90 protein-coding genes, 2 tRNA genes and 4 pseudogenes are annotated in these 105,949 nt (G+C 71.6%); 49 read left to right on the forward strand and 47 right to left on the reverse strand.

Annotated elements, in window-relative coordinates; all coding sequences use genetic code 11:
• Positions 1-146: 146 nt before the first annotated feature.
• A complete protein-coding gene (locus ACFXPL_RS08800; RefSeq protein ID WP_384914756.1) occupies positions 147-1,232 on the forward strand; it encodes a family 43 glycosylhydrolase in 1,086 nt (361 codons plus the stop codon).
• 37 nt (positions 1,233-1,269) lie between these two features.
• On the opposite strand, the gene ACFXPL_RS08805 is transcribed toward ACFXPL_RS08800, so the two are convergent.
• On the reverse strand, positions 1,270-2,445 hold the full coding sequence (locus ACFXPL_RS08805; protein ID WP_384914759.1) for a serine hydrolase domain-containing protein: 1,176 nt from the start codon (positions 2,443-2,445) through the stop codon (positions 1,270-1,272).
• 755 nt (positions 2,446-3,200) lie between these two features.
• Between ACFXPL_RS08805 and ACFXPL_RS08810 the strand changes: the two genes are divergently transcribed.
• Positions 3,201-3,764, forward strand: coding sequence for a dihydrofolate reductase family protein (locus tag ACFXPL_RS08810; RefSeq protein WP_384914762.1), 564 nt, complete (start codon positions 3,201-3,203; stop codon positions 3,762-3,764).
• A gap of 456 nt (positions 3,765-4,220) precedes the next feature.
• Here ACFXPL_RS08810 and ACFXPL_RS08815 read toward each other — a convergent pair whose 3' ends face one another.
• The 3 genes from ACFXPL_RS08815 to ACFXPL_RS08825 are packed head-to-tail and all read right to left on the reverse strand — an operon-like array spanning position 4,221 to position 6,866.
• On the reverse strand, positions 4,221-4,988 hold the full coding sequence (locus ACFXPL_RS08815; protein ID WP_384915019.1) for an FAD:protein FMN transferase: 768 nt from the start codon (positions 4,986-4,988) through the stop codon (positions 4,221-4,223).
• Between the two features lie 34 nt (positions 4,989-5,022).
• Positions 5,023-5,478, reverse strand: coding sequence for an FMN-binding protein (locus tag ACFXPL_RS08820; RefSeq protein WP_384914765.1), 456 nt, complete (start codon positions 5,476-5,478; stop codon positions 5,023-5,025).
• Between the two features lie 11 nt (positions 5,479-5,489).
• Complete coding sequence (locus tag ACFXPL_RS08825) at positions 5,490-6,866, reverse strand: ferric reductase-like transmembrane domain-containing protein (protein WP_384914768.1); 1,377 nt, start codon at positions 6,864-6,866, stop codon at positions 5,490-5,492.
• A gap of 158 nt (positions 6,867-7,024) precedes the next feature.
• Between ACFXPL_RS08825 and ACFXPL_RS08830 the strand changes: the two genes are divergently transcribed.
• On the forward strand, positions 7,025-7,801 hold the full coding sequence (locus ACFXPL_RS08830) for a response regulator transcription factor (RefSeq protein WP_384914771.1): 777 nt from the start codon (positions 7,025-7,027) through the stop codon (positions 7,799-7,801).
• On the forward strand, positions 7,801-9,294 hold the full coding sequence (locus tag ACFXPL_RS08835; protein ID WP_384914774.1) for a sensor histidine kinase: 1,494 nt from the start codon (positions 7,801-7,803) through the stop codon (positions 9,292-9,294). The genes ACFXPL_RS08830 and ACFXPL_RS08835 overlap by 1 nt, the downstream gene beginning before the upstream one ends.
• Here ACFXPL_RS08835 and ACFXPL_RS08840 read toward each other — a convergent pair.
• A pseudogene (locus tag ACFXPL_RS08840) lies at positions 9,291-10,031 on the reverse strand (glycoside hydrolase family 65 protein); the annotation flags it as partial. The gene ACFXPL_RS08835 and the pseudogene ACFXPL_RS08840 overlap by 4 nt on opposite strands.
• Before the next feature lie 42 nt (positions 10,032-10,073).
• On the opposite strand from ACFXPL_RS08840, the pseudogene ACFXPL_RS08845 reads away from it, so the two are divergent.
• Together ACFXPL_RS08845 and ACFXPL_RS08850 are read left to right on the forward strand one after the other, a co-directional pair.
• Positions 10,074-10,406 (forward strand): annotated as a pseudogene (locus tag ACFXPL_RS08845) (alcohol dehydrogenase); the annotation flags it as partial.
• A gap of 117 nt (positions 10,407-10,523) precedes the next feature.
• Positions 10,524-12,242, forward strand: coding sequence for a GAF domain-containing protein (locus ACFXPL_RS08850; RefSeq protein WP_384914776.1), 1,719 nt, complete (start codon positions 10,524-10,526; stop codon positions 12,240-12,242).
• 47 nt (positions 12,243-12,289) lie between these two features.
• Here ACFXPL_RS08850 and ACFXPL_RS08855 read toward each other — a convergent pair whose 3' ends face one another.
• The 5 genes from ACFXPL_RS08855 to ACFXPL_RS08875 all read right to left on the reverse strand — a co-directional run bounded on the left by ACFXPL_RS08855 (position 12,290) and on the right by ACFXPL_RS08875 (position 16,085).
• On the reverse strand, positions 12,290-12,994 hold the full coding sequence (locus ACFXPL_RS08855; RefSeq protein ID WP_384914780.1) for a response regulator: 705 nt from the start codon (positions 12,992-12,994) through the stop codon (positions 12,290-12,292).
• A 116-nt stretch (positions 12,995-13,110) separates the two neighbouring features.
• On the reverse strand, positions 13,111-13,572 hold the full coding sequence (locus ACFXPL_RS08860; RefSeq protein ID WP_384914782.1) for a Crp/Fnr family transcriptional regulator: 462 nt from the start codon (positions 13,570-13,572) through the stop codon (positions 13,111-13,113).
• A gap of 12 nt (positions 13,573-13,584) precedes the next feature.
• Positions 13,585-14,235: a CBS domain-containing protein gene (locus ACFXPL_RS08865; protein WP_384914784.1), complete on the reverse strand. Its 651-nt coding sequence runs from the start codon at positions 14,233-14,235 to the stop codon at positions 13,585-13,587.
• Positions 14,236-14,592: 357 nt separating this feature from the next.
• Positions 14,593-15,618 carry a 6-phosphofructokinase gene (locus tag ACFXPL_RS08870; protein WP_384914787.1) on the reverse strand — a complete coding sequence of 342 codons (1,026 nt, stop codon included), beginning with the start codon at positions 15,616-15,618 and terminating at the stop codon, positions 14,593-14,595.
• Positions 15,619-15,833: 215 nt separating this feature from the next.
• On the reverse strand, positions 15,834-16,085 hold the full coding sequence (locus ACFXPL_RS08875) for a hypothetical protein (protein ID WP_384914790.1): 252 nt from the start codon (positions 16,083-16,085) through the stop codon (positions 15,834-15,836).
• Positions 16,086-16,439: 354 nt separating this feature from the next.
• Here ACFXPL_RS08875 and ACFXPL_RS08880 point away from each other — a divergent pair, with 354 nt between their 5' ends.
• Positions 16,440-18,104 (forward strand): SulP family inorganic anion transporter, encoded by a 1,665-nt coding sequence (locus ACFXPL_RS08880; protein WP_384914793.1) that lies wholly within the window; start codon positions 16,440-16,442, stop codon positions 18,102-18,104.
• Between the two features lie 96 nt (positions 18,105-18,200).
• On the opposite strand, the gene ACFXPL_RS08885 is transcribed toward ACFXPL_RS08880, so the two are convergent.
• Both ACFXPL_RS08885 and ACFXPL_RS08890 read right to left on the reverse strand, forming a co-directional pair.
• On the reverse strand, positions 18,201-19,100 hold the full coding sequence (locus ACFXPL_RS08885) for a universal stress protein (protein WP_384914796.1): 900 nt from the start codon (positions 19,098-19,100) through the stop codon (positions 18,201-18,203).
• Complete coding sequence (locus ACFXPL_RS08890; RefSeq protein ID WP_384914799.1) at positions 19,097-19,783, reverse strand: CBS domain-containing protein; 687 nt, start codon at positions 19,781-19,783, stop codon at positions 19,097-19,099. The genes ACFXPL_RS08885 and ACFXPL_RS08890 overlap by 4 nt, the downstream gene beginning before the upstream one ends.
• 235 nt (positions 19,784-20,018) lie before the next feature.
• On the opposite strand from ACFXPL_RS08890, the gene ACFXPL_RS08895 reads away from it, so the two are divergent.
• The 3 genes from ACFXPL_RS08895 to ACFXPL_RS08905 are packed head-to-tail and all read left to right on the forward strand — an operon-like array spanning position 20,019 to position 22,248.
• Positions 20,019-21,005, forward strand: coding sequence for an Acg family FMN-binding oxidoreductase (locus ACFXPL_RS08895; RefSeq protein WP_384914801.1), 987 nt, complete (start codon positions 20,019-20,021; stop codon positions 21,003-21,005).
• Between the two features lie 44 nt (positions 21,006-21,049).
• Positions 21,050-21,925: a universal stress protein gene (locus ACFXPL_RS08900; RefSeq protein WP_384914805.1), complete on the forward strand. Its 876-nt coding sequence runs from the start codon at positions 21,050-21,052 to the stop codon at positions 21,923-21,925.
• Positions 21,926-21,966: 41 nt separating this feature from the next.
• Complete coding sequence (locus ACFXPL_RS08905; RefSeq protein WP_384914808.1) at positions 21,967-22,248, forward strand: DUF1876 domain-containing protein; 282 nt, start codon at positions 21,967-21,969, stop codon at positions 22,246-22,248.
• A gap of 339 nt (positions 22,249-22,587) precedes the next feature.
• Here ACFXPL_RS08905 and ACFXPL_RS08910 read toward each other — a convergent pair whose 3' ends face one another.
• Together ACFXPL_RS08910 and ACFXPL_RS08915 are read right to left on the reverse strand one after the other, a co-directional pair.
• Positions 22,588-23,478 carry a universal stress protein gene (locus tag ACFXPL_RS08910; RefSeq protein ID WP_384914811.1) on the reverse strand — a complete coding sequence of 297 codons (891 nt, stop codon included), beginning with the start codon at positions 23,476-23,478 and terminating at the stop codon, positions 22,588-22,590.
• A 187-nt stretch (positions 23,479-23,665) separates the two neighbouring features.
• The gene (locus tag ACFXPL_RS08915; RefSeq protein WP_384914814.1) at positions 23,666-25,195 is read right to left on the reverse strand and encodes an AAA family ATPase; all 1,530 of its coding nucleotides are present in this window, start codon (positions 25,193-25,195) and stop codon (positions 23,666-23,668) included.
• A gap of 290 nt (positions 25,196-25,485) precedes the next feature.
• Between ACFXPL_RS08915 and ACFXPL_RS08920 the strand changes: the two genes are divergently transcribed.
• Positions 25,486-26,112: a helix-turn-helix domain-containing protein gene (locus ACFXPL_RS08920; protein WP_384914817.1), complete on the forward strand. Its 627-nt coding sequence runs from the start codon at positions 25,486-25,488 to the stop codon at positions 26,110-26,112.
• 1,321 nt (positions 26,113-27,433) lie between these two features.
• Here the strand turns inward: ACFXPL_RS08920 and ACFXPL_RS08925 are convergent.
• The 3 genes from ACFXPL_RS08925 to ACFXPL_RS08935 all read right to left on the reverse strand — a co-directional run bounded on the left by ACFXPL_RS08925 (position 27,434) and on the right by ACFXPL_RS08935 (position 31,576).
• On the reverse strand, positions 27,434-30,154 hold the full coding sequence (locus ACFXPL_RS08925; RefSeq protein ID WP_384914820.1) for a cation-translocating P-type ATPase: 2,721 nt from the start codon (positions 30,152-30,154) through the stop codon (positions 27,434-27,436).
• Positions 30,155-30,218: 64 nt separating this feature from the next.
• Positions 30,219-31,178 (reverse strand): polyphosphate kinase 2 family protein, encoded by a 960-nt coding sequence (locus ACFXPL_RS08930; protein ID WP_384914823.1) that lies wholly within the window; start codon positions 31,176-31,178, stop codon positions 30,219-30,221.
• Between the two features lie 5 nt (positions 31,179-31,183).
• Positions 31,184-31,576 (reverse strand): three-helix bundle dimerization domain-containing protein, encoded by a 393-nt coding sequence (locus ACFXPL_RS08935; protein WP_384914826.1) that lies wholly within the window; start codon positions 31,574-31,576, stop codon positions 31,184-31,186.
• 197 nt (positions 31,577-31,773) lie between these two features.
• Between ACFXPL_RS08935 and ACFXPL_RS08940 the strand changes: the two genes are divergently transcribed.
• A complete protein-coding gene (locus ACFXPL_RS08940; protein ID WP_384914829.1) occupies positions 31,774-32,481 on the forward strand; it encodes a hypothetical protein in 708 nt (235 codons plus the stop codon).
• Here the strand turns inward: ACFXPL_RS08940 and ACFXPL_RS08945 are convergent.
• Positions 32,463-32,536: transfer RNA gene (locus tag ACFXPL_RS08945), tRNA-Pro, on the reverse strand. The genes ACFXPL_RS08940 and ACFXPL_RS08945 overlap by 19 nt on opposite strands.
• A gap of 108 nt (positions 32,537-32,644) precedes the next feature.
• On the opposite strand from ACFXPL_RS08945, the gene ACFXPL_RS08950 reads away from it, so the two are divergent.
• Complete coding sequence (locus tag ACFXPL_RS08950; RefSeq protein WP_384914832.1) at positions 32,645-33,118, forward strand: DUF309 domain-containing protein; 474 nt, start codon at positions 32,645-32,647, stop codon at positions 33,116-33,118.
• Positions 33,119-33,147: 29 nt separating this feature from the next.
• Here ACFXPL_RS08950 and ACFXPL_RS08955 read toward each other — a convergent pair whose 3' ends face one another.
• Genes ACFXPL_RS08955 through ACFXPL_RS08965 form a run of 3 tightly spaced genes read right to left on the reverse strand, consistent with a single transcriptional unit; the run spans position 33,148 to position 36,007 of the window.
• The gene (locus tag ACFXPL_RS08955) at positions 33,148-33,792 is read right to left on the reverse strand and encodes a lactate utilization protein C (protein WP_384914835.1); all 645 of its coding nucleotides are present in this window, start codon (positions 33,790-33,792) and stop codon (positions 33,148-33,150) included.
• Complete coding sequence (locus tag ACFXPL_RS08960; RefSeq protein WP_384914838.1) at positions 33,789-35,291, reverse strand: LutB/LldF family L-lactate oxidation iron-sulfur protein; 1,503 nt, start codon at positions 35,289-35,291, stop codon at positions 33,789-33,791. Before ACFXPL_RS08960 ends, ACFXPL_RS08955 begins: the two co-directional genes overlap by 4 nt.
• A complete protein-coding gene (locus ACFXPL_RS08965) occupies positions 35,288-36,007 on the reverse strand; it encodes a (Fe-S)-binding protein (RefSeq protein WP_384914841.1) in 720 nt (239 codons plus the stop codon). Before ACFXPL_RS08965 ends, ACFXPL_RS08960 begins: the two co-directional genes overlap by 4 nt.
• Before the next feature lie 139 nt (positions 36,008-36,146).
• Between ACFXPL_RS08965 and cobF the strand changes: the two genes are divergently transcribed.
• Complete coding sequence (gene cobF, locus ACFXPL_RS08970; RefSeq protein ID WP_384914844.1) at positions 36,147-36,920, forward strand: precorrin-6A synthase (deacetylating); 774 nt, start codon at positions 36,147-36,149, stop codon at positions 36,918-36,920.
• A 118-nt stretch (positions 36,921-37,038) separates the two neighbouring features.
• Here the strand turns inward: cobF and ACFXPL_RS08975 are convergent, their stop codons facing one another.
• The 3 genes from ACFXPL_RS08975 to ACFXPL_RS08985 form a co-directional block, all read right to left on the reverse strand.
• On the reverse strand, positions 37,039-40,293 hold the full coding sequence (locus tag ACFXPL_RS08975; RefSeq protein ID WP_384914847.1) for a family 78 glycoside hydrolase catalytic domain: 3,255 nt from the start codon (positions 40,291-40,293) through the stop codon (positions 37,039-37,041).
• Between the two features lie 129 nt (positions 40,294-40,422).
• Positions 40,423-40,908 (reverse strand): hypothetical protein, encoded by a 486-nt coding sequence (locus tag ACFXPL_RS08980; protein ID WP_384914849.1) that lies wholly within the window; start codon positions 40,906-40,908, stop codon positions 40,423-40,425.
• Positions 40,909-40,986: 78 nt separating this feature from the next.
• A complete protein-coding gene (locus ACFXPL_RS08985) occupies positions 40,987-41,382 on the reverse strand; it encodes an ATP-binding protein (RefSeq protein ID WP_384914851.1) in 396 nt (131 codons plus the stop codon).
• Positions 41,383-41,712: 330 nt separating this feature from the next.
• Between ACFXPL_RS08985 and ACFXPL_RS08990 the strand changes: the two genes are divergently transcribed.
• The gene (locus ACFXPL_RS08990; RefSeq protein ID WP_384914854.1) at positions 41,713-42,972 is read left to right on the forward strand and encodes a phosphatidylserine/phosphatidylglycerophosphate/cardiolipin synthase family protein; all 1,260 of its coding nucleotides are present in this window, start codon (positions 41,713-41,715) and stop codon (positions 42,970-42,972) included.
• Positions 42,973-43,057: 85 nt separating this feature from the next.
• On the opposite strand, the gene ACFXPL_RS08995 is transcribed toward ACFXPL_RS08990, so the two are convergent.
• Both ACFXPL_RS08995 and ACFXPL_RS09000 read right to left on the reverse strand, forming a co-directional pair.
• Positions 43,058-43,426, reverse strand: a complete 369-nt coding sequence (locus ACFXPL_RS08995; RefSeq protein WP_384914856.1) for an STAS domain-containing protein — start codon at positions 43,424-43,426, stop codon at positions 43,058-43,060.
• 194 nt (positions 43,427-43,620) lie between these two features.
• Positions 43,621-44,136, reverse strand: coding sequence for a MarR family winged helix-turn-helix transcriptional regulator (locus ACFXPL_RS09000; protein WP_384914859.1), 516 nt, complete (start codon positions 44,134-44,136; stop codon positions 43,621-43,623).
• A 128-nt stretch (positions 44,137-44,264) separates the two neighbouring features.
• Here ACFXPL_RS09000 and ACFXPL_RS09005 point away from each other — a divergent pair, with 128 nt between their 5' ends.
• Entirely contained in the window at positions 44,265-45,416 is a 1,152-nt protein-coding gene (locus tag ACFXPL_RS09005) for a PP2C family protein-serine/threonine phosphatase (protein WP_384914862.1), read from the forward strand.
• 66 nt (positions 45,417-45,482) lie between these two features.
• Here ACFXPL_RS09005 and ACFXPL_RS09010 read toward each other — a convergent pair whose 3' ends face one another.
• The 4 genes from ACFXPL_RS09010 to ACFXPL_RS09025 form a co-directional block, all read right to left on the reverse strand.
• The gene (locus tag ACFXPL_RS09010) at positions 45,483-45,950 is read right to left on the reverse strand and encodes an ATP-binding protein (RefSeq protein WP_384914865.1); all 468 of its coding nucleotides are present in this window, start codon (positions 45,948-45,950) and stop codon (positions 45,483-45,485) included.
• Between the two features lie 101 nt (positions 45,951-46,051).
• Positions 46,052-46,516, reverse strand: a complete 465-nt coding sequence (locus tag ACFXPL_RS09015) for a response regulator (protein ID WP_384914868.1) — start codon at positions 46,514-46,516, stop codon at positions 46,052-46,054.
• On the reverse strand, positions 46,513-48,150 hold the full coding sequence (locus tag ACFXPL_RS09020) for a CHASE3 domain-containing protein (protein WP_384914871.1): 1,638 nt from the start codon (positions 48,148-48,150) through the stop codon (positions 46,513-46,515). Before ACFXPL_RS09020 ends, ACFXPL_RS09015 begins: the two co-directional genes overlap by 4 nt.
• Before the next feature lie 44 nt (positions 48,151-48,194).
• Positions 48,195-49,340: a PP2C family protein-serine/threonine phosphatase gene (locus ACFXPL_RS09025; protein ID WP_384915022.1), complete on the reverse strand. Its 1,146-nt coding sequence runs from the start codon at positions 49,338-49,340 to the stop codon at positions 48,195-48,197.
• Between the two features lie 453 nt (positions 49,341-49,793).
• Here ACFXPL_RS09025 and ACFXPL_RS09030 point away from each other — a divergent pair, with 453 nt between their 5' ends.
• The 4 genes from ACFXPL_RS09030 to ACFXPL_RS09045 all read left to right on the forward strand — a co-directional run bounded on the left by ACFXPL_RS09030 (position 49,794) and on the right by ACFXPL_RS09045 (position 53,682).
• The gene (locus ACFXPL_RS09030) at positions 49,794-50,207 is read left to right on the forward strand and encodes an ATP-binding protein (RefSeq protein ID WP_384914874.1); all 414 of its coding nucleotides are present in this window, start codon (positions 49,794-49,796) and stop codon (positions 50,205-50,207) included.
• Positions 50,208-50,465: 258 nt separating this feature from the next.
• A complete protein-coding gene (locus tag ACFXPL_RS09035) occupies positions 50,466-52,055 on the forward strand; it encodes a PP2C family protein-serine/threonine phosphatase (protein WP_384914876.1) in 1,590 nt (529 codons plus the stop codon).
• Between the two features lie 163 nt (positions 52,056-52,218).
• Positions 52,219-52,605, forward strand: coding sequence for an STAS domain-containing protein (locus ACFXPL_RS09040; protein ID WP_384914879.1), 387 nt, complete (start codon positions 52,219-52,221; stop codon positions 52,603-52,605).
• Positions 52,606-52,761: 156 nt separating this feature from the next.
• Complete coding sequence (locus tag ACFXPL_RS09045; RefSeq protein ID WP_384914882.1) at positions 52,762-53,682, forward strand: AEC family transporter; 921 nt, start codon at positions 52,762-52,764, stop codon at positions 53,680-53,682.
• 10 nt (positions 53,683-53,692) lie between these two features.
• Here ACFXPL_RS09045 and ACFXPL_RS09050 read toward each other — a convergent pair whose 3' ends face one another.
• From ACFXPL_RS09050 to ACFXPL_RS09080, 7 genes are all read right to left on the reverse strand, one after another.
• The gene (locus ACFXPL_RS09050; RefSeq protein WP_384914885.1) at positions 53,693-55,558 is read right to left on the reverse strand and encodes an FAD/NAD(P)-binding protein; all 1,866 of its coding nucleotides are present in this window, start codon (positions 55,556-55,558) and stop codon (positions 53,693-53,695) included.
• Positions 55,555-56,595, reverse strand: a complete 1,041-nt coding sequence (locus ACFXPL_RS09055; RefSeq protein WP_384914888.1) for a dipeptidase — start codon at positions 56,593-56,595, stop codon at positions 55,555-55,557. The genes ACFXPL_RS09050 and ACFXPL_RS09055 overlap by 4 nt, the downstream gene beginning before the upstream one ends.
• A gap of 77 nt (positions 56,596-56,672) precedes the next feature.
• Positions 56,673-57,473: an ABC transporter permease gene (locus tag ACFXPL_RS09060; RefSeq protein ID WP_384914891.1), complete on the reverse strand. Its 801-nt coding sequence runs from the start codon at positions 57,471-57,473 to the stop codon at positions 56,673-56,675.
• On the reverse strand, positions 57,470-58,477 hold the full coding sequence (locus ACFXPL_RS09065; RefSeq protein WP_384914894.1) for an ABC transporter permease: 1,008 nt from the start codon (positions 58,475-58,477) through the stop codon (positions 57,470-57,472). The genes ACFXPL_RS09060 and ACFXPL_RS09065 overlap by 4 nt, the downstream gene beginning before the upstream one ends.
• A gap of 128 nt (positions 58,478-58,605) precedes the next feature.
• Positions 58,606-59,754, reverse strand: coding sequence for an ABC transporter ATP-binding protein (locus ACFXPL_RS09070; protein WP_384914897.1), 1,149 nt, complete (start codon positions 59,752-59,754; stop codon positions 58,606-58,608).
• The gene (locus tag ACFXPL_RS09075; RefSeq protein ID WP_384914900.1) at positions 59,747-60,853 is read right to left on the reverse strand and encodes an ABC transporter substrate-binding protein; all 1,107 of its coding nucleotides are present in this window, start codon (positions 60,851-60,853) and stop codon (positions 59,747-59,749) included. Before ACFXPL_RS09075 ends, ACFXPL_RS09070 begins: the two co-directional genes overlap by 8 nt.
• A gap of 117 nt (positions 60,854-60,970) precedes the next feature.
• A complete protein-coding gene (locus ACFXPL_RS09080) occupies positions 60,971-62,272 on the reverse strand; it encodes a peroxidase-related enzyme (RefSeq protein WP_384914903.1) in 1,302 nt (433 codons plus the stop codon).
• A gap of 393 nt (positions 62,273-62,665) precedes the next feature.
• Here ACFXPL_RS09080 and ACFXPL_RS09085 point away from each other — a divergent pair, with 393 nt between their 5' ends.
• The 5 genes from ACFXPL_RS09085 to ACFXPL_RS09105 all read left to right on the forward strand — a co-directional run bounded on the left by ACFXPL_RS09085 (position 62,666) and on the right by ACFXPL_RS09105 (position 69,548).
• Positions 62,666-63,532: a GntR family transcriptional regulator gene (locus tag ACFXPL_RS09085; protein ID WP_384914906.1), complete on the forward strand. Its 867-nt coding sequence runs from the start codon at positions 62,666-62,668 to the stop codon at positions 63,530-63,532.
• A 125-nt stretch (positions 63,533-63,657) separates the two neighbouring features.
• Positions 63,658-66,042, forward strand: coding sequence for a zinc-dependent metalloprotease (locus ACFXPL_RS09090; protein WP_384914909.1), 2,385 nt, complete (start codon positions 63,658-63,660; stop codon positions 66,040-66,042).
• A 204-nt stretch (positions 66,043-66,246) separates the two neighbouring features.
• Positions 66,247-67,245 carry a lytic polysaccharide monooxygenase gene (locus ACFXPL_RS09095; protein WP_384914912.1) on the forward strand — a complete coding sequence of 333 codons (999 nt, stop codon included), beginning with the start codon at positions 66,247-66,249 and terminating at the stop codon, positions 67,243-67,245.
• 49 nt (positions 67,246-67,294) lie between these two features.
• The gene (locus ACFXPL_RS09100) at positions 67,295-68,551 is read left to right on the forward strand and encodes a pyridoxal phosphate-dependent aminotransferase (RefSeq protein ID WP_384914914.1); all 1,257 of its coding nucleotides are present in this window, start codon (positions 67,295-67,297) and stop codon (positions 68,549-68,551) included.
• Between the two features lie 100 nt (positions 68,552-68,651).
• A complete protein-coding gene (locus tag ACFXPL_RS09105) occupies positions 68,652-69,548 on the forward strand; it encodes an LLM class F420-dependent oxidoreductase (RefSeq protein WP_384914917.1) in 897 nt (298 codons plus the stop codon).
• 78 nt (positions 69,549-69,626) lie between these two features.
• Here ACFXPL_RS09105 and ACFXPL_RS09110 read toward each other — a convergent pair whose 3' ends face one another.
• On the reverse strand, positions 69,627-70,535 hold the full coding sequence (locus ACFXPL_RS09110) for a YceI family protein (RefSeq protein ID WP_384915025.1): 909 nt from the start codon (positions 70,533-70,535) through the stop codon (positions 69,627-69,629).
• Positions 70,536-71,016: 481 nt separating this feature from the next.
• On the opposite strand from ACFXPL_RS09110, the gene ACFXPL_RS09115 reads away from it, so the two are divergent.
• The gene (locus ACFXPL_RS09115) at positions 71,017-71,517 is read left to right on the forward strand and encodes a hypothetical protein (RefSeq protein WP_384914920.1); all 501 of its coding nucleotides are present in this window, start codon (positions 71,017-71,019) and stop codon (positions 71,515-71,517) included.
• A gap of 61 nt (positions 71,518-71,578) precedes the next feature.
• Here ACFXPL_RS09115 and ACFXPL_RS09120 read toward each other — a convergent pair whose 3' ends face one another.
• Positions 71,579-72,484 (reverse strand): LysR family transcriptional regulator, encoded by a 906-nt coding sequence (locus tag ACFXPL_RS09120; protein WP_384914923.1) that lies wholly within the window; start codon positions 72,482-72,484, stop codon positions 71,579-71,581.
• A 119-nt stretch (positions 72,485-72,603) separates the two neighbouring features.
• Between ACFXPL_RS09120 and ACFXPL_RS09125 the strand changes: the two genes are divergently transcribed.
• The 9 genes from ACFXPL_RS09125 (at position 72,604) to ACFXPL_RS09165 (ending at position 82,944) form a co-directional block, all read left to right on the forward strand.
• The gene (locus ACFXPL_RS09125; RefSeq protein WP_384914927.1) at positions 72,604-74,730 is read left to right on the forward strand and encodes an acetate--CoA ligase family protein; all 2,127 of its coding nucleotides are present in this window, start codon (positions 72,604-72,606) and stop codon (positions 74,728-74,730) included.
• Positions 74,731-74,732: 2 nt separating this feature from the next.
• Positions 74,733-75,599 (forward strand): MaoC/PaaZ C-terminal domain-containing protein, encoded by an 867-nt coding sequence (locus tag ACFXPL_RS09130; RefSeq protein ID WP_384914930.1) that lies wholly within the window; start codon positions 74,733-74,735, stop codon positions 75,597-75,599.
• A 35-nt stretch (positions 75,600-75,634) separates the two neighbouring features.
• Positions 75,635-76,384 (forward strand): 3-oxoacyl-ACP reductase FabG, encoded by a 750-nt coding sequence (gene fabG / locus ACFXPL_RS09135; protein ID WP_384914934.1) that lies wholly within the window; start codon positions 75,635-75,637, stop codon positions 76,382-76,384.
• 164 nt (positions 76,385-76,548) lie between these two features.
• The gene (locus tag ACFXPL_RS09140; RefSeq protein WP_384914937.1) at positions 76,549-77,925 is read left to right on the forward strand and encodes an MFS transporter; all 1,377 of its coding nucleotides are present in this window, start codon (positions 76,549-76,551) and stop codon (positions 77,923-77,925) included.
• Positions 77,922-78,776: a MaoC family dehydratase N-terminal domain-containing protein gene (locus tag ACFXPL_RS09145; RefSeq protein WP_384914940.1), complete on the forward strand. Its 855-nt coding sequence runs from the start codon at positions 77,922-77,924 to the stop codon at positions 78,774-78,776. The genes ACFXPL_RS09140 and ACFXPL_RS09145 overlap by 4 nt, the downstream gene beginning before the upstream one ends.
• Entirely contained in the window at positions 78,773-79,687 is a 915-nt protein-coding gene (locus ACFXPL_RS09150; protein ID WP_384914943.1) for an HpcH/HpaI aldolase/citrate lyase family protein, read from the forward strand. The genes ACFXPL_RS09145 and ACFXPL_RS09150 overlap by 4 nt, the downstream gene beginning before the upstream one ends.
• On the forward strand, positions 79,684-80,583 hold the full coding sequence (locus tag ACFXPL_RS09155) for an enoyl-CoA hydratase/isomerase family protein (RefSeq protein WP_384914947.1): 900 nt from the start codon (positions 79,684-79,686) through the stop codon (positions 80,581-80,583). The genes ACFXPL_RS09150 and ACFXPL_RS09155 overlap by 4 nt, the downstream gene beginning before the upstream one ends.
• On the forward strand, positions 80,580-81,776 hold the full coding sequence (locus ACFXPL_RS09160; protein ID WP_384914950.1) for an acetyl-CoA C-acetyltransferase: 1,197 nt from the start codon (positions 80,580-80,582) through the stop codon (positions 81,774-81,776). The genes ACFXPL_RS09155 and ACFXPL_RS09160 overlap by 4 nt, the downstream gene beginning before the upstream one ends.
• Positions 81,751-82,944, forward strand: a complete 1,194-nt coding sequence (locus tag ACFXPL_RS09165; RefSeq protein ID WP_384914953.1) for a CoA transferase — start codon at positions 81,751-81,753, stop codon at positions 82,942-82,944. The genes ACFXPL_RS09160 and ACFXPL_RS09165 overlap by 26 nt, the downstream gene beginning before the upstream one ends.
• Positions 82,945-82,990: 46 nt before the next feature.
• On the opposite strand, the gene ACFXPL_RS09170 is transcribed toward ACFXPL_RS09165, so the two are convergent.
• Positions 82,991-84,058: an Lrp/AsnC family transcriptional regulator gene (locus ACFXPL_RS09170; RefSeq protein ID WP_384914956.1), complete on the reverse strand. Its 1,068-nt coding sequence runs from the start codon at positions 84,056-84,058 to the stop codon at positions 82,991-82,993.
• 166 nt (positions 84,059-84,224) lie between these two features.
• On the opposite strand from ACFXPL_RS09170, the gene ACFXPL_RS09175 reads away from it, so the two are divergent.
• The 4 genes from ACFXPL_RS09175 to ACFXPL_RS09190 all read left to right on the forward strand — a co-directional run bounded on the left by ACFXPL_RS09175 (position 84,225) and on the right by ACFXPL_RS09190 (position 89,984).
• On the forward strand, positions 84,225-85,127 hold the full coding sequence (locus tag ACFXPL_RS09175) for a polysaccharide deacetylase (protein WP_384914959.1): 903 nt from the start codon (positions 84,225-84,227) through the stop codon (positions 85,125-85,127).
• Between the two features lie 392 nt (positions 85,128-85,519).
• Positions 85,520-86,824 (forward strand): MFS transporter, encoded by a 1,305-nt coding sequence (locus ACFXPL_RS09180; protein ID WP_384914961.1) that lies wholly within the window; start codon positions 85,520-85,522, stop codon positions 86,822-86,824.
• The gene (locus ACFXPL_RS09185; RefSeq protein WP_384914964.1) at positions 86,824-87,735 is read left to right on the forward strand and encodes an SDR family NAD(P)-dependent oxidoreductase; all 912 of its coding nucleotides are present in this window, start codon (positions 86,824-86,826) and stop codon (positions 87,733-87,735) included. The genes ACFXPL_RS09180 and ACFXPL_RS09185 overlap by 1 nt, the downstream gene beginning before the upstream one ends.
• A complete protein-coding gene (locus tag ACFXPL_RS09190; protein ID WP_384914967.1) occupies positions 87,732-89,984 on the forward strand; it encodes a 2-dehydropantoate 2-reductase in 2,253 nt (750 codons plus the stop codon). The genes ACFXPL_RS09185 and ACFXPL_RS09190 overlap by 4 nt, the downstream gene beginning before the upstream one ends.
• A gap of 339 nt (positions 89,985-90,323) precedes the next feature.
• Here the strand turns inward: ACFXPL_RS09190 and ACFXPL_RS09195 are convergent, their stop codons facing one another.
• Positions 90,324-90,830, reverse strand: a complete 507-nt coding sequence (locus tag ACFXPL_RS09195; protein WP_384914970.1) for a DUF4232 domain-containing protein — start codon at positions 90,828-90,830, stop codon at positions 90,324-90,326.
• Between the two features lie 261 nt (positions 90,831-91,091).
• On the opposite strand from ACFXPL_RS09195, the gene ACFXPL_RS09200 reads away from it, so the two are divergent.
• A complete protein-coding gene (locus tag ACFXPL_RS09200) occupies positions 91,092-91,586 on the forward strand; it encodes a hypothetical protein (RefSeq protein WP_384914974.1) in 495 nt (164 codons plus the stop codon).
• A gap of 185 nt (positions 91,587-91,771) precedes the next feature.
• Here the strand turns inward: ACFXPL_RS09200 and ACFXPL_RS09205 are convergent, their stop codons facing one another.
• Positions 91,772-92,257 (reverse strand): DUF6194 family protein, encoded by a 486-nt coding sequence (locus tag ACFXPL_RS09205; RefSeq protein WP_384914977.1) that lies wholly within the window; start codon positions 92,255-92,257, stop codon positions 91,772-91,774.
• Between the two features lie 63 nt (positions 92,258-92,320).
• Between ACFXPL_RS09205 and ACFXPL_RS09210 the strand changes: the two genes are divergently transcribed.
• Both ACFXPL_RS09210 and ACFXPL_RS09215 read left to right on the forward strand, forming a co-directional pair.
• On the forward strand, positions 92,321-93,037 hold the full coding sequence (locus ACFXPL_RS09210; protein ID WP_384914980.1) for a MerR family transcriptional regulator: 717 nt from the start codon (positions 92,321-92,323) through the stop codon (positions 93,035-93,037).
• Positions 93,038-93,709: 672 nt separating this feature from the next.
• On the forward strand, positions 93,710-94,942 hold the full coding sequence (locus tag ACFXPL_RS09215; protein WP_384914983.1) for an N-acetylmuramoyl-L-alanine amidase: 1,233 nt from the start codon (positions 93,710-93,712) through the stop codon (positions 94,940-94,942).
• 538 nt (positions 94,943-95,480) lie between these two features.
• On the opposite strand, the gene ACFXPL_RS09220 is transcribed toward ACFXPL_RS09215, so the two are convergent.
• Positions 95,481-96,425, reverse strand: coding sequence for a LysR family transcriptional regulator (locus ACFXPL_RS09220; RefSeq protein WP_384914987.1), 945 nt, complete (start codon positions 96,423-96,425; stop codon positions 95,481-95,483).
• A gap of 137 nt (positions 96,426-96,562) precedes the next feature.
• Here ACFXPL_RS09220 and ACFXPL_RS09225 point away from each other — a divergent pair, with 137 nt between their 5' ends.
• Positions 96,563-97,810: an MFS transporter gene (locus ACFXPL_RS09225; RefSeq protein WP_384914990.1), complete on the forward strand. Its 1,248-nt coding sequence runs from the start codon at positions 96,563-96,565 to the stop codon at positions 97,808-97,810.
• A gap of 427 nt (positions 97,811-98,237) precedes the next feature.
• Here ACFXPL_RS09225 and ACFXPL_RS09230 read toward each other — a convergent pair whose 3' ends face one another.
• On the reverse strand, positions 98,238-98,465 hold the full coding sequence (locus ACFXPL_RS09230) for a hypothetical protein (RefSeq protein ID WP_384914994.1): 228 nt from the start codon (positions 98,463-98,465) through the stop codon (positions 98,238-98,240).
• Between the two features lie 620 nt (positions 98,466-99,085).
• On the opposite strand from ACFXPL_RS09230, the gene ACFXPL_RS09235 reads away from it, so the two are divergent.
• On the forward strand, positions 99,086-99,670 hold the full coding sequence (locus ACFXPL_RS09235) for an RICIN domain-containing protein (RefSeq protein WP_384914997.1): 585 nt from the start codon (positions 99,086-99,088) through the stop codon (positions 99,668-99,670).
• Positions 99,671-99,738: 68 nt separating this feature from the next.
• On the opposite strand, the pseudogene ACFXPL_RS09240 reads toward ACFXPL_RS09235, so the two are convergent.
• A pseudogene (locus tag ACFXPL_RS09240) lies at positions 99,739-100,199 on the reverse strand (Tn3 family transposase); the annotation flags it as partial.
• A 108-nt stretch (positions 100,200-100,307) separates the two neighbouring features.
• Between ACFXPL_RS09240 and ACFXPL_RS09245 the strand changes: the two are divergent.
• Positions 100,308-100,837, forward strand: a pseudogene (locus ACFXPL_RS09245) (transposase); the annotation flags it as partial.
• 36 nt (positions 100,838-100,873) lie between these two features.
• Here the strand turns inward: ACFXPL_RS09245 and ACFXPL_RS09250 are convergent.
• Entirely contained in the window at positions 100,874-101,713 is an 840-nt protein-coding gene (locus ACFXPL_RS09250; RefSeq protein WP_384915000.1) for an alpha/beta hydrolase, read from the reverse strand.
• Between the two features lie 237 nt (positions 101,714-101,950).
• Here ACFXPL_RS09250 and ACFXPL_RS09255 point away from each other — a divergent pair, with 237 nt between their 5' ends.
• Both ACFXPL_RS09255 and ACFXPL_RS09260 read left to right on the forward strand, forming a co-directional pair.
• Positions 101,951-103,141: a PucR family transcriptional regulator gene (locus ACFXPL_RS09255; RefSeq protein ID WP_384915003.1), complete on the forward strand. Its 1,191-nt coding sequence runs from the start codon at positions 101,951-101,953 to the stop codon at positions 103,139-103,141.
• 119 nt (positions 103,142-103,260) lie between these two features.
• Entirely contained in the window at positions 103,261-103,920 is a 660-nt protein-coding gene (locus ACFXPL_RS09260; protein WP_384915006.1) for a transposase, read from the forward strand.
• Here the strand turns inward: ACFXPL_RS09260 and ACFXPL_RS09265 are convergent.
• Positions 103,902-103,975, reverse strand: a tRNA-Pro gene (locus ACFXPL_RS09265). The genes ACFXPL_RS09260 and ACFXPL_RS09265 overlap by 19 nt on opposite strands.
• Before the next feature lie 256 nt (positions 103,976-104,231).
• Between ACFXPL_RS09265 and ACFXPL_RS09270 the strand changes: the two genes are divergently transcribed.
• Together ACFXPL_RS09270 and ACFXPL_RS09275 are read left to right on the forward strand one after the other, a co-directional pair.
• Positions 104,232-104,879 (forward strand): transketolase, encoded by a 648-nt coding sequence (locus ACFXPL_RS09270; RefSeq protein WP_384915028.1) that lies wholly within the window; start codon positions 104,232-104,234, stop codon positions 104,877-104,879.
• A 74-nt stretch (positions 104,880-104,953) separates the two neighbouring features.
• Positions 104,954-105,853, forward strand: a complete 900-nt coding sequence (locus ACFXPL_RS09275; protein ID WP_384915009.1) for a transketolase family protein — start codon at positions 104,954-104,956, stop codon at positions 105,851-105,853.
• Positions 105,854-105,949 lie beyond the last annotated feature (96 nt).

Here is a 105,949-nt window from a genome sequence, read left to right on the forward strand (position 1 = left end):
GTACGGTATCCGGCCCCCCCCCGCCTCGGGGGCGAAGCGGGGGCTCCCCGTGGTAATGGTCCACACCGGGGGGGGCGGCCGGCCAGCGGCCGGCCGCCCCGGAGCAACGGCGAGCACACCCACCAACCGATGAAGGACGTGCCTCAGTGACTCGTTCCCGATGCCTGTCCGCGCTGATCGCCGCGCTCACCATGGTGATCGCCTTCCTGGCGGCGCCGCCCGCCTCCCCCGCCGTCGCGGGGACCGGCGACCTGCCCGGTTCCGCCCGTGGCGGTGCGATCCAGGGCACGTTCACCAACCCGCTCTCCCAGCACGGGCCCGACCCCTGGCTCACGTACCACAACGGCTTCTACTACCTCGCGACCACGACCTGGAACTCGACGGTCACGATGCGCAGGTCCGCCACCCTGGCGGGGCTCGCCACCGCCACCGACCAGGTGATCTTCCGCCTCACCCGGCCGAACGGCGCCGGCACGATGTGGGCCCCCGAGTTCCACCTGCTCGACGGCCCCAACGGAAAACGGTGGTACTTCTACTACACGGCCGGCCGGGAACCGTACAACCTGGGCACCCAGCGGATCCACGTGCTGGAGAGCGCCGGCCAGGACCCGATGGGGCCCTACAGCTTCAAGGCCGACCTGCTCGACCCGACGCAGGACAACACCTGGGAGCTGGACCCGAGCATCCTGCAACTGGGTGGCAAGCTCTACCTCCTCGGCACCTACTACAACGGCTCACAGCCGATGTTCATCCGCCCCCTGTCGAATCCGTGGACCGCGAGCGGCACCCGACGGGTGCTGTCCACCCCGGCCTACGGCTGGGAGACGGTGGGCGGCGCGGTCAACGAGGGCGGCGAGGTCCTCCAGCGGAACGGCAGGACGTTCATCGTCTACTCCGCCAGCCACTGCTCCACGCCCGACTACAAACTGGGGATGCTCACCTACAACGGTGGTGACCCGCTCGCCTCCTCCTCCTGGGTGAAGTCACCGAACCCGGTCTTCCAGAGGTCCAACGCCAACGGTGTGTACGGCCCCGGCCACAACGGCTTCTTCAAGTCGCCGGACGGGACCGAGGATTGGATGGTCTACCACGCCAACGCCTCGGCCGGCGGTGGCTGCGACATGAACCGCACCACCCGGGCGCAGAAGTTCACCTGGAACGCCGACGGCACACCCAACTTCGGCACCCCGGTCTCCCTCGGCACCACACTGACCGCACCCTCAGGGGAGTAACCGGACGTTCCCGTGAGACAGGGCGGTCCCCCGGCGCTCACGGGGTGCGGCACAGGGCGTGGTCGACGAGGTCGCGCAGAATTTCCTCCTGCCGGGCCGCGACCCGCGGGTCCGCGGCCCGGCTGTGCGCGGAGACGGTCACACCGCGCCGGCCGTCCGTGGTGGTCGCGGCCCGGATGACATATCCGAAGCCGCTTCCACCGTGCCCCAGGTAACCACCGCCGCAGGACAACGGGGTGAAGAACAGTCCCAGGCCGTCCCGGGTGCCCGCCGGATGACCGCCGTCCGACGGCACCGGGACGGTGGTCCGCATGGTGTCGAGTTCGGCGGGCTTCAGCAGCCTTCCGCCGGCCAGGGCGGCGAAGAAGCGGTTGATGTCACGGGCCGTGCCGGTCATCGAGCCGTCCGCCCCGCTGTCGAAGGGACGGTAAGGGATCGTGGTGTCGACCATCGGACCGTCCACGGCGAACCGCTGGTAGTTGGCGGTGTGCGGATACGGCAGGAAGGGCCCGGTGCCGGGGGTGTCGGTGTGCCGCAGACCGAGGGGGCGCAGGATACGGGCGTGGACCTGCTGCTCCCAGGTGTGGCCGGTGATCTTCTCAATGATCATTCCGGCGAGTACGTAGTTCGTGTTGGAGTACGCCCACCGGGTGCCTGCCGGGAAGTCAGGCGCGTGCCGCACGGCCAGGGCGACCAGCTCCTCGGGCTGGTGGGCGCGCCATCGGTTGGCGAAGTAGGTCCGGGCACCAGGGTCGGGGAAGACGTCGTACACGTAGTCGTACAGGCCACTGGTGTGCCGCAGCAGGTCGCGGACGGTGATGCTCCGTCCGTCGTTCCCGGCTCCGGACACCACCCCGGGCAGCAGGTGTTCCACGGTCTGATCCAGGGAGATCCGCTGCTCGCCCACCAGTTGCAGCAGGACGGTGGCGACGTAGGTCTTGGTGATACTGCCCAGACGCAGATAACCGTCCTCCGGAACAGGGCGGCGGGTGACCAGGTCCCCCACTCCGGAGCGCGCCGTGACGGTCCCGCGCGGGGTCTCCACGCGAACCGCCACACCGGTGACCCCGGCGTCGCGCAGCGCGTCCGCGTACCACTGCACGGACGAATCGCTGCCGGAGGGGCGCGGCGCGGCCGAAGCCACGGCGGACGGCACCGAGGAGACGGCCAGGGCCAGCGCAACCGCTGACCACGACGAACGGCGAGAAGTCATGCCACGAGGCTAGGAACGGCCGAGGCCGCCGGCCATCCGGGATACGCCCGGGACCGAACGGGTGCCAGCCGGATGGACAACCGGACTGCCGCTCCTCCACGTTGCCGCGTCCCGGCGTGCCGCCTTCCCGCATGCCCGGGACCCTGGTCCCCGTCCACCTCACCCGGCTCCATCAGCCCGGCCCCGGCCGATGAACTCGGTGCCAGCGGTGTACGGGGCAACGCCACCACCCCCGGCGCGGTCCTCACCGCCACCTACCAGCACGCCTGCCTCGGCCGGATGCCCCGCACCAGCGCGCGGCGCACGACACCGGCATCGCAGCCGCCTACCTGGCCACCGCACAGTGGACCACCGGCACGACCCTCAACGTCGAAGGCGGGCTCACCATCCGCTGGAGCCTGCCTTCAAAGGGGCACCGCGAGTCCGTTCCGCTCGGGGCGCGCGCGTCCACCGACATCGGTCACCGCCCCGACCACCCCCGTGGTCCCCAACCGGCCCCCGTCCGGTTCCCAAACTAATACGGAAAGGCGGTACCGGATTTCTCCGATACCGCCTGCGACCTGCGAAAACACAAGTCAGGACGACAGGATTCGAACCTGATGCATCGGCCATGTGCGCGGCAGTCAGGGCGCTCTCACAACGAGTTGTGACCGAGCGGGGCGCGAGACGGATGTGAGCTCAGATCGCGCACCGATGAGTTTCCCGCGCCGCGCCGGTCTGTACGCGTGAGACCGACTCACGGAAGGCTAGGCGCCATGCGGAAACTGATCTACGGCATGAACCTGACTCTGGACGGCTACATCGCCGCGCCCGGCGACGACATCGGCTGGAGCGTGCCGAGCGACGAGCTGTTCCAGTTCTGGTCCGACCAGTTAGAGGCGACCGACCTGTCGCTGTACGGGCACAAACTGTGGCAGACGATGAGCTCCTACTGGCCGACCGGCGACCAGCAGCCGGGCGCCACCCCGGCGGAGATCGAGTTCGCCCGCCGCTGGCGGGACATGCCGAAGGTGGTGTTCTCCTCGACGATCGACCAGGTCGACTGGAACACCCGCCTGGTCACAGGCGACGCGGTCGCCGAGATCACCCGGCTCAAGGCCGAGGACGGCGGCCCGATGGACATCGGCGGCGCGACGCTCGCCGGGGCGGCCATGCGGGCCGGACTGATTGACGAGTACGTGCTGGCCACCGCCCCGGTCCTGGTGGGCGGCGGCACGCCGTTCTTCACCGCGCTGGACAACTGGGTGAACCTGAACCTGGTGGAGACGCGGTCGTTTCCCTGCGGCGTGATCCTGATCAGGTACGAGACGAGGCGCTGAGCGCCCGTCCGGGAGTCATGGGTCAGATGCTCCGGGAAAGCGTCGCGACGGCACGCGCCTGGCGCCCTCAGACCGAGTAGCCGGACACCCGCCCAGCCCAGTCGCGCCGGTGTTGCCGTTCAGGGGGGCGAGAGCTTGATCAGGTCGGTGAGACGCTGCCGGACCTCGGCCCGGCAGCGTCTCACCCGAACGACGTCGGACAAGGAGCTGGAGTGGGTCTGCCGCTGGAGGCCCGGCTCCAACATCCCCCGCACCGTGTACGTGCGCCCGGCACGGGCCGAGCGGGACGACCCGTAGTGGGGTCACCCTCGGCGGCACGATTCGCGACACCGCCCTCGTGCCGGTCGCCGCCCGTCTCACGCGCACGGTGGGAGAGTCGTGGACGTCGAGTGCGATCTCGTCGGCCCGGCGGCCCGACGGACCGAATCGCCCTTGGCGGGACCTCAGTTCTGACGGTCAAGCATCCGCCGGACCGTACGGACCGGCCCTGTGTGTCGCGGTGTGGACAGGAGTACCGGGAAAGTCCGGCGTCCGCCAGGACCGGCCGTCGGGCAGGACCGCGAACGCCTCGTAGCCGTCGAGGGACTCCACCCAGTCGCGGGCCGCCTCGCCCATGGCGAAGGCGGCGGTGGCGTACGCGTCGGTCAGGGTCGATCCGGGTCCGGTGAGCGTGACGGAGGCGGGGCCCGTGGCGGGCGCGCCGGTGTGCGGATCGACGATGTGGGCGCCACGTTCGGCCATGCCCGAGGTGGCGACGGCCAGGTCGCGGCCGGTGACGATCGTGCACAGCGCGCCCGGCCGCAGTGGGTGGGCGATGCCGATACGCCACGGCGTGCCGGGGGCCGGCTCGCCCCTCAGGCGGAGGTCACCGCCGCCGTTGACACAGGTGTTACGGGCACCCGCGTCGTACAGGATGCGCGAGGTGTGCTCGATCGACCATCCCTTGACCAGTCCGGACGGGTCGAGCGTGCCGCCCGCCCGGTGGCTGAACCAGCCGTCGCTGCCCCGGACGGCGCCTTCGCACAGGGCGAGGACGTCGCGTACCTCCTGGGAGCAGTCGGCCGGTCGTGTCTCGCCGCGCGCCAGGCGGCTGACGGCGCTGTCGGGCCGGTACGGGGAGTACTCGGCGTCGACGTGGTGCAGCCAGGCCACGGCCTCCCGCAGGGCCTCGTCGACCGCCGGGGTGCGGGGGTCGCGGATGTCGAAGGAGAAGACGGTGCCCATGACGTGCTCGACGTGGCGGAGGCCGGCCGGGCCGTCAGACACCGGCCCGGTCCAGCGCGCTCTGCAGGGACTGGATGTAACCCTGGCTGGTGTAGCTGGCGCCGGAGACCGCGTCGATGTGCCCGCTGTTCGCCGCGAGCGCCTCCTGTGTCAGTTGGGGTACGGCGGTGGCCGCGAGCTGGCTGCTGCGGCCGTCCCCGGAAGGTGCCTGCACGACCTTGACGGCGGTCAGCCGTCCGTTCTTGACGGTCGCGGCGACCTGCACCGTGCCGTACCGGGTGGGCACGGCGTCGCCGGTGTAGGTGCCGCCGGTCGGTTGCGAGCCGCCCGGTGCGGGTGACGACGCGCTCCGCGCCGGGGGCGCGGCGGGCGCCGGGGGCGCGCCCCCGGCGAGTACGGCGGTGTGGTGCGGTTTCAGGGAGAGCAGCAGGACGACGACGGCGCTGGTCGACGCGGCGGCCAGCACGGCTCGACGGACGGGTGCGGACATGCCGGGGCTCCTCAGAACGCGAACGACTCGTGGTGGATGTGGCGGCGCGGCACCCCGGCCGCGCGCAGGGCACGGCGCGCCGCGTCGGTCATCCCGGGCGGTCCGCACAGATACACCTCGTGCGCGGCGAGGTCCGGCACCAGGCGGGTCAGGGCGCGGGCGGTGAGTGGCACGGCCCTGGACGAGGTCATGGGTGCCCAGGTCGTGTCCGGTTCGTCGACGACGTAGTGCACGACGGCGCCCCGGGTCGCGGCGATCGCGTCGAGTTCGCCGCGCAGCGCCAGGTCCTCCGGGCGCCGGGCCCGGTAGACCAACGTCACCTCGCCCGGCAGGGTCTCGAAGAGCACCCGTAGCGGGGTGATCCCGACGCCGCCCGCCATCAGCAGCACCTTGGGCGACCGGCGCCGCGCCGCAGTGAAGGCGCCGTACGGGCCCTCTGCCCACACCCTGGTGCCGGGCCGCAGCGTGGCGAGGGCGGCGCTGTGCCCGCCGGCCGCCTTGACGGTGATCCGCAGTTCACGCGGGTGCGGTGGCGCGGAGAGCGAGTACGGGTTGGCGGCCCACCACAGGCCCGGCGCCAGGAAGCGCCAGCGGAAGAACTGTCCCGGGCGGGCGCTGAGTTCGTCCAGGTGCCTGCCGGTCAGATGGACGGAGACGACCCCCGGTGCCTCGGACCGCAGACCGGCGACGCGCAACCGGTGGCGCAGGGCACGCCGTACGGGAACCACGAAGCGGTACCAGCCGATCAGCGCGGCAACACCGAGGTACAGGACGTACCAGGCCGCTTGCGCGGCCGGGTGGCCGACGAAGTCCGCGCCGTTGCTGAGCTGGTGGGAGAAGGCGAGGAAGACCGCCAGGTAGGTCGCGAAGTGGAGATGGTGCCAGGTCTCGTACCGCATCCTGCGGCGCGCGGCCCGCGCCGAGAGGATCCCGGTGGCGATCAGCAGCAGGAAGGCGGCGGTCGCCTTGAGCATGTCCGGGTAGTGCAGGACGAGCGTGGACGTCTGGTCCACCACTCCGGTGCCCGAGGTCAGGGCGTACCCCCAGATGATGAGCAGCGTGTGGGCGAGTACGAGGGAGACGGTGCAGCGGCCGCCCGTGGCGTGCCAGCGGGCGAGCCGGTCGCTGCCGACGGTGTGGTCCAGGAGGGGAACGCGGGACATCAGCGCCACCAGCACGGCGCAGGCGTATCCGGCCAGCAGTCCCGTGATGCGGCCCGCGTCGGTCAGCCACCCCGCCGCGCCCACCACCGAGGTGGTGTCGCGCCACCACAGGGCGAGCACTCCGGCGGCGCCCACCCAGATGGCGCACTGAGTCAGCAGTGGAACGAGCGAGCGCGGACGCGCCTCGCGGCCCACTGGATGGCGGGTGTGGATCGCCGTGCTCATGGGGCCTCTCTCCTGCAAGGTGAGAGCCAGCGTCACCGCGCGACCTCTGAGAAGCCTCTGAGAAGGCCGGTCCGGCCAGGGTCCCGTCCCTTTTCAGAGGAAACTCAGAGCCTGCCGGTCGCCCCGCGCCACCGCTCGCGCGCGATGCTGGATCCACCATGAACACGCACAGTTCCCCGCTCCGCCTGTACGGCGACGACGGCGGTCCCGTCCGGGTGCTCGTCGTCGACGACGAGCCCGACCTCACCGAGGTCCTGTCCGGCGTGCTGTCGGACGAGGGCTGGCAGGTCCGTACCGCCGCCGACGGGGCGGGCGCCGTCGCCGTCGCCCGGGCCTTCCGGCCGCACGCGGTCGTCCTGGACTGGATGCTGCCCGACATGGACGGTCTGCGGGTGTTGCGGGAGCTGCGGGCGGCGAGCGGGGAGCTCGGACATGTGTGTGTTCTCTTCCTCACCGCGCGGGACTCCGTGGAGGACCGTGTCGCCGGGATCACGGCGGGCGGCGACGACTACGTGACCAAACCCTTCAGTCTGGAAGAGGTGCTGGCGCGGCTGCGCGGGCTGCTGCGCAGGGCGGGCATGGCGCGCGAACCCGGGGCGGGCCGGCCGGACGGCGGCGACCTGCTGGCCGTCGGCGACCTGCTGGCCGTCGGCGACCTGATCATGGACGAGGAGGCGCGTGAGGTGACCCGGGGTGGCGCGCTCGTGGAGCTGTCCCGTACGGAGTTCGAACTGCTCAGGTTCCTGATGCGCAATCCGCGCCGCGTGATGTCCAAGGCGCAGATCCTCGACCGTGTCTGGTCGTACGACTTCGGTGGCCGCGCGCATGTCGTCGAGCTCTACATCAGCTACCTGCGCAAGAAGGTCGACGCCGGCCGGACGCCGATGATCCACACCGTGCGCGGGGTGGGCTACGTCCTCAAGCCGGCGCCCTGATGCGCGCCGGAGCCCGTGCCCGGGCGGTCGGCCTGACGCGGCGGTTGCGCCCTCGTACCCTGCGCGGTCAGCTCACCACCGGGCTCGTCGTCCTGCTGGCCCTCGCGTGTCTGGCCGTGGGCCTCACGACCGTCCTGGCCCTCGAAGGTTTCCTGGTGCGCCGGCTGGACCAGCAGCTCACGGCGTCCGGGGGACGCTTCGCGGCGAGCCTGGAGCACGAGGCGACGCCGGACTCCGACAACCGGCCCGACACCCGGGGCCAGTCGGAGGGCACGTTCGGCGCGCGCCTGCTGCGTGGTACAGCCACCCAGGCGGCCGTCGTACGGGACCGGACGGACGCCCCGGTGCCGCTCACCGACGAGGACCGGCGGGCTCTGGCAGGCGTCCCCGTCGATGAGGACGGCCACAGCCGACGGCTGTCCGCTCTCGGCGCCTACCGCCTCACCGCCGTACGGGGCGACGACCAGGACGTCCTGATCACCGGGCTGCCCCTGCGGCCCGTGGAGGAGACCGTTCACCGGCTGGAGGGCGTGGAGGCGGTGGTCTTCGGGGCCGCCCTCGTCGCCACCGGTGTCGTGGGAGCCCTGTGGGTACGGCTCTCCCTGCGGCCCCTGCGGCGGGTCACGGCCACTGCGGCGAGCGTGGCCGAACGGCCTCTGGCCAGCGGTGACGTCGCCATGCCTGAGCCGGTCCCGGTCACCGACCCCCGGACCGAGGTGGGACAGGTGGCCGCCGCGGTCAACCGCATGCTCGGACATGTCGGCAGCGCCCTGGAACGCCGCCAGGCCAGTGAGGAACGGCTGCGCCACTTCGCCGCGGACGCCAGCCATGAACTGCGCACCCCCGTGGCCAACATCCGCGGCCACGCCGAGCTGGCGCTGCGGCACCGCGGCCCGGTACCGCCCGAGGTCGGGCGTGCGCTGGACCGGATCCACGCCGAGTCCCACAGGATGAGCCGCCTCGTCGACGACCTGCTGCTGCTCGCCCGGATCGACGCGGGGAGCGCCCTTGACCGGGCCCCGGTGGATCTGACCCGGCTCGTCCTCGACGCGACGGAGGACGCGCGGGCCGCGGGCCCGGGGCACCGGTGGCTGCTCGACCTGCCCGAGGAGGCGGTGACGGTCACGGGAGACGAACACCGGCTGCACCAGGCCGTCGGCAACCTCCTCGCCAACGCCCGCACCCACACCCCGGCCGGCACCGAGGTCACCGTACGGCTGCGGGCCGGTGCCGAGGCCGGCTCAGGCCGCCCCCTGGTCAGGCTCACGGTCGCCGACAACGGGCCCGGCATCCCCGCGGAGCTCCGGCCCGAGGTCTTCGGGCGCTTCGTCCGCGCGGACCACAGCCGCTCGCGCACGGCAGGAAGTACCGGCCTGGGACTCTCCATCGTCCACGCGGTGGTGACCGCGCACGGCGGCACGGTCGGTGTCGCGAGCCGCCCCGGGCACACGGTGTTCACCGTGGACCTTCCCGCACCGCCGCTGGAGGGTTAGGGGCCTTCCGGACCGCACAGATCGAGCCGGCGGGCCGTGCCGGGAGCGACGGTGGCCGTCCGGCCACGGATCGCCACGCGTACGGAATCCTCGTTCGGACTCCGCGACCGCGACGCGTACCCGCCCCGTCCGGAACCTGGGGTCCACGTCCCAGTGGCCCCGGTAACGGACGCGGAACCCGAACGTCGGCAACTGCGACAGCGGCGAGGGATCCGGCCGCAGCGCGTCGACGCCGGCCTCCAGGCCGGTCAGACCACGCTGCACGAGATCCAGGGTGCCGGCCATCGCACCGAGGTGGACGTTCCGGCGTGGTCCCGCCCTGGACATCCGCCACGTCGCCGGTCAGGGCCTCCTGCGCGTACGTCCACGCCTCGTCGCCGTGGACCCGGGCCAGCACCCAGGCGTGGACCAGCGCGCTGAGGGTGGAGCCGTGGCTGGTGCGGCGCAGACAGTAGTCGACGGTGGTCCGCCCCAGGTCGTCGTCGAGACGGCGGCCGAGCTGCCGGAACACGAAGCTGAGCTCCCGGGGCGGGAAGAGGTGTCCGAGCATCAGCACATCGGCCTGCTTGGACGCCTGGTAACGGTTGGGCCGTGTCTCCCTCGGCCTCCAGGATCCGGTCCAGCCTGCGGATGTCGCCGTGCCTCTTGCTGTATCCCGCCCAGTCCAGCTCGGCCCGTTCCCCGTACCCGGCGAACGGGCTGATGACCCCGCGGTGGTACGGCACGTGAAGCCGGTGGGGATGTCCGCCCAGCGCTCTGGCCGGATCGTCGCTGTCGACCCCATCGAGGCCGTGGGCGTGCCGGAGAGCTTCGAGCTGTGCGCCCGGGTGGTACGTCCAGGCGGTCATGTCGCCGATGTCGGGGTGCACGGCAAGCCGGCCGTGCTCCACCTGGAAGAGTTGTGGATCAAGGATGTGACGATCACGACCGGGCTGGTCGACACCCGCTCGACCCCGATGCTGCTCCGGATGGCGGCGGCGGGCCGGCTGCCCACGTCGGCGCTGGTCACACACCGCTTCGGCCTCGACGCGATGGAAGAGGCGTACGGAGTGTTCTCGCGAGCCGCCGCGGATGGGGCCCTGAAGGTGGTCCTGGAGCGGTCCGCCGGCTGAGCGGATCTGTCCATCCGTCCGCGGTCGGCCGGGCGCCAGGATGCCCGGCGCCATGGACCGTTACCGTGGACACGTGGAGTACTCCGCTCCGCTCGGCAGGGCTCGACGGAGGACACGGTGACCGAGGACGGCGGCAAGCGCGCGTACGGCGCGCCTCCCGGGCTGGACGTGCTGCCCCGGGAACTGCGGGCGCATCTGGCCGCCGTGGAGCGTGGGGCCGGGGAGTCGATGCGGAGCCTCCTCGAAGCCGTGCTCTCGGTCGGCCGGGAGCTGGAACTCCCCCAGGTGCTGCGGCACATCGTCGAAGCGGCGACGGTGCTCGTGGACGCCGAGTACGGAGCCCTGGGCGTCATCGGCGAGGACACCCGCCTCTCGCAGTTCCTCACCACCGGCGTGAGTGAGGAGCAGGTGCGGGCGATCGGCCCTCTCCCCTCCGGCCACGGAATCCTCGGCGAGCTGATCCGCCACCCCGAGCCTCTGCGCCTGTCGGAGCTGTCCGAACACCCGGCCTCCTACGGATTCCCGCCGAACCACCCGCCGATGCACTCGTTCCTCGGGGTGCCGATCAAGGTGGGCGACAAGGTGTTCGGCAACCTGTACCTCACGGGGAAGCGGGGCGGCAAGGCATTCGACGGCGAGGACGAGACCGTCCTCCTGACACTGGCCATGGCGGCGGGAGAGGCCATCGAGAACGCGCGGCTGTACGAGATGTCGTGCGACCGGCAGCGCTGGCTGGAGGCGAACGCGGAGGTCGTCGCCGCCCTGTTGTCGGGGCAGGACGGCGACCAGGTGCTGCGTCTGATCGTCGGCCACGCGCGCAGGATCCTCACCGCCGACATGGGCGCGCTGGCACTCCCGGCCGACGGAGGCGGGGGCCTGCGGGTGGCGTACGCCACCGGGGTGGACGCGGACATCCACGACGGGCTGCTCCTCCCGTGTGAGGGTTCCCTCGTCGGCGCGTCGTTCCAGGCCGGTAAACCGCTCATCAGCGTGGATGTACAGCACGATCCGCGCATCACCGCGGGCCCGCCTCGATGGCGCGGTCTGCGGTTCGCCGTCGCCGTGCCCCTGGCCGTCGGAGACACGGTGCGAGGCGTTCTGCTCCTGGCACGGAGTGCCGAGCGGGAGCCCTTCACCGAGGCCGGGACGGCCCCGCTGCTGGCCTTCGCCGGGCAGGCGGCGCTCGCCATGGAACTGGCCGAGCGACGCCATGACGCCGAACAGATCGCCCTGCTGGAAGACCGCGACCGGATCGCCCGTGACCTGCACGATCTGGCCATTCAAAGGCTGTTCGCGACCGGCATGACCCTGCAGAGCGCCCTCCGGTTCGTGGATCACCCTCAGGCGCGTGAACGGCTGCTGCGCGCCGTGGACGATCTCGACGAGACGATCAAGATCATCCGTTCGACGATCTTCAGACTGCGATCCCGTGAGACGGGGCGCGCCCGCCAAGGGCTGCGGGCACGGACCACCACCGTGGTGGAGGAGGCCGTGCGCGCCCTCGGCTTCACCCCCGCGGTGCGGATGGAGGGGCTGATCGACACCGATGTGCCAGTGGTGACCGGTGACCATGTCGTGGCTGTCCTGGGCGAGGCGCTGAGCAATATCTGGCGCCACGCGCACGCCGACGCCGCCGAGGTCTCCCTCGTGGTCCATGACGGGCTGCTGACCCTGACCGTCTCCGACAACGGCACCGGCATCGCGCCGGACGGCCGCCGCAGCGGGCTCGACAATCTCGCCCGGCGGGCGGAGGACCTCGGCGGCGGGCTGACCTTCGGAACACGCCGCCAAGGGGGCACCCGGCTGGTGTGGACGGTGCCACTCGTCCACACCTGAGCCGACCTCCCGATCCGGGCCGTCGTCCGGGGCGCCCCGGGCGCGGGTCAGCGGTGTCCGTGTTCGCCGGTGACGGGGCGCGCAGCGGACTGGGTGGCGAGAACCGCGGCCTGGATGCGGCGTGCGACGCCCAGCTTGGCCAGCAGGCGCGAGATGTGGTTCTTGACGGTCTTCTGTGACAGGTACAGACGCTTGCCGATCTCCTGGTTGGTCAGCCCTTCTCCGATCAGGACGAGGATCTCCCGCTCCCGCGGCGAGAGCTGCGACAGCGCGTCCGCCCCGGCACCGGGGGCGTCCTCCTCGCCGCGCAGACTGCTCATCAGCCGGGTCGTGGTCGCCGGGTCGAGCATGGACTGACCGGAGGCGACGGTCCGTACGGCCGCGACGAGGTCCGCCCCCTTGATGTCCTTCAGCACGTAGCCGGCCGCCCCGGCCATGATCGCGTCCAGCAGCGCGTCGTCGTCGTCGAACGACGTGAGCATCAGGCAGGCGAGTTCCGGCATCCGCGAACGCAGCTCCCGGCAGACCGTGATCCCGTCACCGTCCGGCAGCCGTACATCGAGAACGGCCACGTCGGGCCGGAGCGCGGGCACCCGGGCAAGAGCGTGGTCGACCGTGGCCGCGTCCCCCACAACATCGAGATCCGGCTCCGCCTCCAGCAGGTCCCGCAGGCCACGCCGGACGACCTCATGGTCGTCGAGCAGGAAGACCCTGATCGGGCTCTGGGGTGAGAACCGCCGTACCTCGCTCATGCTCACTCCTCCGACGCGCTCGCCGCGCCCTGTCTCCGTGTCCCCTCCATCGTGGGCCCGGTCCGCCGGTCGGGCCAGGGGCCGAACGGGCCCCGGGTGACCCGCCCCGCGGCGGGTCACCCGGGCACGGTGCCGCTGCCCTGTGGTCCGTACAGGTCGAGGAGCCGGGTACGGCTGCCTCGCAGCCGGTCCGCCACCACCTCGGCCACGGTCCGGTACATCGCGCGGCCGAACACCGGATCTGCCTCGCACAGAGCCCGTACGACCGTGGCGTCGAACTCCTCCGCGTGGACGGTACGGACGGCTTGCGCGCCCAGATGCCACACGTAGGGAGCGATCAGCCAGGACCAGCCGAGCAACTCACCGGGGCCGAGCGTCTCGACGACGGCCGCCTGCCTGCCGGGAACGTGCAGGTCGAGCGCGACCTGGCCGCTGCGGACCACCCAGAACCGGTCGGCACGCCGGCCCTCGTCGAAGATGCGCGTGCCACCGGGGAACGTCACCTCCGTGACGACTTCCCGCAGCCGTTCGCGCCGGTCACGGGTGAGCCCGTCGAACAGGTTCCTTGTACCGGTCATCGTCGTCGCACCTCATTCGCAAGCGTGTGCGCATCGGCCGGTCAGCTCGTTCACCACGGCGACCACTCCGTCCACACGGGCCACCATCCCCGCCGCGACGGATACGTCCGCGCCGCACCGCAGAGAGCCGCGCAGGGTCACCACGCCGTCGACGACCGATACCGTGAGCGGGGCGGGATCGAGCCACAGGGCGCGGACCACTACCTCGTCGAGTATCTCGTCGCGGAGGTCGGAGTCGGGGCGGACGAACACCCGCAGCAGATCACGCCGGGTGATGATGCCGATGAGCCGGGCCTCCTCGTCCACCACCGGCAGTCGGCCGACATCACGTTCGGCCATGGTGCGACCGGCCAGCGCGACGGAGTCGACCGCGTGGACCGTGACCGCAGGAACCGACATCAGTTCCCCGACGGTGGGATCCGCGGCGCCCGGCCGAACCGGGAGCGAGCCTCCGGCGGGCCGGTGCGAGCCTCCCGTCCTGTCCCGGTGCCGCGCGAGATCGGAACGCGAGACGACTCCGACGACCTTGTCGTCGTCGTCCACGACCGGCACCCCGCCGATACGGCGCTCCGCGAGCGACCGGGCGAGGTCCGCAACGGGGGTGGCCGGTCCCGCGCGGACGGCGTCCGCGGTCATCACGTCACCGGCCCTGCGCAATCTCATCTCGTGGTCCTTCATCCGATCAGGGAGATCGGACTTCCACCATCCGCCCCTGAGCGGGCGGCCCGCTGGGGCTGTCCGGTGCCGAGGTGCGGGCCGTTCGGCCCTCGGCGGATACCGTCGACGCGACGGCACCTCGGCCACCCGAATCTGCCGGCGGCCGCGTGGCGCGGCCTGAGGAGTCCGGGGCTGACCACAGTGTCACCAGCAAGACGCGTGTCCATCGCGGACCTGGCGCCGCGCCAGCGCCGCCGGTCATGGTCCCCGGACCGTGGCCGGGCCACCGTCCCGCACGGACTTCTCCTCCACCACAGTGTCCTGGTTGGCGTCCTGCCCCTCGCCGGCCTGCGATCGAGGGGATCAGCCGAAGAAAACCCCGAACTCTGCGTACAGCGACTGATCCACCACCCTGGTCCTCGTCCCGGCGTCGGGGAGGGGAACACGGATGATGTCGGTGCCGCGCAAGGCCGTCATCGTGCCGAAGTCGCCGTCCCTGACCGCGTCGACGGCGTGCAGACCGAAGCGCGTGGCCAGCCACCGGTCGAAGGCACTCGGGGTTCCTCCGCGCTGGATGTAGCCGAGTACCGTCGTACGGGCGTCCGTGCCGGTGCGTCGCGAGATCTCCTGAGCCAGCCACTCGCCCACGCCGGACAGTCTCACATGGCCGTACTCATCCAACGAACGGTCCTTCAGGATCATCTGGCCCTCCTGGGGCACGGCTCCCTCTGCCGCGACGACGATCGGTGCGTAGTTGAACTTGAACCGGCTCTTCACCCAGGCACAGACCTGATCGATGTCGAACGGCCGCTCCGGGATGAGGATCACGTTGGCGCCACCCGCGACACCCGCGTGCAGGGCGATCCACCCGGAGTGGCGCCCCATCACTTCCACGACCAGGGTGCGCCTGTGTGACTCGGCGGTGGTGTGGAGGCGGTCGATGGCCTCGGTCGCGATGCCGACTGCCGTGTCGAAACCGAAGGTGTAGTCGGTGCCGGGAACGTCGTTGTCGATCGTCTTCGGCACGCCGACCAGATGGATCCCCTGACGGCTCAGTTCGGCCGCCACGCCGAGCGTGTCTTCGCCGCCGATCACGACGAGGGCGTCGATGCCGCGTGCGGCGAGAGTTTCCTGGATGCGCCGTACCCCGTTCTCGTGCTTGAACGGGTTGGTGCGTGACGATCCGAGGATGGTTCCTCCGAGTGGAAGGATCCCCCGCACGTCGGCGATGTCCAGCGGCACGACGTCGTTCCGGAGCGCACCGAGCCAGCCGTCACGCAGGCCGACGAAATCGAAGGCGTACTCCTGGACGCCCTTGCGGACGACGCTGCGGATCACCGCGTTGAGGCCGGGACAGTCTCCTCCACCGGTCAGCACTCCCACCCTCATGGTCTCTCCTCCCTCCGCACCGCTGACGTCGCCGCACCATCGTGCGACTCGGTCGGGTGCGGGGATGTGGCCGAACGGCGGCACCGTGCGCCGCGTCGGCCCGTCAGTCCCAGTCTCGGCTCCACGTCCCCGCCGCGCATTCCCAGGCGCACCCGCCCCGGTCCGTACGCCGTCGGCCGGCCTCGGCGGCGCGGGCGCGGCAGCCCCGGGAATTGTTATGTGCTCCGCAGCAGGAGACGGGCGTCGCAGACGGCACGTGTCACGCGGTGGATCAGTCGCGGGAGCGCGGCTGCCACCGGAGCGCTCAGTCCCGTGCCGAGGGTGAAGTCCGCGCCCTCCACCGCGTGCACCACGAGCGAGCGCGGCACACGGTTGAGCGCCGTGGCGAGTGCGACGGTCTCGCCGAGCCCCAGGGCGTGGGTGCTGCCGGAGCGGTCGGCGAGCCCCGCCACGCGTTCGGCGGACACGGCGTGCGGCCGTCGCGGACGGCCAGGATGCGCGTCCAGATGGTCCAAACCACCAGGATGCCAAGAAGTGGGGGCGCCACAATGAGAGCACTCGCCCTCCGGGCCAGGCGCGCGCACTCTCCAGCAGCGTGAGCGCCGGGGCACGGAACGGTCGTGCTGCCACGGCCCCGGAGCGGGGCCGGCCGGTCCCCACAGTAAGAGCGGCGCCTCCTGAGGCCGTCGGTCGCTGTCGTCCCGGGTACCTGCCGCAGCGGGGGCCGAAGGCAGCGTGGTGAAAGGAGACCGGTGCCCCGGCACACCCCCGACGGCAGTGGGAGGCGGAATCGGCTTCGGCCCCGGGTTCCGGGTGTCGCGATGCTCGCCGGTTACCGGCGCTCATGGCTGCCGGGTGACCTGTTGGCGGGCATCACGGTCGCGGCGTATCTGGTGCCCCAGGTCATGGCCTATGCGAGTGTCGCGGGGGTACCGCCGGTCACAGGTCTGTGGGCGGTCCTGCCCGCGCTGACGCTCTACGCGCTGCTCGGTTCGTCCAGGCTTCTCTCGGTGGGCCCGGAGTCGACGACCGCGCTGATGACCGCAGCGGTGGTCGGCCCGTTGGCGGCGGGGGATCCCGGACGCTACGGAGCACTGGCCTCCGCGCTCGCTGTCACGATCGCGCTGTTGTGTCTGGCGGCATGGGCCGCCAGGCTCGGGTTCCTCGCCGATCTGCTGTCACGACCGATCCTGGTCGGCTACCTGGCCGGCATCGCCGTCCTCATGACCGTGGACCAATTGCCCAAGCTCACCGGTGTCCCGACGACAGGCTCCGACTTCTTCCCGCAACTGCTTTCCTTCCTGCGCAACCTCTCCGGTGCGGAGGCGGCGACCATGGCCTTCAGCGCCGCTCTCCTCGCCTTTCTCTTCGTCGCGCCCGACGTAGGGCAGGCGGTTCCCCGGCCACTGCTCGCCGTGCTGCTCGGCACCGGCCTCGTCGCGCTGTTCGGCTGGGAGGACCACGGCATCGCGGTCGTCGGAACAGTCCCGTCCGGGCTGCCCCACCCGGCGCTGCCCGACCTGAGCGAGCTTCCCCGCCTGCTGGTGCCCGCGCTGGGTGTCCTGCTCGTCGGCTACAGCGATGTCATCCTGACGGGACGCGCCTTCGCCGAACGCGACGAGCGCGGGCGGCTCGATCCGAACCAGGAATTGTTCTCCCTGGGCACGGTGAACTTCGGCGCGAGCCTCTTCCACGGCTTCCCGGTGAGCAGCAGCGCCAGCCGAACGGCTCTCGCGGCGTCGACGGGCGCGAGCACCCAGATGTACTCGCTGGTGGCCTGCGCGGCCGTCCTCGGCGTGCTGCTGTTCCTCGGACCCGTCCTCGGCCACATCCCGGTCCCCGTGCTGGGGGCTCTCGTCGTCTACGCGGCCGTGCGGCTGATCGACCTCGCGGGATTCCGCCGGCTGGCGGCCTTCCGGCGCCGGGAGTTCTTTCTGGCGGCCGGCTGTCTGCTCGGCGTGCTGGCCCTCGGCATCCTCTACGGGGTACTCGTTGCCGTGGGGCTGTCCGTGGCCGAACTCCTGAGCCGGGTCGCCCGCCCCCACGACGCCGTCGAAGGGCTTGTCCCCGGAGTGGCCGGCATGCACGACGTCGATGACTACCCGAAGGCCCGCACCATCCCCGGACTGCTCATCTACCGTTACGACTCGCCTCTCTTCTTCGCCAACGCGGAGAACTTCAGGCATCGCGCTCTGGCTGCTCTGGACGAGCAGACTCAGCCCGTGTTCTGGTTCGTCCTCAACACCGAGGCGAATGTGGAGGTCGACATCACCGCACTGGACTCCGTGGAGGAACTCCGGCATGAGATGACCGAGCGGGGAATCGTGTTCGCCATGGCACGGGTCAAGCAGGACCTGCGCGACCAACTCGACGCCTACGGGCTGTCCGAGTCCGTGGGCAACGGCCTGATCTTCCCCACCCTGCCGACCGCCGTGGCCGGCTACAGAAAGTGGCGTGCGAACGTGGATGGTGATGCGGGCGGGTAGGTGACCGCCCCGGGACCCCACGGTCCCCCCACGGCTGAGCCGAATCCACGAAAGTCGGATTCCGGGGGCATCCGTCATCGGATTCCCGGTGACGGATCACTCGTGAGGGACGACGGCCACCGGGCACGGGGCGTGGTGCACCGCCACCGACAGCACGTGACCGATGCGGGGGGAGAGCGCGGAACGCTTCTTCCGGCGTCCCACCACGAGCAGTCCCGTCCCGGCTGTGTCACGTACGAGGGCGCGCGCCGGGCTCTCCATGCGCACGCTCTCCACCACCCGCACTTCCGGGAACCGGTCGCGCCAGAGGCGCAGCGTCCGGGTCAGTTCGTGTTGTGCTCGGGTGGTCATCTCATGGGAGATGTACGGGTCGATTCCTCCGCGGTTGTACGCGGGGGGCGGCAAATTCCTGCCGTGCACCACCCGTAGGACGGCCGCACGTCGGGCCGCCGTCTCGAATGCGTAGGTGAGGAGGGTCTCGGGTGCCCCGTGCAGGCTCAGCCCGAGCACCACATCTCCGTTCTCCTTGATCGAGGCCGGGTCCTCCCTGGCGCGTACGAGAACCGTCACGGTTTCGGACCGTGCCAGTACATGCATGCCGATGTCGCCGAGAAAGTAGCCGGCCAGTCCGGTCACGTCGCGCGACCCGAGCACCAGCGACTGTGACTCCGCCGCGGCGTCGAGCAGTGCGTTCACCGGTTCCTCGGCGACGAGGTCCTTGTACACCGGCAGGCCGGGGAAACGTTCCTCGACCGTTCTGGCCGCCTCGGCGACGATCCGCTTGGGCCAGTAGTTCCGGTCGTTCTCCTGCGGCTGATCGCCCCATTCGGGGGCGAGCATCACCCAGGCGTACAGAAGCCGCAGGGTCGCGTCGCGCGCCGATGCCTCCTGTGCGGCCCACAGTGTGGCGGAGAGCGACTCAGGGGTGCCGTCCAGCCCCACGGTGACCACCGGCTTCGTGGCCTCGCCCGCTTGGGCTGCCTCATCCGTGTTCATGGCGTGGCTCCGTGTCCCGCACGGACAGGACCGGTCCGGTCCGCCCGGTACCTGAGCCGCTCGGAGACCGAGACGACCCCGTCCACACTGGTGCACAGCCGTACGAGTACGGGAATCATCCCGCTGTCGTCGACCGTGCCGCGCAGGAAGACTTGCCCCTCGGTGACCTCGACGGTGACGTCCGACGGCGCGAGGCCCAGCGTCGCGCCCAGCACGTCGTGTGTGATCTCCTCCCGGATCGCCGGGTCCCGCCGCAGGAACACCCGGAGCAGGTCGGCTCGGCTGACGATGCCGAGCAGCCTGTCCGCCTCGTCGACGACGGGCAGCCGCTTGATGTTCTGCACGTCCATGAGCCGTGCTGCCTCCACGACGGTCCAGTCGGGACGCGCGCACAGCGCCGGGGCGGACATGATCTCTCCGGCGTCGCGGCCCTCGGCTCTGGCCCGTTCCCACGCCTCAAGGTGTGGCAGCGGCGTTCTGCCCGACAGGTCGGATCGGTCGGCCGCCTTGCGCAGCAGATCCGCTTCCGACACGATGCCGGCCGGGCGGCCCACGCCGTCGAGCACGGGCACGGCGCTCACGTTGTGCTCCATGAGTGTCCGGGCGATTTCCTTGAACGGTGTGTCGATCCGCACGCTGACGACGTCGCGGGTCATGAGCTCACTGATCCTGCGGTGATCCATGTCCGGGCTCCTTCGCGTCACCGCGACCGCCAAACCACGGCCACTCCTCAAGGGTGGGTCGGCGTCGCCGGTCCGCGGCAGGTGCCACCCGGCCCTTCCCGTACACCGGGAAGCCCCGGGGCCGTGGTCCGAATGGGGCCATCAGCCACGGGTCGGGGCCTACCGGCCCCTGCCGCGAGCCGCTCGCCCCGGCGGACGCTGGGAGCGAGGAACAGGACAAGACCGGGAGGATTTGGTGTCCGTACACACACCGGGCAAGGTGGCCGTGGCCGAAATCGTCCGTGCCGCGACCGCCGCACCGTCCATGCACAACGCGCAGCCCTGGCGCTTCCACTACGCCCGCGGCAGCCGGACCTTCAGCCTCTACGCGGACCTGACCCGTGCCATGCCGCACGCCGACCCCACCACACGCGGGCTCCACATCGGCTGCGGCGCGGCCCTGTTCAACCTGCGGGTGGCCGCCACCCACGCACGCCTGCGGCCGGTCACCCGGCTGCTTCCCTGCCATGCGGACCCCAGTCTGCTGGCGACCGTACGGCTCGACGACGCCGACGGTCCCATGGACGGAATCACCGTGCTCCACCCGGCGATCCATGACCGTCACACGAGCCGGTACCCCTTCACCGGCCGGCGTGTACCGACGGAGGTCCGGCACGCGCTCACCGAAGCCTCACACCACGAGGGAGCGGACCTGGCCTTCCCGGCCGGTTCCCATCTCCGGACCGTGCTCGACCTGATCCAGGACGCCGAGGGATACGGTCACATGGACGCCTGCCGGGAAGCGGAGACGGAGCGGTGGACACGGGACACCACGACGCGAGCGCCCCTGGACGGCGTACCGGAGTACGCCTTCGGGCCGCTCAAACGGGGCGGATCGGCTCCGGTCCGGGACTTCGCCGGCCGCACCCCGGCTCACGGACGGGGCTTGGCCGACTTCGAGGACCATCCCCAGCTCGCCCTGCTGCGCACCGCACGGGACGGTCCGGCCGACTGGCTGCGCGCGGGTCAGGCCCTGGAACGGGTCCTGCTCATCGCCACGCTCCACGGCCTGAGCGCTTCTTTCGCCACCCAGGCACTCGAATGGCCGGATCTGCGCTGGATACTGCGCGATCCCGACTCGGGCAGAGGGCACGTCCAGATGGTGATCAGGCTGGGTTACGGGCCGACGGGACCGAGGACGCCCCGCCGTCCCGTACCGCACGTACTGGAGGTCGAGGACTGACCGCCGGCCATCGCACGTCTCCGAGAGGAAGGGCTGTGGGAGGGATGGAACTTCCCGTGGTGGTGGGAGTGGACGGATCGGAGGGCAGCCTTCAGGCGGTCGACTGGGCCGCGGCCGAGGCGGAGCGCTCGGGTCGGCGCCTGAGACTGGTGCACGCCTCTCCGCGGGAGCATTACGCGGGGATGCGGCCGAGACTTTCGGAGGGCCGGCCCTCCGAGCAGGCCTTCGCGGAGAATCTCGTCGCGGCGTCCGAGGAACGCGTACACCGGCAGGCTCCCGACGTGAAGATCTCCACCGATGTGCGGCCGGAGGATCCGGTGACGGCACTGCTCGAAGAGGGCACCGAGGCGGCGCTTCTTATCCTCGGACCACGCGGGCACGGCCCGATCGCGGGCATGCTCCTGGGATCGGTGAGCCTGGCCGTCGCCGCCAGGGCGTCCTGCCCGGTGGTGGTGGCCCGCGGCGCCGAACCGAACAGAACGTCCGCTTACGGCCGTGTCGTCCTCGGCATCGGAGAGACCACCGGATCCACCACCGTGGCCCGATTCGCCCTCCAACAGTCCCGGGCGAGACGGTGTGAACTGACCGCGGTACGCGCCTGGCGATGTCCCCCGTACGAGAACATGCCGTATCCGCTGGTCGACGGGGAGCAGACGCGCGCCTACCGGCAGCAGGCCGACGAGTGCCTGGACCACGTCCTCGGTGTCACCGCGCGCGATGTCACGGAGGTCACCGTACGGCGCAAGCTCGTCCAGGGCGCGGCGCACCAGGCACTCGTCGAGGAGTCCGCGAGCGCGGACCTACTGGTCGTCGGAGCACAAAGGCGGCGAGGGGTGGTCGGGTTGCAGCTCGGCCGGGTCAACCACGCGGTGCTGCACCACGCGGCGTGCCCCGTAGCGGTCGTACCGGAAGGACACTGACCCGCCCGGGCACGACGACCGGGCCGACGAATGGAGCGACCATGAAGGCCAAGCAGTGGAGTGCGCAGATCTACCTCACCGAGGACGGTGACGAGACACGGGCGCGTGCGGTCCTGATGACGCAGAACTCCGCGCACACGGACACCTCGCGCGTGGTGGGCCGGGGGGTGGCGCGCCGGAATCCCCTCGACCGCTCCATCCCCGAGATCGGCGACGAACTGGCCGCGAGTCGCGCCTTGGAGGACCTTGCCGTCCGTCTGCACGATGTCGCGTCCGACGACATCGTGCAGTTGACCGGGCCGGCCGACCCGTCCTTGTGGTGACGTCAACCTCGTGCCTGAGTTCGAAGGTCTCGGGGTGCCGATAGTCTCGGGGTGCCGACAAGAACCGTGTCACCGGTCCTGCTGGCCCTGTTCGTTCACGGTTCGTTCACGCGGCGAGGGAGAGGCCGGGCCGGCAGGGTGGCTGACACGGGTGCGGTCGAGGGACCGTGGGGACCAGCGGGACGCCGGCGCCTTGTCGGCGCCGGTCCAGTCCAGGAGAAGACCTCCAGCAGCACCTCCGGCACGAAGATTCAATCCGATCCGCGCGTGAGACCTCCCGCTTGAGACCTCCACGGTTGGCCCAAGAGGGCCAGGTCCCGTGACGGAGCCCAGCTCCCGTCAGCCGCGCGGAATCACGGCGACCGGACAGGGCGCATGGTGCAGGACCGCATGCGTGACCCGCCCCAGCGGCGAGCCGATACGGTGCGCGGGCCTGCGGGCGCCCATCACCAGCAGACCGACGTCGACGGACGCATCCACCAGAGCACCGGCCACGGAGGTGGCCCGGACGGTTTCCACACTGACTGTGAGGTCCGGGAACTCCTTCCGGACCGGTTCGACCATGTGTGACGTGGCTTCGCGCTCCGACTCGGCCAGGCCGCTGAGATCATCGACCATCGTCGCCATGGACCCCACGTTCTGGAGGAACAACCAGACGCTGACCACCCGGAGTGGCGCATGGCGCAGCCGCGCGGTCCGTGCCGCGTACATCAGGGCGTCCCGGTCGCCGTCGTCCCGGACCGCGACCGCCACGCCCCCGCCCGCGCCCTCCTCGACGCGACGCACGACGACCACGGGGCCTTTCGCGCGTGCGGCGGTACGAAGCCCGACCGAACCCACGAGCAGGGCGGTGAACCCGCCCAGCCCTCGGGAACCGACCACGACGGTGCCGTCCTCCCCCGCCGCCTCCAGCAGACTCTCCGCCGCCTCTTCCCGGCTCAGCACCGTCGAGACGGGGACGTCCGCATGCTCGCGGGCCGCCCGCGCCGCGGCCTTGTCGAGCGTCTCCCGCGCCTCGCGGAGGACGGTGTGCGCGTCGTCGAAGGCCAGGTACCGCGCCTGTTCGACCCCGATCGCGTGAACGACGGTCAGTGACCGGTTCCGCGAGGCAGCCTCGTCGGCGGCCCAGATCAGCGCCCTGGCGGCGTGGCCGGATCCGTCGGTGCCGACCACCACCGGTCCGAGTGCCCGCGTACCGAACGTGCCGCTGGCGCTGGTGCTGCCGTCCATGGCCTGCCTCCTCCTGGTCCGATGCTCGCCGAGGAACGCGGGAAGCGGTTTCCTCGCCCATGGCCCTTCCCACGCTGTCAAGGCGCGTGTGGGCGAGGCGAGGGCCATCGGGGGCGCTTCGAGGGCCGAAGGGACCAGAAAGCCGGGACGTGATAACTGTGCGGAACGTGATCGGTGTCCGGACCGCTCAGTCGGGCGCCATGTACGGCCGCCGGAAAACGGTCGTCCGCTCGGCGCCGTCGGGACGCACTGCCGCGACCGCCCGCCCGACCGCGGCCTCCAGGGTCCCGCTCGTGTCCAGCGTGACAGCCTCAGGCCATGGTTCCGCCGCCGCTTCCATCGCCTCGCCCACATCGGGACCGGCGTCGGACGGGCCGGGCGGGCGGGCCGCGAGCCGGTGTGCGGCGACTTCACGGGGGACCTCGCAGCGCAGGGAGACCAGATCGGCACCGCGGCCCCGGGCCGCTTCGGCGGCGGCGCTCCGCCACTCCCCCGCGTTCCAGGTCGCGTCGAGCACCACGGATTCCCCGGCGGACAGCAGCGCCGAGGCACGGTCGATCAGTTCACCGTAGGTGCGCCGCGTCCACGCGGGGGTGTACACGCCCTTCTCGTACTCGGCGGGCGCGGGCCGCTCCGGCGGCAGGCCCGCCAGTTCCTTGCGCAGCCGGTCGCTGCTCAGCAGGGTGAGGCCGAGCCGGTCGGCGAGCGCGCCGGCCAGCGTGGACTTGCCACTCGCGGGCAGGCCGCCGACCAGGACGAGCCGTATCGCGGAGGTCCGCAGGTGACGCACGGTGATGTCGGCGAACCGTTCCGCCTCCGACCGTGCGACGAGGACGCCCTGTCGCTCCCGGAACACGGACACCTTGGCCCGGACGAAGGCGCGATAGGCGACATAGTGGTGACGCAGGGACGGTGGAGCATGGTCACCCGAGTACTCGCTGTAGCGGGCGAGGAAGTACGCGGCGGCCTCCGGCGCGCCCAGCCGTTCCAGGTCCATGGTGAGGAAGGCCGCGTCGTCGAGTCCGTCGACGTGGCGGAGCGTGTCGTCGAACTCCAGGCAGTCCAGGACACGGGGGCCGTCGTCGAGACAGAAGATGTCCTCGGCCATCAGGTCGCCGTGGCCGTCCACCACCCGCTCCTCACGGACACGGGTGTCGAAGACGTCCTTCCGGCCCGCCAGGTAGCGGCGTACGAGATGCGCGATCTCACCGATGTGTGGCAGGGGAGGCTGCTCATCCAGTGCGTGGATCTGCTCGAAGCTCGCTTCCCAGCGGGCGAGCAGGGCGTCCCGGGTTCCCTCGTGGGCGATCACAGCCGTCCGTGGCGAATCGGCGTGGCAGGCCGCGAGCACCCGGGCGGTCCGCCGTAGCGCGTCGTCGACGGGAGCGCCGACGGCGACCAGATGCGCGAGCCTGCGCTCGGCAGGCATCCGGCGCATCACCACGACCGGCTCGGGCGGACCGCCCCATGGCAGGCTGAGCTCGGCGACCCCGTCGTACACGTCTGGCGCGAAACGCCGGTTGAGCCGGACCTCCCGCTCGCACGCCGCGCGTCGGGCCCGGGGGCTACGGAAATCGAGAAAGCCCAGGTCGACGGGTTTCTTCACCTTGTAGGCGTGGTCCCCGACGAACAACACGACCGCGGTGTGCGTCTCGGCCACCGCGGCGGCCCGCGAGGCGCCCATGCCGTTGGTCCCTTCTCCGGATTTCGATGACATCACCGGCTCCTCCGCGCAGTGACCGACCCCGCGCCGGGGCCGGGCGTCAGCAGGTCCATGGTGCGCGGCCGTCGTGCCCGGTGCGTAGGGCCGAGTAGTCCCCCTGCGCTCCCGTGTGGACCGGTCAGCCCTGCCATGGAACCGACCGGCCCTCGCGCGGATCTCCACCGAACCGGCAGTGTGAGAGTGACGGGGGGCTCGTTCCTGAACTCGAAGGATGTGCGTTCACCATGCCGGATCACAGGCGAGGGGAACCGCTCGGTCGGACCGTCCACGCGCCGAGGAGCGACTTGGGCAGACGTGTCACGGCCCGCCGGGAACAGTTGGGACTGAGCCTGGAGGAAGTGGCCGCGCGCGCCGGATCGGCTCCCGGCTACGTCGAATACATCGAGGAACGGCAGGCGGCGCCCGGCATCGGATTCATGCTGAGACTCGCCGACGCGCTGGAGACAACGGTCGACACCCTGACCGGGAGCGGAACAGAACTGCCTCCCGGCATCGGGCATGCCGCGTACCACCCGGCGCTGACGACTCTCAGCGCCGAGGAATGCGGTGAGCTGCTGTCGACCCACGGAATCGGCAGAGTGGCCCTCTCCACGTGGGACGGCCCGGCCGTCGTTCCCGTCAACTACGTCGTCGCCGACGACGAGGTCGCGTACCGCACCGCTCCCGGAACGGCGGCGGCCGAGGCCATCGGTCAGGAGGTCGCCTTCGAGGTCGACCACATCGACGACGCGATGAGCAGGGGCTGGAGCGTCAACGTCGTCGGGACCGCGCGGGCCGTCACCGGCGACGACGACGTACGGCGCCTGGACCGGCACGCCCGCACCACACCGTGGGCGGGCGGCGACCGCCGGTTGTGGGTGTCGATCACTGCCACCCGCACAACGGGCCGGCGCATCGACATCCGGCCTTGACCGACAGGCTCCGCTCGACGATCTCGACATCGATGCCCAGGTGTGCAGCCGTTGCCGGCGACCACGGTCTCGAAGCGCCGCCACGGCTCACGGACGGTGACCCGGATGGCCGGACTCACCGCCCGTCGGCGGATGGATACGCCGTCGGACGCACGGCCCCTCCAGGGCCGCACGGGTGTGCGTACCGGCGAGTTGCACGTCAGCGATTCCGAGCACTCAACAGTCACTCAGCACTTCACTCGACCGTCGACGGTCGAGGATGTAGCGGACGTGCTGGGCTTTGGAGTAGCCGGTGACAACGTGGGCCGACATTGTCGGCGGTGGAAGAATCTGCGGGTTTCGGCGGCGAATTCGGCCTGGTTGACGCTCCGGCTGGGTGTTCCCGCAGTAATGACCGGATTTACTGCGGCGGAGCCCCTACCGTGATCATCGCGACCTGCGGCGGGTTCTCCGGCCGCCGCGGGCGAGGTGTACGCATTCACTGCGGCAGCGCTGGAAGGGCGTGGCTGGCGTGGCGATCGAACCAGTGGCCGAACTGGGGAACGGGGGCGCGTTGTGGCTGCCGCGTGCCCGGATGGTGCCTCTGTCCGCCCACCCTGTTCGTACACCGCGGCGGTCGAGCGGTACCTCACCGGTGGGGGCATTGCGAAGTCCTCCGCGCGGATCTACCGGATCTCGCTGACGAGTGGGGGGATGCTCGCCGGCGAACCGGCGCCGACCGGAACCGCCCGCCGGGGCGCGAAGCCACCCGCCTTCCCCGTCGCCGCGATCGACGACCCGGCGCTGCCTGAGGCCCTGGCCGAGCTGGCGGCGGCGCGAGCGGATGAGATGGACGCCGGCACCGGATGCGCTGGCAGTCCGGCACCGCCCAGCTCCTGCCCCGCCTCATCGGCCGCCGCACCTGCGGCCCGCTGTTCCTCACCGACCGCAAGGCCCCAGCCGGAACGCCGACGCTCGACATGTGCCCGGAGACCGGCCGGGCCCGGCTCTCCTACCGCCGGGCCGGGGAGATCTTCGAGGAGAACAGGCGGCTCGCAACCCTCTCGCCTCACCCGGGAGCATCGAGAACCTGGACGGCTGGACACTCCACCGGCTACGCCACAGCGCCCTCACCCATGACGCCGAAGGCGGAACCTCCACCCCGATGCGGCTGGCCCGCTCCCGCCACACCTCCGTCCGGCCCCTGGAGCTATACACCCACCCCGGCGTCGACGCGGTGGCCCGGCACGTCGCCTGACGCGCCCCCGCCGCCCGACGCCGGTGAACCTCCAGAACCTGCTGGCGGGTTACTTGCTCTACCGGGCCGTGAAGTGCAGACCCATCAGGTGCCTCTTGAGCGACGGGCCAGGAACTTTCCCAGTTCCCACACGAGCAGGAGCGCGAGAGCGGCCAGCAGAGCCCAGCCGAACTGCCGCGCGTCGATCTCGGTCGTCCCGAGGATGCGGCGGAAACCGTCCATCTGGGTCACCAGGACCGCGAGTACGAACTGGGTCAGTGCCACCCAGTTCATCTGCCTGCTGTCGAAGGTGGACGTCGTCAGCACCGAGTCCGTCTCGCTGCGGCATTCGAACGCGGCGACGATCAGGCAGAGGGCGAAGGCGGTGAACGCGATCGACTGACCGGTCTCAATACTGTCGAAGTGGGTCTGACCGAGCTTGATCAGTCCGAGCAGGAGGGCGGCGATCGCCAGTCCGCCGATTCCGACCGTGACCAGTACGGGCCGGGTGAGGACGGACTCTCCCCGTGGACGCGGCCTGCGTCGCATGAGTCCGGGGCTCTCCCGGTCGAAGCCGAGCGCGAAGCCGAAGGAGGCGTTGACCACGAAGTGGATCCACAGCACCTGCGGCGGGGTGAACGGCTCCCCTGCGGCGATGTTGAAGACGGTGGCCCCGAGGAAGGTCAGGACGAAGGCGACGAGCAGGAGCAGGACGAACCGGATGTACTTGGTGAGGTTGTCGTAGATTCGCCGGCCCTGCTCCACGGCGTAGACGATGGTGGCGAAGCGGTCGTCGGAGAGGATCATGCGTCCGGCGTTCTTCGCCACATCCGTGCCGCTGCCCATGGCGATACCGATGTCGGCGGCTTTGATGGCGGGCGCGTCGTTGACGCCGTCCCCGGTCATCGCCACGACCTCGCCCTTCTTCTTGAGGGTGTCTGCGAGCAGCACCTTGTGCTCCGGGGCGACGCGGCCCACCACACCGATGCCGTCGATGCGAGCGAGCTGCTCGTCCTCGGTCATGGCGGCGAAGTCGGCGCCGAGGATCGCCTCGCCGGCGATGCCGAGCTGCCGGGCGATCGCCGCGCCGGTGGTGACGTCGTCACCGGTCACCATGCGGACCCGGATGTGCCCCGCCTGCGCGCCGGCCACGGCTGCCTTGGCGTCCTCGCGGGGCGGATCGACCATGCCGACGAGGCTGGTCATCCGCAGCTCGGTGACGTACGCGAGCAGGTCGCCGTCCGGATCGAAGCCGGCCGGGTCCAGATCACGGGTGGCCGCGGCCATCACCCGGTGCCCCTCGCCGCCCATCCGCTGGGTCTGTGCCTCGGCGCGCGCGATCAGTTCGGCGTCCCATGGGATGGTCTCGCCCGCCGCGAGCGCGGTGGCGGCCCGCGCCACTACCGCCGGGACCGCGCCTTTGACGAAGCACCGGACGACTTGCCGCCCAGAGGCGTCGACCGCTTGGTTGAAGGTGGCCATGAGCTTGCAGTCCGGGTCGAACGGCAGCGTGGCGAGCCGGGGAAGGCCCTCCCTGGTGGCGTCGATGTCCAGCCCGGCCTTGTGCGCGAGCACCAGCAGCGCGCCCTCGGTGGGATCGCCCACCACCTCGCCGTCCACCAGTTTCGCGTCGCTGGCCACCACGTACGGGAGGATCGCCTCCTCGATGCTCGCGGAGGACCCCGCGGCATGGTGGATCTTCCCGTCGAGCCCGTAGCCGGTGCCCGAGACGGTGTACCGGTCGGTAGGACTCACGACTTCGACGGCGGTCATCTGGTTCATGGTCAGAGTGCCGGTCTTGTCCGAGTTGATCGCCGAGGTGAAAGCGAGGGTCTCGACGGACGGCAGTTCTTTGACGATGGCGTTCCGTTTTGCCAGGTTGAGGCTGCCGACGGACAGGATCGCCTGGGTCACGGTCGGCAGGGCTTCGGGGATGGCGGCGATGGCCAGCGAGACCGCGCTGACGAACAGGACGTCCCAAGCCTGGTCCCGTTGCCGTCCCAGGGCGAACATCACGATCATGGTCAGGGCCGCCGCCCCGGTGATCCACAGCGTCAGGGTGTCGAGCTCCTTGGTGAGCGGCGGTACTTCCCTCTCCGTGGCCGACAGCATCCCGGAGATCTTGCCGACCTCGGTTGCGGCACCGGTCGCGGTGACGACGAGCACGCCGCTGCCGTGGGTGACCGGGGTGTTCATGAACGCCATGTTCGTCCGGTCGCCGGGCGCCGGGCGGGCGCCCGACAACGTGCCGGCGTCCTTCGCGGCGGGAACGCTCTCGCCGGTGAGTGCCGACTCGTCGATCTGTAGGGCACTGGCCTCGATGATGCGTCCGTCCGCCGCCACCTGGTCACCGGCGGCGATGAGCACGATGTCGCCGACGACGAGCTGCTCCGCGGGGATCTCGGCCTCCGTGCCGTCCCTGTGTACCCGTGCCGTCGCCTTCATCATCGACTGCAGCGCGTTCATCGCGCTCTCGGCCTTGCCCTCCTGGCGCAGGCCCACGACCGCGTTCAGCAGGGTCAGGACGATCAGCAGGACCGCGGTGGTCCACTCCTGGATGAGCAGCGAGACGACCGCCGCGGCCACGAGGACGATCTGCATATAACTGCGGTACTGCGCGAGGAACCGGTGCCAGGCCGGAGGCCGCTTCTCCTCGGGAAGTGAATTCGGGCCGTGCGCGTCAAGAAGTTGCGCGGCCCGTGCTGCGGAGAGCCCGAACGCCGGATCTACGCCGAAAGCCGTTACGACCTCCTCGGGAGTGCGCGCGTACCAGCCGTCCTCCGAAGCCCGAGGCTGTTCTCCCACGGAATTCGAACGCACCGTCATCGCTCTGCCTCCGATCCGTGGCCGCGGACGCGTCCGGGCCGATCGCGCGCTGGTTCGACGTGTCTCAGCCGTGCTTCTTCCTGGCCGACGGATGCCGGTCGGCGTACGGATCGGCCGATGCTCCGGCGGGGGCCTCCCGCTCCAGGTCCCGTCTGGTGACGAGCAGGTCCTTCCGTGCGGCCTTCCCCACGTCGGGGTACTGAGGGTCGATGTCCATCAGGGTGTGCGCGAGGATCGCCGCCGAGCAGATCCGCCCGAACCACTTCCGGTCCGCCGGCACGACGTACCACGGCGCCCACTTCGTACTCGTGGCCGACAGCATCTCGGAGAACGCCTGCTGGTAGTCGTCCCACTGGCGCCGCTCCCGGACGTCGGCCGCGGAGAACTTCCAGTTCTTCTCCGGCCGGTCGATCCGCTTCAGGAAGCGGGTGCGCTGCTCCTCCTTGGACAGGTTCAGGAAGACCTTCACCACTTTGAACCCGTTGTCCGTGAGATAGCGCTCCCAGTGGTTGATCTCCCGGTACCGCCGCTGCCAAATGTCCGGCCCGCGCGTGCCGTCCGGCAGCTTCTGCCGGACCAGGTTCTCGGGGTGCACTCGTACGACGAGGACCTCCTCGTAGTGCGAGCGGTTGAAGATGACGATCTCGCCGCGCGTGGGCAGGCGCTGGGCGTAGCGCCACAGGTAGTCGTGGTCGAGTTCCTCGGCGGAGGGCACCTTGAAGCCGCTGACCCGAACGCCCTGGGGATTGACGCCGCTCATCACATGGCGGATCGTCCCGTCCTTGCCACCGGCGTCGAGTGCCTGGAGGCACAGGAGTACGCCGTAGGTGTCCTGGGCGGCCAGCCGCTCCTGGTACTCGGCCAGCAGAGACACCCCGGTCCGCAGCAGCTCGATCCCCTCCCGCTTCCTCAGACCTGCCTTGTAGCGAGGATCGAAGTCCCGGTCAAGGCGCACCTTCGACCCCGGTTTCACCCGTAGGGGCGCGATGAAATCCGCGATGCGTTCGGCTCTCTCGTCCGACATCACGATCAGTCCTTCTCCGGTCCGGGGTGAGCGCGGCGCGTCTCGGGGGCCGCTCTGCGGTCGAAAGCCTGACCGGGGGCGGTGCGGCAGGCGGCAGGCGGCACCCTCCGGGACCGGCGTTCGACCAGGATCGGGACGTAAGCTCTGACCCTGGCCTGGTGGAAGGAGTCGTAAGCGGTCCTGACTGTGGTCTCGACGGTGACCGCGTCGACCGAGGGGTAGACGGCCCTCAGCCGCGCCACCATGTTCCGGCTGGACACCAGTTCGCCTTGCGAGCCGGGCGGCGGCACGGTCGCAGGCCCTGTGGGATCGGTGCGCTTCACCGGCCCGGGGTGGCGGCTCAAGCCCCCGACGGGGAGGCATGCACCGACGTCAGAAGTCTGTTCTTCGACCGTCATGGCCGCACGTGTCCCCTCTCCCACGACCTCCAGACCGCAGAACCACACATCCCGCCACAGCCGTGACAGGACCCCTCGCGCTCATTATCTGTTCGCCCGGACAGGATCGCCCCCTGAGGCCGGGGTGGGCTTGATCTGCTTTGACGGACATCCGAGATCAGGGGTTCTGCCCCGGGAGGATGTCCGTCATGGAGAGCTTGGGGAAGAAGAAGGCTCGCCCTCGCCGCTCGTTCACGCCGGAGTTCAAGGCCGAGATCGTCGAGCTGTGCCGACGAGGTGACCGCTCGGTCGGTGAGATCGTGAAGGACTTCGATCTGGCCGAGACCGCGGTGCGCGACTGGGCCACCCGCCTCCGCCTCGCCCGGGCACTCACCGACCGGTCTCACGGCAACTACCGGGGATGGGGCGACGTCGTCGTCTTCGCGGCCGCGACCGCCGCCCGCATCGGCGAGGTCTCCGGCGTCCGTGCCTGCGACATCGAGACCGAGAACTTGATCTGGACCGTCCGCCGGCAGACCACCCCCGCACCCGGCGGACTCACCGACAAGAACACCAAAGGCAAACGCGCCCGCCAGGTCCCCCTCATCGAAGGGATACGCGTCCTCGCCGCCAGCCCCAACCCCGGGGCCCGCCTCTTTACCGGACCCCGCGGCCGACGCATCTCCACCGCAGTCCTGCGCGGCGCCACCCACTGGGACGAAGTGGTCACCTCACTCGGCCACGAACACCTACGCCGCCACGACCTCACAGCACCCCTCACCCTCGCCGTCCAGCGGGCGCCAGCAAGACGTCGCCAGACCCCGTGGTCCCCAACTGGTCCCCAGGAAACACCGAAAGGCGGTACCGGATTTCTCCGATACCGCCTACGACCTGCGAAAAACACAAGTCGGGACGACAGGATTTGAACCTGCGACCCCTTGACCCCCAGTCAAGTGCGCTACCAAGCTGCGCCACGTCCCGGCGGCCTGCCCTCCGAGGAAGCTTTCCCCCGCGTGGCCGGCTACGCGGAGAACATTACCCCACTCCGGGCCGCGGAAAGACGCGGCCCGTCCGCGCGACAATCGGTACATGACGGAAGAGCGGCGGGACCGGGACAGCGAGGGGCGGGCGCGTAGTGCGCGGCCGCGGGACGGGTTGGGGCGGCCCTTGGCGTACGGGGCTCCTGGGGTGGAGCGGCAGCCGGAGGGGGTGGTGCGTTCGGCCGGGGAGACCCTGCGGGAGGCGCAGCGGCTGCTCGACGCGGGTATGCCGTTCCACGCGCACGAGGTCTTCGAGGACGCGTGGAAGTCGGGGCCCGAGGCGGAGCGGTCGCTGTGGCGGGGGATGGCCCAGCTCGCGGTCGGGCTGACGCACGCCGCCCGGGGCAATACGGCGGGCGGCGCGCGGCTGCTGTTGCGCGGGGCGGGGGTGATCGACGCGTATCCGGACCGTACTCCGCACGGCATCGACGTGGCAGGGTTGACGGCGTGGGCCAGGGAGTTGGCGGCTCGCGTCGACGACGGTCCGGTGGATGCCGCCCGTGAGGCGCCCCGGTTGACCTGACGGGGCCCCACCGGTCCCGTCGGCCGTGGTCAGTCGGTGAGCAGGACGACTTCGAGCCTGCGGGGGCCGTGCACGCCCTCGACCCGGTCGAGTTCGATGTCGCTGGTGGCGGACGGGCCCGAGATCCAGGTGAGCGGGCGGGTCGGGTCCAGGCGTGGCATCGCCTGCGGTACGGAGCCGACCACCTGGTCCAGGGTGCGTACGACGCAGATGTGGTGGTCGGGCACGAGGGTGATCCTGCGGCGGCCCTGGTCCGGCGACGCGTCGAGGACGAGGGTGCCGGTCTCGGCGATGGCGAGGGCGCAGCCGGTGATGACGCTGTCGACGGTGTCGAGGGCCCCGGCGCTCACACCGGGCTCGTCCTGGATCCGGGTCACGGCCTCGGGTGTCGCGGAGAGCCAGGTATCCGGGAGCAGTGGGGGTACGAGGACGGTACGGGCGCCCCGTTCGGCCAGGAGACGGGCGACGAGGGCGGGGAGCCCGGCGGTGTCGGTGCGGTGGACGAGGGCGCGGTAGTCGGCCAGGTTCTCGGCGAGCAGGTCGGTGTTACGGCTCGCCGGTGTGTGGGTGTCGAGGTAGTCGCGGGGGGCCTCCGGTGCGTCGGGGGCGTCGGCGACGGCGCTGCGGATACGGGCGAGGATCCGTTCACGTGAACCGGAGGCGGTGCTGGTCATGTCCCGTTGTCCTTACGGTTGTCGTTCTCACCGGCCGCGTCGCGCACAGCGGTGTCGGTGCTCCCGGCGTTCCCGGCGCCGTTCGCACGGTGGTGCTTCCACCAGTCGCGGAACGACTCGGCCGGCATCCGCGGCAGGTCCCGCGCGTTTGTCCAGGCCCCCGCTCCCGGCAGCTTGGCGGGGTGCAGCGCCCTGGTCCTGGACGCGGCACGCTCCCCCGCCGCCAGCACGCGGGGATGGTCGAAGACCCAGCCCGCGGCCTTCATCGCGGCCTTCTCCAGCCGGTGTCCCTTGCCCCCCTGGTCCGCGACCCGTTCGCGGAGGTGGACCAGGACCTCGGGGATGTCGATGGCCACGGGGCACACCTCGTAGCACGCCCCGCAGAGGGAGGAGGCGTACGGCAGCGAGGCGTCGATCTCGCTCTGTGTGCCGCGGAGTTGGGGGCTGAGGATGGCGCCGATCGGGCCGGGGTAGACCGAGCCGTACGCGTGGCCGCCGGCCCGCTCGTACACCGGGCAGACGTTGAGGCAGGCCGAGCAGCGGATGCAGCGCAGCGCCTGCCGGCCGACCTCGTCGGCGAGGGTGTCCGTGCGGCCGTTGTCGAGCAGGACCAGGTGGAAGGTGTTCGGGCCGTCGGTGTCATGGGTGCCCGTCCACATGCTCGTGTACGGGTTCATCCGCTCCGCCGTGGAGGAGCGCGGCAGTGTCTGGAGGAAGACCTCCAGGTCGCGCCAGCTCGGCACCACCTTCTCGATGCCCACCACCGAGATCAGCGTCTCGGGGAGGGTCAGGCACATCCGTCCGTTGCCCTCCGACTCGAAGACCACGAGGGTGCCGGTCTCGGCGACCATGAAGTTGGCGCCGGAGATGCCGACCTTGGCGCGCAGGAACTTCTCGCGCAGGTGCAGCCTCGCCGCCTCGGCGAGTTCGCCCGGGGTGTCGGAGAGGCCGTCGGGGGCCGCCCTGCCCCAGTCGGCCATCCGGTCGCGGAAGATGTCGCGGATCTCGCCGCGGTTGCGGTGGATCGCCGGGACGAGGATGTGGGAGGGCCGGTCGTCGCCGAGTTGCACGATGAGTTCGGCGAGGTCGGTCTCGTAGGCGGAGATGCCCTCGGCGGCGAGCGCCTCGTTGAGGCCGATCTCCTGGGTGGCCATCGACTTGACCTTGACGACCTCGCTCTCGCCGGTGGCCTTGACCAGGTCGGCGACGATCCGGTTCGCCTCGTCGGCGTCCGCGGCCCAGTGGACGGTGCCGCCGGCCGCGGTGACCGCCTCCTCCAACTGGACCAGATAGCGGTCGAGATGGCGCAGCGTGTGGTCCTTGATCCGTTTGCCCGCTTCCCGGAGCAGGTCCCAGTCGGCCAGCTCCGCCACGGCCACGGCGCGTTTGTCGCGGATGGTGTGGGTGGCGTGGCGCAGGTTGCCGCGCAGGGTCTCGTTGGCGACGGCTTCCTTGGCGGCCACCGGGAAGGCCGGCATCCCCAGATACGTACCGCTCATGACCAGGGCTCCTCTTCGGTCGACGCCAGGATCTCCGCGAGATGCACGGATCGCAGCGGGGCGGCCTCGCGGCTCGCGATGCCGTCGATGTGCATCAGACAGGAATTGTCGGCGCCGCACAGCACCTCGGCTCCGGTGGAGACGGCGTGCCGGACCTTGTCCTGGCCCATCGCGGCGGAAACATCGGAGTTCTTCAGGGCGAAGGTGCCGCCGAAGCCACAGCATTCGGACGCGCCCGGCAGCTCTCTCAGCTCCAGTCCGCGCACGGCTTCGAGCAGTTTGCGGGGGCGTTCGCCGAGGCCGAGCAGACGCACTCCGTGACAGGAGGGGTGATAGGTGACGGTGTGCGGGAAGTACGCCCCGACGTCGGTCACGCCGACGACGTCGACCAGGAACTCGGTCAGCTCGTAGGTGCGCGCGGCCAGCGACGCGGCCGCCTCGTCGCCGATCTTCGGGTAGTGGTGGCGGACCATCGCCGCGCAGGAACCGGAGGGTGTGATCACATAGTCGTACCCCTCGAAGGCCCTGGTCATCCGCCGTACCAGCGGCTCCGTCTCCCGCCGGTACCCCGTGTTGAACTGCGGCTGCCCGCAGCAGGTCTGCGCCTCGGGGAAGTCGACCTCGACACCGAGGCGTTCGAGGAGACGTACGGTCGCGATCCCGGTGGACGGATACACGGCGTCATTGACGCAGGTGACGAAGAGGGCGGCGCGCATGGGCGGAGCATATGTCGGCTCCGGCGCCGCACGGTAGTCCCCCGCGCCGGGTGATGAGTTCTCAGACATCCTATGAATGTGTCCGCTCTCGTGGTGCTGTCCTCTGCGGGCCAGGCCGTGGTGCGGCAGACTCCGCAGGATGAGGAAGATCTATGTCATCGGTATCGGGGCGGGCGACCCTGATCATCTGACCGTCTCGGCGGTCAAGGCGCTCCGTCAGGTGGATGTGTTCTTTCTGCTCGACAAGGGCGGGGAGAGGGCCGGTCCCGTCGACCTGCGCCACGAGATCCTGCGCCGCCACACCGGCGGGCACGTCCACCGGCTGGTCGAGATCCCCGACCCCGAACGGGACCGGACCACCGACGGCGCCGGCTATCCCGGGGCCGTCGACGCGTGGCGTGGCCGCCGGGCCGCGCTCTTCGAGCGCGCGATCACCGACGAACTGGACGAGGGCCCGGACGGCGCGCGGACCGGGGCGTTCCTGGTCTGGGGCGATCCCTCGCTGTACGACTCGACGCTCGCCGTGCTGGAGGAGGTCCTGGCGCGTGGCGCGGTCCGGTTCGACCACGAGGTGATCCCCGGCATCAGCAGCGTCTCCGCGCTGGCCGCGCGGCACCGGACCGGGCTGACCCGGGTGGGCCGTCCCGTCCAGATCACCACGGGACGGCGGCTCGCCGAGGGCTGGCCCGACGGGGTGGACGATGTCGTGGTCATGCTCGACGCGCGGCAGGCCTATCTGCGCCACATGGACACCGACCCCGTCATCCACTGGGGCGCCTATGTGGGCACCGAGGACGAGATCCTGGTCTCCGGCCGGCTCTCCGAGGTCGCGGAGCGGATCGGGGAGCTGCGGTCCGCGGCGCGGGCCCGCAAGGGCTGGATCATGGACACGTATCTGCTGCGACGGGGGTGAGCCGTTCCGGCGCGGGCACTGCGCCGTCGCGGCGTGAGCCGGCGCCACGGCGTGAGCCGGTGCCATGGCGGTGTGCGCCGGCGCCGTTGTCGTCGCCGTCATCCGGGGAAGGTTCTCATCAGGCGCGCCCCACGAAGTCCCAGGCGCCCTGGCCCGCCCGGTAGACCACGAACCCCGGCTCCGTGCGCAGATACGCGGCGCCGCCGGGCGCCGTGACCTGGTCGCGGCGGTCGGCCGGCACGTGGATCTCCGCCGTCGCGCCGACGGGGACGTGGACGGAGAGCCGCAGCGCCCCGCCGATCGCCGACCAGGCCACCGAGGCCTCGCCCCGGACGGTGCGGATCCAGGTGCGGGCCCAGGTGACACCGGTGCGGCCGTCGGGCCGTACGGTGAAGGTGCGGTAGCCCGCGTCCCCGGGGCGCAGCCCGGCCACGTTCTCGTACAGCCACTGGGCGACCGTGCCCTGGAAGTAGTGGTCGCGCGAGCGCGAGTCGACGGGCCACATCTCCCACATGGTGTCGGCGCCGTTGTCGAACCAGTAGCCCCAGCTCGGGTACGTACGCTGGGTGGCGATGGCGTGTGCCACCTCGGGGTGGCCATGTGCGCACAGGACGCGCAGCAGCACGCTCGTGCCGAGCGCCCCGGTGTTGAGGTGGTCGCCGCGCGCGGCGATGTCCGCGACGAGGCTGTCGACGACGGAGGCACGGGCGCCGCTCGGGACCAGTCCGAAGGCCAGCGGGAGGGCGTTGGACGTCTGCCGGTAACCGGGGTCCTTCGCCGTCCTGTAATGGCCGGAGGCGTCGAGGAAGGTCGCGTTGAGGGCGTCCTTGAGACCGTCGGCCGCGGTCCGGTAGCGCGCCGCCGTCCCGCCGTGGCCCAGCAGTTCGCCCATCTCGGCCGTCTGGGTGAGCGCGCGGTGCAGGTACGCGGTCGCCGTCAGCCGGGTGTCCTCGGGCGGGTTGCCGCCGTAGCCGGGCGGCAGGTAGTCGCCGAGCGCGGTGATCGCGAGACCGTCGACCAGCCGCTCCAACTCCCAGTCCAGATACCGGGTCAGGGTGGTCCAGTGCTCCCTGGCCACCCGTTCGTCACCGTAGATCCGGTACATCTCCCTTACCAGGAAGGGATATACGGTCGTCCACTCGGGCGAGGGGCCGAGGTCGCCGTAGCCCCAGCCGCCGCTGAGCACGATCACCGGGAGTTGCCCGTCGGGGTTCTGGCTGTCCGCCAGGTCGCCGAGCCACTTGGTGAGGAAGCGGTGCACTCCGAAGGCGTACTCCATGACGGGAGCGCCGAGTTGGGCGTCGCCCGTCCAGCCGTTCTTCTCGTACATCGGGGTGTCGGTGGGTATCCCGTGCAGATTGTTGAGCAGGGTGCGGCGCATGGCCCCGTCGAGCTGTTCGTAGAACGGCTCGGAGCAGTCGAAGCCGCTGACCTCCGCCACCTTCGTGTGGACGGTCCTGCCCACCACATCGGCCGGGCGCGGACGCGTCGGCAACCCGCTGACCTGCACGTACCGGAAGCCCTTGTACGAGAACGACGGCTCCCACACTTCGGTGGCGCCGCCGCCCGCGCAGATGTACTCGTCGCGCTGGAAGCGGCCCGGCACATGCCCGGTCTCGGCGTGGACGGTGCCGTCCTCCTTCAGTTTCTCGCCGTGGACCAGGGAGACGACGGTGCCGGCCGGGGCCCGTACGCTCAGCCGGGTCCATCCCGCCGTCGTCCGTCCCATGTCCACGACGTACACCCCGGGGGCCTGCTCGGTGATCGCGGTGGGGGTGTGGGTCCCGATGACCTCGATGGGGTCGTGCGGCTGGGCGCGCAGGGTGCCCCGGGGTGCGGACTGCTCGGCCGGGTGGCGCCAGGAGCTGTCGTCGAAGCCGGGCCGGGTCCACCCCGCCGGGGCCAGCCGGGCGTCGTACGTCTCCCCCGCGTAGAGGGAGTTGGTGAGGGTGGGGCCCTCGGTGAGGCGCCAGTCGGTGTCGGAGACGACGGTGGTGCGGGTGCCGTCGGGGTGGTCGGCCTCCAGCCGGCACAGCAGGCGCGGTTCGCCGTGCCACGGGGGCCGGTGCCAGTTCCACACGTTGGGGGTGGTCATGCCGTAGAAGCCGCGGCCGAGGGTGACGCCGATCGCGTTGTCGCCGCGCTTCAGGAGCGCCGTCACATCGTGCACCGCGTACATCACGGTCTCGTCGTAGTCCGTGAAGGCCGGGTCGAGCACCTGGCTGCCGACCCGATCTCCGTTCAGCTCCGCCACGTAGTAGGCCAGTCCGCTGATGTAGAGGCGGGCGCGGCTGACGGGTTTGGCCACGGTGAACGCCCGGCGCAGCAGGGGCGCGGGCGCCTCCGGCGCGGCGATCGAGACCCCGCTGCCCCACGGCCCCTGGCCGTAGGGTGCGAGCACGGCGGCGGCGGCCCAGCCGGCGTCGTCGAACTCGGTCCGTTCCCAGCCGGGTTGCTCGGCGTCCGTGGCTCGCCACCCGTCCCCGGTGGCCAGTTGAAGGGTGGCGCCGGCGGTGGTTTCCACCAGCAGTCGTACGAGCAGTCCGGCCGGATTGGCGGCGGCCCCGCCGCGGTTGGTGGCGACCGCCGCGAGGACCACGGTACGGCCGGCGGCGCGTACTGCGGAGGTGACATCGGCGGCCCTGCCGGTGCGCCAGGAATCCACCTGTTCGGGTGTGTGCAGGACTTGACGGCCGTTCAGATGGAGGGTGAAGTCGTCGTCGGCGGTGGCGACGAGCGTGGCCCGCGCGATGTCCGTCCCCGCGGGAAGGCCGAGGGAGCCACGGAACCAGCGCGGTCCGACGGGCGCGCCGCCCGTGGTCGCCCCCGCCGACCAGATCCAGGACGCGCCGTCGAGGCCGGGCGGCCCGGCGGGCTGGTCGGCGCCTATCCACCGCGCGTGCCACCGCTCCGTACCGAGCGCGGTCTCCCACCAGCCGGGCGCGCTCCACGCCGAGGCGCGTCCTTCGGCGTCCCAGACGCGGACCTGCCAGTGGCAGCGGGTACGGGGCGGCAGCGCGGGGCCGCCGTAGGGCACGGCGACGGTACGGTCCGACGCCACGCGGCCGGTGTCCCAGAGGAGTTCACGGCCCGCGGCGAGCGCGCGCCGGCCGGTGGCGGCCCGGATCTGGTACGCGCTCTGCCGCGCGACCCGGCCGCCGTCGAGCACCCAGGACAGCAGCGGGGCGGCGACATCGGTGCCGAGGACGTTCTCGGCGTACTCGACGGTGGCCGAGACGATACGGAGCCGCCCCGCTCGGCCTTCCGGCGGGGGCGCGGCGGCGGCCGGGGAGCCCGTGGCCACGCCGGTGAGGAGGCCGGCCCCGGCCCCCAGCGCGGAGGCGTGCAGAAGACCTCGGCGCGTCCAGCCCATGCCCATCGCGACCCCCAGGATTGAAACGTTTCATGTCCCGGGTATGCATCGTAGGGCCGACCTGTCCGCGCGACAAGAGGTGCGGGAGGGGCATGAGGAACCGGCGGAACGCCGTGGAGCTGGGGAACCTCAAGAACCCGGCGTCAGACGTACGCGTACGGTCGACGCCCCGATGCCGACGAACGTCACCGTGACGCCTTCCCCGCTGAGTGTCGTCCCCGCGCCGACCGTGCCCCGGCAGCCGTCGCCGTCCCCACGCACCTGGATGTTCCCGGGGCCGGACGCCCCGCAGCGCCGCGATCCCGGCAGCTCCCAGCTCGCGTCCGCCCCGTACACACCGGTGATCGTGAAGCGGCCGGTCCCGTCACCGCGGTCGAAGCGGACGGTGTCCCCCGCCGCCAGTTCCACCTCACAGTCGGCGTCCCCGCAGGCGCCGGGGTCCGTACGGTCCGCCGCGGGCGGCGCGGAGGCGGTGACCGTCGCCGTGACGGCCCCGCGAACGGGCGCCGAGGGCGGTGTACCACCGCCGCGTCCCGCCGACAGAGCGAGCGCCGCCACGGCCAGGACCGCGCACCCGCCGCGCACCGCGGCGCCCGTGCCGTATGTCCCGCGCATCCCACTCCTTCGTCCGCCCCGAAGGATGCGCACCGCCGATGAGCGGAAAACGCCGTGTGCCACGAGCGCCCGCGCGCGCTACCGCGTGAGCACGGCGCGAATGGTCTTGCCACCCTCCGGGCGCGGCAGGACGGTGACCTTCTCGGCCAGGCGCAGGATCATCGGCCAGCCGAAGCCGCCGGTCCGGCCGGTGAGATCGGGGGTGCGGTCCTGGGGCGGGGCGGGGCTCGGGTCGTGCACCACGATCTGCAGGCTGCGACGGTCCGCACGCAGATGCAAAGAGGTCACCTCTCCCGCGTGCCGGATCGCGTTCGTCACCAGCTCGGACACCAGCAGGACCAGATTCTGGGAGGTGTGCTCGGAGGGCTCGGGAGAGAGACCGGCCAGAAAGCCGTGGGCCGCCTCCCGCGCCTCGGCCGGCAGCTCCGGGCGCAGCGCCCATTCGACATGGCCGTTGGGCTGGGTGTCGCTCATGGAAGGTTGTTGCATCGGACTCACCCCGTCGTTCGGATGTGGGTGCGGCGTTCTCCTGCCGTCGTTTACCCCCGCAATCACCGTCGAAGAGTGCCCGAGTGAACCTTGTTGCCGTTGAGTCGCACAGGAAGTCCGCCGTGACGGCACATGGTCTCCACCGGCCGGGGCATACGCGAGCACGGCGGGCGACGGCGCCCGGCGTGCCGGTCCGCACCACGCCCACCGCCCGTACCACGCGTACCGCCCGCACCACCATCCGACGACGGAAGGCACGTCCGTGCACATGACTCACCGCGCGACACCGCGCGCGCTGCCCACACCGAGGGTCCGATGACGGTCTGCCAGGAGCCGCCGGAGCCCACCGCCCCGGCTCCCGCCCCGGTCGCCCCGACGGCCGTCGCCGTCCCGGTCGCCCCTGACGCCCCGGCCGCCCCGGCCGCGGGTTCGCAGGCGCTGCGCCGCAGGCTTGAGCGGCTGATCGGGATCGCCGCGACCGAGGGCAACGAACTCCTCAGACTGCGCAACGGCGATCAGATCTTCGCCGCGATGCTGGCGAGCATCCGGGGCGCCGAGCACACCGTCGACATGATGACCTTCGTCTACTGGCGCGGCGACATCGCCGCGGAGTTCGCCGGGGCACTCGCCGACCGGGCCCGGGCCGGGGTACGGGTCCGCCTCCTGCTGGACGGTTTCGGCAGCCGGCTGATCGAGCGGGGGCTGCTGACGGCGATGACGGAGGCCGGGGTCGAGGTCGCCTGGTTCCGCAGACCGCTCTGGATCACTCCGCTCAAGCAGAATCACCGCTGCCACCGGAAGGTCCTGGTGGTGGACGAGTCGACGGCGTACACCGGCGGGGTGGGGATCGCCGAGGAGTGGTGCGGCGACGCCAGGAACGAGCACGAGTGGCGGGACACCCATGTACGGGTGCGGGGCCCCGCCGTGGACGGCATAGCCGCCGCGTTCTCGCAGAACTGGGCGGAGTGCCACGACACGCTCTTCGACGAGCGGGACCGGTTCGTCGAGCACCCGCCGCGGGGCGGCGCCGCCGTGCAGATCGTGCGCGGCTCCGCCAGCTTCGGCTGGCAGGACATGCAGACCCTGATGCGGGTGGTGATCGAGTCCTCGCAGGAGCGGCTGCGGCTGGCCACCGCCTACTTCGCACCCGATCCGTACTTCGTGAAGCTGCTCTGCCGGGCCGCCGCGCGCGGGGTGGAGGTGGAGATCCTGCTGCCGGGGCCGCACACCGACAAACGGGTCTGCGCGCTGGCCGGGCAGCGCCACTACGAGGAACTGCTCGCGTGCGGTGTACGGATCTGGGAGTACCGGCCGACGATGATGCACGCCAAGGTGATCACCGTGGACGGGACTGCCGCGCTCGTCGGCTCCAGCAACTTCAACCGGCGCTCCCTGGACCATGACGAGGAGGTCATGCTCGCGGTGCTCGACGAGGAGTTCACCGCCGTCCTGGACGCCGACTTCGACGAGGACCTGCGGGTGAGCGCGCGGATCGAGCCGGGCCGGTGGAAGCGGCGCTCCGTGGGGCGGCGGGTGCTGGAACGGGCGGTCGCCCCCATCCGCCGCTATCTCTGAGAGCCGGGGCCGTCCGGCCCGTCCCGTAAAGGGGAGCGGCCGGACGGCGCGGACTCCGGACGGCCCGCCCTCGCGCCGGGTCGCGTCAGCCGGCCGCCTCGGCGCCGCCGACGGGCCGCACCCCCGCCGGCCCCTCGGGCGCGAGCGCGGCTTCGATCGTGCCGTACACCGGCAGGGCGTTCTCCAGGCCGATGACATCGAACAGGCGCTGGACGGCGGAGGAGGGCCGGGTGAGCCGCAGCCTCGGGCCCAGGGAGCTGTGGGCCTGCAGGAGCACGTTCACCGTGGTGGAGTCCGCGAAGGAGACGCGGGAGAGATCCACGACAACGGGGCCCGGGGCGGTCTCGCCCGCCTCGGCCAGCGCGGTGGCGAGCGGGACGCTGCTCTCCAGATCGAGATCACCGCTGAGGGCGACGACGGCCGCGTCGCCGTTCCGGCTCACGGCCAGTCCCATGGTCTGACCTGCGCTGTGATGAGGTTGCACAGGATTCCTTCGTGGGCGGTAGAGGTCAGATGTGGCTTCACGATAGAAGTGATAGTTGCCATTTGACAACATTTCCTGGTGCGCAACAATCTGTTCACGGCTTCCGCACAAGTGCTCTGCGCGGAGAGTAACGCGTCGATGCCAGGAAGGGAGCTCCGGTGAAGCTATGCGCTGTCCGCCACGTGGCTCCGCAGCGGGGGCTCGGCCGCCTCGGCCCCGACCCCCGGACTCCGGCCCGCCGCGGCGCGGAAGGCGTGCAGCCCCTCCGCGAGCGTCAGCACGTCCGACGGCTCCATCCGCTCCAGCACCAGCCTCACCTCACGGGTGCGGAAGGCACGGTGCTCGTCCAGCGCCTGCCGGCCCCGCAGACTCAGCCGCAGCTCGACCTCGCGCCGGCTCGCACGGCTCTGGGAGCGGGTCACGAGCCCCATGGCCTCCATCCGGTCGCAGAGTCTGCTCACGGAGGAGGGACGCGACCCGAGCGCCTCGCCGAGGGTCCGCAGATTGACGCCCTCATGCGTTTCGATGACGAGAAGGGCCCGTAGCTGGGACGGCGGGACCGGACCCGACGGCGCGGCCTCCTGGCCACGCCCCCACAGCACTTCGAGCAGTTCCGAGGCGGCACTGACGGCCTCGGCGACCTGCTCGCGACGGCGCGGCTGACCGGTGAAACGGGACATCGATCCACCCTTTCATCCGGCGTTGCCTTTTGTCAGCCCGGACCGATCCCCGGACCGACCAGGACCGGAACCCGGACCGAACCGGCCCCCTTGAGGAAAGCTGAACGACAGTGACTCTACTCGCGGATGTGGAAAGAGCGGTCCGCGCGGCGGCGCCGCACGACTTGGTGGGCGCCCTGCGCGGCGCGCTCGCGACGGCGTACGGGGCGTCCTCCGTCACGCTGTACCTCGCGGACTACGCGCTCACGGTGCTCCGTACGGTCGACGACCCCTCGGCCCCCGCCGCCGAGGGCCTGTCACTGCACAACACCCCGGAAGGCCGGGCGTTCGGCAGCCAGGAGCCGCGTGAGCAGGAGATCAGGCACCGGGACGCGGTGGACCACCACCTCCCGGTCACCGTACGCGGCGAACGCCTCGGCATCCTCACGGTCCGGCTGCCGAGCGGTCCGTCCACCCCGGAGACCGTCGACGATCTGGCCCAGGTCGCCGATCTGCTGGGCCACGAGATCCTGGTGGCGGAGCGGGACACCGACCTCTACCAGCGGGCGCGCAGGGCGACCCGGCTGACCCTGGCGGCCGAGATGCAGTGGGAACTGCTCCCGGCCCGCGCCTGCACCGCCCGGGAGTACGCGATCGGCGCGCAGCTCGAACCCGCCTACGCGATCCACGGCGACAACTTCGACTGGGCGGCGGACGCGACCGAGCTGACCCTCGCGGTGACCAACGGGATGGGCGAGGGCATCCAGGCCTCCCTGCTGACCAATCTCGCCGTCAACGCCCTGCGCAACGCGCGCCGGGCGGGCATCGGCATCGCCGACCAGGCGGCGCTGGCCGACCAGGCCCTGTACGAGCAGCACCGGGGCGCCTCGTACGTATCGACGCTGCTGCTCCGTTTCGAGCTGGCGACGGGGCGGGTCGAGGCCGTGGACGCGGGGTCGCCCGAGCTGTGGCGGCAGCGCGGCAAGACCGTGGAGCGCGTCGAACTGGACGCGCAGCTTCCGCTCGGCATGTTCGAGGAGTCGGACTACGTGGTGCAGTCGTTCCAGGTGGATCCCGGCGACCGGCTGCTCTTCGTGAGCGACGGGGTGTACGCGACCCTCTCGCCGCAGGGCGAGGCGTACGGGGACCGGGCGCTGGCGCGGGCGATCAGCTCGACGAGCCTGCTGCCCGCGGCGATGGTGCCGCGCGCGGTGCTGCGGGAGCTGGCGGCCTACCGGGAGACCGAGTCGACGGACGACGCGCTGGTGCTCTGCCTGGACTGGTTCGGCCGGGAGGGGTGACGCGGGCGGGGTGAGCGGTGCCCCGGGAGGGTGACGGCGAAGGACCGTACCGTACGGCCGGGCGCGTCAGGCCGGGACCCGGCGGGACGTCAGGTCGAAGACGGCCTGGACCCGCTTGCCCACCGGGACGCGTTCCGCCGTGAGCCGGTCGGCGAGGGCGTGGACGATCTCCATACCGTGCCCGCCGAGCCGGGCGGGGTCGCGCGGGTAGCGGCGTGGCAGGGTCGAGCTGCTGTCGTACACGGTCACGAGGACCTGCTGGTCCGTGCCCTCCAGCTCCAGCAGGTACGGTCCGTGGCTGTGCCGCTCGGCGTTGGTGACCAGTTCGCTGACGACGAGCAGCAGATCGCCGGTCACGCGGTCACCGAGGGCGGCGAACCACTCGGCCTCCAACTGCTGAAGAAACCGTTCGGCCAGCAGCCGGGCCTCGGCGATGCACCCGGGCTCACCGCTGAACTGCCCGGCCCGCCGCAGTGGCTGTACGGAATCGGTCATGGCCGTGAGGGCCGTTCCGATGATGGTCTGTTCGGTCATAGCTCCTGCCCGCGCACCTGTGAGGCGCTCGGGCACCCCCTTCTCGGTTCCCCTTATGCCCGCACACGCCGCCGGTATGCCAGGCGGTTTCGTGAAAGGCGTCACCTGTGCCTGGGAAGCCGCCCGGGCAGCCGGACCACGGTGACGAAGAACTCGTCGATCTGCCGGACGGCCGCGATGAACTGGTCGAGGTCGACCGGTTTCGTCACGTAGGCGTTCGCGTGCAGTTTGTAGCTGCGCAGGATGTCCTCCTCCGCCGACGAGGTGGTGAGGATGACCACGGGGATGTGGGCCAGCTCGGGGTCGGTCTTGATCTTCTCCAGGACCTGGCGGCCGTCGTACTTCGGCAGATTGAGGTCGAGCAGGATGAGATCCGGCCGGGGCGCGTCCGTGTGGGCCCCCCGCCGGTAGAGGAAGTCCAGGGCCTCCTCCCCGTCGCGCACCACGTGCAGGGTGTTGCGGATCTTGTTGTCCTCGAACGCCTCGCGGGTCATCAGCTCGTCGCCGGCGTCGTCCTCGACGAGCAGGACCTCGATCGGCTCGACGCACGGGGATTGCGAGTTCACAGGGCGGCTCCATGGGAGGTGTGCGGTGGCCGCGCCTCGCCGGAAGGCCCCAGCGGCTCGGTCGACTCGGCGGAAGCGGAGGATCCCGCGGACGGCTCGGGCTCGTCCCGGACGGCGGGCATCGTGAAGTGGATACGGGTGCCGCCCTCGGGCACGGACTCCAGCCAGATCCGGCCGCCGTGGAACTCGACGATCTTACGGCAGAGCGCCAGCCCGATGCCGGTGCCGTCGTACTCGTTCCTGGCGTGCAGCCGCTGGAAGATGACGAAGACCTTCTCGGCGAACTCGGGCGCGACCCCGATGCCGTTGTCGGTCACGGTGAGATGCCACTCCTCGCCCTCGGCGACGCATCCGACGGTGATCAGTCCGGGGACGTCGGGGCGGCGGAACTTGACCGCGTTCCCGACGAGGTTCTGGAGGAGCATGGCCAGGGTGGTCGGGTCGCCGGTCACCCGGGGCAGCGGGTCCTCCCGTACGACCGTGGCCTCCGACTCCTCGATGGCGAGCGCGAGGTTGCCGAGGGCGCGGTCCATGACCTGGTCCAGTTCGACGGCCTGCCACGTGTCGTTCACCCGGCCCACCCGGGAGAAGGTGAGCAGATCGTTGATCAGGACCTGCATGCGTTTGGCGCCGTCGACGGCGAAGTCGATGTACTGCTTGCCCCGGCCGTCGAGCTGGTCGCCGTATCGTTTCTCCAGCAATTGGCAGAACGAGGCGACCTTGCGCAGCGGCTCCTGGAGGTCGTGGGAGGCCACGTACGCGAACTGCTCCAGCTCCGAGTTCGAGCGGCGCAGCTCCTCGGTCTGTTCCGCGAGCAGACCCTCACGGAGCCTGGTGGCCGCGATCTCGTCGACCAGCCGGCGGCGCATGTCCTCCACCGCGGCGCCGACGGCCCGCAGGTCGGAGGGGCCCCGTACCTCGATGCGCCGGTCGAACGCCCCGTCGCGTACGCCGTCGGTCGCGGCCCGCAGCGCGTTCAGCGGCCGGCCGACCATCCGGTGCAGGAGGACGGAGAGGCCCACCACCGCCACGACGAAGAGGCCGAGGATCACGAGGAAGACCGTGTCGCGCAGCTCGCGGGCGTCGCTCAGGTCGGCGCGCGCGTGGTCCCTGGCCGTGTCGAGATGGCGCTGCTGGACGTCGAAGAGCCGGCGCAGTTCGTCGAAGGCGGCCTTGTTCCCGGTGAGCCGCTCCCCGGACGCCGTGACGGTGCCCCGGGTCCGTACGGACGCGATCAGGGGCTCCGCCTCGTCGCGCCGCCACTGTCCGGCGGCGCGGGTGAGCCGGTCGAGGTCGGCGGTGGCCCGCCGGTCGGACCCGACGATGACGCGCATCCGCGTGGTGAACCGCTCCTCGTCGGCCCGGCCCTGGTCGTACGGTGCGAGGAACGACGGGTCGGCGGTGAGCGCGAAGCCGCGTACCCCGGTCTCCTGGTCGAGCAGGGCCCGCTGGAGCTGGAAGGCGTTGGTCCTGGCGGGCTGGATCCGGTCGACGAGTTCGTTGGTGCGGTCGTTCGTCCGGGAGAGCAGCACTCCGGCCAGGACCGTGCAACCGCAGACGACCAGGATCAGAGCGGCCAGGATGAGGCGCACCCATCCCTGGACGGAGAGCCGGGCGCGCGCGGCGCGCCACACCGAGGGAGTGCGCGTCTCCGGAGGGCGTGGTTCGGGAGGCCGCGTCACCGGGTGTCGCCCCAGCCGAGGTGGAGTACGGCGACGTCGTCCGCGAGTCCGCCGTGCGGGGCGGCCCCTTCGGTCGCGCCGTCGACCAGCGCGTCCACGAAGGCCCGCGCGGGCAGTTCGCCGTGGAGCCGCGCGAGGCGCAGGAGGCCGTCCTCGCCGAGCCGGGTCGTCGGCCCCGTACGGCCTTCGAAGAGGCCGTCGGTGAAGAGCACCACATGGCCTCCGGGCGGTAGCGGGATGGTGGTCTCGGCCCAGCGGCCCGCGCCGGGCAGCAGCCCGAGGGCCATGCCGACCTGCGGTTCCTCCCAGCGGACCGTGGCGCCGTGGCGTACGAGCAGACCGGGGTGGCCGGCGCGTACGACGCGGAACTCGCGGCCGCCGGGCGGGAAGACCAGTGAGGTGACGGTGGCGAAGAGGTGCTGGTCGGACCGTTCGGCGACGAGGATCTCCTCCAGGAGCCGTACCCGGTCCAGCGGCGGTGTCCCGCACAGGACGGCGGTGCGCCAGGCGACGCGCAGGCAGACCCCGAGGGCGGCCTCGGCGGCGCCGTGGCCGGAGACGTCGCCTATCACCGCGTGGACGGTGCCGTCCTCGGTCTGGACGACGTCGTAGAAGTCGCCGCTGAGCAGGCCGTGGACGCGTCCCGGTTCGTACCGGGCCTTCGCCTCGAAGTCGTCGCCGCGCAGCAGGGGTACGGGCAGCAGGCCGCGTTCCAGCCGGGCGTTCTCCTGCGCCATCCGTTCGTTGGCGCGCAGGGCGGCGGAGGCCTGTTCGACCTGCTTGCGCTGGAGGGCGTAGCGGACGGCGCGGCTGAGCGCCTCCGGGTCGATGCGGCCCTTGACGAGGTAGTCCTGCGCGCCGGTCGCCACGGCCGAGAGCCCGGTCTCCCCCTCGGCCATGCCCGTGAGGACGACGATGGCGGCGTCCGGAGCGGTGCGCAGGATACGGGTGACCGCGTCGAGGCCGTGGACGTCCGGGAGGTGGAGGTCGAGCAGGACGCAGACGGGGGCGGTGCGGTCGGCGAGGAACCGCTGGCCCTCGGCGAGCGTCTGGCACCACGTGAGCGACCAGTCGAGGTCGCTGTCGGCGAGCATCTCCTCGACGAGCAGCGCGTCACCCGCGTCGTCCTCGACGAGCAGCATGACCGCGTCGGTGGCCCACCGGGAGTCGCGTACGACGGCGTGGGCGGTGTCCCGTACGGGCGTGCCCTCGCGCGGGGCGGGCGGGGACAGGGCTGTGGAGGTACGACCGCCCGGCACCGAACGCGACGAGAGGCCCACAGGCAACTCGACCACTTTCCACCCCTCTCACCCGGTGCCGCCGGTCACCCGGCGTCACCCCGGCGGGAAGCATATCGACATCCGGAGTGTCGTTCCGCACGTGGCGGGGGAACGCTCCCCCTGGAGAAGTTACGGCAAACCGGTGGGGTGGGACGGGGTGTTCCCGCACACTGGTTTACCGCACACCCGTCCACGCGCGGAGGAAACATGCGATGCTCTGCGCCGGGCGCGGGGCCGTGTGTGGTGTGTCACGGGGCCGACGCCGGGCAGGACTCACCGGCAGGGAAGCCAGAGCCGCGTACGGGGGGTGCGGGGATGACAACGGTGGACGACGGGGCGGACAACGCGGTGTCGGGGGCGCGGTCGTGGCTGGACGCGCGCCCGGCGGGTACGGCCGAGGCCCGCGCGCTGGCGCGCTCCTTCCTGGACGGGCACGCGCCGGGCGTACCGGAGCAGGCGGTGATCGATGTGCTCCTGGTGGTGTCGGAGCTGGTGACCAACGCCATACGGCACGCGGGCGGTGTGACGGGCTTCCGGATCTCGGCGGGGACCGGGGTGGTCGAGATCGCGGTGCAGGACGCGAGTTCGCGGCTTCCCGCGTTCGAGCAGCGGCGCGAGGAGTGGCTGCCGGGCGGCTACGGCTGGCCGTTGGTGCAGCGGCTGGCCGAGGTGACGGTCACACTCCTCGGGGACGGCGGCAAGCTGATCAGGGCGCTGATACGGCACTGAACGGGGCGCGAGGCCCCGGGTCCGGGCCGCTCCCGGCCTCCCCGTGGCCGCCCATGACATGCTGATGGCCCCTGGGTGACGGCCGCCCCGGGCCCCGGCCGGACGCGGGATTGCGCGCCGCGCGGCGGGAGGGGATTGTTTTCCCCCATGACAACGACGCACTCGAAGTAGTGAGAGGGTGAAGGGGATTCGTGCCGAGGCACGGCGTCCCACTATGTGAGGCATGCACCGAAGACCTCTTCCCCGACCGTCCCGGCCGTGGGCGATGTGGCCCTGGAGTCCTCCCCGCACCCGGTGATCGTGGCCGACAGAGCCGGTGTGGTCCGGCTGGCCAACGCGGCGGCCACCGCCCTTCTGCCCGGTCTCACGGCGGGTTGCGATCTCTCGCGCCGCGGCCCGCACTGGCTCGCCGAGGCGCACGCGGGGCGCGAACACACCGCGTACGGAGCCGTGGGCGCGCGCTCGTACCGGGCGCGCGGCGCCGAGACGGGCACCGGTGGCCTGACGACGTGGTGGCTCAGCGACGAGACGGACCACCGGGCCACGCAGCAGGCCCTCGACACGGAGCGGGAGCGCACCGCGTTCCTCGTCGAGGCGTCCGACCAACTGCTGTCCTCCCTCAACGCCCGTCAGTGCGTGGACACAACGGCGCTGCTCGCCGCCGCCCATCTCGCCGACGCGGCGGTCGTCGTCGGACCGCGTACGGGCCGCCGGCTGCCGCTCACCCACGCCGTGCGGGACGGCTCCGTCACGCACACGACGCTCAGGGCCGACCCGGCGGACGTGCCAGGACTGGCGGAGGCGCTTCAGGGCTTCCCGCCGGCGCCCTCGCGCCGGCTCGCCCCGGGGACCGCCCCCGCGTGGCCGGCGCCCGAGGGGTTCGGTGAGATCGGCTCGGTCGTGGTGACGCCGCTGCCCGGCAACGGGGTCCCCTCGGGCGCGCTGATCCTGCTGCGCCGGCCCGGCCGGTCCCCGTTCACGGAGGGCGAGGAGACCTTCGCCCGTATCTTCGCCGCCCGCGCGGGCGCGGCCATCTCGGGCGCGCTGCTCTTCGCCGAACAGTCCTCCGTCGCGGATCTGCTGATGCGTGATCTGCTGCCGCCCCGACCGCGCCACTACGACGGGGTGGAGTTCGCCGGGGGCTGCCGTCCCTCGCGCGACGGCCAGCGCGTGGGCGGCGACTTCTACGACTTCTACCCGGCCGAGCGGCAGGGCGGCGAGACCCAGGCCGTGCTGGGCGACGTCTGCGGCAAGGGGCTGGAAGCCGCCGTACTGACCGGCAAGATCCGCAACACCCTCCAGGCCCTGCGGCTGGTCGAGCCCGATCACGAGCGGCTGCTGAAGCTCCTCAACGGGGCCCTGCTCACCTCGCACCACACCCGGTTCGCGACGCTGGTGCTCGCCTCGGTGACGCGCCGGACGCACGGGGTGGAACTGCGGCTGACCAGCGGCGGCCATCCCGCGCCGCTGATCGTACGGTCGGACGGCACCGTGGAGGTGGCGCGGACCAGCGGCACCCTCATCGGGGCGCTGCCCGAGGTGTCCGCGCGGACGTTCCGTACGGTCCTGCGGCCGGGCGAGACCTGTCTCCTGTACTCCGACGGGATCACGGAGGCCAGGGGCGGGCCGTCCGGTGACGGCATGTTCGGCGAGGAGCGGCTGATGTCGGTCCTCGGCGAGTGCGCCGGCCTGTCGGCGGAGGCGGTCGTCGAGCGCGTCCAGACGCGCGCGACCGAGTGGGTGGGACCGGGCAGCCACGACGACATGGCGCTCGTCGCCGTCACGGTGCCGCGCCGCGACCGCCTCAGCGCGGCGGGAGGGCGCGGACCGGGCAGGTTCACCCCATGACCCGTACGCGCTCCGCTCCCGCGACCGCCACGGACGGCGTGAGCCAGGAGCACACCGCCCGGCCGCCGGTCCCTTCCCCAGGGCTTTCCCCAGGGCTTTCCCCAGGGCTTTCCTCTGGGTGTTCCTCAGAGTTTTCCTCCGGGCTCTCCTCAGGGCGGCCCCGATGACCGTCACACCGCCGGAACCACTGGCCGTCGTCGTCACCACACCGGCCTCCGACACCGTCGTGGTGCGGCTCGACGGCGAGATGGACTACGAGACGTCGTACGAAGTGATCGACACCGTACGGCAGTTGCTCCGTACCCACCGGGGCATGGCACGGCTGGAGCTGCACTGCGGCGGGCTCACGATGTGCGACTCCATGGGCCTCTCCGCGCTGCTGATGATCCGGCGTCTCGCCGAGTCCGACGGTGTGCGTGTCGTGCTGACGGAGCGCCGTCCCGCGCTGGAGCGGGTGCTCCACGTCACGGGCACCCTGGACCAGGTGAACGGGGCGGAGGGGGACGGGCGCGCGGAGAGCGCGCCGTCCAGCGACACCGGTCCCGGCTGAGATCGCCCGCCGTTCCCGCCGGCCCCGACGGGTCCGCACGGCGGGGTGAGCCAGCCCACGTTGACCTGGAGTGATGTTCCTCGGGAGGGTTGGCTGCATGACCCACCTATGTGCTCCGCCGCCGTCGTCCGCGCTGATCTGTGACGGGGACATGCCGTGCAAGGAGTACTGACCGGCTTCGCCGTCATCGCCGTCGTCATCGGGGTCGGCTACGTGATCGGACGGCGCAGGTATCTCGGCGACAACGGCCGTGAGGTGCTCACCAAGCTGGCCTTCCACGTGGCCACGCCCGCGCTGCTGTTCACCACCCTCGCGCGGGCCGATCTCTCGGTCGTCCTCTCCAGCCGGCTGCTGATCACGGCGATCAGTACGGCCGTCGCGGCCGGGGCCTTCGTGGCCGTCGCCCTGATCCGCCGCTGGGACCTCGGGCGCACCACGATCGGCGCGCTCTGCTCCAGCTATGTCAACGCGGGGAATCTCGGCATCCCCATCGCCGTGTACGTCCTCGGGGACGCCTCGCTCGTGGCGCCCGTCCTGCTCTTCCAGCAGCTCGTGATGACACCGATCGCCCTGACGGTGCTCGACCTCTCGCAGCCGGGCGAGAAGCTGCCGCTCTGGCAGCGCGTGACCACACCGCTGCGCAATCCGATCGGCGCGAGCTCGCTCTGCGGGGTCGCCGTCGCGGCCCTGGGGTGGACGGTGCCGGGTCCGGTGCTCGATCCGCTGCTCCTGATCGGCAACATGTCGGTCCCGGCCGTCCTGCTGGCCTTCGGGATCTCGCTGTGCGGCTCGACGCTGCCGGGGCGTGGCTCCGACCGCCACCCCGTGCTGCTCTCCGCCGCGCTGAAGTCGGTCGGCCAGCCCGCCGCCGCGTGGGCGCTGGGTTCCCTGGTGTTCGGGCTGCACGGCGCGGCGCTGCTCGACGTCGTGGTGACCTCGGCGCTGCCCGCCGCGCAGAATCTCTACACGTACGCCTCGCGCTACCGGGTCGCCGAACGGCTTGCGCGGGAGTCGATCCTGCTCTCCACGCTGCTGTCGGTACCGGTCCTGGTGGTGATCGCCGCGCTCCTCGGCTGAGGAGGCTCCCTCACGGCCGGCCGGCCGCCGCTCCGAGCGCGGAGCGGGCGATCGTGTCGGCCTGCCGGAACATCGCGGCGTTGCCGCGGGCCCGCGCGCCGATCGCGGTGTTCCACTCCACGCCCTCGACGGGGATGCCGAACGCGAAGAGGTGCGGATGCGGCCGTCCCGAGGCGTCGCGCACCCTCAGCTCCGCGGGGACGATGTCGAGCGCGCCGGTCGCGGTCGCGTCGTCCCCCACGCCCGCCCGGTGCGGGCGGGCCAGTCCGGACGTGACGAGCCCGGCCAGCAGCGGGTCGGCGGTACGGGCCAGGTCCTGGCCGGGCAGCCAGGCGTCCAGCAGGGCGCGGGCCGTGGCGGGCGGGCCGCCGGTGGTCGGGGAGAGCGCGGTGAAGCGGCCCGCCTCGCCGTCGACGGTGACGGTGGGGCGCGCGCCCAGGAACTCGACGACGCCCGCCTCGCTCAGCGCGATCAGCTCGGCGATCCTGCGGGCGGGCGGGCCACTGGCGACATGGGCGCCGTACGACCGGAACCACGCCAGTTCGGGGTGTGAGGCGCCGGTGAGCACGCCCGCGGCGACCACCCGCCGGACCTGCCCCTTCACCGCGGCGATCGCCGCCGCCGCGGCCTTGACCGGGCTCCGCCCCGGCGCGCGCGCCGCCGCCAGGTCCGTACGCATCCACTCGCGCGCCCAGCTCCCGAACGCGGCGCGGTCGGGGAAGGTCCGGCCGGCCAGCGGGGTGTCGAGGCCGAGCGCGTCGAAGCGGTCGGCGGGGTCGGGCACCCCGTCGGCGAGCAGTTCCGCCTGGGCGTCGGAGCCGTGGCCGGCCGCCGCGTACCGCTCCAGGAACGTTCCGGCCTCCATCAGGACCGCCGAGGGCCGGAGGCCGAGCAGGGTGCGGTACCACGCCGCGCCCGCCTCCTGGGCGATCAGCGGCCACACCTCGGTGCGGAAGCCGACCGTGCCCGGGGCGCGGGCGGTCAGCCGGGCGACCGCCGCCTCGTCGAAGAAGGCCAGGGTGTGTCCCGGCTCCATCCGGCCCGGTGTCTCGGCGCGCGCGAGATACGGCACGCCCCGGCCCGAGCCCGCGATCAGGCGCGGTTCGCGGCCCGAGGGGAGGTAGCGCAGCGCGCCGCCGTCCCCCGCCGCTTCGAACCGGCCGCCGCGGCCGGCGGTGACCAACGTGAGCTGGTCGAAGAAGTTGAGCGCGAGACCGCGTACGAGGACCGGCTCGGCCGGTTCCAGCAGGTCGAGCGGCGCCTCGTGCGGATGGCCCGGCGGCAGGTGGCGAAGTCCGTACCGCCCGGCGGTGGCGGTCAGTGTCCGTACCTCGTCCGAGGGCAGCTGGTCGGTGTGGCCGGTGGCGAGGACGGCGGCGTCGACGAGCAGGCGCGTCCCGTCGTCGAGCCGGAGCAGCAGCCGCCCTTCGGGGGCCTCGTCCAGCGCGACCGCGCGTCGCGGGTGCGGGACGATCCGGACGGAGGGGGCGGCGGCGAGGACGATGCGGTCGTGGGCCCAGGCGAGGTAGCGGCCCATCAGCGCGCGGGAGGGGAACTCCCAGGCTTCGGTGCCCGGTTCGTACTCGCTCGCCCACTGCGCGAGGGAGGGCCCGGTGGTCGCGGGCCCCGCCATCGTCACGGTCTCGTCGGGGAACGCGGTGGCGTGCCCGGAGAGTGTGTTCATGAGCAGGTGCCCGGACTGCCCGGGGTGCCAGATCCGCCCGGCGCCCGGCGGGTGCGCGTCCACGACGTGCACCTCGGCCGGGGTGCCCGCCCAGGGGCCCGCGGGGCCGAGGTTGGCCGTGAGGCGCTCCAGTACGGCGGTGCCGCGCGGCCCCGCCCCGACGACGGCGATACGGAGCGGGCGGCCGCTCACGCCGCGGTGTCCCAGATGTCGGTCAGCACACGGTGCATGTTACCGCCGAGGACCTTGGTGATGTCCTCGGCGGTGTAGCCGCGGCCGGCCAGCAGCTCGGTGATGCGGGGCAGGTCGGCGGGGGTGCCCATGCCCTCGGGGTGGATCCGGTCGAGGTCGAGGTCCTCGCCGACGATGGGGATCTCCGGGTAGAGCCTGCGCACCCGCGCCATGCCCTCGCGGGAGTACTTGCGCTCGTCGCCCACGTCCGTGCCGACGATGACGTGGTCGATGCCGATCAGCTCGACCAGGTAGTCGATGTTGTCGGCGAAGACCTCGGCGCCGGGGCGGCGGGTCAGCCCGTCGGGGGTGAGGAATCCTGACTTGGCGGCGAGGCCGAACACACCGCCGCGCGCGGCCAGTTCACGGGCGACGACATCGCTCTTGTTGCGCGGGCTGTCGACGAAGTGGGTCAGGCCCGCGTGGGTGACGAGGACCGGCTTCCCGGAGACCTCGATGGTCTCCAGCGTGGAGCGCTCGCCGGTGTGCGACAGGTCGAGGGCCACGCCCAGCCGGTTGGACTCCTCGACGAGGGCGCGGCCGAAGCGGCTGAGCCCGCCGTTGGCGGTCTCACCGCTGCCGTCCCCCGCGTAGTTCCGGTTCTGGTACGTCAACCCCATGAAGCGCAGGCCCAGTTGGTGGAGGGCTTCCAGCCGCCACAGGTCCTCCCCCACCGGCTTGCTGTCCTCGAACCCGGCGAACCACGCCACGCTGCCCTCGGTCTTGGCACGGGCGACGTCGTCGAGACCGTACGCCTGGAAGACCCGGCCGCCGGTCTCGGCGAGCCGGTGCCGCCAGCCGACGATGGCCGCCGCGGCGGCGTCGTACCCCTGGGAGATGGAGACCGCGTGGTTGATCGCCGTGACCCCGGAGACGGCGAGCTTGCCGAGGTAGGTCTCGTCGGCCCAGAGCAGCGGGGTGCAGTCGAGCGCGTTGAAGACGACGCTGTCGCGGTGCAGTGCGGTCGGGTCGAGGGGCTGCGCCGGGGTGGCGGGCACGGTGTTCTCCTTGCGACGGGTACGACGGGTGCGACGGGTGGGGCGTTCGGTCGGTACGTGGGAGGGGCAGGGTCCGCTCAGCCGGATCGCAGGGTGCGACGCAGCCCGAGTCCGCGTTCCACCAGGACGACCACGACGACGGAGAGCAGGACGAGCAGGACGGAGAGGGAGGCGACGGACGGGTCGCTGCGGTACTCGACGTACTGGAGTACGGCCACCGGCAGCGGCACGGTGTTCTGCCCGGACACGAACAGGGAGATGACGGTCTCGTCGAAGGAGAGCAGGAACGCGATGATCGCACCGGAGAAGAGACCGGACCTGATGGTCGGCAGGGTGATCCGCCAGAACGTGACAAGGCCGCTCGCGCCGAGGGTCCGCGCGGCCTCCTCGGCGCGCGGGTCCGCCGAGACCAGGGAGGCGGCGACCGTCCGTACGACGTAGGGGATGGTCACCCCGAGGTGGGCCAGGATCAGCCCCCAGTAGGTGTCGGTGAGCGGGATCGGCGCCAGGATCAGCAGCAGCGCGAGCCCGAGCACGATGTGCGGCACGAGCAGCGGCGAGAGGAAGACCGCTTCCAGGGCGGTGCGGCCCCGGAAGCGCAGCCGGGTCAGCGCGAGGGCCGCCGGTACGCCCGTGACGACGGCGAGCAGCGCGGTCACCGCGGCGGTGATCCCGCTGACCTTGAAGCCCTCACGGAAGGCGTCGTTGGCGAAGACCTGACGGTAGGCGTCGAGGCTGAAACCCTCGGGAGGGAAGCGCAGATAGGTGGAGGTGTCGAAGGACTCCACGAGCACGATGAGGATGGGCGCGAGGAGGAAGAGGTAGAGGACGGTCAGGACGACGGCCCACACGGCGCGGGACGGCCGGCGCGCGTTCATGAGCGGGCCTCCCTGGGACCGGTGAAGCGGGCTTCGAGGGCGCGCTGGGCCCACAGGTAGACCGCGATGACCACACCGAACACGGCGAGCAGCAGCATCGAAAGGACGGCCGCCACGGGCCAGTCGAGGCTGGTGATGGCCTCGTCGTAGATCTCGGTGGCCAGGACGAAGACCCGGCCGCCGCCGATGAGCCGGGGCGTGACGTAGCCGCTGAGGCTGAGGACGAAGACCAGCAGTGCGGCGGTGAGCACCCCGGGCAGGGTGAGCGGCAGCACGACGCGGCGGAAGACGGTGCGGCGGGGCGCGCCCAGGGAGGCCGCGGCGTGCTCCAGCGCGGGGTCGAGCCGGCCGAAGCCGCTGATCATCGCGAGGATGGCGAACGGCATGTAGATCTCCGTCGAGGCGATGACCACACCGGTGAGGTTGTTGGCGAGATGGAGCGGGCTGTCGATCGCTCCGATGCCGGTGAGCGTCTTGTTGATGACGCCCTGGCTGCCGAGGATCGCCATCCAGCCGAAGGTGCGCGCCACGGAGGAGATCAGCAGCGGAGCGATGGCGAGCGCGACGAGCAGGCTGCGCCAGCGGCTGGTGGTACGGGCGAGGAAGAGGGCCACCGGGTAGGAGACGAGGAGGGTGAACACGGTGACGAGGACACCGAGTTCGACGGTCTGCCCGATGACGTTCCAGTAGTGCGAGCTGGACAGCACCTCGCCGAAGGTGGCGAGGGAGAAGGTCTGCCGGATGAGACCGCCGTCCATCGACTCGTTGAACGACATGCGCACCACCCAGACCAGCGGCAGCGCGTACGTCAGCAGGAGCGCCAGCAGACCGGGCAGCAGCAGCGCGAGGGCGAGCCGGGCGGTGCCGCTCCGGCGCGGGGACGCCGCCGCGGGGGCCGGCGCCGGAGCGCCTACCGGCGACTTCGCGGGTGCGTGCGTCTCCGCGGGGATGTGCGTCCCCGTCGGTACGTGCGTCTTCGCGGCTTCGTGTGTCTCCGCAGGCACGTGCGTCTCCGCGGGTTCGTGTGTCTCCGCAGGCACGCGCGTCTCCGCGGGTTCGTGTGTCTCCGCGGGTTCGTGTGGCTCCGTCGGTACGTGCGTCTTCGCGGGTACGGAGTCGGGGTCCCCCGTCATCACGGGCCCTCCGGTCGGTCCGCGTCGTCCGGGCCCGTCCGGCCCTCGGCCACCAGCCGGGGGGCCGCCGGGTCCCAGGACAGCTCCACCCCGGCGCCGGGGCCGAACGGCTCCTGCGTCCCGGTGGGCCGTTCGACGTCCAGAACGGGCCCGTCGGTGCCGACGCGCACGCGGTACGCGACGGTCTCGCCCGCGTATCCGGCGGAGAGCACCGTGCCGCGCGCGCCGCCGCCACTGCCGCTGCCCGGCGCGGCGGGCGCGAGGGCGATCCGGTGCGGCCGCAGCATCACCGTGGCCGGACGGCCGGACTCCACGGCGTCGCCCGCCGCGGGGACGGTGCCGAGGCCGGGCAGGTCGACCGGCGTGCGGTCCCCCGCGCGGTCGCGTGCCGTACCGTCCAGCAGGTTGGCGCGGCCGACGAACCGGGCGACGAAGGCGCGCTCCGGCCGCTCGTAGATGTCCTCCGGGGTGCCGACCTGTTCGATCCGGCCCTGGTTCATGACGGCGACGCGGTCGGCCATGGACAGGGCCTCCTGCTGGTCGTGCGTGACGAAGACGGTGGTGACACCGGTCTCGCGCTGGATCCGGCAGATCTCGTCGCGCATCGCGGAGCGCAGTTGCGCGTCCAGGTTCGACAGGGGCTCGTCGAGCAGCAGCACGGCCGGCTCGACGACCAGCGCGCGGGCCAGGGCCACGCGCTGCTGCTGGCCGCCGGAGAGCTGGGCGATCCGGCGCCCGGCGAGGTGTCCGAGCCGTACGAGCGTGAGCGCGTCGTCGACACGGCGCTTCAGCTCGGCCTTGGGGATCTTGCGCATCTCCAGGCCGAAGGCGATGTTGCGGGCGACGTCCAGGTGCGGGAAGAGCGCGTACGACTGGAAGACCACGCCCATGTCGCGGCGGTGCACAGGGGCGTCGGTGATGTCCCGGCCGTCGACCCGTACCCGCCCGGCGGTGGGCGGGACCAGCCCCGCGATCATGCGCAGCGTGGTGGACTTGCCGCAGCCGGAGGGGCCGAGGACGGCGAGCATCTGTCCGCGTTCCACGGCGAGGTCGATGCCCCGCACGGCGGCGCCGTCCTTGCCCGGGTAGATCTTGGCGAGCCCGTCGAGCACCAGGTGCCCGGTGGCCGCCTCCGGCGCGTCAGCCACCGATGACCTCCTGCTTGATGCGGTCGACCCAGCCGGTGTAGCGCGTGGTGAGCCAGCGCCAGTCGACGGGTATCTGGTTCTTCTGCTGCTCGGCGGAGGCAGTGGTGCGCTCCCTGGCCGCCGGGGCCAGCTCGACGTCCTTGTTGACGGGCGCGTAGAACGCCTCGTCGTCGAACGCCTTCTGGGCCTCGGCACCGATGGCGTAGTTGATGAACTTCTGCGCGGCGGCGCTGTGCTGGGACTTGTTCACCAGGTTGATCGTGTTGACCTGGGTGACGGTGCCCTCCTTGGGGAGGACGGGCTGGACGACACCCTTGGAGGCGTCCTTGTAGTACTGGCCTCGGGCGTTCCAGCCGACGGCGACGTCCGCGTCACCGGACTGGATCGCGGTGTAGACGTCCGGCGAGGGCTGCCAGGTCTGGACGGCGGGCGACAGCTTCTTCAGCTTGTCGATCGCCGGGTCGATGTCCTTCTTGTAGTCGCCGCCGAGGATCTTCTCCAGGGCGATGATCAGGGCGACGCCGCGGGTGTCCGCGATGGGCATCGCCAGCTTGCCCTTGTACTGCGCGTCCCAGAGGTCGTTCCAGCTCGTCGGCGCCTTCTTGACGTTCTTGGAGTTGTAGAGGATCGAGAGGCTGTCGAAGGTGACGGCGGGGCCGTAGCCGTCCGGGCTCTTCGCGGTGTCGACGAGGTGCGTGAGGTTGGTGACCTTCGACGCGTCGATCGGGGCGAAGAGCTTCTCCTTGTTGGCCGTCGGGGCCACGGAGCTGTCCATGAGGGCGACGTCGGCGACGGGCCGGCCGCTGCTCGCGCGCAGCTTGGCCAGCACCTCGGAGGAGTTCTGGATGGGCACGTACTTGACCGTGATGTCGGGGTTGGCCTTCTCGAAGGGCTTGATCACGGTCTTGGTGAAGGAGTCCTGGAAGGTGCCGTAGAACCCCATGAAGGTGATGGTCTGCTTGCCCCCGGCGTCGCCGCCGCCCGCCCCGGAACCGGACGGGTTGGCGGCGTTGGAGGTGCAGGCCGTGGCCAGCAGCGCGGTGGTGGTCAGCGCGGCGGCGGCGGTGAGGGTGGTGCGGAAGGTACGGCGGGAAGGCATGGCGGTCTCCGGTCGGACGGATCGGAAGAGACGGGGAGTACGGGAAGTACGGGGTACGGGGAAGGGGCGACGGGCGCTGCGGGGACGACGTCGGGCCGGGGGCCACGGGGACGGCGGCTACGCGTCGCCTGTCCGTGGTGCGGGGACCGACGTCCCACTACAGGACTCCCGTGCGTCGGTGCGCGGGGATCCGGCGTCCGGGAACGGGGTGCCGGGAAGCGGGGTGTCCGGGTGGTGCGCGTCGCCGAGGACGAGCATCAGCCGGTTGGCCCAGCCGAAGAGCGCGACGGCGTGGACCAGGTCGGTCAGTTCGGCGTCGCCGAGCCCGGCGGCGCGCAGTGCGGCGAGGTGGCGGGCGCCGGCCGCCGGGGGCGTACGGGTCTGGGCCTCGGCGAAGCGGGCGACCGCGGAGCCGCGTGCGTCGGCGAGGGCGCCGTCCCGCGTACCGGCATCCGTTCCGGCCGGCTGCGTCGCTCGCGTCGGCTCTGTTGTTGCCATCGGCTCTGCTGTTGCCGGGGCGGTGAACGCGTCGGCCCCGTCGCGCAGGACGCGCAGCGCCCTCGCCTCGTCGCGGGAGAGCTGGGCGTACTTACGGCCGTGCACGGAGGCGCAGTACACGCACCCGTTGACCCGGGAGACCACCAGCGTCGCCAGCTCGCGCTCGGCACGCGGCAGGCCGCCGCGGCCGTACATGACCGCGTTGTAGACATGCGTCCGGTGGTCGAGCGCGGCCGGGTCGTGGAGCAGGGTGCGGTAGTACGGCGAGGCGGTGGAGAGCGTGGTGTGCGCGTCGATGACGGCGCGCTGCGCCGCGGTGAGCGCGTCCGCGTCGACGGCGGGGATCCTCGGCCGCCAGGTGAGCTGGTCGAGCGTGAAGGGCGCGGCGGACCCGGCGGGCCCGGCCTCGGGCGCGCCGGACTCCGGCTCAGATTCAGGCTCCGGCTCCGTGACGGGCGGACCGCCGGGCAGGCAGCCGGTCCGCGCGGCCTGGCCACCGGCCAGCAGCGCGAGCCCCGCGGCGACGCGCGCCTCGTACGAGACGAAGGCGCAGATCTGGGCGAGGGCGACGACGGCGGGCGCGTCGAGTCCCCGGTCGCCCAGTCGGGCCAGGAGGCCGGCCCCGGCCCGGTCCGGTGCGAGGGTGACGCGGTCGGTGAAGGCGAGGACGGCGGCGGTCAGCGCGGCGTCCCGTACCTCCCCGGCGGTGCGTCCGGGGGCCAGGTCGCGGTAGGCGGCGGCGAGGGCGGGCTGTCCGGCGAGTTCGGCGGCGCGGGCCGCGGCGGTGATCCGGAGCGCGGGGCCGAGGGTCCCGGGGAGCGACGGCGTGAGCAGGACGCGACGGGCGGCGGCGGTGTGCTCGCTGATTCCGGCGCGGGGCGCGGTACCGGCTCCGGCGTGCTGCCCGGTGTTGCGGCTCATGGTCCGTCCTCCTCACCTGTCGTCCGGGTGGGTCGTTCTTCGGCCCACCGTTCCTTCTGTCCACCGTTCTGTCCGCCTGATAAGACGCCTCCTGCGGGCAGGAAGTGAAAGTTAGCCCCGGCCAGGCGCCCGGCGCAAAGCCCTGTCCCTTCCCGAACAGCGCTGCTCGGACCCCTCGCGCGCCGGTACGGGGCCGCGTGCGGGCAGGCGCCTGATGCATCAGGTTCGGAGCGGGGCGTGGCAGACTGCCATGGGAAGTGGATTTTCAGCCGCACCTGATGCATCAGGCCATCGGCGAACCATCCGGAAGATCCGTTTCGGGTGGACTCCGGCAGGGGCGGTCCCGGGAAAACTTCTCACATGTCGAGACGTTGTCCAGAAGGTGAGACAGGGATGGCGATCGCCGCGTACCGGACGGTGGCGGAGGATCTACGGCGCCGGATCGACGAGGGCGAGTTCGCCCCGGGCGATCCGCTCCCCTCTCGCGCCGCTCTCGCGCTCCACTACGGCGTCGGCTCGAACGTCGCCACGGCGGCGGTACGGCTGCTGACCACGGAGGGCCTGGTCAAGGGACGCGCGGGGCGCGGTGTGTTCGTACGGGAGCGGCCCTCCTCCGGGACGATGGCCCGCTCGTGGACCCAGGAGCGGCTGCAGGGCAGGCTCGCGGTCACGGCGGGGGGCGGGGACGCGCCCGGCGCGGGCACCGGCCCCGTGGGGGTGCTCCCCGGGGCCGGTACCGGGGAGCGCGCCGTGCTCGACACCGGCGGTCCCAGCCCGTCCGGCTCCCCCGCCGACGACGGCCGTACCGTACGCGGCACCCCCCGTTCCACCACCGGCGAGGCCCCCGAGGGGATCGCCCGGCGCCTCGGCGTCCCCGCCGCGGAGCCGGTGATCCGCAGCGAGTACCTGCTCACCCGGGACGGCAGACCGGCCATGCTCTGCGTGAGCTGGGAACCGCTCGGCATCACCGGCGGCACCCCCGTCTCGCTGCCCGGCGCCGGTCCTCTGGCGGGCAGCAGCGTGGTGGCGCGGATGTCGTACATCGGCCTCCAGATCACCCGCTCCACCGAGACCGTCACCGCGCGGACCGCCACCCGCGCCGAGGCCGACGCCCTCGATCTGACGCCCGGCGCGCCCGTCGCCGCCATCGAGCGCACGTACTTCGCCGGGGAACGCCCGCTGGAGACCGCGGATCTGGTCGTCCCCGGCGAGCGCTTCCGGCTCGCGTACGAGATCCCCGCCGAGCCCGCCGGCGGCTGAGCACACCCCGGGGCGCGCGGACCGGGGACGTACCATCTCCCCCTGCCCCGGATCCGGGCGTCCAGGATCCCGTCGTCGCGGATCCGGTCGTAAGGACCGGATCCCCCAGCGAGAAGCGAGCCCGCGTGAACGACCTGTCGCCCGCACCGACACCGGGCGCGGCCCCGGACCCCCACCCCTTCCTCGAACTGTGCGCGGACGCCGAGGGGCACCGGCCGCTCCTCGCCGTCCGGCGGTTCGACGCGCCCTTTCTGCTGACGGCCTCGTTGTCGCACGGTGTGGGCTCCAGCCGGCTCGCCCTGGACCGGGGCAAGGCGGGAAAGGTGCGGGTCGCCGCGTTCCGGCGGATCGCCGGGCGGGTCGTGCTCGTCCAGCGCAACAAGCACCATCTCGCCACCGGTGACGCCGCCGCCGTCCGCGCGGGCGAGGAGTCCTTCGCCACCTCGGTGCTGTGGAGCGCCCCGGCGCTGCGCGAGCAGGACGGCGCCGTGGTCGTGGACGCGACCGGGCTGGCGCTCACCGATCTCCACGGCGTGGCCGAGCAGTTGGGGGCGCTGGGGCAGGGCCTGTACGGGGTCGACCCGGCCGCGTCCTTCCCGCTGACGGACGAGGCGCGGCTCGGTGCGCGCGGTCTGCGGCTGCCTGCGCTGCTGACCTTCCGCGGCTCCTCGCCGGGCGCGGCGGTGCGGGACGTGGTGCCGGTGCCGGGCTCGCTCACCGTCGTCCAGCACCTCCACCTCGTTCCGCTGCCCGACCCGCCGCTGCCGGTACGCCGCTATCACCCGGGCTCCGGCGGTTACGGCATCGGCCACGACGACCACGGCGCCGGTACGACGGCCGGCCGCCGGGTGAAGCTCCAGCCGCGGTTCCGGCTGGAACCGCTCGACCCGGCGGCCCCGTCGGGCCCGGTGCGCCGCCCGATCGTCTTCACCGTCGACCCGGCCGTCCCCGAGCCCGTACGGAGCGCCGTCGTGGAGGGCGGCAACTGGTGGCGGGAGGCCTTCGAGCGGGCCGGGTTCACCGACGCCTACCGGGTCGAGGTGGCCCCCGAGGGGATCGACGACAACGATCTCGCCGTCAACTCGGTGCGCTGGGTGCACCGGGACGGCCGAGGCTGGTCGCACGGCCAGGCCCTCACCGACCCCCGCACCGGCGAGATCATCAGCGGCCGGGTCCGGCTCGGCTCGCAGCGCGTGGAGCAGATCACCGCGCTCGCCGAGGCGCTGCACGCCCCGTACGGGCAGCCGGACGAGGCGGAACGGCTGGCCGCCGTCGAGCGGCTGGTGCTCGGCCGGATGCGTCAGCTCGCGGCCCACGAGATCGGTCACGCCCTGGGCTTCATGCACAACTTCGCCAGTACGCACCACCCCCGCCCCTCCGTAATGGACTATCCGCATCCACGGGTCACCGTCACCCCCGACGGCCGGCTGGACTCCTCCGACGCGTACGGCGAAGGGCTCGGCCCGTGGGACCACTTCCTGGTCGCCCACGCCTACGGCCGCTTCCCCGGCCGGGGAGACGGCCATGACGACAGCCGGGCCGACGGCCACGACGACGAGGGCGCGCTCGCCGAACTGCGGCGCGCGGCGGCCGAACAGGGCCTCGCCTATGTCACCGACGAGGACGCGCACGCTCCCGACGCCGCGCACGCCGACGCGGTGCTCTGGGTCTCCCCCGTCGCGGACCCCTTCGCCGCGCTGGACGAGGCGCTGGCCGTACGGCGGGCCGCGCTGGCGGGGTTCTCGCGCGCGGTGCTGCCACCCGGCCGGCAGACCGGCGAGCTGGAGGAGCGCGCGGTACTCCTCCAGCTCTACCACCGCTCCCAACTCTCCGCCGTGGCACGGCTGATCGGCGGTACGCGCTACGCGTACGGGCTGGCGGGCGAAGCGGGCGGCGGCGCCGCACCGGTGGCGGGGGAGGTTCAACGACGGGCCCTGGCACGGCTGTCGGGGCTGCTGCGCGCCGAACACCTCGCCCTGCCCCGGCAGATGCTGGACGCACTCACCCCGCCCGCCATCCGCTACGGGCGGAGCCCCGAGTACTTCGACACCCGGGCCGGGCGGGTCTTCGACCCCTTCAGCGCGGTGGAGGCGACGGCGGCGCTCGTCACGCAGGAGCTGCTGGATCCAGCCCGGCTCAACCGGCTGGGCTGGCAGCACGCGGCGGATCCGGCCGTGCCGGGCCCCGGAGAGGTCCTGGACGCCCTGCTGGACACGGTGTGGCGGGGGGATCCTCCGGCGGACGACGGGCTGGTCGCCGCCGTGGCGGTGCGGGAGACCGCGGGATGGGTGGTGCTGCGCTCCGCCGTCGACGCGGTGGGGAGCGACCTGCTGCACGGCGCGGTACGGACACGGCTCACCGCCGTCCTGCGGCGCCTCGCCGAGGAGCTGCGCGCGGCGGACGGCACGGCGGAGCGCGAGGCGTCCGCGACGCTGAGCTCCTTCCTGGCGGGCGACGACTCCGTACGGCTCGGCCCGCCGCCCCGCATCCCGCCGGGGGCGCCCATCTAGGGTCTTCGTCCAGGGAGGTCAGTGACGGATTCCACGGCGGGATGATCTTGAACGGGTGAGGGCCTCCCGCCTGACGTCTTGTCCGAATCCCGTCGACCTGAAGATCGTCGTTCTCCCGCTGAACAACCGGCGGGCCCCGGCCGTAATACACAGCACGCTGCTGGGGCCGGGCCCGTCGGGGCCCGCCGAGGAGGTCTGTCAGGTATGTTCCGCCATCGCACCGCCGCCCCGGTTCTCGCCGGGGCCGTACCCCTGCTGCTCGCGGTCTCGACGGTGCTGGCGGCGGCACCGGCGTACGCGCACGGCGCGCCGACCGATCCGCTGAGCCGTACCGCCGCGTGCGGCCCCGAGGGTGGCGAGGCGACGTCAACAGCGGCCTGCCGGGCGGCCGTCGGCGCCAACGGTGGCCAGATGTTCGAGGCGTGGGACAACCTGCGTATCGCCGATGTCAACGGCAGGGACCGGCGGTTCGTGCCGGACGGGCGGCTCTGCAGCGGCGGTCTCGACGCGTACCGGGGTCTCGATCTCGCCCGCGCCGACTGGCCGGCGACACGGCTGAGCCCCGGCGCGGGCCTCACCGTCACCTACCGGACGACGATCCCGCACACGGGAACGTTCGAGTTCTACCTCACCCGGGAGGGATACGACCCGACCGCCCCGCTGCGCTGGGACGATCTGGCCGGGAAGCCCTTCCTCACGGTCACGGACCCGCCGGTCGTGAACGGCGCCTACCGTCTCTCGGGCACGCTTCCGGCGAACCGTACCGGCCGGCACGTGCTCTACACGGTGTGGCGCAACACCAGCACCCCGGACACGTACTACTCGTGCTCCGACGTCGTCTTCCCCGCAGGTTCCGGAGGTTCCACGGGAGCCGACGACTCCACCGGTTCCGCCGGGCAGAACGCCCCCGGGCCGCCCACCGCCCCGACCGCGCCGGTGTCCCCCACCGCCGGCACGGATCCGCTCCCCGGGACCGCCGTACCGTCGGCCCCCGAAGCGGCCGTCGTACCGTCCTCGCAGACCGTCACCGTCTCCGCCTCCCCCGCTCCCCCTGACGGCCGGCCCGCACCCGTGGCCGCCGCGCCGCAGACCGTCCCCGTGTCCGCCCGTACGCCCTCCGACTACCTGCCGGTGGCAGTGGGCGGGGTCATGGCGGTCCTCGGCATCGGAATCTTCGTGATGCTCAGGCGGCGCGCCCGCTGATCACCGCGTGCCTCTCCCCGCACACACCGACCGTAAGGAGACCTCCTTCATGACCCAGCCCCTCGAAACGGGCCTCCTGCGTGCCACCGCGCACAGTCCGTCCTGGGCCATGCTGAGCCGCCTGTCGCCGGGCAGCGGTCCGGCGGAAGGGTCGGCCCCGGCAGGACAGGAGCCCTACCGCAGGGCCGCGACCGCGCATGAGCAGCGCGTCGACTTCTGTATTCCGTGCAACCCCTACTTCCCCACGCCCGAGATGTTCGGCCGTATGCAGGGGTCCCTGGAGTCGATCCTCAAGTACTACCCGAGCGACGCCGACACCGTCACCGCCGAACTGTGCTCGGTGCTCGGTCTCAACCCCCAGACGGTCGCCATGGGCAACGGCTCCACCGAGCTGATCACCTGGATCGACCATCTCCTGGTCCGCGAGAGCCTGGCCATCCCGATCCCCACCTTCGGACGCTGGACGGACCAGCCGCTGGAGACCGGCAAGCGCGTGGACATGTTCCCGCTCCAGGAGGAGCAGGACTTCACCCTGGACCTCCAGGAGTACGTACGGTTCATCCGCCAGCGCGGTTCGCGGGTCGCGGTCATCTGCAACCCCAACAACCCCGACGGCGGCTATCTGAAGCGCCACCAAGTGGTGTGGCTGCTCGACGAGTTGTCGGATCTCGACCTGGTGGTGGTCGACGAGTCCTTCATCGACTTCGTCGACGCGGAGCGCGCCCCGTCCGTCGCGGACGAGGCGTCGATCCGCTCGAACGTGATCGTGCTGAAGAGCCTCGGCAAGAACTTCGGGCTGCACGGCATCAGATTCGGCTATCTGGTGGCCAACCCGGCGCTCGCCGCGAAGGTGCGCAAGGCACTGCCCAAGTGGAACCTCAACTCCTTCGCCGAGAGCGTCGTCTTCATGCTCAAGGAGTACGGGGTGGAGTACCACCAGTCCCTGGCGCTGCTCTCCCGCGACCGGGCCCACATGGCGCAGACCCTCGCCGCCGTCCCCGATCTGGTGGTCTTCCTGTCCCAGGGGAACTTCCTGCTGGTCAAGTTGCCCGACGGGGTGGACGGAGCGGCACTGCGGGACCGGATGCTCACCCAGTACGGCGTCTTCATCCGCGAGTGCGGCAACAAACTCGGCAGCACCAGCCAGTTCCTGCGGCTGGTGGTCCGGCCGCAGGAGGACGTCCAGCGGCTGGTGGCCGCGCTCCAGGCCTGCCTCCCCGCGGGCCCCACGGGCCTGGCCCGGCAGCAGGGCCACCCCGCCCCGTCCGCCACGTCGTCGCTGCCCGCGCTGGCCCCGGCCCGGTAGCCCGGCGGACAGGTTGCCGGTGCCACCGTGGAGGAGGTCCGAACGAGGGAACTTCCCACGGCCCTGGAATAGGCGGGTACGGGCCCCGGTTGGCCGACGTATGACTTCTGACACCTCTGACCGCACCGCCCGCTTCGGCCCCATCGGCATCTGGAGTTCCGCCCTGCACCGCCCCGCCTCCGGCGACGTCGCACGCGTCGCGGAGGCGGTGGCCGAGCTGGACGAGCTGGGGTACGGAACGATCTGGATCGGCGGCAACCCCTCGGTCGAGGAGGCGGCGGCCGTCGTCCGGGCGACCCGCCGGATCACCGTGGCGACCGGCATCCTCAGCATCTGGCAGCACGAGGCGTCCGCCGTCGCGGAGCAGGTGGCCGCCGTCGAACGGGCCGCGCCGGGGCGGTTCGTCCTGGGGCTGGGAGTGAGCCATGACGCGCTCGCCCCGCGGTACGCGCGCCCGTACACGACGATGGTCGGGTACCTCGACGCCCTGGACGCCGCCCCCGAGCCGGTGCCCGCCCGGGGCCGGGTGCTCGCCGCGCTGGGCCCGAAGATGCTGGCGCTGGCGAGTGAGCGGGCGGCGGGCGCGCATCCGTACCTGGTCACGCCGGAGCACACCGCTCAGGCGAGGGCGGCGCTCGGTCCTGACGCCCTGCTGGCGCCCGAACTCGGTGTGGTCCTGGACACCGACCTCGACCGGGCCAGGACCACCGCGCGCGCCATGCTCTCGTTCTACCTCGGGCTGCCCAACTACACGGGCAATCTGCTGCGTCTCGGCTTCACCGAGGACGACTTCACCGACGGTGGCAGTGCCCGGCTGCTGGACGCCCTGTTCGCGCTGGGCGACGCGGACGCGGTACGGGCCCGCGTCGACGCGTACCGGGCTGCGGGCGCGAACCATGTCGCGCTCCAGGTGCTGACGCGGGACCCGGCCGGGGCCCTGCCGCGCACCGAGTGGCGTGAGCTGGCCGCCGCCTTCTCCCTGCCGGGCGCCGCGTAGGGAGCGCGGGGGCGGGCGCGCGCCGACGCGCGCCCCCCTGGAGGGTGGCAGCGGTGGAAGGCGGTGGTGGAAGGCCCGCTATTCCGGCGGCGTCGGCGTCTCGTCGCAGCGGAACATCACCTGAATGTCCAGTTCGAGCTGGATGGTCGGCCCCACGATCGCGATGCCCCTCGCCAGCATGGACCGCCAATTCAGTGTGTAATCTTCCCGATGGAGTTCGGTGCGGGCCTTGGCGGCGCAGCGCAGTTCTTCTCCGTAACCGCCATTGACGGATCCGAGATAGTCGGTTTCCAGGCTGATGGTGCGGCTGATTCCGTGCAGGGTGAGGCCGCCGTGCACGGTCCACCTGTTGCCCGCGTGGCGCTGGAAACGTTCACTGAAGAACTGGATGTACGGATAGTTCTCCACATCCAGGAAGTCCGCGGAGCGCAGATGCGTGTCACGCGTATTGTTTCCGGTCGTGATACTGGACGCGTCGATGGTGCACTCGGCGTAGGAATCCTCGGGGCGTTCACCGACGCGTACGCCGCCGTCGAACCGGGTGAAGCGGCCGTGCACGTTGGCCATGCCGACGTGGCGCGCGATGAACCGGACGGCGGTGTGCGGCGGGTCGAACAGCCAGATGCCCTGCTGCGGTGGCTCCAGGGGGCGCGAGTGTTCCAGCGTGACCTGGAAATGGCTCTGGCGGCCCGCGTCGACGTCGACGTGGAGATGGGCGGGGAGCAGGCCGTCCGAGGTGATCAGGACGGAGTACCGCCCGGTGGGCAGGCCGGCGGTGAAGGTGCCGAACGGGTCGGTACGGCCCTTCATCACCACGTGTCCGGTGTGATTCGCCTTCACCTGGACTTCGGCGCCGTCCAGGGGGTGGCCGTTGGGCTGGCCGACCTCCAGGGCGAGCGCCCCGGCCGTCAGGGGTATCCGGGACAGTACATCCGTCCCCTTGCCGCCCGCTTTCGACTTCCCCCGCCGCAGCAACGAGAGGCCCATGATGACACCCTTCTTCCAGACACCGAAAGCAGACACCGAATGGAGAGTCGTGAGACTCCCGAAAAAACGGTGGGCTCCCTTTTCCGAGAATATCGGCCGCGTCGTGCCGGGCGACCGCGCCGCCACCACCCGGCCGCGCGTCCGGTCGTACGTGAACGAGGCGGCCCGAGAGATACTAGACCAATCGTCCACGCTTCAATGACCGGGTTCCGGCATATTCGCCCTGTGTTTATTGGGTGAAGATTCCCGTGCCCCCGAAACAACAATTTTCACATGGTGAGAGTGTCGAGAGTGCGGGGAAAAAATGTACCGCCGAGGTGAATGTGCGGCACCGGTCACCGTGACCGGCCGGTCGCGACGGGACGATCGCCCCGCGCGCGAGGCCGGCCCGTACGGGCGGACACCGATGACCCGGTGACGATTCCTCTACGATGAGTGACCGGCGCGGGGAAGGGGTCCCCGGCCTCGTGGGGAGGCTCCTGTGGACGCTGGACCCGGCGGCGGCCGCGACTACCCGCCGAAGACGCCGCCGCCGCCCAAGAAACCCGTCGCGCCGCCCTTTCCCGACCCGCCCCGGCCGAGGGCGAACGGGCGCGTCGCGACCCGGGACCGGCGCCGGGTGATGATGACCGGCCGACGCGGCGTCAACTGGCCGCTGGAGCGTCGGGAATGGACACCGGCCGTCACCGGCCGCCGGGTGGTCGACCAACTCAGAGCCTGGGGGTACCGGCCGGACGAGGAGACCGTCGCCGGGGTCGTCTCGCTCCTGGTACGGACCGCGGCGGCGGACGGCGGTACGCGTGTGAGCCTGCATCTGGCCGACGAGAGGCCGCACGCGCTGGTGCTGGTCCTGAATCACTGCCCCGGCATGGCGGCCCCGCCCGACCAGGTCCTGCGGGACCTCGCGGCACTCGGTGTGGCCGACTGCGGGACCGACACCGGCGAGGACGGCCGCCGTCTCTGGGCGCTCCTGAACTTGTAGGTCCGGTGGCTCGGGGCGCCCGCGCCGTTCCCGCTTCCCGGGTTTCCGCCGCTCCCACCCGTCAGGGCCGGGCGGCCTCGGTGCCGACCTCTTCGGCGAGGGCGCGGAAGCGGCGTCCGGCCTGGCTCTCGTAGCGGGGGTTCCAGGCGACGGCGAGACCGAGCCGGGGCTGGGGTACCTCGGTGATGAGCTCACGGAACTCCACCCCGTCGCGGCCCTTCCTGGCGGCGCTGGAGGGGACGAGCGCCACCCCCATCCCGCTGCCGACCAGGAAGAGCACGGTCTCCACCTGCACGGCCTCCTGGGTGACCTTCGGTGTCACCCCGGCCTCCCGGAACAACATGGTGGACAGGGCGTGCAGACCGGGGATGGCGTGCTGGGTGTAGTCGATGAACGGCTCGTCCGCGAGATCCCGGAGTGTGATCCGCTTCTGCCGCGCGAAGTGGTGCTCCTTCGGCAGGGCGAGGACGAAGCGGTCGGCCTCCACCGTGACGTACTGGAGGTCGCTGCGGCGCACCAGAGGGACGCGGACGATGCAGACGTCCAGTGTGTGGCGTTCCAGGGAATCGATGAGACCCGTGTTGGTGTCCTCGGTGAACTTCAGTGTGACGCCCGGGTAGGTCCGGCGGAAGGCGCGCAGCAGCAGCGGCAGCAGCCGGTTCTTCGCGGAGCCGACGAAGCCGACCCGCAGGTTCCCGGTGGCGCCCGCCGCGGTGGACTCGGCGACCCGCGCCAGTTCCGCCGCGTGGAAGACGGCGGCGCGGGCGTGCTCCAGGGCCGCCTCGCCGGCCGGGGTCAGTTCGACGCTGTGGGTGGACCGCACGAAGAGCCGGGCGCCGATCTCTTCCTCCAGTTTGCGGATGGAGACCGAGAGCGGGGGCTGTGTCATGTGCAAACGATCCGCCGCCGTACGGAAGTTGAGGGTTTCGGCCACCGTCAGGAAGTGCCTGAGCTGCCGAAGTTCCATGGTGATACCTCGCGCGTATCAAGAATTGGCGAATGGGCTGCGGGCATTGTATGACCACGGCGGGGTCGGCAGGGTGACTCGCACCACACCAGCACGGACAGCACCCAGGGAGCCGCCCCATGTCAGCCGTGCCCTCTCCGCCCGCTCCCACGGGCTTCGAGCAGGCATTCCGTCCGCGTTCGGTCGCCGTGATCGGTGCTTCGGACGACCCGAGCAGGATCTCCGGCCGGGCCTTGCACTACCTGCGCCGGGCCGGCTACCGGGGCAACGTCTATCCCGTCAACCACAAGCGGACGACGGTTCAGGGGCTGCCGGCGTACCCCTCGCTGGACGCGGTGCCCGAGACCCCGGACATGGCGCTTATCGGCCTCCCCTCGCGTCTGCTCAAGCAGGCGGTCACCGACTGCGTGGCGAAAGGCGTGGGCGCCGCGGTGATCTACGCCGCCGGCTTCGCCGAGACGGGCGAGGAGGGTCAGGCGCTCCAGGAGGAGCTGGCCGGCATCGCCCGGCGGGGGAATCTGCGGCTGTTCGGCCCCAACTGTCTGGGCCTGCTCCACGCGGCCAGTGGTTTCGTCGGCACCTTCAGCAGCGCCTTCGACGAGGCGATCCCCACCGGCGGCAGCGTCGCGGTGGTCAGCCAGAGCGGTGCGTACGGCGGTCATCTGGCCTACCTGTGCCGTCGCCGCAACGTCGACATCGGCTACTGGGTGTCGACCGGGAACGAGGCCGGCACCGATGTCGCCGAATGCGTCCACTGGCTCGCCCTCCAGGACGACGTGTCGGTGATCCTCGCCTACGCCGAGGGCGTGCGGGACGCCGGACGGCTGCGCGCCGCGCTGGCGGTGGCTCACGAGCGGCGCAAGCCGGTGGTGTTCATGAAGGTCGGGTCCTCCGACGCGGGCGCCGCCGCCGCTCAGTCCCACACCGCCTCCCTGGTGGGCAGCGACAGCGTCTACGACGCGCTCTTCCGCCAGTACGGTGTGCACCGCGCCCGTACCACGCAGGAGCAGGTCGACCTGGCCTACGCGTGCAGCAGGGGTGTGCTGCCGGCCGGACGCAGGGTGGGCGTCGTCACCGTCTCCGGCGGCTTCGGCGTGCAACTGTGCGACGCCGCCGAACGGTACGGGCTCGATGTCGCCGGCCTGCCCGAGGAGGCCAGGGCCCGGCTGCGCGAGATCAACCCGATGGGCAGCGACGACAATCCCTGCGACACGACGGCGGGCTGGCTCAACGACATGAGCCTGATCACCGACACCTACCGTGTCATGTACGCCCAAGGGGACTACGACAGTGTGATCGGCTCCTTCACGATGCTGCCGGACTCGCCCACGTACGGCGAGGCCATCAAGGAGGCCATCCGCAAGGGCACGTCGGACTTCATGGACCGGCCGACCGTGCTGTGCATGGAGGCACGCCCCGAGGTCGTACGGTCCTACGAGGAGGCGGGCTTCCTCGTGTACGACGACTCCGAACGGGCCGTCGCGGCCCTCGACGGGCTCGCCCGGCTGCGGGAGGGTTTCGAGCGTCCGCTGCCCGCGCCCGGCGGGACGGCGACGCCGCGCCGGGAGGTGCCGGACGGTCCGCTGTCCGAAGCCGCGGCGCAGCGGCTGCTCGCCTCGGTGGGCGTGCCGTTCCCCGACTCCCGGTTGGTGACGTCGGCCGCGGAGGCCGCAGAGGCCGCGGCGGAGGCGGGGTTCCCCGTCGTCATGAAGATCGTCTCGCCCGACATCCCGCACAAGACGGAGATCGGCGGTGTGGTGCTCGGTGTCACGGACGCGGAGGCCGCCGCCGCCGCGTTCACCACGCTGACCGCCCGCGCCGCCGCCGCACGGCCCGACGCCCGGGTGGAAGGGGTGCTCGTCTCACGGACGGCGCCGCCCGGCGTCGAGGTGATCGTGGGCGTACGGCGCGATCCGGTCTTCGGCCCTGTCGTGCTGTTCGGCACCGGCGGGGTGCGGGCGGAGCTGTTCCGCGACGTCGCGACCCGGGTCGGCGCCGTCGACCGGGACGAAGCGCTGCGCATGATCGCCGAGACCCGGGGGCACGCACTGCTGACCGGCTTCCGCGGCGCGCCCGAGGCCGATACCGGCGCCGTCGCCGACCTGCTGGTGACGCTCTCCGCGTTCGCCGTCGCCCACGCCGACCGGATCGAGACCGTGGAGCTGAACCCGGTGATCGTCCGGGAGGCCGGGCAGGGTGTGCTGGCGCTGGACGCCCTGTTGGTGCCACGCGAGAGGACGTCATGACGATGGATCCGCAGAGGCTGCTGCGGCGGGAGTTCGCCCCGGTCCGGCAGCGGTACACCGCCCGGGACGCCGCCCTGTACGCGCTGAGCCTCGGCGTCGGCGCCGACCCGCTCGACGCCCGGCAGCTCGCGTACGTACGGGAGGAGGGAGGGCGCGTCTTCCCCACCCTGCCCAACGTGCTCGGCTACGCCGGTTTCTGGGCCCGCGAGGAGGACACCGGCATCGACTGGCGGCGGCTGCTGCACGTCGAGCAGTCGATGACGCTGCACGCGCCCCTGGCGCCGGAGGGCGAGGTGATCGGCCGCACCCGGGTCACCGGCGTCGTGGACAAGGGCGTGGCCAAGGGTGCGCTGCTCCACCAGGAGCGGCGGATCGTGGAGGCCGGCAGCGGACGGCTCCTGGCCGAGGTGGGCCAGGTCAGCCTGTTGCGCGGCAACGGTGGCTGCGGCAGCACGACGGACGCCGCCGCGCCGCCCCAGAGGATGCCCGGTCGGCCCCCGGACGCCGTCCACGACCTGCCCACCCTGCCCCAGGCGGCGCTGCTCTACCGGCTCAACGGCGACACCAACCCCGTACACGCCGATCCCGCGACCGCCAGGGCCGCCGGGTTCGAGCGGCCGATTCTGCACGGCCTGTGCACCTTCGGCGTGGCCGTGCACGCGCTGCTGGCGACCGCCCTGGACTGGGACGAGTCCGGGCTGCACCGGCTACGGGTCCGCTTCACCGCTCCCGTACTCCCCGGGGAGACGCTGCGGACCGAGTCGTGGACCGACGGGGACGTCGTGTCCTTCCGCACCACCGCGGTCGAACGCGGCACGGTCGTCCTGGACGCCGGCCGCGCCGACCTGGTCCGACCCGACTCGGCCTGACCCCACACGCCGACACCACACGCAGGAGCCGCACCATGGATCTGGAACTCAGCGACAAGACCGCCGTCATCACCGGCTCGGCCCGGGGACTGGGCGCGGCGACGGCCCACCGGCTGGCACGGGAGGGCGCGCGCGTCGTCATCACCGACATCGACGGGGCGGCCGCGGAAGCGACCGCCAGGGAACTGACCGGCCTGGGTCATCAGGCGATCGCGGTCCGCGCCGACATCACCTCGGGCCCGGATGTGGAAGCCCTGGTCGCCACCGCGGTCGAAGCGTTCGGCGGGGTGCACATCCTCGTCAACAACGCCGGTTTCCCCCGCGACACGCTGCTCACGAAGATGACGGACACCGACTGGGACGCGGTCATCGAGGTGATCCTCAAAGGGTCGTTCCTGGTCACCCGCGCCGTCATGCCGCATCTGATCGAACAGCGCTGGGGGCGGGTCGTCAACATCTCCTCGCGCAGCTACCTGGGCAACCCCGGCCAGGCCAACTACTCCAGCGCCAAGGCCGGTCTGCTCGGCTTCACCCGCGCGCTCGCCGCCGAGCAGGGGCGGTACGGGATCACGGTGAACGCCGTCGCCCCGGGCTTCATGGAGACCGAGGCCGTCCGCGCGCTGGAGCACTACGAGAAGATCCGGGAGAAGGCGGTGGCCGCCCAGCCACTGCGCCGCACCGGGCAGCCCTCGGACATCGCCGACGCGGTGGCGTTCCTCGCCTCGGAGCGCGCCTCCTTCATCACCGGTGAGACCCTGCACGTCACCGGCGGCCGGTTCGGCTGACCGTTGGTGCCGGAGCCCCCACCCGGCCCGTGCCGCCCCCGCGGGCGTCGCCTGCGCAACCCCGTAACCCCGTAACCCCCCACGGGCTCCGCCGCCTCGCCCGAGCGAGTTCGCGGCACGCCGAAGATCCCCAGCCTGCCCAATGATGTCAATGGAGATATCCCATGGCCGCTTCCCAGGAAGCCGTCGCCGGGGCACGACGCCCCGTCGGCTCGTCCCCGTCCCCCGGCCGCAGCAGAGCGCGATTCCTGATCGTGGCGCTGCTTTTCGTGGTGTCCACGCTCAACAACGCCGACCGGGCGATCCTGTCCATCACCGGCACCGAGATCCAGGGTGAGACCGGGATCAGCGATGTCACGCTCGGCTACCTGTTCTCCGCCTTCTCCTGGGCCTACATGCTGGCCCAGCTCCCCGGTGGCTGGATCGTGGACCGGTGGGGCGCCCGCAAGGTGTACGCGGGCAGTGTGTTCGCGTGGTCGGTGGCGACCATGCTCCAGGGTTTCGTCCCGCTGTTCGGTATCGCCTCGGCGATGATCGCGCTGTTCATCCTGCGGATCGCGGTCGGCCTGGCCGAGGGTCCCGCCTACCCGGCCAACGGGCGCGTGGTGGCGACCTGGTTCCCCGCGTCCGAACGCGGCACCGCCTCCGCGATCTTCAACTCCTCGCAGTACGCGGCGCCGGTCGTCTTCACCCCGTTCATGGCCTGGCTCACACACGGCTGGGGCTGGCCGTCCGCGTACTTCGTCATGGGCGGCATCGGCATCGCCCTCAGCGTCTGGTGGTGGGTGGCCTACCGTCAGCCACGGGAGCACCCGCGCGTCAACCAGGCCGAGCTGGACCACCTGATCGAGGGCGGCGCGCTCGTCGACATCGAGGAGGCCGCCACGGTCGGCACCAAGGACGGTGTCGACACCTGGTCCGTCGTACGGCAGCTCCTCAGCAGCCGGATGATGATCGGCGTCTACATGGGCCAGTTCTTCATCACCACGATCGTCTACTTCTTCCTGACGTGGTTCCCGATCTACCTGATCAAGGAACTGGGGATGCCACTGCTGGAAGCCGGGCTCACCGCGTCCATCCCCGCCCTCTTCGGTTTCGTCGGAGGCATCCTGGGCGGTCTGCTCTCCGACGCGCTGCTGCGCCGCGGGATGTCGGTGACCGCGGCCCGCAAGATCCCCATCGTCACCGGGCTCCTCCTGTCCACCAGCGTCATCGCCTGCGCCTGGACCTCGACGCAGACCGTGGTCATCGTCCTGATGGCCGTGGCGTTCTTCGGCAAGGGGCTGGGCAGCCTCGGCTGGACCGTCGTCTCGGACACCTCCCCGAAGGAGGCCGCGGGCCTCTCCGGCGGCCTGTTCAACACCTTCGCCAACCTGGCCGGCATCACCACCCCGATCGTCATCGGCTACGTCGTCGACATCACCGGGTCCTTCGACGGCGCGCTGATCTTCGTCGGCGCCTCCGGCCTGGGCGCGGCGCTGTCCTTCCTGCTGGTCGTCGGCCGTATCGAACGCATCCGTCTGAAGGAGACCACCGCATGACGGCGACCGACCCCTACGCGGCCTGGCAGGGGCGGCGCGAGGAGGCGGAGGACACGCTGAGCGCGGACACCGCGGCCGCGCTGGCCGCCGTGCTGGACCACGACCCTGCCGGTGCGGGCGCGGCACCGCTCCTCGCGCACTGGCTCTGCTTCCTGCCCCGTACGCCGCAGAGCGGCCTGGGAGCCGACGGGCACCCCCGCCGGGGCGGCTTCCTGCCACCGGTCCGGCTGCCCCGCCGCATGTGGGCCGGGGGCGACCTCCGCTTCCCGGGTGCGCTGCGCACCGGTGTGCCCGTCCGCCGTACGTCGGTGATCGCGGGCGTACGGGAGTCCGAGGGCCGCGGCGGCCCCCTGGTCTTCGTCACCGTCGACCACGAACTGCGGCAGGAGGACGCGCTGGTCCTCACCGAGCGGCAGGACATCGTCTACCGCGCCGCCGCCGGTACCGACCCGGCGGGATCCGCCACGGCGCGGGAGCGGGCCCCGGAGGAGACGCCACCGCCCGGGACCTGGCAGCGCTCCCTCGTACCGGATCCGGTACTGCTGTTCCGATACTCGGCGCTGACGTTCAACGCGCACCGCATCCACTACGACCGCCCGTACGCGCTTCAGGAGGAGGGCTACCCGGGGCTGGTCGTCCACGGGCCGCTGACGGCGACACTGCTGCTGGACCTCTACACGCGGCAGCGGCCCGGCGCCCGCGTCACCGGCTTCCGCTTCCGCGGGGTACGGCCCGCCTTCGACGGCCGGGAGCTCACCCTGCACGGCACTCCGACCGAGGCCGGTGCGGCCCTGTACGCCGCCGACGACCGGGGCCGGACCGTGATGAGCGCGGAGGTGGACTCCGTATGACGGTCAACGACCTCGCCGCCCGGCGGTCGCTGCTCTTCGTCCCCGCCGGGGACGAGCGCCTGCTCGCGCGGGCGCAGCTGCGGGGCGCGGACGGGCTGATCCTCGATCTGGAGGACGCCGTCCCCGCGTCCGGCAAGGAAGCGGCGCGCCGCGGTCTGCCCGGCCATGTCGACCGGCTGGCCGCGGCCGGCCAGTACCTGGTGGTACGGACCGGCACGGACCGCGAGGACTGGGAGAAGGACCTGCGTGCCGCGCTCCGTCCTGGCCTGCGGGCGGTCATGCTGCCCAAGGCCGAGCGTCCGGAACAGCTCGCCGAGCTGGCCGCGTTCCTCGGCGTACTGGAGCGGGAACGCGGGCTGCCGGACGAGTCGGTCGCGCTGATCGCGCTGATCGAGTCGCCGGCCGCGCTGTTCGCGCTGACCGCGCTGGCAGGGGCGGACCGGGTGCGCGCGCTGGCGTTCGGCAGCGAGGACTTCTCGCTGGCGCTGGGCGTGGCGCCCACGCCGTCGCTGCTGACCGAGCCGTGCCGCTGGATCGCGCTGGCCGCCTCGGCCGCCGGGATCGCCTCCTTCGCGCTGCCGCTCTCCCTGGCCGTCCTGGACCGGCCCGACGCGCTGGCGGAGGCCGCGCTCCAGGCCCGGGGGCTGGGCGTCACCGGGGCCCTGTGCGTCCACCCGAGGCAGGTGGCCGCCGTCCACGCCGCCCGGGCCCCGGACGGGGCCGAGACCGCCTGGGCCCGCAGGGTGACCACCGCGTGGGACGCGGCCGGCGCCGGCGGACAGGCCCCGGGCGCCCTCCGCGTCGACGGACAGATGGTCGACGCGCCCGTCCTCGGCCGCGCACGCGCCCTGCTCGCCGCGGCCCAGGCCGCGGCGCCCACCGGAACCACCGACCATGAAGGTGACATATGAGCGGCGCACGCGTCCGCCTGAGCATCACGGACGGGGTGGCGACCGTTGTCCTCGACAACCCGCCCCTGCACGTGTGGAACGCCGCGATGACCCGCGGCCTGAGCGAGGCGCTGGACGCCGTGGAGAGCGACGCGTCCGTCGGCGTCGTGATCCTGACCGGCGCCGGGGACCGGGCGTTCTGCGCCGGGTCCGACATCGTCGAGTTCGCCCCGATGCGGGCGCCGGGCGAGGCGGTGACGAAGAAGCTCCGCCCGCAGCAGGAGCTGTTCGCGCGGCTGGCGGCCTTCCCCCGGCCGGTGATCGCCGCGTTGAACGGGCACACGCTCGGCGGCGGTCTGGAGATCGCCGTCTGCTGCGATCTGATCGTCGCCGAGGAGCAGATCAGCATCGGTTCGCCGGAGATCACGCTCGGGGTCTTTCCCGGCAGCGGGGGCACGTTCCGCGTCGCCCGCCGTATCGGGACCGGGCGCGCCAAGGAGATGCAACTGCTGGGCGAGCCGGTGGACGCGGCGACCGCGCTGGCGTGGGGCCTGGTCAACCGGGTCGCGCCGCGCGGCGGGGCCGTCGGGGTCGCGAGGGAGCTGGCGGAGGTCCTGCTGCGCCGCCCGCCGCGCGCGCTGGCCCTGTGCGCGTCGGTGATCGACGCGGCGTACGACCTCACCGAGGAGGAGCTGATCGAGCGTTCGCTGGCCGCCAGTGACGAGGCGTTCACCTCCGCCGAGAGCGCCGAGGGGGTACGGGCGTTCCTCGCCAAGCGTGCCCCCGACTTCCGCGCCCTGTCCGTGAGCGCCGCCGAGTCCACCGGGCCCGTCAGGGCCGTGGAAACCGCCGAAGCCGTGGAAACCGCCGAAGCCGTGGAAGCCGTGGAAGCCGTAGAGAAGGAGACCTCCGCATGACCCGCGCGGCGATCGTCGCCCCTGTCCGTACCCCCATCGGTGCCTTCGGCGGCAGCCTGCGGGACGTGCCCGTCGAGAGACTGGGTGCCACCGTCGCCACGGCGGCCGTCGAGCGGGCCGGCCTGGACCCCGCCCTGATCGAGGACGTGGTCTTCGCCCAGTCCTACGCCAGCAGCGAGACGCCGTGCGTCGGACGCTGGATCGCGCTGGAGGCCGGATTCCCCGTCGAGGTCGCCGGGATGCAGCTCGACCGGCGCTGCGGCGGCGGGCTCCAGGCGATCGCCACGGCGGCCATGATGGTGCAGTCGGGGGCGGCCGAGGTCGTCATGGCGGGCGGCGTCGAGAGCATGAGCAATGTCGAGTACTACACGACCGACCTGCGCTGGGGCGGACGCTTCGGCTCCACCGTCCTCCACGACCGGCTCGACCGGGGGCGCGAACGGGCCCAGCCCGTGGCGCGGTTCGGCGAGATCTCCGGGATGATCGAGACCGCCGAGAACCTCGCGCGCGACTACGGGATCACCCGCGAGGAGGCCGACGCCTACGCCGTACGCAGCCAGCGGCGGGCGGCGGCGGCCTGGGACTCGGGCGCGTTCGCGAACGAGGTCGTCCCGGTGACGGTCGAGCGGCGCAAGGGCGGTCCCTTCGTCTTCGACCGCGACGAGGGGCTGCGTCCCGACACCTCGCCGGAGAAGCTGGCGGGGCTGCGTACGGTGGAAACCGGTGGCACCGTCACCGCGGGCAACGCCTGTCAGCAGAACGACGCCGCCGCGGCCTGCCTGGTCGTCGCCGAGGACCAGCTGGAGCGGCTGGGGCTGACCCCGATCGCCTACCTCAAGGGCTGGGCGGCGGCGGGGTGCGAGCCCTCCCGGATGGGCATCGGCCCCGTCCCCGCCACCGGGCGGCTCCTGAAGCGGCTCGGTCTGAGTCTGGCGGACATGGACCTGATCGAGGTCAACGAGGCTTTCGCCTGCCAGGTGCTCGCCGTGCTCAAGGAGTGGGGCATCGACGACACGGAGCGGGTCAACGTCAACGGTTCCGGTATCTCGCTGGGCCACCCCGTCGGTGCGACGGGCGTCCGCGTCATGACCACGCTGCTGCACGAACTGGAGCGCAGGGAAGCCCGGTTCGGACTGGAGACCATGTGCATCGGGGGAGGTCAGGGCATTGCAGCCGTCTTCGAACGCCCGTGATCAACAGCGCGGTCCGCTGGCGGGGCTGCGCGTCGTGGAGGTCTCGGCCTTCGTCGCGGCCCCGCTGGCGTCCATGACGCTGGCCCAGCTGGGCGCCGAGGTGATCCGCATCGACCCCGTCGGCGGAAACATCGACTACCACCGCTGGCCGGAGACCCACGACGGGACCAGCCTCTACTGGGCCAGCCTCAACAAGGGCAAGCGGTCGGTGACCCTGCCGCTGGACACGCCCGAAGGGCAGCGGGCGGCGGCCGACATCATCTGCGCGGACGGCCCCGGCGCCGGCATCCTGGTCACCAACCTGCCGTCCCGCGGCTGGCTCGACTACGAGCGTCTGTCCGCACGGCGGCCGGACCTGATCATGATGCGCCTGCTGGGCGACCACGACGGCTCCCCGGCCGTCGACTACTCCGTCAACTGCGCCAGCGGCTTCCCGCACGCCACCGGCGAAGGACCGGCGCCGGTCAACCACGTCCTGCCGGCCTGGGACGTGGCCGCCGGGCTCTACCTGACGGTCGGCCTGCTGGCCGCCGAGCGCCGCAGGCAGGCGACCGGACAGGGCCAGGAGGTGTCGCTGGCCCTGTCCGACGTCATGCTCGCCACCGTCGGGAACCTCGGCTACCTCGCGGACGTCCAGATCAACGGCGCCTCACGGGAGCCGATCGGCAACAGCCTCTACGGCGGCTTCGGCCGGGACTTCGGTACGGCCGACGGGCGCCGGGTCATGGTGGTGGCCCTCACCACCCGCCAGTTCCGCTCCCTGGGCCGGGCCACCGGCCTCACCGAGAAGCTGGAGATGACCGGCCCGCTGCTGGACGTGGACCTGACGACGGAGGGCGGACGGTACGCGGCCCGGCACGCCATCGCCGCGGTGCTCGAACCGTGGTTCGCGTCCCGGACGCTGGCCGAGGCGCGCGCCGTACTCCAGGGCTCGGGGGCGCTGTGGGGGCCGTACCAGACCTTCCGGCAACTGTACGAGGAGGACCCGCGCTGCTCGGCGGAGAACCCGCTGTTCTCCTGGATCGAGCAACCGGGCATCGGCAAGCTGCTCGCGCCGGGGTCGCCCCTGGTGTTCTCCGGCGACCCGGCGCCGGCCGCGGCGCCGGCGCCCCGGCTCGGCGCGGACACCGGCGCCGTCCGCTCCCGGGGAGAGGCCACGAGCGGGTAGGCGAGAGCGGCCGGGAGGGGGCCGGCGTCCCGTTGACCGCGCCGGGTCAGCCGCCCTCCGGGAGCGCGATGTCGCCTTCGCACCACGGATCGATGGGCGCGCTCTCCAGGCGGCGCCCCAGCTCGTCCAGGATCCATCCCTGCCGCTTCACCGTCCGCAGCACGATGCCGTGGTCGACGATCTCAAGACCGGGGCACTGCGCCCCGATCCTGTCCTCCAGGTCGTAGGCGCTGTCCACGGAGTGCAGCCAGGTGGAGAGGAGGATGTTCGTCTCGCCGCTGGTCGCGGTCAGCAGCCGGACGTCCGGCATCCGGCTGAGCCGTTCGCAGATCTGCCGTCGCCGCGGGGCCGGCGCCCGCGCCCACAGCAGTGAGGTGACGGGCCAGCCCGTGATGTGCTGGGCGATCTCGCAGCGGAACGCGACGGCGCCCGTCCGCTCCAGCCGGACCAGCCGGCGACGGGCCGCGGTCTGGCTGGTGCCCGTACGCGCCGCCAGATCGGAGACGGGCAGCCGGCCGTCCGGAGCGAGGGCGAGCAGCAGCTCCCTGTCCGGACCGTCCAGCGTGCCGGGTACGGCCTGGCGTGGCGCGGTCTCGTCGGCGACGGCCTGGAGGAGCAGCTGTTCCGCACGGGGGAGCGCGTCCAGCCGCCAGTCGCTCCCTGAGACGAGGATGCGCGTGGTGATCTGGGTGTTGACCCGCACCACACCGGGCAGCCGGCTCACCCGCTCCAGGATGAACCGGGAGAGGCCCGGCAGATCCCGGGTGACGGCGTTGACGTGGATGTCCCGTCCGCTGGCCAGCTCCATCACGGACTTCGTCCGCGGGTCCCTGGCCAGCGCGAGCGCCACCCCGCGCCGGGCCGACGGCTCGCAGTCCACGTCGATGAACGCGTTGCACAGCGACCGCCACAGGCCTGGGCTGCCGGTCGCGGTCACCCAGGCCAGGCCGCGGTCCGAGATCCGCCCCCAGCGGCGGGCGGCCGTCACGGCGCTGAGTCCGAGCACCTCGCTGATCGCCGTCCAGGAGGCACGTGGCGCGATCTGCAGGGCATGGGCGATGGCCAGGTCCGTCTCGTCCAGCTCGGCCTGGGGCGAGGCGGTGGAATCCTTCACGTGAAGACGATCCATGGCGATTCTCGTCGATTTCCTGGGTTGGTGAACGGGAGATGGCCACGATGGACCATCACCAACGGGCCACGCAAGAGCGATGGCGAACGGAGTGGTACCTCCTCGGGCACGCCCCGGAGCACATATATCTCGCACGGAAGGCCGGATTCTGATGCCGCAGAGCGAACAGCAGCCGTGGGAATGGGACGAACCGACCTGGCGCGGCCATGTCGGACACGTACGCGCCGGGCGCTCACTCGCACCGGACACCTGGCCCGGCGGGGCCCGCTGCGCGGTGGCCGTGTCCTTCGACTCGGACCACGAGACCCCGGCCCTGCGCGACGGTGAGACCCGTCCGGCGAAGCTCGCCCAGGGCGAGTACGGGGCCCGGGTGGCCGTGCCGAAGATTCTGGACCTGCTGGAGCGGCACCGCGTTCCCGCGAGTTTCTTCATGCCCGCCGTCTGCGCGCTGCTGCGCCCGCAGGAGGCGAAGGCCTACACGGCCGCCGGCCACGAGCTGGCCGTCCACGGCTGGATCCACGAGCGCAACACGTCGCTCCCCCCGGAGACCGAGCGTGAGCTCCAGTTCCGGTCCGCCGACACCCTGGAGCGGATCGGCGGCGTACGCCCCGTAGGCATCCGCACGCCGAGCTGGGACTTCTCACCGCACACCCTGGCGATCACCCGTGAGATGGGCCTGCTCTACGACTCCTCGCTGATGGCCGACGACGAGCCCTACGAGCTGGTCGAGGACGGCGAGGCGACCGGCGTGGTGGAGATCCCGGTGGAGTGGATCCGCGACGACGCGCCGTACTTCATGATGGACCGCTTCGCCTCGCTGCGGCCCTACATCGCGCCGCGCGACGTGCTGCGGATCTGGCAGGACGAGTTCGCCGCCGCGTACACGGCCGGCGGGCTGTTCCAGCTGACCATGCACCCGCACATCATCGGCCACCGCTCCCGTCTCGTCATCCTGGACGAGCTGCTCGCCCACATCGGCGAGCACGACGGGGTGTGGTTCGCCACCCACCGGGAGATCGCCGAGTACTGCCTCGCGCGGAACCCGGCCCGCTGACCTGGACGCCGTACCCCGGCACCCGCGGCATCCCGGCACCCCGGCACCCACGGAGGGCCGGCCCGTACGGTGGACCGACCACGGAGAACGGCGCCTCCCCGCCCACCCGGCACGAGGCCCGTCCCGTCACCGCCCCGGTCGCACCCCGGCGTCCCGACCCGGGGACGCCCTCGCGGCCCCCGCTCCCCCGCCGCCGTACCCGCTCCACCCGCTTCCCCGGCCGGCGCGGGCGCACCCCGTGTGCCGCCTGTCCCCGGCGTGCCCGTTCCACCAGGTGCCGTCCCGCCCGTCCGGGCCTGCCGGCACCGCACCCCCCACAGGAATCAGGACCCGCACCCCCGCATCCCGATCCGTCCCCCTGTGACGCTCCAAGGAAGGCGAGGAACCCCCTCGTGACAACCGACACCGCCGCATCCGGTACCGCCCCGTCCACCAAGCTGACGCCCCGGCAGCGCAAGGCCATCGTGGCCGGATCCGTGGGCAACACCGTCGAATTCGTCGACTGGGCCCTCTACGGCATCTTCGTGAAGATCATCGCGGATGTCTTCTTCCCGAAGGCCGACGGAGCAGTCGCGCTCCTCTCCACCCTCGCCGTCTTCGCCGTCGGCTTCGTGATGCGTCCGGTGGGGGCCGCCGTCCTCGGCGCGTACGCCGACCGGCACGGCCGTAAGAAGGGGCTCTCCCTCACCATCGGTCTGATGGCGGGCGCCGGTTTCGTCATCGCGATCACCCCCGGTTACGAGACGATCGGCATCGCCGCCCCGGTGATCCTGCTGCTGGCGCGGCTCGCCCAGGGCTTCTCCGCGGGCGGTGAGTTCGGCTCGTCCTCGGCGTTCCTGGTGGAGTCCGCGGCGCCCGGACGGCGCGCCTTCGCCGGGTCCTGGCAGCAGGTGTCGGTCGCGGGCGGTGTTCTGATCGCCTCGCTGCTCGGTACCACCTTCACCTCGCTGCTCAGCGAGGACGCCCTGCACAGCTGGGGCTGGCGGGCCGCCTTCCTGATCGGCGCGCTGCTCGGCCTCGTCGGGCTCTGGCTGCGCGTCACCGTCGAGGACACCGAATCCTTCAACGAGACCAAGGCCGGCGGGCAGGACCGGAAGAACCCGCTGAAGGCCATGTTCGTCGAGCACCCGGCCGCCGCGCTGCGGGTCGCGGGCATCACCATCGCCGGCACGCTGACGTACTACATCTGGGTCAACTACCTGCCGACGTACGCCAACCTCACCACGGGAATCCCGCTGGAGCGGGCGCTGCTCTCCCAGACCCTGTGTCTGGTCATCTTCATCGTGCTGCTGCCCTTCGCCGGGATGCTCTCCGACAAACTGGGGCGCAAGCCCACCCTGGCGGGGTTCGCGGGAGGCTTCGTCCTCCTCTCCTGGCCGATGCTGCACCTCCTGAACGACAGCTTCCTCGTCCTGTTCCTGGTGCAGCTCACCGGCATGCTGCTGATCCTCGGCTACTCGGCGAACTGCGCGGTGATCATGGCCGAACAGTTCCCGCCGGAGGTGCGCGCCACCGGTATCGCCCTGCCGTACGCGCTGGCCGTCGCCGTCTTCGGCGGTACCGCCCCGTACGTCACCACCTGGATGAGCGACTCGGGGCACGCCGACAAGCTGTGGCTGTACGTGTCCGGCGCCGCCCTGGTCTCCCTCATCATCTACCTGACCATGCCCGAGACGAAGGACAAGGAGTTCGCCTGATGGCGCACGTACTGGTCACCGGCGCCGCGAGCGGCATCGGACGGGCCGTCGCCGAGCACTTCGCGGCGGCCGGCCACCGGCTGACACTCGTCGACCTCGACGCCGCCCGGCTCGCGGACACCGCGAACGCCCTCGGCGCGGCCCACCAGGTCCGCGACCTGTGCTCCGCCGAGGGCCCGGCCGGCGCCGTCGGCGACGGCTGGCAGGCCCACGGGCCGGTGGACGTGCTGGTCAACGCGGCGGGCATCTACCCGTCGCTCGACATCACCGAGGTCACCGCGGCCGACTGGGACCGCGTCTTCGCGCTCAACACCCGCGCCCCGGTGCTCGCCACGGGCGAACTGGCCCGCCGTGCCATCGCCTCGGGCCGGACCGCCTCGGTGGTCAACATCTCCTCCGGCTCCGCGCTGCGCGCCCGGCCCGGCGGTGGCCCGTACGCCAGCTCCAAGGCGGCGCTGGAGATGGCGACGCGCGCCGCGGCCCTCGAACTGGGCCCGCACGGCATCCGGGTCAACGCCGTCAGCCCCGGGTTCATCGGGGTCGACAGCGCCTGCAACCCCGTCACCGACGAGTACGCGGCGGCCGTCTCCGTCAACCCGCTGGGGCGGCCGGGGACCCCGGCGGACATCGCCCGCGCCGTCGTGTGGATCGCCGGCCCCGACGCCTCCTGGGTGACCGGCGAGATCCTGCGTGTGGACGGCGGCAGCAGCACCGGCGCGAGCCACCTCCCCCGGCTGTGGCCCCCGGCCGGCACCGCCTCGGAAGACCCGGCCACCACCACCGGCCCCCACGGAAGCCACACCCCGAACACACCGGACACACCGGACACACCGCCGGGTACACACCCGGACGCACGCCCGAACACACCTCCGGACACGCTTCCGGGCACCACGAAGGGACACACCTCATGACCGGCGACGCCTACACCGTGGTCGGAGCGGGCGCCATCGGCGGCACCCTCGCCCACAGCCTCGCGGCGGCCGGACACCAGGTCACCGTCATCGACACCGACGCCGCCCACGTGGCCGCGATCCAGGCGGACGGGCTGACCATCCTGCGCGGCGAGGAACGCGAGAGCGTCCGCCTCGACGCGGCCACTCCCGACACGTACCAGGGACCGCCCCTCGGACGCGTCCTGCTCAGCGTCAAGGCACAGGCCACCGGGGCGGCCATGAGCTGGATCGCACCGCGCCTCGCCCCGGACGGCTACGTCGTCTCCGTGCAGAACGGCTTCAACGAGGCGCTCATCGCGGAGCACGTCGGCGCCGACCGTACCGTCGCCGCCTTCGTCAACATCTTCGCCGACCTCGTCGAACCGGGCGTGGTGCGGGACGGCGGCCCCGGCGCGTTCGTCATCGGCGAGATGGGCGGCGCGCCGGTCTCGGCCCGGGTACGCGCCCTGGTCGCCGACCTCCAGGCGTGGGGCCCCGCCCGTACCAGCGACAACGTCGAGGGCTACCTCTGGGCGAAGTCCGCGTTCGGCGCGATGCTCTCGGCCACCGCGCTGGCCGACGCCCCCATCGCGGACCTCACGGACCGCCACCGCGCCACCATGTACGCGCTGACCGCCGAGGTGTACGCGGCGGCCGACGCGGCCGGGGCGCGTCTGGAGTCCTTCGACGCCTTCGAGGCGCACGCCTTCAGGCCCGACCACGACCCCGCCCTGCGCGACGCCGCCTGCGACCGGCTGACCGCGTGGCTGCGCACCCAGCCCAAGGACCGCAGCGGTATCTGGCGCGACCTGGCCGTCCGCCGCCGTCCGGTGGAGGTGACCACGCACTACGCGCCGGTGTTCGAGCAGACGCGCCGCGCGGGCCGGGACGCTCCGGTGCTCCGGGCCGTCGTGGCAGGTCTGCGGGAGCTGGAGCAGGACCCGTCCACCATGTCCGAGTCCCGGCTGGACGCCCTCGACCGTCTCGCCGTGTCCGGCGGCCACCCGGCGGACACGGACGGCGCCGGGCGCCACGAGCTGCCCGCCGGGCCCGCACTGACCGAGGCACAGGCCGTCGCCGTCCACCGCTGGCTGGACGAGCACCGTGACGCGATGGACTCCGACCTCGCCGCGTACACCTCCCAGGAGAGCTCCAGCGACGACACCGCGTCCCTCGCGGACTGTCTCGACTGGCTGCGCGGCTGGCTCGACACCTCCCTCGGCGCCCCCGCGAGCGAGGAGCTGATCCCGCGCGAGGACGCGGGCGACATCATGATCCGCCGCTACGCCGGCACGGGCCCGTCCACCGGCGTCCCGCTGCTGCTCGTCGGCCACTACGACACCGTCTGGTCCACCGGAACCCTGTCGGACTGGCCCTACCGCCGGGAGGGGGACCGTATCTCCGGGCCCGGCGTGTTCGACATGAAGGCCGGACTCGTCCAGGCCGTCTGGGCGCTGCGCGCGCTCACGGCCCTCGGCCTGCCGCGTCCCGAGTGCACCCTGCTGCTCAACGGGGACGAGGAGACCGGCAGCGTGGCGTCGAGCGGCGTCATCGTCGCCGAGGCGCGGAAGTCCCGGGCGGCGCTGGTCTTCGAGGCGAGCGCGGACGGGGCGGTGAAGACCACCCGCAAGGGCGTCGGACTGTTCCGCCTCACCGTGACCGGCGAGGAGGCACACGCCGGGCTCGACCCGAACGCCGGCGCCAGCGCGGTCAACGAGATCGCCCGCCAGGTGCTCGCGCTGGAGGCCCTCGCCGACCCGGCGGCCGGAACCACCGTCAACGTCGGCGTGCTCCAAGGCGGCACCCGCAGCAACGTCACGGCGGGAGAGGCCACCGCCCACCTGGACATACGGGTCGCGACCTCTGCCGAACGCGCCCGTCTGGACGCCGCTCTGGCCGGGCTCGCCCCGGTCGACACGCGGACCGGCCTGAAGCTCGACGGCGGCTGGAACCGTCCGGTCTTCGAGCGCACCGAGGGCGTCGGCCAGGTCTTCGCCCTCGCCAGGTCCTGCGCCGCGCCGCTCGGCCTCGACCTGCGCGAGACGGCCGTGGGCGGCGCCAGCGACGGGAACTTCATCCTCGCCGCGGGCACCCCCGTCCTCGACGGGCTCGGCGCGGTGGGCGGCGGCGCCCACGCCCGCAGCGAGCACGTGACGCTCAGCGGCATGGTCGAACGCTCGGCCCTGGCGGCCGGTGTCCTCGCCGCCTTCACCAGCACCGCCGCCTGACGGCCCTCTTCCGGGGCGGCGTGGCCGCCTCCCCGCCCCGAGCCCCCGCCTCATGACGAGACGGGGGCTCGTCGCGTCCCTCACCGATCCCGCACCGCCAGAGCGACGGCACTGACCGGCTCCTCGGACGGGAGCCGACCGGGCGCTGACTCGTCGACGACCTCGGCAAGGGCCGCTGCTTCACCACCCGGTCCGACTGAGGGGCCCGCCTCCCCCGGTGGCACCCACGGGGACAGGGCAGGTCGTGCCGATCGGTGGCACACGCAGGTCGAAGAACGCGATGGCGTTCCCACGGCGAGGACACTGCCGCCGGGAACGCCACCACGGTGCGGAAGGAGGTCAGGCGCCGCGCTGGACCGGGCCGACGAGGGTGCCGGCCGCCACCGTGAGCCCGCCCTCGGCGAAGGACGTGCCGGGGATCCGACCGCCGGGCGCCTGGAGCGTGAACGACGCCTCGTCCGCGGCGGCACCGCCGCCGGTGTTCGGAACCTGGATGTCGAAGTGCACCGGGTGGCCCGGGCCGAAGGTCACCACGGTCCCCTGACTTCCGTAGCTGCCGGCGGTGACCCCGCTGTCCGAACCGTGGTCCGAGAACCGTACGTCGGTGGGCGAACCGGCCAGCTCGCACGGCTCGTAGCCGCTCGGCGCGGTCAGGGTCACGCGGTAGTGACGGTGCCCCGCGGTGTTGTCCGCCTGGGTGATCTTCGCGGTGTGGTTGGCCGGACGGCAGGCGGACGGGGCAACGCTCCCGCCCGTCGCCGGCGAAGCCTGCGCGACTCCCGCACCAGCGGTGCCCGCCAGCACGGCGGCGGCGAGGGTGACGGCGAACTTCCGGTTGGTACGCATCAACAACACTCCTTGTCCTGCTCAATGGCCCTGCGGGTGTTCACCGCCAGAACCATGGTCAACGCCATTCCTGCCCCGCCCTTCCTCGCGGAAATGTCTCAGGACGGCCACAGCCGAGCGGCCCGCACCGACCGCTCTTTCAGGGGAATCTCCCGGCATGTGGGCATATCCAGCCGTACGGGGCGAAGAATCGGGGTGGGCCGGGGCGCTGTCCCGCCTCCACGTCGTACACGCGGTGTCGCCGGAGAGAGGGAATCGACCATGGTCACCAGGAAGAAGCGGCTGCCGGCTCTGGCGGTCGCGGCCACCGTACTGCTCGGCTGTGTGGCGCCTGCCGCGATGGCGGCGCCCGGACCGGCCACGTCCACGCGTGCGGTTCTCGCGGTGCCGCCGCAGCAGAACATTCCCGAGCTGGAGGCGGGTGGCGCCGCCCGGAGAGTGATCCTTCCGCCGGACGGGCAGACGCGCCGCGGTCCGGGCTACCTCGACATCGAGGCGCCGCCGTACACGAGAATCATCGCCCTCAACACCAATTGCGACCGTCCGGGCTGCACCACACGCATCGCGGCCGACGGGCTCAGCGCGAGCGGGTACTTCCCCTTCAACCGCATCACTTTCAACCGGCCCATCACGGTCGACATCGCCGCCGATGCCGACGCGCCCCCGGAGGGGGGCTACTTCAGGGGCTCCTTCACCCTCCTGGGAGAAACCCAGCCGCTGACGGTCAGGATCCTGCCGGAGCCCGAGGACAACTGAGCCGATCCGCGATCTTTCAAGCCTGATCGGAGCGGCATCGCGCGGTGGGCACGGTTGAGTCGTCGCCTCCTGCGATCGTGGGTCGGTGGCGGCCAAGTGCCGGATTCCTCCTACGCGTCGGGCATCGCGACGCTCGCCGCCAGGGGCGGGCCCCGGCCGGGGCCCGCCCCTGGCGGCCTTCCTCATCAGCTCGTCGTCGAGTCCGTCCGTCGTTCATGGCGTGAGCGTGCGAGGTGATGGGCCGTGCGGAGCAGTTCGCGTAGGGCCTCGTCGGTCTCCGGGCCGGGGTTGACCACCGCGAGCCAGCCCATGGAACCGTAGACGGGGTGTGCCATCACGGCGTCGGTGACACCAGGGTCGCCGTCGGCGGCTGATGCGCGCGGCGCGTGGCCGGTCCAGCGGACGAACAGCTCCTTCCCGGCGGCCACATTGACGCGGAACGTGTCCGGGCGGTCCAGGCGTGACCTCTCGTCGCCCGGCTGGTTCTTCGTCACGATCGTCGCGAACGGTTGCGTCGATGCCGGCATGACGCCCTCAGGGGAGTAGAAGAAGAACGTATCCCCCCAACTGATCTCCGGTGAGCCGTCGCCTGGCTCCGGCCTGACGGCCAGGGCTCCGTCCAGGTTCTCCACGAAGTCGATGATCTCTTCCATGGTCATTCGCTCGGTCATGTGCTCAAGCGTTTCATTAAGGTGCTTGTGGAGACTTCGAGCCGGAAGACAGGGGTCAATCGGGTGTCAACTCTCAAGTCGGCCATGCGTACGGTCGATGTCGCACGACGCGCCGGGTACTCCGTTCAGCAGGTACGCAATCTCGAACGTGACGGGGTCCTGCCGCCGGCGGCGCGCTCGGCCTCGGGCTACCGGATCTACGGGGAGATTCATCTGCGGTCCGCGTCGGCCTACCGGGCCCTCGCACTCGGCACGGGCCCGGTGGAGGCCAAACGGATCGTTCGCGCCGCGCATGAGCGCCCTGCCTCGGAAGTGCTCGCACTCCTCGACGCGGCACACGCCCGACTCGACCGGGAGCGTACGGACCTCGAACTCGCCAAAGGGGCCGCCGCGGCGATCTCTGCCGAACGGGTCGACGCCGTACGCCCGTCGGACGCGATGAGCGTCTCCGAACTCGCCGCCGCGCTCGGAGTGCGCTCATCGACCTTGCGCCACTGGGACGCGGAGGGGCTTGCCGTCCCGGACCGGGTCTTCCCCCGGGATACGCGACGATATTCACCGGCGCAGACGCGGGACGCCCGGATCGTCCACCAGCTCCGCGGCGCCGGGTACCGCATCGATCAGCTCCGGACCCTGATGCCGGGCCTGCGGCGCGGACAGCGTACGGAGGACATCGCAGCCGCGCTGACGACCCGCGATGAGAACATCAACGCTCGCTCCCGTGCTCTCCTCGACGCCACCGTCGCACTCAGCGCCGTCCTCGCCGCCGCCCGGACGTGAAACCGCTGGGGTCAGGGCCACGAAGGGTCCGGCGGCCCTGCCGTGCGGTGAGCGCGGCAGCCGGGGCGGTGCCGAGGCCCAGGACGGCGCGCGGAACATCCGGATGCCGAAGTGGAAGCTCGTACGGTGGACGGGATCAAGGAATCGGCAACGTCGGCCGATGAGTTTTCGTGGACCGGGCGGTCTTCACCGGGCCGGGGCGGCAGGCGTCCCGGGGCTGGGGGAGGGAAGTGCGCTGTGAGGACGGTTCCGCAGGAGTTCCTGTCGCTGGACGACCGCAGTCCCGGTAGCCAGGGATCAGGAGTGGCTCAGCCGTACGCCGGCGCCGACTGTCCTCGGCGGTGCCAATGCCGCCGATCCCCGTGTGCTCGGCTCAGTAGCGGTGGGGGCTCCCTGGTTCGGCGTGGTGGATGACGGACCCCGTGCAGCCGGCCGGCATGACGCCGCGCACTCCATCTTGGTCGTCCAGCACGGGCGATCGGGCTGTTCCGGGGGTTCGGCGGAAGATCCTCGATCCGCGTGCCGGTGGACTTTCTGACCGCTGGGAAGAATCACTGATCGTAGGATGAGCCGAGACCCTCAGACCTGCAAGTCCGGTGCGACATCGGTCGGTTACCACGTCGCGCCCCCTCGTGCTGCGGCTTGGGGCATAGTGACGACATAGGGAAGTTCATGAGATTTCGTCAAACCATCCCCGCGGTTGCTCTCGGGGTGGTGTCACTGACGGCACCCCTCGTCGCCGCGGGTACCAGCACCGCGGCGACGGCGATCGAAACGATGGCAGCGGATTCCTCTCAGGTCGAAGAAACCACGCTCACCGACCGCGACGGCAAGCCCTCCGGCGCCCTGTCGGCGAAGGCCGCATCACAGACCGGGAAGGTGTTCTCCACCGGTGAGATCACCGGTGAGCACTTCTCGTCGATCGGCCTCAGCTGGAAGAAGGAGTCCGCCGTCGACGGCGGGCTGACCGCCGAGACGCGGATCCACCGCAACGGTGCCTGGGAATCGTGGCGGAACGTTCCCCTGGAGCCTGCCGAGGGTGTGGCCGAGGAGGCGAAGCGGGCCGGCGCACCCGCCTTCTACACGGACGACGCGGACGGGGCGGAGGTCCGCTTCACATCTCCGAAGGGCAGCCTGCCGCAGGACCTGCGGCTGTCGTTCATCGACCCGGCCCAGAGCCCGGCCACCTCTTCCCCGGACCGTCAGCCGAAGCCCGCGCGGGCCGCACAGGCCGCACAGGCCGCACAGGCGGACGTGAAGCTGCGGAAGGACTGGGGCGCGGACGAGACGCTGGCCGATCCCGGGTACAAGACCCAGCCCTCGATCAAGGCTGCCCTCGTCCATCACACCGTGACGGGGAACAACTCCTACACTCAGGAGCAGGTGCCGCAGATCATCAACGGCATCTACATCCAGCACATTCTGGTCCTCGGCTACGGCGACTTCCCCTACCACTTCATCGTCGACCGCTTCGGTGGCATCTGGGAAGGCCGCAAGGGCTCCATCGAGATGCAGCCCGGCACCGCGATTCCCGGCATCCTCGGCGGTCACGCATCCGGCTTCAACACCAACACCTTCGGTGTCGCGATGCTCGGCAACTTCGAGCCGAACAACAGCGAAGGCGGCGAGGACACCGGCCCTGACCCGAAGCCGAGCGAAGCCATGGCCAAGAGCCTGGCCGACCTGCTCGTCTGGAAGGGCGGCCAGTACCAGCTGAAGCCGGAAGGCTCCACGCAGCTCGTCTCGGCCGGCGGAGGCGGCACCAACCCGCACCCGGTGGGCACGGTGCTCGACGTACCGGTCATCTCCAGCCACAGGGACGTGAACGTGACGGGCTGCCCGGGCGGCAAGCTCTACGAAATGCTTCCCGACCTGCGCAAGCAGGTGGCCGACCGGCTCGGCTGAGAAGCGTCGGAGGTGCCCGTGCTCCTCTGGACACGGGCTCCCCGGCCCAACCCCGGGCGCGGCAGACACTCCTCCACCTGCCGGTCGGCAGCTTCGGCCGGCAGGGATCCGCTGCGGCACACAACCCCGTTGGGCGGCGATCCGTCTGTGCGGGCGACCTCCCCGCACCGGCCGGCAGATTCCCGAGGAGACTGCAGAGCATCCGAAGGAGGAAGAACCCGCCGACCTGTTCCTCGCCCAGTCGGACGTAGGCGGGGAGGCACCTCGGCATCGAGGTCGGTGAGGAAGTCGTGCTCCAGCGGGCCGGCGGCGGCCGCGCCGGGCCGGATTGTGGTCGGCGTCGGCGCGGAGTTGGGCGCGGGCGGCGCCGACGTACCACGTCGTCCAGAGCACACGGTGTTCAGGACCGGACCGAGTGAACCGAACTGGTCCTCGTCGCGCGACCCGGACGGTGTCGGGCTCGACGATGACGACGAGGGGACGCAGAACTGGCTGTTGCGGCTCGTGAGGTCGTTGCCGATGGTTGCCCCGGTGCTGCTTACCGCTGTGTCCATGCGGGTGTCCATGCGGGTGTCCACGTCTCACTGCCGGGGCGGTCGGGCTGTGTGGAGCCGAGATGGTCGCGGAGCGTGGTGAGTGCGGGGTGTGGGTTGTCGCGGCGCCAGATCAGTGAGTGCGGGTAGACGGGCGTCGGGTCGGTCACCGGAATGCGGCGCAGGCCGTGGCCTGCGGGCCAGACGAGGCGGGTCTGCTCGCCCATGAAGGTGGCGAGGGCAGGGGTGTCGGCGACGGTGTCCAGGAGCGCGTCGGAGCCGAAGTTGGGGCCGGTCGCCTCGATGGTGAGGCCGAACTCGGCGACGAGGTCGTCGTAGTAGGCGGCCCACTCGGTACCGGGGACGAGGCCGGGCATCCAGATGCGGTGCCCGGCGAGCTGAGCGACGGTCACCGACCGGGCCCCCGCCAGCGCGTGGGCGGGGCCGGTGAGGAGTTGGAGCGGCTCGTCGAGCACCCGGACGGACTCGATGTCCTCGGGAAGGGGCCTGCCGGGCACGGCGACGGCACGGAAGGACGCGTCGATCGTACCGGACCGGATGGCGGCGACGGCCGTCTCGATACGGAACAGCCACACCACGTCGAGCTCTGTCTCGGGGTGCGCGCGATGGAAGCCCCGCATCAGGCCCGACGCCGCGCCGCGCGAGGCGAGCACGTCGACGCGCAGCGGTCGGCTGCCGGTGTGTACGGAGGCGACCGCGCGTTCGGCGACGCGCAGCAACTCGCGCGCGTGGGGCAGGAACGCCTGCCCGTCGATGGTGAGCTCGGCGCCGCGCGCGGTGCGGGTGAACAGCCGCACGCCGAGGCCGCGTTCCAGCGTGGCGATGCGCTTGGAGACAGCCTGCTGGGTGAGCGCCAGTTCAGCGGCGGCTTCCTGGAACTGCCCCGCGTCGGCGGCGGCGACGAAGGTCCGGACGGTGTCGAGGTCCACACCGACGCACCCTAGTGCACAACATCTGGTTGTGGCCTCCGGCAGATTGGTTGTTTGACCTGCTGTTGTGCTGCCAGCTTTGCTCTTATCGGTCAACGTCGACCTGTTCGGGCGGGACATCGAGGGGTGCGTTGAGCATGGTGGGCAGGAGACGGTTGGGCCGGCGGTTCGGGTGGCTGTGGGCGGCGTACGCGGTCAGCACGTTCGGCACACGGCTCGCGTTCGACGCGTTCGCTCTGATCGCGATCCTTGTGCTGCACGCCGGGCCGACCGAGGTGTCGGTGCTGGCGGCAACAGGGCTGGCCGTGGGGGCCGCGATGGCGGTGCCGCTCGGGCCGTGGGTGGAGTACCGCCGCAAGCGGCCGGTGATGGTCACGATGGACCTGACCCGGTTCGTGGCACTGATGAGTGTCCCCGCCGCGTACGCACTCGGCCTGCTCAGTTTTGTCCAACTCCTGGTTGTGTCCGCCGTCGTCGGTGCGGCCGACATCGCCTTCAACGCGGCCAGTGGCGCGTATCTGAAGGCGCTCGTGCGGCCGGAGGACCTGCTCGTCGCGAGCGGGCGATTCGAGTCCACGACCTGGACCGCCACCGTGCTCGGACCACCGGTCGGCACAGCCGCGATCGGGTTGTTCGGCCCGGTGATGACCGTGGTGGCCGATGCGGTCAGCTATCTGCTCTCGGCCACGGGGATTCGGGCGATCGGCGGCAGCGAGCCGCGCCCCGTGCGCACCGGTACGCAGGGGGCGCGACTCCGGGTCGGTGACCTGCTCGAAGGGTGGCGTTACATCCTGGCCCACCCGGCCCTGCGCCCCCTGTTCTTCAACACGGTTCTGGTCAGCGGCCTGATCATGGCGACCTCGCCGCTGCTCGCCGTCCTCATGCTCGGCGACCTCGGGTTCGCCCCCTGGCAGTACGGCCTCGCGTTCGGGCTGCCCTGTGTCGGCGGCATCATCGGCTCACGGCTGGCCTCCCGGCTCGTCGCACGGTTCGGACGGCACAAGGTCATGCTCACCGCCGGGACATTGCGCGCGTGCTGGTCGCTCGGACTGGCCTTCATCCACCCCGGCGTGGCCGGGCTCGTGCTCGTCATCGCGGTCGAGTTCGGACTGATCACCTGCATGGGCGTGTTCAACCCGGTGTTCGCCACCTACCGGCTCGACCGGACAGCGACGGACCGGATCGCCCGCACCCTGTCAGCGTGGTCGGTCACCAGTAAGGCGACTGTCGCGGCCATGACCGGGCTGTGGGGCCTGCTGGCCGGCATCACCAGCCCCCGCACCGCAATCGCCGTTGCCGGTCTTCTCATGCTGATCACCCCCTTCCTGCTCCCCCGGCACGACCACACCTCGCAGTGGAAGAGGGTTACGACGCCGCCCTCATGAAGACCTGCCGGGAGGGAGGGACCGTTCTCCCCAGCAAATGACTCGTCGCCGGATCACCGTCGTCAGCGGGACGATCGCATCCTGGGCCCTGTCTCCGTCGAGGGAGAACCGCTGGAGGGCTTCAGGGACAATGCCTGGGGCGCCTCCTGTTCGAGCTGGCCCTCGCCACCGCACGGAGCGCCGGGGTCGTTTCGCCCGTCGATCGGAACCGCCCCGCCCTGTTCTCTCCCCGGAAGGGAGCTTCCCCTGCCGGAAATCGCCCAGGGCGACGCCGCCCGCACGTGAGGAACTCCGCCCGGTGCCGCCCCCGCTCACGAGCGGGGCACGCGGCTGAAGGCGGGAAACACGGCGAGGGGCCGGGCCCGGCGAGGGCCCGGCCCTTCATGGCCTGGCTGTGCTGTCGGCCCGCGGACGGGGCCCGGAGTCTTTAGTAGACGGGCGTGAGGTACCACTGCTCTTCGGGGTTCATGTTGTCGCAGTGGTAACCCTTGATGACGCCCTGCTCTTCCAAGGAGTGGCCCCACCCGGCACACAGATCGAAGCTGGCCATCTTGATCGGCGCCCCTTCAGCCGCCTGAGCGGTCACAGCGGTACCTCCGGCGATGGCCACGATTCCGGCCACCACGACGGCGGCCTGAGCGAGCTTCCTGCGCATGTGCGTCTCCTCTGTACAGTCAGCCACCCGCTTGGAAAGGCGAGCGGCTTCGCTTTCCACGGCTCCGGAAGCGGGGGACCAGAAGCGGCGACCCCTGTCGCTCGCCGCCCAGCGCTGTTCCCGTACCGGTACCGGCCAAGGCACTACGTCCATCGGCCACGCGTCCGCGTCCGATGCTCTTCCTCGGCTCCACTGCAGGACACCACGTTGGACCGTTTGCGATCAATAATTGTCCGATCCCTGTTACATGCCCCTTACAAAGATCAATTTTGTCCAGGAGTGGAACGCGGCGGAGATCTGTCCGTCCGTGTCCCCCGATTCCGGTGAACCAACTGACGGGCCGACCGGTCACATCGAGCCCGTCAACTCGCGGCGGACGGCCGCCGCACGGCCACGGACCACCTCGTCCGGCACCCGCCCCCGTCAGACCGGGTGTCAGGAGGAGAACCAGCAGACCGATGCCATCGGCGACGGACCGGCAGCCGTCTCGTACGTCCTGCCGGAAGTCACCGCGGCCATCCGGGAACAGACAGACGCGCCACCGAGAACGCAACATGGGGCATTCGGTGAATTACGGTAAGTTCCCCGCGTCATCGCTTTCATGGGACAGGAGAGATCGCGTGGCTCGAAAGCCAAGCCGACTCGGCAGGCACAGCGTGGTGGCTGCCCTGACGGGACTGTTCGCTCTGCTCGTGCCGACTTCGGCGCAGGCCGCCGAGAACCCCGGCATCCGGTACACGACGAGCTTCCGCAACGCGGCCATCTACGAACTGCGCGCCGCAGTCAGCGGGAAGTGCCTCGACCTCCGCGGGGGCGGTCGCCCGAAGCCCGGAACCGTCGTCCAGACCTTCGACTGCAAGGACGCGCTGCACCAGCGCTTCCACTTCCAGAACCTGGGCAACGGCAACTTCACGATCGGCGCTTTCGGCACCTACTGCCTCGGCCCGCAGGGCGGCAGCCCCACACCCGGAGCCCCGGTCATCCTGACCACCGGCTCGGGCTGCTCCACCTTCACCTGGAACTACCGCGGCACCGCGGAGCAACCGAACCGCTGGGAGATCGCCGAGGCGAGCACCGGGCAGTGCACCCGGGACACGGGACGGCGCTCCCAGGCGGTACTGGGCGCCTGCGGCAGCACCACAACCCCGGGGCCCGAGGTCTGGGCCCCGCAGTTCGACAAGTACTGGAACTATGACCAAATCTGAGTCCGGCACCCGCTGCCGTTCTCGTCCCCGTGCGTCGAACTGCGGGGCCTCGTCGGCCCACTTCCCAGCAGTTCGGTCAACAGGTCCTCCGTACCGTCCTGGTAGTTCCGGTAGAGCCGCCCAGCCCTGCGGTGGAAGATCTCGCGGGCGAGCGCGTGGCGGCTCTCCCTCAGGTCGGCCTGCGTCCTGATCTGCCGCCGGTGGCCGGGCTCGTCCGCCGGCCGCAGGAGGTGCGTCGTCTCGGCGATCCGCCTGTAATGCGCGACGGCGTCGCCCAGCGGGGTCGGCCGGCCCGTCGCGCGACAGCATCCGGATCACGTCGCAGGCCCGCCCCGCACCGGTGGGGACGGAACCGATGATCTGCAGGATGCCCTCCCAGTGCCGCTCGATCCCCACCAGGTCGCCCCCGGTCCCCGGCCACGTCCTGGAAGGCCCCGCAGTCGGCCCCGAGGTCGATGCGCCACATCTTCTGGTCCGGCAGGTCCGCCGCCTGCGGCGCGTACGTGAACCCGGCCGGAGCGAGCACGCCGCACTCGGCCCCGACCCGGTCCGACAGCCGCTCACCAAATGACTTCAGCTGACCCGCTCTTGGCACACCAACAACAACGCCGGATTGCCCCTGGGCTACCGGTATCGACGCAAGCCCGAACCCACAGGCTCCGCCATCGGCACCCAGAGCGTGAAGACCTCCACCAACGCGCCCGTGACCAGCCAGGGAACGGACGCCGCGAAGAAGATCGTGGGCCGGAGGCGGGGCATCCTCACCGACACGATCGGCCTGATCCTCGCCGTGACCGTCGCCGCCGCGAGCCTCTCCGAAAACGCCCTGGGGATACGCCTCCTCGACCAGACCAAGAAGACATACCCGGCCATCTCCGAGAGCTGGGTCGATACCGGCTCCACGAAGGCCGTCGCCCAGCATGGCGCGCAGCCCGGAATCGACGTCGAAGTCGTCAACAGAAACCCTGGAGTTCGCGGCTATCACGTCGCGAAAAGGCGCTGGATAGTGGAGTGGAGTATCGGTTGGACCATGATGCACCGACGTCTCGCCCGCTACTACGAGACCCTCGCCACCAGCTCCGAAGCCATGATCAACATCACGTCGATCGACAATCTCACCAAGCGCATAACGACGAGACCGCACCAAACTGGCGAGGCACCTACTAGAACATAAGCAGCAATTCACCCACGCTGAACGCCCTCTCAGTGGTGTTCCTTGATAAAGGCCAGGGCCACTTCGGCGACCTCTTGCCAGCCGCTGTCGAACACGAGGGAGTGGCCTCGGTTCGGGATCTCATGGAGGAGAGTGGCTGCGGGATTGCGCTTCTGCTTCTCGTAGGAGGCGTTGGCGATCGCGGACGGTGCGATGTGGTCTCTCTCTCCGCTGATCAGGAGCATCGGGCCGCGCCGAGGGGTCCGCGTGTCGACCTTGATCTCGGTGAACGGGTTGACGTTCGCGGTGGCGGCCTGGAACAGCGGGATCCCGGAGCCGGCCACCGGATACGTCTCGTACAGGCGCTTGGCCTCGCTCTCGTTCACCGCGTTCGCGAACGAGTAGCGGAACTGGTCGTAGGTCAACGCCACGGCCCGCCGGTAGTTGGCCGGGTTGCCGATAACCGGGCGCGCGGACTTGAGTGCGGACAGCGGGAGTGGGAGCACTCCGCGAAACGGAGCGGAGTCCATCGGCACCGAGACTGTGGCCAGGCCCCGTCCGGCCAGTTGCTGAGTGATGAGGCCACCGAAGGAGTGGCCGAGGATGGCCGGGCGCCGGCTGAGCGCGCCGATGGCCTCGGCCATGTGGTCGGTGACCTGCTTGACGCTCTTGCCTGCGAACACTTGTGGATTCGCCCGGGCTTGGGCGACGGTCTCCGGGTCGTCCGGCCAGCCCGGGGCGAGGGTGGCGTAGCCGTTCTCTTCGAAGAACGAGCGCCACGGCTCCCAACTGGAGGCCAGCATCCACAGCCCGTGCACGAACACGACCGGCTTGAGGCCCGACGCGTTCGCCCGGGTGATCTCGTGCCTTTCACGGGAGGTCAGACTCATCAGCGTGCCGCCTTTCGATTCCAGGTGTCTCTCGGACGCGATGACGGTGCCGAGTGGACAGGACCGGGGTTCCTGCCGCCCCTCATCCTGACCCGCCCTCAAGACGGGAGCGATGTCCGGAGCGACACGATGTTCGCGGCTGGATTGTTCCGTGGGACAACGACGGCGCCGCATGGAGGCTGAAATCCTGGCGGTTCGGAACCCGCCGACGCCTAAGATTGGTTCATGGAACATCCAGTGCCTGACCCTGTTGGCGCGCAGGTTGCACTGCTGGGCGCTCGGATGCTCGAACGGGCCGGCGAACTGGCCGACGAGATGGCCGAGCGGATCCGAGCGGCCGTGCCGGTCTATCGGAGCGACGCGGTGATCACGGCCGCGGAACTGCGCCGCACCTGCCTGGAGAACATCGACTTCGTCTTCGGGCCGATGGGACACGTCCCGGCACACGCCTCGCCGGAGTCCCGGGACAACGGACGACGCCGCGCAAAGGCCGGGGTACCGCTGACCTCGGTGATGGAGGCCTATCGCGTCAGCGCCCGATTCCTGTGGGAACGCCTGGCCGAACCTACCGCCACCGGCGAGGTCGCGCCCGAGGCTGCCCTACGCGCCGCCTCGGAGATGTGGCTCGTGCTCGACATTTTCACCCAGGAGATGGCCGACGGTTACCGCGAGGAGATCACCTCCCAGACCCTCACCCGCGAAGCCGAACGCTCGGCCGTGATGGAGGCACTACTCGAAGGCCGCCTGGACGAGACCAACTTCTACGAGGCCGCCGACATCCTGCGCCTGCCGGCACAGGGGCCTTACGTCGTCATCGCCGCCCAGGTGCCAGAGGTCGCACGCCACGCGCTCCCGCGCGTCCAGGACGCGCTCCAACCCCTCGGCGTGGCCTCCGCGTGGCGACTGCTGCATGACGCCGAAGTCGGCATCGCACGACTACCCGCCGCCCGCCCTCACATCAAGGAGCTCGCCGACGCATTGGAGAAGGCCGCCAAGGGCAGCGTCGGGATCAGCCCGCCCTACCACGACCTGCGTAAATCCGCGGACGCTCTGAAACTGGCCAGAATCGCGCTGCGCGGCTCATACGAGGGGCGGAGGGTCACCGTCTTCGACCGGGACCCGCTGGCCATCGCCGCGGCCAGCGCCCCGCAGATCATGCGCGCCGTAGCCCGAACCATCCTCGGCCCGCTCCACCAGGCTCCCGGACATGACCGCGCACTGCTGCTCGACACCTTCGGCACCTGGCTCGACGCCGGCGGGTCCGCCGACCGCGCCGCCACCGCCCTGTTCTGCCACCCGAACACCGTCCGGCACCGCCTGCGCCGACTCCAAGACCAGACGGGCCGGACATTGTCCCAACCCCGCGAGCTGGCCGAGCTGACCCTCGCCTTCGAGATCGACCGAAGGATCACAGACTCCGCACCGTAAACGATCGCACGACAGCCATCAAGATCACCTCAGAGGGCGATCCTCAGAGGGCGATATGGAATATTATATTGCGTATCGCCCCCCTCATAGTCCGGCCTTGACGGTCACCCGCCGAGGCGATGGCCCCCTTTCGTGGCGCCCTCGACCTGCTCGGCACCATCCCCGGCATCAACCAGGCCACCACCGAAGTGATCATCGCTGAGACCGGCGGCGACATGACCCGTTTCCCCTCCGCCGGGCACCTCACGTCCTGGGCCGGGGTCTGCCCCGCCCACCACGAGTCCGCCGGCCGCACCAGGAACACCAAAGTCCGGCCCGGCAACCCCTGTCCCAGAGGAGCCCTCGGCCTCGCGGCATTCGGCGCGGCGAGAACCAAGGACGGACGCCTGTCCGCAGGCCCGTCACAAGCGGCTGACCGCCCGACACGGCCCACTCAGTGCACTGGTCGCCGTCGAGCACTCGATCATCGCCGCGAGCCGGCACATGCACACCGACAACGCCCCCTGCCACGGCCTCGGCTGCACCAACTTCACCCAGCGCGACCCCGAACGCGCCACCCGCCGGACCATCAACCCGCTCAACCGGCTCGGCTGCACCGTCACCCTCAACCCAGTCCGCGCGCACCCCTCCCCCTCGCCGGCCGGCCAACAGCAGCAGCACGGCACCGCCGGACCCCGTGGTCCCCCAGCTGGTCCCCAGGGAACACGGAAAGGCGGTACCGGATTTCTCCGATACCGCCTGCGACCTGCGAAAACACAAGTCGGGACGACAGGATTTGAACCTGCGACCCCTTGACCCCCAGTCAAGTGCGCTACCAAGCTGCGCCACGTCCCGATGCCCGTCTGACCTGGGGTTTCCCTGATCTGAACGCGCATGAGAACAATACCGCACTCCGGCCGGTGGTCACGAATCGCTTTCCTGCCAGGGCCGTCTTGACCTCAAGTGCACTTGATGTTGCAACGTGACTCGTATGACGAGCGAAGGCACGACACGCGCGTACGGCACGTACGGCACGGCCACCGGCTCCGTACCGGAGAGCCGCCGGGCGTCCTCGCCTCCCGGTCCCGCCCTCCAGGAGCTGCACCGGCTCATGGCCCTGATGACCGGCGACGAGAAGCACGGGCCCGCCGCGACCTCCACCCTGGACGCGCTCTGGGTGCTCTACGACCGGGTGCTGCGCGTGGCGCCCGGGAGCGTGGACGCGGTCGGGCGGGACCGGTTCCTGCTCTCCAAGGGGCACGGGCCGATGGCGTACTACGCGGTCCTCGCCGCCAAGGGGTTCGTCGCCGAGGAATCGCTGCCCGGCTTCGGTTCGTACGACTCACCGCTCGGCCACCACCCCGACCGGACCCTGGTGCCGGGCGTCGAGATCAGCAGCGGCTCCCTGGGGCACGGGCTGCCTCTCGCCGTGGGCAGTGCGCTCGGGCTGCGGGCACGAGGGCTCACGGAGCCGCATGTCTGGGTGCTGCTCGGCGATGCCGAGCTGGACGAGGGCAGCAACCACGAGGCGATCGCCTTCGCGGGCCCCGCCGGGCTCGAACAGCTCCACACCCTCGTGGTCGACAACAGCTCCGCGACCTACGGCTGGCCCGGCGGTATCGCCTCCCGGTTCGAGGCGGCCGGCTGGTCGGCCGAGACCGTCGACGGCCGGGACCACGAGGCGCTGTACGCCGCCTTCACCGCACCGCACACCGGGCGGCCCCGCGCGGTCGTGGCCCGTGTCGAGCCGAAGTCCTGAGCCAGGTTCCTGGCCCCCGAGATTCGCCGCGTACCGGACGAGACCGGGGCGCGAACCGAGAGAGGTACAGCTCCATGGACACCATGCGCGACCGTTTCATCTCCACCGCCTCCAGCCTTCTCGACGAGGATCCGCGCCTCGCGGTCGTACTCGCCGAGATCAGCGCCGCCGGTTTCGTGGAGGCGGAGCGCCGCCATCCGGACCGGGTGATCAATGTCGGGATCCGCGAACAGCTTCTGGTCGGTGTGGGCGGCGGCCTCGCCCTCGCGGGCCTGCGCCCCCTCGTGCACACCTTCGCCAGTTTCCTGGTCGAGCGCCCGTTCGAGCAGGTCAAGCTGGACTTCGGCCACCAAGGGGTGGGCGGGGTGCTGGTGAGCGCGGGGGCATCGTACGACTCGCCGGCGGGCGGCTTCACCCATATGGCGCCCGGCGATGTCGCGCTGATGGACACGCTCGACGGCTGGACGGTGCACGTGCCGGGCCACCCCGACGAGGCCGAGGCCCTGCTGCGGCATGCCGCCGCCGGGGACGACCGGGTGTACGTACGGCTGTCGCTCCAGAGCAACCAACGGGCGCGCGAGGTGACGGGGGCCGGATTCAGCACCGTACGGGAGGGCCCGCGCGGGGTCGTGGTGGCGGTCGGGCCCCTGCTGGACAACGTCCTGGCGGCGACGGAGGGCCTGGACACGACGGTGCTGTACGCCACGACCGTACGGCCCTTCGACGGCGCGGCGCTGCGCCGGGCCGTCGCGGGCGCGGACCGGGCCGATGTGGTGATCGTGGAGCCGTATCTCGCCGGGACCTCCACGGCCGCAGCCAACGACGCGCTGGCCGAGACACCGCACCGGGTGCTGGGGCTCGGGGTGGACCGCCGTGAGCTGCGCCGCTACGGGTCGCTGGACGAGCACGTCGCGGAGCAGGGGCTGGACCCGGCGTCCTTGCGCGAGCGCGTCTCGGCGTTTCTGGCGCGCTAGGTGTACTGACCCGTGAGGTTGGGGACGCGGCTGGCGGGTGGCTGGCCTTTGAGCGCGGTGTGTCCGCGGTGGTGATTGTAGGTGTGCAGCCAGACG

The sequence above is a fragment of the Streptomyces sp. NPDC059092 genome, from assembly GCF_042756365.1.
GTDB lineage: Bacteria > Actinomycetota > Actinomycetes > Streptomycetales > Streptomycetaceae > Streptomyces.

What these genes read in the sequence shown, in the direction of transcription:
- ACFXPL_RS08805 (WP_384914759.1), bottom strand. Translation starts at nt 2,445, where the DNA reads ATGACTTCTCGCCGTTCGTCGTGGTCAGCGGTTGCGCTGGCCCTGGCC.
- ACFXPL_RS08810 (WP_384914762.1), top strand. Translation starts at nt 3,201, where the DNA reads ATGCGGAAACTGATCTACGGCATGAACCTGACTCTGGACGGCTACATC.
- ACFXPL_RS08815 (WP_384915019.1), bottom strand. Translation starts at nt 4,988, where the DNA reads ATGGGCACCGTCTTCTCCTTCGACATCCGCGACCCCCGCACCCCGGCG.
- ACFXPL_RS08820 (WP_384914765.1), bottom strand. Translation starts at nt 5,478, where the DNA reads ATGTCCGCACCCGTCCGTCGAGCCGTGCTGGCCGCCGCGTCGACCAGC.
- ACFXPL_RS08825 (WP_384914768.1), bottom strand. Translation starts at nt 6,866, where the DNA reads ATGAGCACGGCGATCCACACCCGCCATCCAGTGGGCCGCGAGGCGCGT.
- ACFXPL_RS08830 (WP_384914771.1), top strand. Translation starts at nt 7,025, where the DNA reads ATGAACACGCACAGTTCCCCGCTCCGCCTGTACGGCGACGACGGCGGT.
- ACFXPL_RS08835 (WP_384914774.1), top strand. Translation starts at nt 7,801, where the DNA reads ATGCGCGCCGGAGCCCGTGCCCGGGCGGTCGGCCTGACGCGGCGGTTG.
- ACFXPL_RS08855 (WP_384914780.1), bottom strand. Translation starts at nt 12,994, where the DNA reads ATGAGCGAGGTACGGCGGTTCTCACCCCAGAGCCCGATCAGGGTCTTC.
- ACFXPL_RS08860 (WP_384914782.1), bottom strand. Translation starts at nt 13,572, where the DNA reads ATGACCGGTACAAGGAACCTGTTCGACGGGCTCACCCGTGACCGGCGC.
- ACFXPL_RS08865 (WP_384914784.1), bottom strand. Translation starts at nt 14,235, where the DNA reads ATGAGATTGCGCAGGGCCGGTGACGTGATGACCGCGGACGCCGTCCGC.
- ACFXPL_RS08870 (WP_384914787.1), bottom strand. Translation starts at nt 15,618, where the DNA reads ATGAGGGTGGGAGTGCTGACCGGTGGAGGAGACTGTCCCGGCCTCAAC.
- ACFXPL_RS08880 (WP_384914793.1), top strand. Translation starts at nt 16,440, where the DNA reads ATGCTCGCCGGTTACCGGCGCTCATGGCTGCCGGGTGACCTGTTGGCG.
- ACFXPL_RS08885 (WP_384914796.1), bottom strand. Translation starts at nt 19,100, where the DNA reads ATGAACACGGATGAGGCAGCCCAAGCGGGCGAGGCCACGAAGCCGGTG.
- ACFXPL_RS08890 (WP_384914799.1), bottom strand. Translation starts at nt 19,783, where the DNA reads ATGGATCACCGCAGGATCAGTGAGCTCATGACCCGCGACGTCGTCAGC.
- ACFXPL_RS08900 (WP_384914805.1), top strand. Translation starts at nt 21,050, where the DNA reads ATGGAACTTCCCGTGGTGGTGGGAGTGGACGGATCGGAGGGCAGCCTT.
- ACFXPL_RS08905 (WP_384914808.1), top strand. Translation starts at nt 21,967, where the DNA reads ATGAAGGCCAAGCAGTGGAGTGCGCAGATCTACCTCACCGAGGACGGT.
- ACFXPL_RS08910 (WP_384914811.1), bottom strand. Translation starts at nt 23,478, where the DNA reads ATGGACGGCAGCACCAGCGCCAGCGGCACGTTCGGTACGCGGGCACTC.
- ACFXPL_RS08915 (WP_384914814.1), bottom strand. Translation starts at nt 25,195, where the DNA reads ATGTCATCGAAATCCGGAGAAGGGACCAACGGCATGGGCGCCTCGCGG.
- ACFXPL_RS08925 (WP_384914820.1), bottom strand. Translation starts at nt 30,154, where the DNA reads ATGACGGTGCGTTCGAATTCCGTGGGAGAACAGCCTCGGGCTTCGGAG.
- ACFXPL_RS08930 (WP_384914823.1), bottom strand. Translation starts at nt 31,178, where the DNA reads ATGTCGGACGAGAGAGCCGAACGCATCGCGGATTTCATCGCGCCCCTA.
- ACFXPL_RS08935 (WP_384914826.1), bottom strand. Translation starts at nt 31,576, where the DNA reads ATGACGGTCGAAGAACAGACTTCTGACGTCGGTGCATGCCTCCCCGTC.
- ACFXPL_RS08950 (WP_384914832.1), top strand. Translation starts at nt 32,645, where the DNA reads ATGACGGAAGAGCGGCGGGACCGGGACAGCGAGGGGCGGGCGCGTAGT.
- ACFXPL_RS08955 (WP_384914835.1), bottom strand. Translation starts at nt 33,792, where the DNA reads ATGACCAGCACCGCCTCCGGTTCACGTGAACGGATCCTCGCCCGTATC.
- ACFXPL_RS08960 (WP_384914838.1), bottom strand. Translation starts at nt 35,291, where the DNA reads ATGAGCGGTACGTATCTGGGGATGCCGGCCTTCCCGGTGGCCGCCAAG.
- ACFXPL_RS08965 (WP_384914841.1), bottom strand. Translation starts at nt 36,007, where the DNA reads ATGCGCGCCGCCCTCTTCGTCACCTGCGTCAATGACGCCGTGTATCCG.
- cobF (WP_384914844.1), top strand. Translation starts at nt 36,147, where the DNA reads ATGAGGAAGATCTATGTCATCGGTATCGGGGCGGGCGACCCTGATCAT.
- ACFXPL_RS08975 (WP_384914847.1), bottom strand. Translation starts at nt 40,293, where the DNA reads ATGGGCTGGACGCGCCGAGGTCTTCTGCACGCCTCCGCGCTGGGGGCC.
- ACFXPL_RS08980 (WP_384914849.1), bottom strand. Translation starts at nt 40,908, where the DNA reads ATGCGCGGGACATACGGCACGGGCGCCGCGGTGCGCGGCGGGTGCGCG.
- ACFXPL_RS08985 (WP_384914851.1), bottom strand. Translation starts at nt 41,382, where the DNA reads ATGAGCGACACCCAGCCCAACGGCCATGTCGAATGGGCGCTGCGCCCG.
- ACFXPL_RS08990 (WP_384914854.1), top strand. Translation starts at nt 41,713, where the DNA reads ATGACGGTCTGCCAGGAGCCGCCGGAGCCCACCGCCCCGGCTCCCGCC.
- ACFXPL_RS08995 (WP_384914856.1), bottom strand. Translation starts at nt 43,426, where the DNA reads ATGGGACTGGCCGTGAGCCGGAACGGCGACGCGGCCGTCGTCGCCCTC.
- ACFXPL_RS09000 (WP_384914859.1), bottom strand. Translation starts at nt 44,136, where the DNA reads ATGTCCCGTTTCACCGGTCAGCCGCGCCGTCGCGAGCAGGTCGCCGAG.
- ACFXPL_RS09010 (WP_384914865.1), bottom strand. Translation starts at nt 45,950, where the DNA reads ATGACCGAACAGACCATCATCGGAACGGCCCTCACGGCCATGACCGAT.
- ACFXPL_RS09025 (WP_384915022.1), bottom strand. Translation starts at nt 49,340, where the DNA reads ATGCTGCTCGTCGAGGACGACGCGGGTGACGCGCTGCTCGTCGAGGAG.
- ACFXPL_RS09030 (WP_384914874.1), top strand. Translation starts at nt 49,794, where the DNA reads ATGACAACGGTGGACGACGGGGCGGACAACGCGGTGTCGGGGGCGCGG.
- ACFXPL_RS09040 (WP_384914879.1), top strand. Translation starts at nt 52,219, where the DNA reads ATGACCGTCACACCGCCGGAACCACTGGCCGTCGTCGTCACCACACCG.
- ACFXPL_RS09060 (WP_384914891.1), bottom strand. Translation starts at nt 57,473, where the DNA reads ATGAACGCGCGCCGGCCGTCCCGCGCCGTGTGGGCCGTCGTCCTGACC.
- ACFXPL_RS09075 (WP_384914900.1), bottom strand. Translation starts at nt 60,853, where the DNA reads ATGCCTTCCCGCCGTACCTTCCGCACCACCCTCACCGCCGCCGCCGCG.
- ACFXPL_RS09080 (WP_384914903.1), bottom strand. Translation starts at nt 62,272, where the DNA reads ATGAGCCGCAACACCGGGCAGCACGCCGGAGCCGGTACCGCGCCCCGC.
- ACFXPL_RS09085 (WP_384914906.1), top strand. Translation starts at nt 62,666, where the DNA reads ATGGCGATCGCCGCGTACCGGACGGTGGCGGAGGATCTACGGCGCCGG.
- ACFXPL_RS09095 (WP_384914912.1), top strand. Translation starts at nt 66,247, where the DNA reads ATGTTCCGCCATCGCACCGCCGCCCCGGTTCTCGCCGGGGCCGTACCC.
- ACFXPL_RS09100 (WP_384914914.1), top strand. Translation starts at nt 67,295, where the DNA reads ATGACCCAGCCCCTCGAAACGGGCCTCCTGCGTGCCACCGCGCACAGT.
- ACFXPL_RS09105 (WP_384914917.1), top strand. Translation starts at nt 68,652, where the DNA reads ATGACTTCTGACACCTCTGACCGCACCGCCCGCTTCGGCCCCATCGGC.
- ACFXPL_RS09110 (WP_384915025.1), bottom strand. Translation starts at nt 70,535, where the DNA reads ATGGGCCTCTCGTTGCTGCGGCGGGGGAAGTCGAAAGCGGGCGGCAAG.
- ACFXPL_RS09120 (WP_384914923.1), bottom strand. Translation starts at nt 72,484, where the DNA reads ATGGAACTTCGGCAGCTCAGGCACTTCCTGACGGTGGCCGAAACCCTC.
- ACFXPL_RS09125 (WP_384914927.1), top strand. Translation starts at nt 72,604, where the DNA reads ATGTCAGCCGTGCCCTCTCCGCCCGCTCCCACGGGCTTCGAGCAGGCA.
- ACFXPL_RS09130 (WP_384914930.1), top strand. Translation starts at nt 74,733, where the DNA reads ATGGATCCGCAGAGGCTGCTGCGGCGGGAGTTCGCCCCGGTCCGGCAG.
- fabG (WP_384914934.1), top strand. Translation starts at nt 75,635, where the DNA reads ATGGATCTGGAACTCAGCGACAAGACCGCCGTCATCACCGGCTCGGCC.
- ACFXPL_RS09140 (WP_384914937.1), top strand. Translation starts at nt 76,549, where the DNA reads ATGGCCGCTTCCCAGGAAGCCGTCGCCGGGGCACGACGCCCCGTCGGC.
- ACFXPL_RS09145 (WP_384914940.1), top strand. Translation starts at nt 77,922, where the DNA reads ATGACGGCGACCGACCCCTACGCGGCCTGGCAGGGGCGGCGCGAGGAG.
- ACFXPL_RS09150 (WP_384914943.1), top strand. Translation starts at nt 78,773, where the DNA reads ATGACGGTCAACGACCTCGCCGCCCGGCGGTCGCTGCTCTTCGTCCCC.
- ACFXPL_RS09155 (WP_384914947.1), top strand. Translation starts at nt 79,684, where the DNA reads ATGAGCGGCGCACGCGTCCGCCTGAGCATCACGGACGGGGTGGCGACC.
- ACFXPL_RS09160 (WP_384914950.1), top strand. Translation starts at nt 80,580, where the DNA reads ATGACCCGCGCGGCGATCGTCGCCCCTGTCCGTACCCCCATCGGTGCC.
- ACFXPL_RS09175 (WP_384914959.1), top strand. Translation starts at nt 84,225, where the DNA reads ATGCCGCAGAGCGAACAGCAGCCGTGGGAATGGGACGAACCGACCTGG.
- ACFXPL_RS09185 (WP_384914964.1), top strand. Translation starts at nt 86,824, where the DNA reads ATGGCGCACGTACTGGTCACCGGCGCCGCGAGCGGCATCGGACGGGCC.
- ACFXPL_RS09190 (WP_384914967.1), top strand. Translation starts at nt 87,732, where the DNA reads ATGACCGGCGACGCCTACACCGTGGTCGGAGCGGGCGCCATCGGCGGC.
- ACFXPL_RS09195 (WP_384914970.1), bottom strand. Translation starts at nt 90,830, where the DNA reads ATGCGTACCAACCGGAAGTTCGCCGTCACCCTCGCCGCCGCCGTGCTG.
- ACFXPL_RS09200 (WP_384914974.1), top strand. Translation starts at nt 91,092, where the DNA reads ATGGTCACCAGGAAGAAGCGGCTGCCGGCTCTGGCGGTCGCGGCCACC.
- ACFXPL_RS09205 (WP_384914977.1), bottom strand. Translation starts at nt 92,257, where the DNA reads ATGACCGAGCGAATGACCATGGAAGAGATCATCGACTTCGTGGAGAAC.
- ACFXPL_RS09215 (WP_384914983.1), top strand. Translation starts at nt 93,710, where the DNA reads ATGAGATTTCGTCAAACCATCCCCGCGGTTGCTCTCGGGGTGGTGTCA.
- ACFXPL_RS09225 (WP_384914990.1), top strand. Translation starts at nt 96,563, where the DNA reads ATGGTGGGCAGGAGACGGTTGGGCCGGCGGTTCGGGTGGCTGTGGGCG.
- ACFXPL_RS09230 (WP_384914994.1), bottom strand. Translation starts at nt 98,465, where the DNA reads ATGCGCAGGAAGCTCGCTCAGGCCGCCGTCGTGGTGGCCGGAATCGTG.
- ACFXPL_RS09250 (WP_384915000.1), bottom strand. Translation starts at nt 101,713, where the DNA reads ATGAGTCTGACCTCCCGTGAAAGGCACGAGATCACCCGGGCGAACGCG.
- ACFXPL_RS09260 (WP_384915006.1), top strand. Translation starts at nt 103,261, where the DNA reads ATGGCCCCCTTTCGTGGCGCCCTCGACCTGCTCGGCACCATCCCCGGC.
- ACFXPL_RS09270 (WP_384915028.1), top strand. Translation starts at nt 104,232, where the DNA reads ATGGCCCTGATGACCGGCGACGAGAAGCACGGGCCCGCCGCGACCTCC.
- ACFXPL_RS09275 (WP_384915009.1), top strand. Translation starts at nt 104,954, where the DNA reads ATGGACACCATGCGCGACCGTTTCATCTCCACCGCCTCCAGCCTTCTC.